This is a genomic window from Anabaena sp. UHCC 0204 (assembly GCF_009711975.1).
GTDB lineage: Bacteria > Cyanobacteriota > Cyanobacteriia > Cyanobacteriales > Nostocaceae > Dolichospermum.
The window spans coordinates 50,980-131,886 of sequence record NZ_VIKW01000013.1; the positions used below are offsets into that span (position 1 = coordinate 50,980).

General features: G+C 37.9%; 72 protein-coding genes, 1 other RNA gene and 3 pseudogenes. 47 read left to right on the forward strand and 29 right to left on the reverse strand.

Annotated features, from left to right (window positions below):
- Together FJR04_RS12810 and FJR04_RS12815 are read right to left on the reverse strand one after the other, a co-directional pair.
- A pseudogene (locus FJR04_RS12810) lies at nucleotides 1-788 on the reverse strand (hypothetical protein); the annotation flags it as partial.
- Between the two features lie 392 nt (nucleotides 789-1,180).
- A complete protein-coding gene (locus FJR04_RS12815) occupies nucleotides 1,181-2,425 on the reverse strand; it encodes an inorganic phosphate transporter (RefSeq protein ID WP_168495296.1) in 1,245 nt (414 codons plus the stop codon).
- A 133-nt stretch (nucleotides 2,426-2,558) separates the two neighbouring features.
- Here FJR04_RS12815 and FJR04_RS12820 point away from each other — a divergent pair, with 133 nt between their 5' ends.
- Nucleotides 2,559-3,620, forward strand: a complete 1,062-nt coding sequence (locus FJR04_RS12820; RefSeq protein ID WP_168495298.1) for a class I SAM-dependent methyltransferase — start codon at nucleotides 2,559-2,561, stop codon at nucleotides 3,618-3,620.
- Between the two features lie 498 nt (nucleotides 3,621-4,118).
- Here FJR04_RS12820 and patX read toward each other — a convergent pair whose 3' ends face one another.
- The 3 genes from patX to FJR04_RS12835 form a co-directional block, all read right to left on the reverse strand.
- Nucleotides 4,119-4,346, reverse strand: coding sequence for a heterocyst-inhibiting protein PatX (gene patX / locus FJR04_RS12825; RefSeq protein WP_168495300.1), 228 nt, complete (start codon nucleotides 4,344-4,346; stop codon nucleotides 4,119-4,121).
- Between the two features lie 101 nt (nucleotides 4,347-4,447).
- On the reverse strand, nucleotides 4,448-6,196 hold the full coding sequence (locus tag FJR04_RS12830; protein ID WP_168495302.1) for an FAD-dependent oxidoreductase: 1,749 nt from the start codon (nucleotides 6,194-6,196) through the stop codon (nucleotides 4,448-4,450).
- A gap of 121 nt (nucleotides 6,197-6,317) precedes the next feature.
- Nucleotides 6,318-7,733, reverse strand: a complete 1,416-nt coding sequence (locus FJR04_RS12835; RefSeq protein WP_168495304.1) for an isochorismate synthase MenF — start codon at nucleotides 7,731-7,733, stop codon at nucleotides 6,318-6,320.
- A gap of 301 nt (nucleotides 7,734-8,034) precedes the next feature.
- On the opposite strand from FJR04_RS12835, the gene menA reads away from it, so the two are divergent.
- The 3 genes from menA to FJR04_RS12850 are packed head-to-tail and all read left to right on the forward strand — an operon-like array spanning nucleotide 8,035 to nucleotide 11,221.
- Nucleotides 8,035-8,934, forward strand: coding sequence for a 2-carboxy-1,4-naphthoquinone phytyltransferase (gene menA, locus FJR04_RS12840; protein ID WP_168495306.1), 900 nt, complete (start codon nucleotides 8,035-8,037; stop codon nucleotides 8,932-8,934).
- Nucleotides 8,934-9,911 (forward strand): o-succinylbenzoate synthase, encoded by a 978-nt coding sequence (locus FJR04_RS12845; protein WP_168495308.1) that lies wholly within the window; start codon nucleotides 8,934-8,936, stop codon nucleotides 9,909-9,911. The genes menA and FJR04_RS12845 overlap by 1 nt, the downstream gene beginning before the upstream one ends.
- The gene (locus FJR04_RS12850) at nucleotides 9,896-11,221 is read left to right on the forward strand and encodes a 2-succinylbenzoate--CoA ligase (RefSeq protein ID WP_168495310.1); all 1,326 of its coding nucleotides are present in this window, start codon (nucleotides 9,896-9,898) and stop codon (nucleotides 11,219-11,221) included. Before FJR04_RS12845 ends, FJR04_RS12850 begins: the two co-directional genes overlap by 16 nt.
- 168 nt (nucleotides 11,222-11,389) lie before the next feature.
- On the opposite strand, the gene FJR04_RS12855 is transcribed toward FJR04_RS12850, so the two are convergent.
- From FJR04_RS12855 to FJR04_RS12880, 6 genes are all read right to left on the reverse strand, one after another.
- A complete protein-coding gene (locus FJR04_RS12855) occupies nucleotides 11,390-11,839 on the reverse strand; it encodes a thioesterase family protein (RefSeq protein WP_168495312.1) in 450 nt (149 codons plus the stop codon).
- Nucleotides 11,840-11,957: 118 nt separating this feature from the next.
- Nucleotides 11,958-13,220 carry a YcjF family protein gene (locus FJR04_RS12860; protein WP_168495314.1) on the reverse strand — a complete coding sequence of 421 codons (1,263 nt, stop codon included), beginning with the start codon at nucleotides 13,218-13,220 and terminating at the stop codon, nucleotides 11,958-11,960.
- Between the two features lie 136 nt (nucleotides 13,221-13,356).
- Nucleotides 13,357-13,824: an EVE domain-containing protein gene (locus tag FJR04_RS12865; protein ID WP_305765062.1), complete on the reverse strand. Its 468-nt coding sequence runs from the start codon at nucleotides 13,822-13,824 to the stop codon at nucleotides 13,357-13,359.
- A gap of 67 nt (nucleotides 13,825-13,891) precedes the next feature.
- Entirely contained in the window at nucleotides 13,892-14,500 is a 609-nt protein-coding gene (leuD, locus tag FJR04_RS12870; RefSeq protein ID WP_168495316.1) for a 3-isopropylmalate dehydratase small subunit, read from the reverse strand.
- A gap of 107 nt (nucleotides 14,501-14,607) precedes the next feature.
- Nucleotides 14,608-16,011 (reverse strand): 3-isopropylmalate dehydratase large subunit, encoded by a 1,404-nt coding sequence (leuC, locus tag FJR04_RS12875; RefSeq protein ID WP_168495318.1) that lies wholly within the window; start codon nucleotides 16,009-16,011, stop codon nucleotides 14,608-14,610.
- A gap of 311 nt (nucleotides 16,012-16,322) precedes the next feature.
- Nucleotides 16,323-16,991 (reverse strand): ribonuclease, encoded by a 669-nt coding sequence (locus tag FJR04_RS12880; RefSeq protein WP_168495320.1) that lies wholly within the window; start codon nucleotides 16,989-16,991, stop codon nucleotides 16,323-16,325.
- A 220-nt stretch (nucleotides 16,992-17,211) separates the two neighbouring features.
- Between FJR04_RS12880 and FJR04_RS12885 the strand changes: the two genes are divergently transcribed.
- Nucleotides 17,212-17,439, forward strand: coding sequence for a photosystem II protein, Psb35-related (locus FJR04_RS12885; RefSeq protein ID WP_168495322.1), 228 nt, complete (start codon nucleotides 17,212-17,214; stop codon nucleotides 17,437-17,439).
- Between the two features lie 85 nt (nucleotides 17,440-17,524).
- Here the strand turns inward: FJR04_RS12885 and FJR04_RS12890 are convergent, their stop codons facing one another.
- Nucleotides 17,525-19,117 carry a glycoside hydrolase family 57 protein gene (locus FJR04_RS12890; protein ID WP_168495324.1) on the reverse strand — a complete coding sequence of 531 codons (1,593 nt, stop codon included), beginning with the start codon at nucleotides 19,115-19,117 and terminating at the stop codon, nucleotides 17,525-17,527.
- A gap of 612 nt (nucleotides 19,118-19,729) precedes the next feature.
- Here FJR04_RS12890 and FJR04_RS12895 point away from each other — a divergent pair.
- The 3 genes from FJR04_RS12895 (at nucleotide 19,730) to FJR04_RS12905 (ending at nucleotide 23,376) form a co-directional block, all read left to right on the forward strand.
- The gene (locus FJR04_RS12895) at nucleotides 19,730-21,094 is read left to right on the forward strand and encodes a sedoheptulose 7-phosphate cyclase (protein WP_168495326.1); all 1,365 of its coding nucleotides are present in this window, start codon (nucleotides 19,730-19,732) and stop codon (nucleotides 21,092-21,094) included.
- A 5-nt stretch (nucleotides 21,095-21,099) separates the two neighbouring features.
- Entirely contained in the window at nucleotides 21,100-21,933 is an 834-nt protein-coding gene (locus tag FJR04_RS12900; protein WP_168495328.1) for an O-methyltransferase, read from the forward strand.
- Between the two features lie 114 nt (nucleotides 21,934-22,047).
- Entirely contained in the window at nucleotides 22,048-23,376 is a 1,329-nt protein-coding gene (locus tag FJR04_RS12905; protein ID WP_174763539.1) for an ATP-grasp enzyme, read from the forward strand.
- A gap of 175 nt (nucleotides 23,377-23,551) precedes the next feature.
- Here the strand turns inward: FJR04_RS12905 and FJR04_RS12910 are convergent, their stop codons facing one another.
- Nucleotides 23,552-23,947 carry a pentapeptide repeat-containing protein gene (locus tag FJR04_RS12910; RefSeq protein ID WP_168495330.1) on the reverse strand — a complete coding sequence of 132 codons (396 nt, stop codon included), beginning with the start codon at nucleotides 23,945-23,947 and terminating at the stop codon, nucleotides 23,552-23,554.
- A 391-nt stretch (nucleotides 23,948-24,338) separates the two neighbouring features.
- Here FJR04_RS12910 and pflA point away from each other — a divergent pair, with 391 nt between their 5' ends.
- The 5 genes from pflA to FJR04_RS12935 all read left to right on the forward strand — a co-directional run bounded on the left by pflA (nucleotide 24,339) and on the right by FJR04_RS12935 (nucleotide 33,390).
- Entirely contained in the window at nucleotides 24,339-25,127 is a 789-nt protein-coding gene (gene pflA / locus FJR04_RS12915) for a pyruvate formate-lyase-activating protein (RefSeq protein WP_168495332.1), read from the forward strand.
- Nucleotides 25,128-25,183: 56 nt separating this feature from the next.
- On the forward strand, nucleotides 25,184-27,775 hold the full coding sequence (gene adhE / locus FJR04_RS12920) for a bifunctional acetaldehyde-CoA/alcohol dehydrogenase (RefSeq protein WP_168495334.1): 2,592 nt from the start codon (nucleotides 25,184-25,186) through the stop codon (nucleotides 27,773-27,775).
- Between the two features lie 113 nt (nucleotides 27,776-27,888).
- A complete protein-coding gene (gene pflB, locus FJR04_RS12925) occupies nucleotides 27,889-30,117 on the forward strand; it encodes a formate C-acetyltransferase (protein ID WP_371717889.1) in 2,229 nt (742 codons plus the stop codon).
- 29 nt (nucleotides 30,118-30,146) lie between these two features.
- Complete coding sequence (locus tag FJR04_RS12930) at nucleotides 30,147-30,590, forward strand: hydrogenase maturation protease (RefSeq protein ID WP_168495338.1); 444 nt, start codon at nucleotides 30,147-30,149, stop codon at nucleotides 30,588-30,590.
- Nucleotides 30,591-30,618: 28 nt separating this feature from the next.
- Nucleotides 30,619-33,390, forward strand: coding sequence for a bifunctional acetate--CoA ligase family protein/GNAT family N-acetyltransferase (locus FJR04_RS12935; RefSeq protein ID WP_168495340.1), 2,772 nt, complete (start codon nucleotides 30,619-30,621; stop codon nucleotides 33,388-33,390).
- Nucleotides 33,391-33,714: 324 nt separating this feature from the next.
- On the opposite strand, the gene FJR04_RS12940 is transcribed toward FJR04_RS12935, so the two are convergent.
- Both FJR04_RS12940 and FJR04_RS12945 read right to left on the reverse strand, forming a co-directional pair.
- Complete coding sequence (locus tag FJR04_RS12940; RefSeq protein ID WP_168495342.1) at nucleotides 33,715-34,476, reverse strand: phosphatase PAP2 family protein; 762 nt, start codon at nucleotides 34,474-34,476, stop codon at nucleotides 33,715-33,717.
- 457 nt (nucleotides 34,477-34,933) lie between these two features.
- Nucleotides 34,934-35,677: a tetratricopeptide repeat protein gene (locus tag FJR04_RS12945; RefSeq protein WP_168495344.1), complete on the reverse strand. Its 744-nt coding sequence runs from the start codon at nucleotides 35,675-35,677 to the stop codon at nucleotides 34,934-34,936.
- A 603-nt stretch (nucleotides 35,678-36,280) separates the two neighbouring features.
- On the opposite strand from FJR04_RS12945, the gene FJR04_RS12950 reads away from it, so the two are divergent.
- From FJR04_RS12950 to psbV, 5 genes are all read left to right on the forward strand, one after another.
- Entirely contained in the window at nucleotides 36,281-37,606 is a 1,326-nt protein-coding gene (locus FJR04_RS12950; RefSeq protein WP_168495346.1) for a pentapeptide repeat-containing protein, read from the forward strand.
- A 123-nt stretch (nucleotides 37,607-37,729) separates the two neighbouring features.
- Nucleotides 37,730-37,942 carry a hypothetical protein gene (locus FJR04_RS12955; protein WP_168495348.1) on the forward strand — a complete coding sequence of 71 codons (213 nt, stop codon included), beginning with the start codon at nucleotides 37,730-37,732 and terminating at the stop codon, nucleotides 37,940-37,942.
- Nucleotides 37,943-39,922, forward strand: a complete 1,980-nt coding sequence (locus FJR04_RS12960) for an ATP-binding protein (RefSeq protein WP_168495350.1) — start codon at nucleotides 37,943-37,945, stop codon at nucleotides 39,920-39,922. It abuts the gene before it with no gap.
- Nucleotides 39,923-40,104: 182 nt separating this feature from the next.
- Nucleotides 40,105-40,533 (forward strand): hypothetical protein, encoded by a 429-nt coding sequence (locus FJR04_RS12965; protein WP_168495352.1) that lies wholly within the window; start codon nucleotides 40,105-40,107, stop codon nucleotides 40,531-40,533.
- A gap of 284 nt (nucleotides 40,534-40,817) precedes the next feature.
- On the forward strand, nucleotides 40,818-41,309 hold the full coding sequence (psbV, locus tag FJR04_RS12970; RefSeq protein WP_168495354.1) for a photosystem II cytochrome c-550: 492 nt from the start codon (nucleotides 40,818-40,820) through the stop codon (nucleotides 41,307-41,309).
- A gap of 176 nt (nucleotides 41,310-41,485) precedes the next feature.
- On the opposite strand, the gene FJR04_RS12975 is transcribed toward psbV, so the two are convergent.
- Both FJR04_RS12975 and FJR04_RS12980 read right to left on the reverse strand, forming a co-directional pair.
- Nucleotides 41,486-43,348 (reverse strand): ABC transporter ATP-binding protein, encoded by a 1,863-nt coding sequence (locus FJR04_RS12975; protein ID WP_168495356.1) that lies wholly within the window; start codon nucleotides 43,346-43,348, stop codon nucleotides 41,486-41,488.
- A gap of 239 nt (nucleotides 43,349-43,587) precedes the next feature.
- Nucleotides 43,588-44,931: a histidine phosphatase family protein gene (locus FJR04_RS12980; protein WP_168495358.1), complete on the reverse strand. Its 1,344-nt coding sequence runs from the start codon at nucleotides 44,929-44,931 to the stop codon at nucleotides 43,588-43,590.
- Nucleotides 44,932-45,058: 127 nt separating this feature from the next.
- Between FJR04_RS12980 and FJR04_RS12985 the strand changes: the two are divergent.
- Nucleotides 45,059-45,304, forward strand: a pseudogene (locus tag FJR04_RS12985) (SAM-dependent methyltransferase); the annotation flags it as partial.
- 142 nt (nucleotides 45,305-45,446) lie between these two features.
- On the opposite strand, the gene FJR04_RS12990 reads toward FJR04_RS12985, so the two are convergent.
- The 3 genes from FJR04_RS12990 to FJR04_RS13000 are packed head-to-tail and all read right to left on the reverse strand — an operon-like array spanning nucleotide 45,447 to nucleotide 48,661.
- Complete coding sequence (locus tag FJR04_RS12990) at nucleotides 45,447-45,998, reverse strand: hypothetical protein (protein WP_168495360.1); 552 nt, start codon at nucleotides 45,996-45,998, stop codon at nucleotides 45,447-45,449.
- The gene (locus tag FJR04_RS12995) at nucleotides 45,995-47,566 is read right to left on the reverse strand and encodes an LlaJI family restriction endonuclease (protein ID WP_168495362.1); all 1,572 of its coding nucleotides are present in this window, start codon (nucleotides 47,564-47,566) and stop codon (nucleotides 45,995-45,997) included. Before FJR04_RS12995 ends, FJR04_RS12990 begins: the two co-directional genes overlap by 4 nt.
- Nucleotides 47,567-47,617: 51 nt before the next feature.
- Nucleotides 47,618-48,661 (reverse strand): restriction endonuclease, encoded by a 1,044-nt coding sequence (locus FJR04_RS13000; protein ID WP_168495364.1) that lies wholly within the window; start codon nucleotides 48,659-48,661, stop codon nucleotides 47,618-47,620.
- A 154-nt stretch (nucleotides 48,662-48,815) separates the two neighbouring features.
- Between FJR04_RS13000 and FJR04_RS13005 the strand changes: the two genes are divergently transcribed.
- Nucleotides 48,816-49,994: a class I SAM-dependent methyltransferase gene (locus FJR04_RS13005; protein ID WP_168495366.1), complete on the forward strand. Its 1,179-nt coding sequence runs from the start codon at nucleotides 48,816-48,818 to the stop codon at nucleotides 49,992-49,994.
- On the opposite strand, the gene FJR04_RS13010 is transcribed toward FJR04_RS13005, so the two are convergent.
- From FJR04_RS13010 to FJR04_RS13020, 3 genes are all read right to left on the reverse strand, one after another.
- Complete coding sequence (locus FJR04_RS13010) at nucleotides 49,991-50,671, reverse strand: hypothetical protein (RefSeq protein WP_174763540.1); 681 nt, start codon at nucleotides 50,669-50,671, stop codon at nucleotides 49,991-49,993. The genes FJR04_RS13005 and FJR04_RS13010 overlap by 4 nt on opposite strands.
- A 373-nt stretch (nucleotides 50,672-51,044) precedes the next feature.
- Entirely contained in the window at nucleotides 51,045-51,218 is a 174-nt protein-coding gene (locus tag FJR04_RS13015) for a hypothetical protein (RefSeq protein WP_168495368.1), read from the reverse strand.
- Nucleotides 51,215-51,682 carry a type I restriction enzyme HsdR N-terminal domain-containing protein gene (locus tag FJR04_RS13020; RefSeq protein ID WP_168495370.1) on the reverse strand — a complete coding sequence of 156 codons (468 nt, stop codon included), beginning with the start codon at nucleotides 51,680-51,682 and terminating at the stop codon, nucleotides 51,215-51,217. The genes FJR04_RS13015 and FJR04_RS13020 overlap by 4 nt, the downstream gene beginning before the upstream one ends.
- Nucleotides 51,683-51,996: 314 nt before the next feature.
- On the opposite strand from FJR04_RS13020, the gene FJR04_RS13025 reads away from it, so the two are divergent.
- The 8 genes from FJR04_RS13025 (at nucleotide 51,997) to FJR04_RS13060 (ending at nucleotide 58,384) form a co-directional block, all read left to right on the forward strand.
- Nucleotides 51,997-52,458 carry an ATP synthase subunit I gene (locus tag FJR04_RS13025; RefSeq protein WP_168495372.1) on the forward strand — a complete coding sequence of 154 codons (462 nt, stop codon included), beginning with the start codon at nucleotides 51,997-51,999 and terminating at the stop codon, nucleotides 52,456-52,458.
- Between the two features lie 52 nt (nucleotides 52,459-52,510).
- Nucleotides 52,511-53,266 carry a F0F1 ATP synthase subunit A gene (atpB, locus tag FJR04_RS13030; protein WP_168495374.1) on the forward strand — a complete coding sequence of 252 codons (756 nt, stop codon included), beginning with the start codon at nucleotides 52,511-52,513 and terminating at the stop codon, nucleotides 53,264-53,266.
- A 176-nt stretch (nucleotides 53,267-53,442) separates the two neighbouring features.
- A complete protein-coding gene (gene atpE / locus FJR04_RS13035; RefSeq protein WP_168495376.1) occupies nucleotides 53,443-53,688 on the forward strand; it encodes an ATP synthase F0 subunit C in 246 nt (81 codons plus the stop codon).
- Between the two features lie 123 nt (nucleotides 53,689-53,811).
- Nucleotides 53,812-54,303, forward strand: coding sequence for a F0F1 ATP synthase subunit B' (locus FJR04_RS13040; RefSeq protein WP_168495378.1), 492 nt, complete (start codon nucleotides 53,812-53,814; stop codon nucleotides 54,301-54,303).
- Between the two features lie 201 nt (nucleotides 54,304-54,504).
- Nucleotides 54,505-55,068, forward strand: a complete 564-nt coding sequence (locus tag FJR04_RS13045) for a F0F1 ATP synthase subunit B (RefSeq protein ID WP_168495380.1) — start codon at nucleotides 54,505-54,507, stop codon at nucleotides 55,066-55,068.
- Nucleotides 55,065-55,619: an ATP synthase F1 subunit delta gene (gene atpH / locus FJR04_RS13050; protein ID WP_168495382.1), complete on the forward strand. Its 555-nt coding sequence runs from the start codon at nucleotides 55,065-55,067 to the stop codon at nucleotides 55,617-55,619. The genes FJR04_RS13045 and atpH overlap by 4 nt, the downstream gene beginning before the upstream one ends.
- 137 nt (nucleotides 55,620-55,756) lie before the next feature.
- Entirely contained in the window at nucleotides 55,757-57,277 is a 1,521-nt protein-coding gene (gene atpA, locus FJR04_RS13055) for a F0F1 ATP synthase subunit alpha (protein WP_168495384.1), read from the forward strand.
- Between the two features lie 159 nt (nucleotides 57,278-57,436).
- On the forward strand, nucleotides 57,437-58,384 hold the full coding sequence (locus tag FJR04_RS13060; RefSeq protein ID WP_168495386.1) for a F0F1 ATP synthase subunit gamma: 948 nt from the start codon (nucleotides 57,437-57,439) through the stop codon (nucleotides 58,382-58,384).
- Between the two features lie 316 nt (nucleotides 58,385-58,700).
- On the opposite strand, the gene FJR04_RS13065 is transcribed toward FJR04_RS13060, so the two are convergent.
- The 3 genes from FJR04_RS13065 to FJR04_RS26180 all read right to left on the reverse strand — a co-directional run bounded on the left by FJR04_RS13065 (nucleotide 58,701) and on the right by FJR04_RS26180 (nucleotide 59,813).
- Nucleotides 58,701-59,012, reverse strand: coding sequence for a DUF433 domain-containing protein (locus FJR04_RS13065; RefSeq protein WP_168495388.1), 312 nt, complete (start codon nucleotides 59,010-59,012; stop codon nucleotides 58,701-58,703).
- A 59-nt stretch (nucleotides 59,013-59,071) separates the two neighbouring features.
- Complete coding sequence (locus tag FJR04_RS13070; RefSeq protein WP_168495390.1) at nucleotides 59,072-59,446, reverse strand: hypothetical protein; 375 nt, start codon at nucleotides 59,444-59,446, stop codon at nucleotides 59,072-59,074.
- A gap of 190 nt (nucleotides 59,447-59,636) precedes the next feature.
- Nucleotides 59,637-59,813 (reverse strand): hypothetical protein, encoded by a 177-nt coding sequence (locus FJR04_RS26180; RefSeq protein ID WP_254445281.1) that lies wholly within the window; start codon nucleotides 59,811-59,813, stop codon nucleotides 59,637-59,639.
- A 406-nt stretch (nucleotides 59,814-60,219) separates the two neighbouring features.
- Here FJR04_RS26180 and FJR04_RS13080 point away from each other — a divergent pair, with 406 nt between their 5' ends.
- The 18 genes and pseudogenes from FJR04_RS13080 to FJR04_RS13165 all read left to right on the forward strand — a co-directional run bounded on the left by FJR04_RS13080 (nucleotide 60,220) and on the right by FJR04_RS13165 (nucleotide 74,997).
- Nucleotides 60,220-61,074 carry an ATP-binding cassette domain-containing protein gene (locus tag FJR04_RS13080; RefSeq protein ID WP_168495398.1) on the forward strand — a complete coding sequence of 285 codons (855 nt, stop codon included), beginning with the start codon at nucleotides 60,220-60,222 and terminating at the stop codon, nucleotides 61,072-61,074.
- Between the two features lie 11 nt (nucleotides 61,075-61,085).
- Nucleotides 61,086-61,997, forward strand: coding sequence for a hypothetical protein (locus tag FJR04_RS13085; RefSeq protein ID WP_168495400.1), 912 nt, complete (start codon nucleotides 61,086-61,088; stop codon nucleotides 61,995-61,997).
- Complete coding sequence (locus tag FJR04_RS13090) at nucleotides 61,994-62,362, forward strand: hypothetical protein (RefSeq protein WP_168495402.1); 369 nt, start codon at nucleotides 61,994-61,996, stop codon at nucleotides 62,360-62,362. Before FJR04_RS13085 ends, FJR04_RS13090 begins: the two co-directional genes overlap by 4 nt.
- Nucleotides 62,363-62,420: 58 nt before the next feature.
- On the forward strand, nucleotides 62,421-62,747 hold the full coding sequence (locus FJR04_RS13095) for a hypothetical protein (RefSeq protein ID WP_168495404.1): 327 nt from the start codon (nucleotides 62,421-62,423) through the stop codon (nucleotides 62,745-62,747).
- Complete coding sequence (locus tag FJR04_RS13100; protein WP_168495405.1) at nucleotides 62,740-62,958, forward strand: type II toxin-antitoxin system HicB family antitoxin; 219 nt, start codon at nucleotides 62,740-62,742, stop codon at nucleotides 62,956-62,958. Before FJR04_RS13095 ends, FJR04_RS13100 begins: the two co-directional genes overlap by 8 nt.
- A 370-nt stretch (nucleotides 62,959-63,328) precedes the next feature.
- Nucleotides 63,329-64,141, forward strand: a complete 813-nt coding sequence (locus FJR04_RS13105; RefSeq protein ID WP_174763541.1) for a hypothetical protein — start codon at nucleotides 63,329-63,331, stop codon at nucleotides 64,139-64,141.
- Nucleotides 64,142-64,239: 98 nt separating this feature from the next.
- The gene (locus FJR04_RS13110; RefSeq protein WP_168495407.1) at nucleotides 64,240-64,692 is read left to right on the forward strand and encodes a hypothetical protein; all 453 of its coding nucleotides are present in this window, start codon (nucleotides 64,240-64,242) and stop codon (nucleotides 64,690-64,692) included.
- Between the two features lie 35 nt (nucleotides 64,693-64,727).
- Complete coding sequence (gene cutA / locus FJR04_RS13115; RefSeq protein WP_168495409.1) at nucleotides 64,728-65,060, forward strand: divalent-cation tolerance protein CutA; 333 nt, start codon at nucleotides 64,728-64,730, stop codon at nucleotides 65,058-65,060.
- A 96-nt stretch (nucleotides 65,061-65,156) separates the two neighbouring features.
- A complete protein-coding gene (locus tag FJR04_RS13120; protein WP_168495411.1) occupies nucleotides 65,157-65,555 on the forward strand; it encodes a DUF2809 domain-containing protein in 399 nt (132 codons plus the stop codon).
- A gap of 113 nt (nucleotides 65,556-65,668) precedes the next feature.
- Nucleotides 65,669-66,061, forward strand: a transfer-messenger RNA (tmRNA) gene (gene ssrA, locus FJR04_RS13125).
- 213 nt (nucleotides 66,062-66,274) lie between these two features.
- Nucleotides 66,275-67,285, forward strand: a complete 1,011-nt coding sequence (hemB, locus tag FJR04_RS13130; RefSeq protein WP_168495413.1) for a porphobilinogen synthase — start codon at nucleotides 66,275-66,277, stop codon at nucleotides 67,283-67,285.
- Between the two features lie 71 nt (nucleotides 67,286-67,356).
- Nucleotides 67,357-68,598 (forward strand): FAD/NAD(P)-binding protein, encoded by a 1,242-nt coding sequence (locus FJR04_RS13135; RefSeq protein ID WP_168495415.1) that lies wholly within the window; start codon nucleotides 67,357-67,359, stop codon nucleotides 68,596-68,598.
- Between the two features lie 72 nt (nucleotides 68,599-68,670).
- Nucleotides 68,671-70,494: pseudogene (gene thrS, locus FJR04_RS13140) on the forward strand (threonine--tRNA ligase).
- Nucleotides 70,495-70,545: 51 nt separating this feature from the next.
- Nucleotides 70,546-71,589, forward strand: a complete 1,044-nt coding sequence (locus FJR04_RS13145) for a GTP-binding protein (RefSeq protein ID WP_168495417.1) — start codon at nucleotides 70,546-70,548, stop codon at nucleotides 71,587-71,589.
- Nucleotides 71,590-71,687: 98 nt separating this feature from the next.
- Nucleotides 71,688-72,338, forward strand: coding sequence for a GTP cyclohydrolase I FolE (folE, locus tag FJR04_RS13150; protein ID WP_168495419.1), 651 nt, complete (start codon nucleotides 71,688-71,690; stop codon nucleotides 72,336-72,338).
- Between the two features lie 116 nt (nucleotides 72,339-72,454).
- Nucleotides 72,455-73,228: a GTP-binding protein gene (locus FJR04_RS13155; protein WP_168495422.1), complete on the forward strand. Its 774-nt coding sequence runs from the start codon at nucleotides 72,455-72,457 to the stop codon at nucleotides 73,226-73,228.
- On the forward strand, nucleotides 73,225-74,034 hold the full coding sequence (locus FJR04_RS13160) for a metallophosphoesterase (RefSeq protein WP_168495423.1): 810 nt from the start codon (nucleotides 73,225-73,227) through the stop codon (nucleotides 74,032-74,034). Before FJR04_RS13155 ends, FJR04_RS13160 begins: the two co-directional genes overlap by 4 nt.
- A gap of 222 nt (nucleotides 74,035-74,256) precedes the next feature.
- Nucleotides 74,257-74,997 (forward strand): metallophosphatase, encoded by a 741-nt coding sequence (locus FJR04_RS13165; protein ID WP_168495425.1) that lies wholly within the window; start codon nucleotides 74,257-74,259, stop codon nucleotides 74,995-74,997.
- Between the two features lie 196 nt (nucleotides 74,998-75,193).
- On the opposite strand, the gene FJR04_RS13170 is transcribed toward FJR04_RS13165, so the two are convergent.
- The 3 genes from FJR04_RS13170 to FJR04_RS13180 form a co-directional block, all read right to left on the reverse strand.
- Nucleotides 75,194-75,649 (reverse strand): helix-turn-helix domain-containing protein, encoded by a 456-nt coding sequence (locus FJR04_RS13170; protein WP_168495427.1) that lies wholly within the window; start codon nucleotides 75,647-75,649, stop codon nucleotides 75,194-75,196.
- A 1,204-nt stretch (nucleotides 75,650-76,853) separates the two neighbouring features.
- Complete coding sequence (gene devC / locus FJR04_RS13175) at nucleotides 76,854-78,029, reverse strand: ABC transporter permease DevC (RefSeq protein WP_174763542.1); 1,176 nt, start codon at nucleotides 78,027-78,029, stop codon at nucleotides 76,854-76,856.
- Between the two features lie 260 nt (nucleotides 78,030-78,289).
- On the reverse strand, nucleotides 78,290-79,486 hold the full coding sequence (locus tag FJR04_RS13180) for an ABC exporter membrane fusion protein (RefSeq protein WP_168495429.1): 1,197 nt from the start codon (nucleotides 79,484-79,486) through the stop codon (nucleotides 78,290-78,292).
- Between the two features lie 774 nt (nucleotides 79,487-80,260).
- Here FJR04_RS13180 and FJR04_RS13185 point away from each other — a divergent pair.
- Nucleotides 80,261-80,878, forward strand: coding sequence for a TetR/AcrR family transcriptional regulator (locus FJR04_RS13185; protein WP_168495431.1), 618 nt, complete (start codon nucleotides 80,261-80,263; stop codon nucleotides 80,876-80,878).
- The last annotated feature ends 29 nt before the right edge of the window (nucleotides 80,879-80,907 follow it).

Here is an 80,907-nt window from a genome sequence, read left to right on the forward strand (position 1 = left end):
GGTGGAGAGAAGATAACTCCCATTGCTGCCGATGTAGAATCAGCCTGTGGTGATTCGTGAGGAACTAAAGACAGCGATTCCACAACGATTTTTTTGGGAGATTTGTCCGCAGTCCCATTTTGATGACTTTCAGCCAGTTGTAAAACTGTAGGTGCGCCACCTGTTACTACCTTCAGAGAGTTTGTGTCTCTATTTTTTTCTAATTCACCTCGCAGACGATTAACAAACTCTGCTAATATCGCTTCCCCTTGTTGTTGTTGGCTATACATCCGCGACAACTGCTGAGAAAGATCACCTTGATAGTTTTTGAGTTCTTGTAATAGTGAACTAAACGCAACCGTGACAGTATCATCCAGGGTGTCTATCATGTTATTGACATTCTGATTGATTTCACTAGCCGCATTATTACTTAATTGAGCATCTTTGAGCGCAACTCGATCAGCCGGTTCATGCTCTACTGCTTGGGTAGCTAAAGTTTTTAGTGAGGACTGTAATTGGGAAGATATATGCTTGGCTAAAACTTCTGCTAATTGACGGATTAACACTTGCTGTTCCGTGATTTGCCGTGATTGCTGTAACTGTTCCTTTTCCTCAATTAACTTTTGAATGTCGTTAGATAATCGGTTTTTTTCAGTTTCGAGCCGTTTGACATCTTCCTGCAACGACCTCAACAGATTTTGTTGAAGATTTTCTAAATCCTCAACAACGTCCCATAGGGCATTTTCAGCGGCTCTGGATAGCTCACCTCTAATACGTGGGTTTTCTGGTCGTTTCTCAAATCGCCCCATCAGTTTCTAGCCTCTAACACCTTGATGATCAAGTAGCTGCTCCGGATACCGGATTGTCTACGGTATGCTGCGCGAACAACACTTATACTAAGTTTCCTTGAGAAAAGACAGGAAACTGCACAATTTCACCGAACTTATAAATTTAATTAACCTATACAAAACTATTACCTATTTTTTCGTTAGGGAATAATCATTGTGACAGCTTTATAGATGACTACCTAACTACAAGCACCAAATCAGTGTGGAATGTATCTTACTTATATAGTTGCCATGATGATGAGAGACTATCAATTATGTCTCTTTCTATAGATCATTGTAATTAATGGGCAGAATTTATGCAAAAATCCTCTCTGGCTAGAGAAGATATAACAAAATTCAAGCATTTAATTCATTTATTGCCAAACAATTGCCATGATGCTAAAAATGGCAGCACTGAGAGCGGCACTGATGGGGACTGTAATTAACCAGGCGGCTGCGATATTTTGGATAGTGGAAAATTGGATTGATCGCATATTTTGTACCAGTCCAATACCCACAACTCCACCGACAAGGGCGTGAGAGGTGGAAACAGGTAAACCTAAACGGGAAGCTAGTAAAATTGTGCTGGCGGTGGCCAGTTCGGCACAAAATCCACTACTAGGTTCTAAGGAAATAATATTTTCGCCAATGGTAGCGATGACCTTTTTACCCCAAACTGCCAAACCTGCCACAATTCCCATCGCACCCAGAACTAGAATCCACAAGGGAATGGTGAGTTGATCACTGGGGACTTTACCTTGTTGATTGATGTAGGAAATGACTGCTAGGGGGGCGATCGCATTACCAACATCATTAGAACCATGGGCAAAGGCCACGAATCCTGCACTCAGAACTTGAAATTTAGCAAATAAACCTTGAATTTGATTTTCAATTTGACTATTTGCTAATTGTCGCCAACTAATCAAGGTGAGGCTGATGGCGGCTATACCCCCTATGAATAGGGTAATGTCATGGGAGGGAATCGGAAAATTCCTCTGTTCTAGTAAAAACTGGCTCAGAGGTTGAGTGAATTTTGGGAGAACGATAATTCCAAATACACTTAATAGTAATGTACTTAACCAAGGAATCCATTCCTGTAACTGTGATAGAGGATCAGGTTGGTTAAAAATCCAGCGTTGAATCAAACTATAAAAACCAGCAGCAATCGCCCCACTAATTAATGGTGTTAAAATCCAACCGATGGTAATTAAACCAATGGATGACCAATCTATTGCTTCTATTCCTAAAGCTACCCAACTAAAGCCCGCGATCGCTCCCACAATGGCATGAGACGATGATATGGGTAAACCTCTGGATGTGGCAATTTGTAGCCATATTCCACCCGTCAGCAATACCGTAATCATCCCCATCACTAAAGTTTGTGGTGCATTCGCAAATAAAGCTGGGTTAGCGATTTTTGTGCCAATGGTAGATGTCACCTCTTGCCCAAACAAAACAGCACCCAGAAACTCTAATACCCCAGCCATAATGATTGCCTGCTTGAGGGTAATCGCCTTAGAACCGACTGAAGTTCCCATGGCATTAGCAACATCATTTGCACCCAAATTCCAGGCTAGATAGAAGGCTAAGAAGGCTACTATCGCAGTTTGTATTTCCATCAAATAAACCATTTATACTTCTACCAGAGGTAAAAGTTGCTATGAATGCTTTCTATTTTCCATTTTTTTGGTTACAAAAATTAGTGCAAGCTAGAAAGCTCGACAAAGTGGTTAACAAAACTTAATTTTATTTATGTCTGACATTTTCACCAAGTTAAGCTATCAAACCTTTCAACAAGGTAAGAATTACTTTGGTTTTGCTCACAAAACCCTAAGTACACAAATTAGAAACCTGCTCTATCCATCACTCCAGCCAGATGTCGCGCCCCTTTCCAAGGAATTGATCACACAACTCCAAGACAGATTGAATCAGTTATGGGAAACAGACTGGCAAGATGCTCAAACAGGTGTATATCCCCAAAATTTATTATTTGATAATCCTTGGGAAGATTTCTTCCGCTACTATCCATTAGTATGGTTAGACCTACCCAATATTTGGGAACGAATTAAAAACCGTAGATATCAAGATTTTTCCCAGGAAATAGCCACAGATATCTATCCCAACTACTATTTACAGAATTTCCATTACCAAACAGATGGCTATTTGAGTGAACTGTCAGCCAATTTATATGACTTACAGGTAGAAATTCTCTTTGGTGGCTCAACTGATGCTATGCGAAGACGCATTCTCTCTCCTCTCAAATCTCAACTAGCAGCTTTTGACCATATCCCCCAAGGACAACTCCGAGTCATAGATGTTGCTTGTGGTACTGGACGAACGCTGAAGTTAATTAGAGCAGCTTTGCCTCAAGTATCTTTGTTTGGTATAGATTTATCCCCGGCTTATTTGCAAAAAGCAAATGAACTATTATTGCAAATTCCTGGAGAATTACCGCAACTCATCCAAGGTAATGCGGAAGAATTGCCCTATCGAGATGATTATTTTCATGCTATGACTTGTGTTTTCCTTTTTCATGAGTTACCAGCCCCAGTTCGTCAAACTGTCATGGAAGAATGTTTTCGGGTGACAAAACCAGGGGGAATTTTGATCATCTGTGATTCTATTCAGGTAAATGATGCGCCGGAAATGGAGTTAGCAGTCAACAACTTTTCCCAGACTTTTCATGAACCTTATTACCAGCATTACAGTACAGATGATTTGGTAGAACGGTTAGAAAAGGCTGGATTTGAGCGGATAGAAACCCAAGTCCACTTTCTGAGCAAATATTTGGTTGCTCACAAGCCCAGTTACTAGAAATTCACAATTCAAAATGAAGGTTAATAACTTCAAACAAAAGTTCTCTTTTCCCTTAATTCCGGTGATTATTCCTACTGATTCATGCCTAATGTATACGAGAAGCGATTACTAAAGGCGGTTTTTAGTAAGTGTATTAGTGATCTAGTCACCAATACACTTACAGTTTGAATAATTACCGGATGTTTTGATGAAATACTGAACAATTTTCGAGAGATGAAGTGCTGTAACTGTTTATGTTTGTGGCAGAGAAATTGAAATACTGATAGCTTGCGTGGTGACGCAATAGCCATAGGACTGAGCAGAGATATAGTGCTGTAACTATCTATATCTAGTGTCAGCGAAAGAAAACTTTTGAACGATGAATCAAACAAGTGTAGTGCTGTAACTGTCTATGTCGTCTCAATTCAAGAAGTGGTATCTAGGATCTGAAATATCCAATAATCCGGTAATATCATTTTTGGCTTGGTAGGAATGATCCTCCAAAGTTTAAATAACTTAAACCGCATTACCAAGATATCCATCCAAACCTCTACGACCACTACCTCGATGAGGATTGGGCTTTTCTGGTTGATTAGGGCTAGGTTTCGGGTTATCAGCGAGTAGTTGCTGGGAATCAGACTTAGCCATCAACAGCAGGGAAAAACGAGTCTGTACTGCTTCGCAGTTAAAAGCTAAGGAGCCAAATACCAGACTCGATACTAAAAGTGAAATGGCAGCACGCATAGTAGATGTCTATTTTAGAACTCTCTACTTCACTAATACTTAACTTTGATATGTCTGTCCGGAAAATTTGCGAAAAAGTATTGTATTTTACTGAATAAAAGTTAATTTGATACTTCTTCAAGATGCTCAACAAGTAACCAATTTCCAGACAGATTTGGCCGCCCCCAAATTTTGAGCATTGTTTCTGGGGGAAAAGCTTGTAGTGCTTCATCTATATGCGATCGCAACGTTACAAGCTGCCAATTTGTCTTAGTTAAATTGGTGTTTTCTATAATATTAAATTGGTAGTTTTGCTGATCCAGCCGTTGAAATTTGCCAATAAAGTAGTTAAGGTTTAATTTATTATCTTCCTCAACCAAAATACCAGGACAATAACCACTAGTTGGATAAGCTTCTGGGTGGTCTAAATAATAAGTTTGCCAGTGCAACCAATCGGGATGATTAGTTAATAAGTTAAACAGAGGAACAATTGCCGTGGGTGCATAGTCATCTGTTAGTAATGCAGCCTGCAAAGTCTTTACAGGCAAATCCCTGGGCTGACATTCTAACACAACACAAAGAGAAGCTGCCATACCTGCGGCTTGACCAATTCCCATGACTACAGGTTGAAGTCTGGTAGCCCCATTCGCAATGTGGGAAACGGAAATGTTTTTCTCACAGACTAGCAAACCATCTGTAGTGGCAGGAATCAACGAGCGATAAGGGATAGTGAAGGGCGTTCCTGTCCATCTTCCACCCCAACGGATAGATTTTGGTTGCAGTGAAAACTCAACACCAGGATAATGGTGATCATTGGCATAGTTTCCGACAGCTACTGCATCATGAAATGGTGATGCTGTGTTACTGTTTGCTGAAAGCAAGATATCCTGTTCAAAAACAGTTTTCAAACCTACTAGGCGGCGACTTTCCCGATAATAGGGATGGAGGGCAAAAGCGGTATTAGCATGAGGAAAAAGGTTTTCTGCTAATCCATAACGCCTACCAAACTGAGTTTGAATGTAATGGGCAAAGTTCTGACTGTGCCAACAACATTCTTGCACAAATTCGCGCTTTTTCACCCCTGATTCTACCAACCGATTGGCATTTTGGCAGTAATCGTTGCCCGCTATAGGCCAGTTAATCATAAATCTATCTGCTGGCAAGCGCCCATAGTTCAAAAATTTTTCTGTCCCATAGTTATCCCAAGCTCCTGTAAACTGGGATGGATTGTAGTTGGGGGCTGGGGGAATGGCTGCGGCGATATTTTCCCCATAATCTTGCATTACTACTACCCATGTTGGTGCTTGCACTGGATATGTTTGGGTAAGGGCATTAAACTGTGCTGGGGCGCTGGGTTCTCCCCATTCTGACTGTAATTCCCAGCCCCAACGATAAGGTACTTCCCCTAAAGCTAATAAGTCTCCTAATTCTGTGCCATCAAGAATTATTTTGGCGTTAACTGTGAAATCTGCAAAGCGTACACCTGTGATACAGTCTTGTGTTCGTAAAACCTCTAAAGGTACTTTTCCCGAAATCCATTGGAGATTAGGCAATTCTCTCACCCAATCAGCAAATATTTCTGCGCCTATACGCGGATCATAACTGAAAAAGCTCACCCAACTATGATCTAATCCTCCTGGTTGTCTACGTTGCAATTCCTGTAAAAAAGCACCCCATAACCCGGTTTGAAAAGCTTGTAATTCGTTTCCGTCTGGTACTGATACGCCGGCAGAGGTTAACATTCCTCCTAGCCAGGTAAATTCACTCACAAGGACGGTTTTTACCCCCCTTCGCGCTGCTTGGATAGCCGCAGCAGTTCCGCCAGTGCCTCCACCGACAACTAAGACATCGGTTGTGTAGATTTGATTCATCGTAATAGCAATCCTAAATGATTAATGAATACAATACTTTCTGTTCCCTATTCCCTATTCCCTATTCCCTATTCCCTATTCCCTTACAGATAAGTTCTCAACTCAAATAGGATCACTATATTTAAACTAATGCTTTTAATAATGCTTGCAATTTAAGTTGCACTTCTGCAAATTCTTTTTGAGGATCTGAACCAGCAACAATGCCTGCGCCCGCATAAAGTCTAGCATAATTACCATTAATTAAAGCTGAACGAATTCCGACAATGAATTCACAATTTCCTTCTCCGTCTACCCAACCTAACGGTGCGGCATATAAACCTCTTTCAAAATTTTCATAACGGCGAATTTCTGTACAAGCAATATCTCTGGCTGCACCTGCTACTGCTGGTGTAGGATGTAGTTTAGCCACAATTTGTAAAGGGTGAATGTTGTTAGGAACTACAGCACTGATTGGTGTCCATAAATGTTGGATGTTAGATAATTGTCGTAGTCTTGGGGCTAAAACTTGGGGTAATAAACCTAGTTGGGATAGATTGTAAGTAATAAAATCAAGGACAAATTTATGTTCATGTTTTTCTTTAGTATTGTTTATTAAATTGTTAGCATTTGTGGCATCTTCTTTAGGTGTTTTACCTCTGGGGGCTGAACCTGCTAAAGCATCAGTAATTAAATGTTGTTTGTGAATACTAATTAACCGTTCTGGACTAGCGCCAATAAAGTTTTGCCCTTTACCGTTACTTGTAGAAAATATATAGCAGTTAGGATGTAGTTGCCGCAGGTTATTTAAAGATTGTAGTAAATTAAAATCATGATTGCCACTGACATCTAAGGTATCCGCTAAAACAATTTTACTCAGATAATTAGATTGGATTATTTCTAATACTGAGGCAACGGAAGCTGGGAATTTATCAGCATTTTTAGTTATTTTTGTATATAAATTTAAAGGTAAATTATCAATATTTAGGGAACAATTATTCAAGAATTTAATAATTTCTAAATGGTGTTCTAAATCATCTAATATTTTGGTAATGTTAATAGTGGAATTGATAATTGTGTTCATTACTAATGTGCAACAATTATTTTTGAGAGTTACTTGCCAAGAAGGTAAAAAAACTGTGGCACAGGGAAATGGATAATTGACTTTTTTGTGTTGATCGAAAAAGCTGAAAGTACAAAAGAATCGCGGAGATGAAAAAATTTGATCTTGGTGAGAAATAGTAATAATGTTATTGAGACAATTTTTGATAAACTCTTCTGATTTTATAAATCTGTCTTGACCAAAAATTTCTAATTTATCTAATGTTCCCATTGCTGCTATTGCTTCACCATTACTTCTATTTTCAAAATAAAAGTTTAGGGAATTTTCCTGATTGAATTTATCTAAAATCAACAAAGGATCAATTAAGCCAATTTCCAAGGGGATACTGACAATTTGACTGCTATTGTTGCGGCGGCAATTTTCCTGAACCTCTAACAGTAATTGATTGAGGTATTTATAGTCTACAAAGGTGTGGCTGCGACATGGTGAAATTGTCATGGATGTATAAGTTAATTTTTCTTAAGTTATCTTCCTAAAATGTAATAAGTCATGGTGATATTTCTATAGGTAACATAATTTAGTCACCATTCACCAGCATAAACTTGTCTTAATTCTGGGTTTCTCCGGGGATAGAGAAGCTTTATCCTGTTTTGGCCATCCCTTGAGGTGTTATTATCAGGAGACAAACTGGAGAAGACGAAATGGGAATTTTTTTGTAATTTACCATCATTAAGTGTCACGGAAAATTATAAAATTTAACTGATAACTAAAGTTCTGCTAATTTAACTCATCAAAACTGATGACACAAACTCAGATTTCACCACCCACAACTAAATTATGGATAGCGGCTATTAAACCGCCAATGTACAGTGTTGCTATTATGCCTATATGGGTAGGTTCTGCGGTAGCATTTACAGAAACAAAGATTTTTAATACAACAATATTTTCAGTTTTTATTGCTGCGGCGATTTTAATTTTAGCTTGGGAAAATATTAGCAATGATGTGTTTGATGCTGCAACAGGAATTGATAAAAATAAACATCATTCATTGGTAAATTTAACTGGTAATAAAAAGTTAATGTTTTGGATAGGAAACCTGTGTTTAGGTTTAGGTTTGTTGGGAATAATGGCGATCGCCTTTTTGCAAAAAGATCCTACAGTGATCGGTATAATTTTACTATGCTGCGGTTTGGGCTATATGTACCAAGGTCCTCCCTTCCGTTTAGGATATCAGGGTTTAGGGGAAATTCTCTGCTTTTTTGCCTTTGGCCCCTTGGGTATGGGTGCAGCCTATTATAGCCAAACTCAAACTTGGTCTATCACTAATTTAGCAGCTTCGGTAATTTTGGGCATTGTTACCAGTTTAGTGCTATTCTGCTCCCATTTTCATCAAGTTGAAGATGACATAGCCGCCGGAAAGCGATCGCCTATTGTGCGTTTAGGAACAAGTACAGGGGCAAAAGTTTTAGTTGGGTTTACTATCAGTATTTATCCCCTAACTTTGCTATTTGTAGTTTTGAATATTTTCCCAATGTGGACATTACTCAGTTTCCTAAGTTTACCTTTTGCCTTTAAATTATGTCGTCATGTCTTAGAAAATCACAACCTACCAGACAAAGTAAGTAATTCTAAATTCATCGCTATCAATGTTCATTTTCTCAGTTGCTTATTTTTAGGCTTAGGATTTATCTTGGGTTAATGAGTTATCAATTTTCTTTTCGTTACTTTAGTCAAAAATTCACCAATCCCATTATTACTAATCATGGTATTTGGGAACTTAGAGAAAGCATAATTATCCGCTTGATTGATGACAAAAATAACGTTACTTGGGGGGAAATTCCCCCTATTTCTTGGTTTGGTTCAGAAACCATCCAACAAGCTTTAGATTTTTGTCATCAACTCCCAGAAACAATTACCAAAGAGATAATTTTCACAATTCCCGATAAATTACCAGCTTGTCAATTTGCTTTTGAATCAGCCTTAGAAAGTTCTTCAACCCACGAAGGTGGGTTTTGTTTGTGTAGCCATGACTTACAGTCGCCAGATACTTATAGCGGCTTATTATCATCCGGAAAATCAGCGTTAAATCAATGGAGTAATTTATGGGAACAAGGATATAAAACATTTAAATGGAAAATTGGTGTTCATTATATAAATCAAGAATTAGAAATATTTGATTTATTAATTTCCAGTTTACCAGGATCAGCAAAATTACGTTTAGATGCTAATGGTGGACTTACTTATCAAGAAGCAGAATTATGGTTAAAAAAGTGTGATCAATTTTTACCCAAAATTGAATTTATCGAACAACCATTACCTCCAGACAAATTTACACAAATTCAGAAACTAAGTAATTCCTATTCTACACCAATAGCCTTAGATGAAGCGATCGCCAATCTCCAACAATTAGAATCCTGTTTTCAGCAAGGTTGGCGCGGAATTTTTGTGATTAAACCGGGTATCATTGGTTCACCATCTCGGTTAAGGGAATTTTGTAAAAAACATCAAATTGACGTTGTATTTTCATCTGTATTTGAAACCGAAATTGGTAGAAAAGCCGCACTACAATTAGCAGCAGAACTATCTACAAATAATCGCGCGGTTGGTTTTGGAATTAATCACTTATTTAAACAGCAAGAATCAAACTGGCTAGAAAATCTATGGAAAACCTATTAAATAATTTACAAAACCATGATTGGCTAATTTGTGATTATAGCCAAGAATTACCACAAATAGCAACAGAATTATATTTAAACTTCACTCAATTATCAAACCCAAAAATCATCATTGCAGAAAAATCACCAGTGAGATTTTTAGCAAGTTTTATTGCTGCTTGTGCAGCTAAATGTCCAGTTTTTTTATGTAATCCAGATTGGAGTCAAGATGAATGGGAACAAGTTTTTAATTTAGTTCAACCAGATATAGTTTTAGGAATTAGTTATAACTTGCCAAAATCACCAATTAGCAATTCCCAAACTACAATTCCCAATTCTATCATGATTCCTACAGGTGGTTCATCGGGAAAGATTAAATTTGCTATTCATACTTGGCAAACATTAACCGCATCTGTGCAAGGTTTTACAGAATATTTTTCGATAAATTCAGTTAATTCTTTTTGTGTATTACCACTTTATCATGTAAGTGGATTAATGCAATTTATCCGTTCTTTGACAACAGGTGGAAAATTAGTAATTACCTCATATAAAACATTAGCATCTTCACAATTATCGCATATTAATCCAGCCGAATTTTTTATATCTTTAGTTCCTACCCAATTACAAATAATCCTCCAAAATCCCGAATTAACCCAATGGTTATCAAAGTTTTCTACTGTTCTTTTAGGAGGTGCGCCACCTTGGGATGAATTATTAGAAAAAGCCAGATTTCATCAAATTAGATTAGCGCCTACCTATGGAATGACAGAAACCGCTTCTCAAATTGCCACCCTCAAACCTGATGAATTTTTACAAGGTAAATTTAATAGTGGAAAAATTCTTCCCCACGCCCAAATTATGATTGATAATCAATCAGGAAATATAAATATTCAAAGTCAATCTTTAGCTTTAGGTTATTATCCCCAAATATGGGAAAATAGAGATAATTTTACAGTTGATGATATTGGTTTTTTAGACAATCAAGGCTATTTACATATAGTAGGACGGAATAGCGATAAAATTATTACAGGTGGTGAAAATGTTTATCCCACAGAAATTGAAACAGCAATTAGGAAAACTCAGATGGTAATTGATATCTGTGTAATTGGCATACCTGATAAACATTGGGGACAAGCATTAACCGCTATTTATATTCCTAATAATAAAAATATTTCTTCCTTAGAAATTAAAACTCAACTAAAAAATCAACTTAGTAAATTCAAAATTCCCAAATATTGGATTTCCCTACCAAACTTACCTCGTAACGCCCAAGGTAAAATTAACCGTCAACAACTCCAACAAATAGCTGAAGAATTTCTGATCAATAATTAATTAGGTTGGCATTAAAAATTGTCGTTACTAACAAGGGAACAAGAAAGAGATTTTGGGATATTTTACTTTTCATTACATATTATTATTCTTTCTTCCTGAACTGTACGGGCGAAGCATTCGACAATAGCCTTGGATAAAAATGGATAATTTGTCGCCCCTACGCCTAAATTACATAACCTCCTCCCTTGACTTTCTTCTCTCTGTGATCTCTGCGTCTCTGTGGTTCGTTTCCAACCAATTGTGCATATAATCTGGTAATTCCTGCTTAGTTCTACTACTCACATCAATACAAACGTGCCGAGTAATTGCCTTTGCAACTATCACCTCATCTATGGTAATTTTATAGGTAATTTCAAACTTCTCTAAACCTATTTTTTGAGGTGATAAACTAATTACTAAATTGTCACCACAATACATAGGACGTAAAAAATCAACACTTGCATGGACGATAGGAAAAGCCATAGATGGATTAGTAAAAAAAGCTTTGATATTAATGTTTGAATTTGCTAATGATTCTTCATAGACTTCATGGCATATTCCCAAAACATTGGCAAAGTAAACTACTCCAGCCGCATCAGTATCTTGAAATCTGACAGTTCGATGATAATGAAAACACATTTGCTAAAATTCCTCTCAAACTGGTTCAATTTTTCCACCCAGTTGGCCAAAGCTAACTTTAGCTTTTATTTGTTTATTTAAGGACTATTTTAGCATAAAAATCATATTGTAAAATAAGTTAATTTTTCATACCCTTAAACCGTTCTTTTGCCTCTGTAAAAGCTTCTTGCATCACTGTTTGAATTTTTTGAGGATCGGGCTTTTTTCCACCCATTAAATCACCAAAATAGACACAAGCAGCTTCACCTAAAGACCATGTGTAAGCACCTGCCCAAGAGGCTGCAATAACGCTACCAAAACCAGGGATAAATTTAATTAATTCCCGTGCTACGGCTTGGGCTAAAAAACCACCTGCGATCGCACTCACAACACCCCCAGCTTGAGATGGTGTTAAAGTTTGTCCATATAATTTACCCAATAATCCCACCATTGATACTTGCAATGTCGTTAAAACTGGCATAGTTGCAAAAGGTAAAGGTACTGCGGCTAAAGTCGCAGCCATAATCGAAAATGGCAAAATATAACGTCTGCCGGCATCTCGATAAATATTACCTAATTTTTCTCCAGCTTGTTGATCTAATAATTGATAAATTGCCTTTGATTCTGCTTCCGGGAGAAGTTCCGCTAAATTATCTCGTAATGCTTCTAAACCGTAAAATACGGGATTATAATCATCTTCTTCTAAAGTAAAATCAATCAAAATAGCACTATTATATAAACCTGCAAAATTTTCTTTAATAGCGATAAATGCGCGGTTTAATTCTGTAAAATCTGGAGGATAATCAGGATGATTTATAATTTCTGGTGGATAAACTTCATGTAAGCAAGTTACCACCAATAAACAGGGAATATTTGGATATTTTTGGCGTAATTTTTGGGCAATTTGTCGGAGAGTATCAGTTGCAAAATCATTAATTTTGACAGTGATAATCAGCACTCTAGCTTTATTCGTTTCCTGTTGTAAATCACCTATTAATTCTTGAATAATTGCTTCAGTATCTTGACTGACATCTCCTAACCCGACTGTATCTGTAAAAATCAGTAATGGTAAATCATTGGAGGGATATGCGTAACGTTGGGTATTTTGGGTATGGGGACGAAAACCCTGTCCGATAATTTCCGCAGATACTCCAGTTAAACCCCTAACAATGGAACTTTTACCTGCTTGGGGTTTTCCTAAAAGTAAAGCTTCTGTAGTTGGTAATTCAGCGCGAATAGTTGCGAGAATTTCCGCAACTTGAGTATCACTAACACTAAACCATTGTCCTACAGTTTGCGTTACTTGTTCTAGAGGTAAAATTTGGGTTAATTTACCAGTGGCTTGATTAAAAACTCCTGTAACCTTTTTTTTCCAGGAATTATCATCACTTTGTTCAGTCATAAACTTCACTCCCTACAATTTGATAGAGAATATTTTTAGGAATTGTACATATAATACTATTTTAATGACCAAAAAATAAGGCTAAAATTAAGATAAAAAGTTGGGTTTCACTTCGTTTAACCCAACCTACAATTTTTTAAATATTCCTTCCTATTTCTAAAATCCTCCTTCCGACTGATTCAATTACAGGAGTTATAGATAAACGATTACCTTTTTTGACTACTAATAATTCATCATCACTAAACTTTGCTTTGAGTGTTGATAGTGAAAGGGGATTATTAAAAACTTCCACAAATTCCACCTTTACTGTTTGCCAACGTGGGGATTCAGGGGTTGATTTAGCATCATAATATTTACTATTTATATCAAATTGTGTCGGGTCAGCAATGCCTGTTTCCACTATCCGCATTAAGCCAAAAATACCCGGTGGTTCAGCATTAGAATGATAGAAAAATGCTAAATCTCCTATTTGCATTTGTCTCAGAAAATTACGTGCTTGATAATTACGCACACCGTCCCAAATTGTCTTACCTTGTTGTTGTAAATCAGTAATACTATATACTGATGGTTCTGACTTCATTAACCAATAATTAATTGCATTCATCTCATCATTAATTTCATGACTATAAAGACGTTCCATGGAACGTCTCTACTTTTTCACGGGATATCCTCTAAATCGCGGCTAAATTCCCCCAACCAATGTAAGGTAATTTCGCTGCTGTTGCTTTTACCTGTTGGGCATTCGCTACTAACTGTCCGCAAGCGTCCCAAGTTCCGGCAATAAAGGCGCTTCTTGTACCTTCACTCATGACAACTGAAACTGTTAAATCACCAATTTGCACTTGCAATTTTTCCAAATTTATGGTAAAGGGTTCTTGGGGATTAGCGATCGCTCTTTCTTGCAGTTGTTTAACTATTTCCGCGTCAGCCGTTACGCATGGTATCCCCATGGCGACGCAGTTACCAAAGAATATTTCCGCAAAGCTTTCACCAATCAGGGCTTTTATTCCCCATTTGGCTAGGGCTTGGGGTGCGTGTTCTCTTGATGAACCACAGCCAAAATTGCGGTTAGCTATGAGGATTTTCGCGCCTTGATAATGGATTTGGTCAAATGGGTGTTGACCGTTTAAGGCTTTTCTGTCGTCAATAAATACCCCTTCTCCTAAGCCGTCAAAGGTGACTGCTTTTAAGTAGCGGGCGGGTATAATTCTGTCGGTGTCTATGTCGTTACCAATGAGGGGAACGGCGTTACCGGATATTTGTTTTACTTCACTTACCATTGGTTGTCAGTTGTTAGTTGTCAGTTGCAAAAGAATATTTTTCTCCCCTACTCCCCCTACTCCCCCTACTCCCTTCTTACTGTCACCTGTCACCTGTCACCTGTCACCTAAAGCAGTTCCCTCACGTCGGCGACTTCACCTTTAATGGCTGCTGTAGCTACCATTGCGGGACTCATGAGGAGGGTACGACCGGAGGATGATCCTTGTCTTCCTTTGAAGTTACGGTTGGAGGAGGAGGCGCTGATTTGTCTTCCTTGGAGTTTGTCGGGGTTCATGGCTAAACACATGGAACAGCCTGGTTCTCTCCACTCGAAGCCGGCTGCAACGAAGATTTTATCTAGTCCTTCGGCTTCGGCTTCTTTTTTGACTCTTTCTGAACCGGGAACGACGAAGGCTTTAACTCCGGCTGCAACTTGGCGACCTTGGGCGATTTTGGCGGCTTCTCTGAGGTCGCTTATGCGTCCGTTGGTGCAGCTACCGATAAAGCAAACGTCAATTTTTGTGCCTTGAATGGGTTGACCTGGATAGAGATCCATGTAGCTATATGCTTCTTCGGCTATGAAGCGGTCTTCTTCTAGGAGTTCTGCGGCTGTAGGGACTTTTTCATCTACGCCTATTCCTTGACCTGGTGTAATTCCCCATGTAACGGTGGGGGGAATATCTCCGGCATTAAATACTACTACATCATCATATTCGGCATCAGCATGACTACTGAGGGATTCCCACCAAGCCAGGGCTTTTTCCCAGTCTGCACCTTTGGGGGCGAAGTCTCTATTTTTTAGGTAGTCGTAGGTAATTTGATCAGGGTTGACGTATCCGCATCTTGCACCGCCTTCTATGGCCATGTTACAAACGGTCATCCGTTCTTCCATGTTCATTTGTGCAAAGGTTGTTCCTGCAAATTCATAAGCGTAGCCTACGCCACCTTTTACGCCCAGGGTACGGATAATATGCAAAATTACGTCTTTGGCGTAAACTCCGGGTTTTAAGTTACCGTTAACTTCGATTTTGCGGACTTTGAGTTTAGATAATGATAGGGTTTGAGAGGCGAGTACGTCTCTAACTTGGCTTGTACCGATACCAAAGGCGATCGCTCCAAATGCACCATGACTTGATGTATGGCTATCTCCACAAGCGATCGTCATCCCCGGTTGAGTTAGTCCCAATTCGGGGGCGATGACGTGAACTATACCTTGATTTCCTGAACCAATATTGTAAAATGTTATGTCATTTTCTTGACAACTTTTTTCTAATGCCTGGATCATTTCTTCAGCCATACTATCCACAAAGGGACGGGCTTGGTTTTCTGTGGGAACGATATGATCTACTGTGGCTATGGTTCTTTCTGGGAATAATACTTTTAAATCCCTTCCTTTAAGCATAGCAAAGGCTTGGGGACTCGTAACTTCATGAATAAGATGTAGTCCAATAAATAGTTGTGTTAATCCTGATGGCAGTGTACCAACGGTGTGTAAGTCCCAAACTTTGTCAAATAGTGTACCTTTGCTCATATATCAATCTATATTAAAGGAGTCGGATTTTTGATTTTATCAGAAAATGGCACTTGTGAATTAAAATTTCATCATTCAAACTTAAAAAAGTAGATCACATTATCAATTGTTGATTAATAAGACCTACGCAAAATATCTCTGAAACCCTCTTTATCTTCGTGTCCTTCGTTTCTTCGTGGTTCGTTTCTTCATGGTATGTCTTCGACACACTTTGCAAACGTTCTTTCGTGACTTGTGCGTAAGTCCTGATTAATATTCATTGTCATCTTAAAAATCCTTAAATCCTCGAAATCTTAATTCAGACAATAAAATTACCTGACATTTCTCACCAAGAAATCTGCTTGTCCACAACTTCTGCGAGAACGTTTCAAAATCTCTTCGCTACAAATACCAGCTTTTCCATCTTTAGAATAGCAAAAAAACACTTCTTGCAAAAATCTCCCCGAATCTGAACAATAAGGCGCTATACCATTAACCGTTAATTCACTATTAGCACTTATAAATGTACTTTTCAAACCTTGAATTGTTGTCCGAAAAGGTTTAGCCGGGCGATTATAAGCCGTGGGAATAGCTACAGAACTTTTTAACTTTTTACTTAATACTAAATATCCTTGAGGAGTTGTTCCCGCACAAGTTCCATGTTTTTGCCATTGATGATTATAAAGCTTATCATTGGGATATAAACCTGGAAATTGTTGCTTGATTGTTGGGCTTAATTTCTCTGTTGAACAATTAGCAGGATAGCCTTTTTGATATTGTGGCCATAAACCGTGCAGAACAAAACCCAGTTTTTTTCCGGAATTACACTGTTGTTGGTCACGCTGACCATTTTTTGCACAATAGTCAGGAGACCAAGAAAGGGCGAGGACGTAAAGATCAAATCTTCCTGGAGTCCCCCGATTTTGAGCGATTGCACTATTAGATATAGTTAAGCTAGTTATCAAAAATGAAGATATAGCTAAAATAGTCTTGATTCGCATATTCCCAATTATTTGCTTCTGGTTTAATACCGACAAAAATATACCTATAGGATCTTCTCACCATTCTTTGTGTTGGTGCGTTTTGTTACGAAAATATTACAGTGAGGAATACCTCACCTATTTTAGGGGCATACACACCAGAAAATTATTTGCAACTTCTGTTAACAATCTGTTATGTTTATTTACATAAGGTTACAAAAGTAAAAAACGAGGTTCTCGAATGGCTATTTTAATTTCTCTATTAGTTGTTGGTTGGGTAGCTGTTTCCGTTATCGGTTCTCTAGCTTATTTCATGGGTGAACAAAGCAAGCCCATTCACGAACGCAACTGGGCTTCTGATAAATTTGCAACTTTGGCTAAATCTATCACTGGCTTAGATATAGATTACACTCAACGCACACCCGCCTATGCTATTGATGCTTATAACAGCCGCAACTTACCCAGATAGGATCTAGCGACAATTTGACAAAATGTGTATAAAAATAACCCCCAGTCACAATCCTGGGGGTTTTGCTTTGTTCCCTATTCCCTAATTAAAATGCTGGACGATAAACGCGATAGTTAATATTGGGGAAAATATTATCCATTGACTCGACTTTTTCTAACCAACCACTATCAACTTTAGCGATTTTCACATCTTCATACAGTTTATTAAAACGCATTAAATGCGATCGCGTTCTTCTCACCGCATAGGGAACCATTGTTCCTGTCCGCATAATAAACGCCCAGTCAGAAGATTGTGCTAACAGCAATTCTCGCGCTGCTTGGTTAAGTGCTTTTTCCTGTAACTCATCTTCCGCTTCTATTTGGGAAATTTCAATCATCCGTTCCGCAGCTTTGTGCAAATGTGGATAAACCCAAGCATTAGTATCATTCAACCAATATTCATGGAAACCCTTAAAGCCCCAACTGGACTGAGAAGGACGACAAACTTGTTGAGTAGGATTAGCTCGTAAATAATCGGCTAAATGGGTCATTTCATAAGTTTTTTGGTCATACCATGACTTACGGAACAGGTAATCAATAAACCAAGGACCCTCATACCACCAATGACCAAATAACTCCGCGTCATAAGGAGAAACAATAATTGGTGGACGACCCATAATATCGTGTAAATGCCCAACTTGCTGCTCACGATTATACATGAAGTTAGCAGCGTGTTCGGCTGTCTTTTCCTTTGCCCAATAAGGATCATATAGGGCTTTATCAGAAAGACCTAAGCCCCTACCAGTGATTTTATGATACTTAATACCTGTATTTTTCCTCTGGCCATTTGGCATAATATAGGGCTTAATATATTCATATTCAGCTTCCCAACCCAAATCTTTATAAAATTCCCGATATTCGGCTGCACCAGGATAACCTACCTCAGAAGACCATACTTGTTGAGAAGATTCATGATCTCGACCAAAAGCTGCTACACCGGGTTCAGTGAAAATAGGGGCATAGCTACCGAAGCGAGGACGGGGACGAGCGTATAAAATGCCATGTCCATCAGTGAGGAAATAACGTAAACCAGCATCAGCCAGCATTCGCTCCACACCTTCATAATAGGCACATTCTGGCAACCAAATGCCTCTAGGAGGTTGTCCAAAAGTTTCCTCATAATGTTCACAAGCTACCTGAATTTGCGCCCAAACAGCTTGGGGATACATTTTCATTAATGGTAAGTAACCGTGAGTAGCACCACAGGTAATAATTTCTAAGTTATTACTATCTTGAAACTCTTTAAATGCTGTAACTAAATCACCGTTATAACGTTCCCATAATTCCCGCGCTTCATTAAACTCAGTTGCATAATGTTCCGCTAAATAACGAACATGACCATTATGGATATTGCGCTCGGCTTCTAATTCTATAAGCTCTTCTAGCTGTGACAAATGGGCATCATATCGTTCTTGCAAGAGAGGGTCACGGAGCATTGACACCAAGGGCGGAGTCATACTCATTGTGAGTTTAAAGTCGATGCCGTCTCGCTTTAAGCCTTCAAATACTTTTAATAAAGGAATGTAAGTTTCAGTAATTGCTTCATACAGCCATTCTTCTTCTAGCACATAGTCACTTCCTGGGTGACGAACGAAGGGCAGGTGTGCGTGAAGTACAAGCGCGACGTAGCCTATAGCCATAATAGTTCTTGGGTGATTTGTAAATTGAAAGTCGAGAATTAGGCAGAAATTAAGAATATTTTAAGATGATATCGGGATTATGAAAGAAGTTTTATTAGAACAGACAATCTAGCAGCAGATAGTTGTCATAACTGGGTGCAAAGTACCTGGCTTTACTTTTTTCGCTCGTTTTCACTACAATATCTTTTTTTCGCTATTCCCACTACCATAATATATTTTTTTTGACAAGTATTTAAATCACTAAATCTAATCAAATTATTTGCAGCGGAAAGGTTTTTGATTAATTTAATTAATACATAAACTTTAGATAAACGATCAGTGACGACAAAGTGTTACTCTTTGTAAAGATCATTAATAAAAACTAAGTATTTACTCACGCACGACCACTCAAGATTAGAAAACTTAATTTTTCTTTACTTTCTTGATGAAGGTTAAGAGTAAATCTGTAATCCAGCCGACTGGTTACTAAAGACCATGCGGTGAAGTTTCAAGTATTAGTTAATCTTGGTGATTTTGTCAAAAAGAAGCCCTGTTTAAATCAATTTATTTAAGGAGCATAACTTTTTTTATTCCATTTTCGCAAATATCAACAATCAGAAAAAGGCATTTAAAATGAGTCCACAAAGCATATTACCAACCCCAGGAATTACAGATAAATTACTAGTAGATTCGGAAAATATGACCAGTGCGACAGAAACCAATACAATTAGACTCACTCATGGGGAAAAGTATCTAACATCATCTTGGTACAAAGGTTCAGGAGAAATAGCACATAAAAAAGATGGTCGTTCTTTTGAGGTTTCTGCTACTTTTACTCTCAAGGCAGAAGTGAAAGTTGTAGAAGGAGTGTTTCAGCCAGCAAATGAGACTTTAGCTAATATTTATAACAGTCGTGGTCGTTGTGTAGCAGTTATTGACCAGACAGTTAATGAGTTATATGGTGAGCAAATTCGTAAGTATTTTGATGCTCATGAAATCCCCTTGAAAATGATGGCTTTTCGGGCTTGGGAAGCAGATAAAACCCCCGAAACAGTTCATCACATTTTAGAGTTTTTAGGAAAAGATGGTTGTGATGTTTCTCGCAGTGAACCTGTACTAATTATTGGTGGTGGTGTTCTCAGCGATGTGGCTGGTTTAGCTTGTGCTTTACAACACCGACGCACTCCTTATATTATGGTAGGGACAACTGTAGTCGCAGCTATTGATGCAGGTCCTTCACCTCGTACCTGTACCAACGGTAAGCAGTTCAAGAATAGTATTGGAGCTTATCATCCTCCTGTACTCACTTTAGTTGATCGAAGTTTCTTCCGGACTTTAGGTACTGGTCATATCCGGAATGGGATAGCAGAAATTATTAAAATGGCCATTACTGACGATGCTGTTTTGTTTGAATTGTTGGAAAAATACGGACCACGTTTAATAGAAACTCATTTTGCAACTTTGGGAGAAGATGAGGAGTTAGCAGAAATTGCGGACGACATTATTTATCGCGCATTGTTCTCTTATATGAAGCATGAGGGAACAAATATGTTTGAGACTTATCAAGATCGTCCCCATGCTTATGGACATACTTGGAGTCCGCGCTTTGAACCTGCGGTGAAAATGATGCACGGCCACGCTGTAACGACTGGGATGGCTTTTGGTGCAACCTTAGCAGTAAAAATGAATTGGTTAAAACCAGAAGAACGCGATCGCATTATTGCATTATGTCAGTCTCTTGGTTTAACTGTTTATCATCCTATTCTCGAAGATATGGATGTGATGATTGAAGGTCAAAAAAATATGCGTCGCAAGCGTGGAGAAGGTGGACTTTGGGCCCCTGTTCCTAGAGGTGGTATCGGTGCTTGTGACTATATTCAAGAAGTTCCTCCAGAATTACTCGAAGCTGCTGTAACAGAACATAAAGCTGTATGTGGTAATTTACCTAATCACGGTGCAGGTGTGGAAATGTATCTTAGTGATTTGGGTTTGAAATAATAAAAATGACTGAAATTTTAGTGAAATCAATTACTCCTAGACCGGTTACTCCCTTGGGTATTTTAGTTGAAGAACTAGAAACAATTTTGAAAATAGCCAAGCAGGAAAATGTCTCTTCTGAACTTGCAGCTTCTCTACAAAAAGTCTATGAATTAGCATCTGGTATTGATCCTTATTTGGATGAAAATACAACAAATGAATCTCCAGCTTTAGCAGCTTTAGCACAGAAAACAGCTTCTGAAGATTGGAGTCAGAGGTTTTCTGATGGAGAAACAGTTCGTCAGTTAGAACAAGAAATGCTTTCTGGACACATTGAAGGACAAACTTTAAAAATGTTTGTGTCCATGACTAAAGCTAAACGCATTCTAGAAATAGGAATGTTTACGGGATATTCTGCTTTAGCTATGGCGGAAGCTTTACCCGCAGATGGTGTTATTATTGCCTGTGAAGTGGATGATTATGTGGCCGATTTTGCTCAACAATGTTTTCAAACTTCTCCCCACGGTAGTAAAATCAGCGTTAAAGTTGCTCCTGCTTTAGAAACATTACAAGAATTAGCAAATGCAGGAAAAACCTTTGATTTAGTCTTCATAGATGCTGATAAAAAAGAGTATGTTGATTATTTCAATTTGCTCTTAGATCAGGGAGTTTTGGCTGAGAATGGGTTTATTTGTGTAGATAATACCCTCCTCCAAGGACAACCCTATTTAGCCCCAGCGAAGAGAACAGCTAACGGAGAAGCGATCGCCCAATTCAATCAAATTGTAGCCGCAGATTCAAGAGTTGAACAAGTCATTTTACCCTTACGAGATGGTTTAACAATCATCAAACGTAAATAACACAAAATTGTAGGTTGGGTTAAGCGAAAGCGCAACCCAACAATCTACCAATATTACATAATTTTGGGTAACATCCGTCAACCCAACCGACATAATTCTATTTACCACAAAATCATGAATTTGATTATTTCTCTATTTAAAACTCTGGGAACTCTGCTTTTACTTTCTTTGATTTTACCTATTAATCTAATTATTGTCCTCATTTCTTTAATTATTAATTTCATCACCCTTCCGTTTCAGAAAAAGGTTATTTGTGAAAATCCCAAAAACATCCTCTTAACTGGAGGAAAAATGACTAAATCTTTACAACTTGCGCGTTCTTTTCATCGTGCTGGACATAAAGTATTTATGGTAGAAACTCATAAATATTGGTTATCAGGACATCAATTTTCTAACGCAGTGACAAAATTTTTCACAGTACCCGCGCCAGAAAAAGATGCAAATGGCTATTTTCAAGGATTATTAGATATTGTTAAATCAGAAAATATAGATGTATTTATTCCTGTTTCTAGTCCAGTCGCGAGTTATTACGACTCCTTAGTAAAACCAATCTTATCTTCCCATTGTGAAGTATTTCATTTTGATGCAGAGACAACAAAAACATTAGATGATAAATTTAGTTTATGTGATCAAGCAAGGGATTTAGGTTTAACAGCACCAAAAGCATTTTTGATTACTTCCCCGTCACAAATCCTCAATTTTGACTTTAATCAAGATGATAGTCGCTATTTACTCAAAAGCATTAAATATGATTCTGTGACTCGATTAGATATGACAAAGTTACCCTTTGAAGGAATGGAAAGTTATCTAAAAAACTTACCAATTAGTGAAGAAAGACCTTGGGTAATGCAAGAATTTGTGACAGGACAAGAATATTGTACTCACAGCACCGTCAGAAATGGAGAAATTCGTTTACATTGCTGTTCTAAATCTTCTCCTTTTCAAATTAATTATGAACAAATTGATAACCCGGAAATATTTCAATGGGTTCAAACTTTTGTCAAATCATTAAACTTAACTGGACAAATTTCCTTTGATTTTATTCAAACAAAAGATGGTAAAGTTTACCCCATTGAGTGTAACCCCCGCACTCACACCGCAATTACTATGTTTTATAATCATCCAGAGTTAGCAGATGCTTATTTAAAACCTAGTGAAAATCAACCACATATAGAACCTTTACTAACAAGTAAACCAACTTATTGGTTATATCATGAACTTTGGAGATTTACAGGTATTCGTTCTTTTAGTCAATTCAAAGCATGGATAAATAAAATTACTCAAGGTACAGATGCTATTTTCCAAGGAGATGATCCTTTACCATTTTTGATGGTTCATCATTGGCAAATTACTTTATTATTACTCCAAAATCTTGTAAAATTAAAAGGTTGGGTAAAAATAGATTTCAATATTGGTAAGTTAGTGGAATTAGGTGGCGATTAAAAGACTAATTTAATTTCATCTTTTTGAGGAAGCTGTTTCTAAAAATACTAGTACACAACAGCGTAAATCAACCATTAAGAATTCTCAAGAAGCTGTGTAATCTGCTTTTTTAATTTTTAATTCCGCCCTGCGGTACTAGTATAAAAATAAGCGGCTAATCAAGCCGCATCAGTATCTATACTGGTTCATCACTCATGTTTAGACCTGCTTGAACCATGTCAAAATTTGTGGGAAAATGGGTATTGCGATCGCAATCAGCTTTTTCTAAATGTGTCCCCTGTAAATTAGCATTACGCAAATTCGCGGAGAACAACATAGAACCTCGCAAGTCTGCATTTTCTAAATTAGCCTCACTTAAATCAGCGAAACTCAAATCACAGCCACGCAGATTAGTACCGCTGAGGTTAGCTGTACTCAAATCCGCATAGCTAAAATCAGCGCCTTTCAAGTCCAAATTTTGTAAATTAGCCTCTGCTAATTCTGCTTTTTCAAAGTCTCGTTTTCCCACTGCATATTCTTCTACGATTCTACCAGCACTATTAATCGGCTGTTGAAAATTCACTTCAGGCATAGAACAGCCTCACAATTTATTTAAATTTTTCTAGAGTTTTATGGGACTACCCAACCTGATCATATAACCAATCAGCCGGAAAATAAATTTCTTGTTCACATAAGTTTGTTTTTAGGGTTTTTGTGTTTCCTCACAAGTTCCTCAAATTTTTAGCGTATTTTCAAAGTAAAGAATAAATCACAGAGAGTTATGCTATGTTTCCCAACCTCAATTCAGATAACTATTACACAACGGCGGACATTAACTAATCATTAAGAATTCCTTAAAGGTTTGTGTAATCGGCTTTTTGAATTTTATATCCCTAAAGAGAGCAACGCAATATTTTGAATTTTCCCGTGCGGTTATGTATACTCAGATGTGTTTGTCCTGAACCCAAATTTGAGGATTTGTTATGACTACTCCAATTTATGAAAGTCCAAACAGGTTCGTTCAAACCGTTTCCCAACCTTCTCAGATATCAGGTCATATTCACTCTGTAGAAACCTGTGGTACAGTTGATGGTCCGGGTATACGATTTGTCATTTTTACTCAAGGCTGTTTACTCAGATGTTTCTATTGTCACAATCCTGATACTCGTGATACCGCAGGTGGAATAAAAACAACCCCAGAAGAACTGATTACTGAAATAGAGAAATATCGGTCTTATATGCAATTTTCTGGTGGAGGCGTTACTATTAGCGGTGGTGAACCTTTGCTACAACCAGAATTTGTTAAAGAAATTTTTCGCCGCTGTCAAGAATTGCAAATTCATACCGCCCTTGATACCTCTGGATTTCCTGATTTAACAGCATCTAAACCTGTGCTGGAATTTGTAGATTTAGTATTATTAGATATAAAATCTTTTGATCCTACAACCTACCTACATTTAACCGGAGTTTCTGTAGAACCTACATTGAGATTTGCGGAATATTTACGAGAAATTAATAAACCAACATGGATTCGCTTCGTTTTAGTTCCCAACTTGACTGATGCTCCTGAAAATGTTACTAAATTAGCTGAGTTTGTCTCCAAATTACCGAACGTTGAAAAACTTGAAGTTTTGCCTTTTCACAAATTAGGTGAATACAAATGGCATCAACTTGGATATCATTATGAATTGGCAAATACTCAACCTCCTACTGCTGAAGAAATTCAAAAAGTGAAAGACATATTTATCAGCCATGGAATTCAGGTACAATAAACTCGATTGATTTGTAAAAATTAAAGCTGCAAATACCAAAATTTTACCATAAATATATGAAAATTACAGTCACAAATCTGGAAGAACTCAAAGTTTTAATTCAACAAGTTAAAGCTGCTCAAATTCAATATGCAGAATATACCCAAGAACAAGTAGATCACATCTTCAAACAAGCTGCTAGGGCTGCAAATTCGGCACGAATTCCTTTAGCGAAAATGGCTGTAGAAGAAACAGGTATGGGTGTGATAGAAGATAAAGTGATTAAAAACCACTTTGCTTCCGAATATATTTACAACAAATATAAAACCGAAAAAACCTGTGGCATCATTGAAGATGATAAACAATTCGGCATTCAGAGGATTGCTGAACCAGTAGGTATATTAGCCGGAATTGTTCCCGTCACCAACCCCACTTCCACCGCTATTTTTAAAGCCTTACTAGCTCTAAAAACCCGGAATGGAATTATTTTCTCACCCCACCCCCGCGCCAAAGAATGCACAATTAAAGCTGCCAAAATTATCCTAGCAGCGGCTATCGAAGCGGGAGCGCCTCCAGGGATTATTGGTTGGATTGATGAACCGACAGTTGAACTTTCTCAACAGTTAATGCAGCATCCAAATATTAACCTCATTCTCGCCACTGGTGGACCAGGAATGGTACGCGCTGCTTATTCTTCTGGTCATGCTTCCTTGGGCGTGGGTTCAGGAAATACCCCGGCTTTAATTGACTCAACTGCTGATATTAAAATGGCCGTTTCTTCAATTTTGATCAGCAAAACTTTTGATAATGGCATGATTTGTGCCAGTGAACAATCGGTGATTGTTTTAGATGATATTTACGAAAGTGTGAAGCAAGAATTTATGACTCGTGGTGCATATTTCTTGAATGAACAGGAAAAGCATCAAGTCAGAGATTTGATTTTAGTTAATGGGCGTTTGAATCCGGAAATTGTTGGTCAAACTGTTGCTAAACTAGCGGAAATGGCAGGAGTAGAAAAAGCCAAAGAATCTAAACTAATTATTGCAGAAGTTGCAGAAATTGGCATCACAGAAGCATTATCTTCTGAAAAACTTTCCCCAATTTTAGCCATGTATCGGGCAGAAACTTTTTCAGAAGCAGTTGATACAGCCGAAAAATTAATTGAATTTGGTGGACTTGGACATACTTCTGTACTTTACACTGCACCAGAAAATCGCCCTCACATTGTCGAATTTGAAAATAAACTACACACCAGTCGCGTGTTAGTTAATACGCCCTCTTCTCAAGGTGCAATTGGTGACTTATATAACTTCCGACTTGATCCATCTTTAACTTTAGGTTGTGGTAGTTGGGGGAATAATTCTGTTAGTGATAATGTTGGTCCGCGTCACCTGATTAACATTAAAACAGTCACAGAAAGACGGGAAAATATGCTTTGGTTTCGTGTCCCTCCCAAAGTTTATTTCAAATATGGATGCTTACCCGTTGCTCTGGGAGACTTAGCAGGAAAACACCGCGCCTTGATTATTACCGACCAACCATTATTTGAATTAGGACTTGCGGAAAAAGTTACTAATGTTTTAGAAGAAATGGGCATTAAAACCCAAGTTTTTTATGATGTTGAACCTGACCCAACATTAACAACAATTAATAAAGGACTTGCTCAAATCAATAGTTTTCATCCAGATGTAATTATTGCCATTGGTGGTGGTTCTCCAATGGACGCAGCGAAAGTCATCTGGTTAATGTATGAACATCCAGAAACAGAATTTGATGGTTTAGCCATGCGGTTTATGGACATCCGCAAGCGAGTATATGCGTTGCCAGAATTAGGAAATAAAGCCATTTTAGTGGCAATTCCGACCACATCAGGAACAGGTTCAGAAGTAACACCATTTGCAGTTGTAACAGACGATAGGACGGGCATAAAATACCCCTTGGCTGATTATGCACTCACTCCAAATATGGCAATTATTGACCCCGAATTGGTGTTAAATATGCCCAAGCCACTCACAGCTTATGGTGGTATTGATGCCCTAACTCATGCTCTGGAGGCTTATGTTTCTATCTGTGCTTCCGAATATACTAAAGGGTTAGCTTTAGAAGCAATTCGCTTATTATTTAAATACTTGCCTTCTGCTTATAAAAATGGAGCAAAAGATCCTAAAGCTAGGGAAAAAGTTCATTATGCAGCGACAATTGCCGGCATGGCATTTGCTAATGCTTTCCTGGGTATTTGTCACTCCCTAGCGCATAAATTAGGCTCTACCTTCCACATTCCCCACGGGTTAGCAAATGCCCTAATGATTTCTCATGTTATTCGCTACAATGCCACAGATGCACCCTTCAAACAAGCGATTTTTCCCCAATATGAATATCCCAATGCTAAATGGCGTTATGCCAAAATTGCCGATTATTTAGAATTAGGAGGAAACACAGAAGATGAGAAAGTAGAATTGCTAATTACTGCTGTGGAAAAACTCAAACAAGATGTAGAAATCCCCCTAACCATTAAGGATTTCATTAAAGATGATGAACAAACCTTCTATGACAAGTTAGAATCAATGGCAGAACAAGCCTTTGATGATCAATGTACAGGAGCAAATCCTCGTTATCCCTTAATTAGTGACTTGCAAGATTTGTACATCAAAGCATATCGGGGCAAATAGGGAATTGGGGATTGGGGATTGGTGATTGGTGATTGGGTAATAATTTTGAATTTTTGGAGGTAATTATGGTTGCTAACTTAGAACGTCAAAGCCCAGAAAAATCTAGCTCAAACTTGTGCGAACAATGGCAAGATTTTACTACTGGTAAATGGAATCAAGAAATAGATGTGCGTGATTTTATTCAAGCTAATTACACACCGTATGCTGGAAATGATAGCTTTTTAACTAATGCTACCGAACGCACTCAAACACTTTGGAGTTTAGTCGGTGATTTGATGAAATTGGAACGAGAAAAAGGGATTTTAGATACCGATACCCAAGTACCATCAACAATTGTTTCTCATGCTCCTGGTTATATTGATCCCACAATCGAGCAAATTGTCGGTTTACAAACTGATAAACCATTGAAACGAGCGATTATGCCTTTTGGTGGAATTCGAGTCGTAAAAAACTCTCTAGAATCTTATAATTACCAACTTGATCCGCAAACAGAAGAGATATTTACGAAATATCGTAAAACCCACAATGATGGTGTTTTTGATGGTTACACTCGCCAAATGAAATTAGCAAGGCATTCTGGGATTATTACCGGATTACCTGATGCTTATGGAAGAGGAAGAATTATTGGTGATTATCGTCGTGTCGCATTGTATGGAATTGATCGTTTAATTCTCGATAAAAAAGAGCAATTGGAATCTCTAGAATTAGACGATATGCTAGAGCCAACAATTCGACTACATGAGGAAATTGGTGAGCAAATTCGCGCATTACAAGAACTCAAAGTCATGGCTGCTAGTTACGGCTTTGATATTAGTTTGCCGGCTGTCAATGGCAAAGAAGCTGTACAGTGGACTTACTTCGCATATTTAGGTGCTGTTAAAGAACAAAATGGTGCAGCAATGTCTTTAGGAAGAGTTTCCACTTTCCTAGATATTTACTTTGAACGCGATTTTAAAAATGGCACATTGACAGAATCTCAAGTGCAAGAAATCATTGATCATTTTGTGATCAAATTGCGAATGGTGCGGTTTTTAAGAACACCCGAATATAATCAATTGTTCTCTGGTGATCCAACTTGGGTAACAGAATGTATTGGTGGTATAGGAGAAGATGGACGTTCTTTAGTTACTAAAACTAGCTTCCGTTTCCTGCACACTTTATATAATTTAGGTGCTGCACCAGAACCTAATTTAACTGTGCTTTGGTCAGAAAATTTGCCTGTTGGCTTTAAACACTTCTGTACTAAAGTCTCCATTGATAGCAGTTCAATTCAATACGAAAATGACGACTTAATGCGTCCCGAATATGGCGATGATTATGGGATTGCTTGTTGTGTTTCCGCCATGCGAATTGGTAAACAAATGCAGTTTTTCGGCGCTCGTGCTAACTTAGCCAAGGCGTTATTATATGCCATTAATGGTGGTAAAGATGAAAAAACAGGACATCTTGTGACTGCTGGTTTTGTTCCCATTACTTCTGAATATTTAGATTATGAAGAAGTGGTGGAAAAATTCGACAAAATCATGGATTGGTTAGCTAAGTTGTATGTGAATACTCTGAATGTCATTCACTATATGCACGATAAATACTGTTATGAACGACTAGAAATGGCGTTACATGATCGTGATGTTTATCGAACAGTAGCTTGCGGTATGGCGGGTTTATCGGTGGTAGCAGATGCTTTATCAGCAATTAAATACGCCAAAGTTAAAGCAATTCGTGATGAAAATGGTTTAGCAATAGATTATGAAATTGAGGGTGATTATCCTAAGTTTGGTAATAATGATGATCAAGTAGATGACATCGCCGCTAATCTTGTTCACACCTTCATGAACAAACTACGTCAGCAAAAAACCTATCGTGACGCTGTACCAACTCAATCAATTTTAACCATTACTTCCAATGTTGTTTATGGCAAAATGACAGGTAATACACCTGATGGTAGAAAAACGGGTGAACCCTTTGCTCCTGGTGCAAATCCTTTACATGGTAGAGATACAAAAGGGGCGATCGCATCCCTTGAATCTGTTGCTAAACTACCTTATAAAGATGCTCAAGATGGCATTTCTTATACCTTTTCTATTGTCCCCAATGCTTTAGGTAAAACTGCTCAGGACAAAATTAATAACCTCAGTGGAATGTTAGATGGTTATTTCCACAATCAAGGACACCATATTAATGTCAATGTCCTTGATAAAGAGACACTTCTTGATGCAATGGATCATCCTGAAAAATATCCCCAACTGACAATTCGAGTTTCTGGATATGCGGTTAACTTCATCAAATTAACCCATGAACAACAGCTAGATGTGATCAAACGGACTTTCCATAATCACATTTAAATTAGAATAGATGACAAGGGGTAAGCAAAATGAGTGGAACTGCAATGGTGATTGGTTATGGAAATGAATTACGTAGTGATGATGCTATTGGTCAAAGAATAGCAAATGTAATCAATCTCTGGGATTTATCTAATCTAAAATCCCTTGCAGTTCCCCAACTTACCCCAGAATTAGCGGCAAATTTAGCAAATGTCAATTTAGCAATTTTCGTGGATGCTCGGATTAATTCTGAATTAGCAGATGTGCAAGTAGAACCTATATTACCTACTACATCTAGTATGATTATAGGACATAGTGCAGATCCGCGATCGCTCTTAGCCTTGACCAAATCTCTCTATGGTTATTGTCCCCCAGCATGGTTAGTCACAGTACCGGGAGTTAACTTTGAATTAGGAGATTGTCTTTCACCAATAGCCGAAACAGGAATTGGTATCGCTTTAACCAAAATAATTAATATTATTAATCGAGTATAGAGTTAATTGTCAATGATTAGGAGTATGTATGACCGTATCCAGTAAAAATCTTAGTGATAAAGCCTATGATATCTTACAAACAGAGAGAATTAATCCCTTAGATGCTATATTTCAACCTAAAACCGTCGCGGTAATTGGTGCAACAGAAAAACCCGGAAGTGTGGGACGAACTTTACTTTGGAACTTAATTACTAATCCCTTCGGTGGCACAGTTTTTCCAATTAATCCTCAACGTCATAGCGTATTAGGAATTAAAGCTTATCCCACGATTTTTGATGTTCCTGAACCCATTGATTTAGCTGTTATTGCAACACCAGCACATACAGTTCCTAAAATCATTTCTGATTGTGTGGATATCGGTGTCAAAGGAGCAATAATTATTTCCGCAGGTTTTAAAGAAGCCGGAGAAAAAGGTATTGCTTTAGAACAGGAAATACTCCAACAAGCATACCGAGGAAAAATTAGAATTATCGGTCCGAATTGTTTAGGAGTAATGAGTCCCCGCACCGGATTAAATGCTACCTTTGCTAGTAAAATAGCCCGTCCGGGAAACGTCGGTTTCATCAGCCAAAGTGGGGCTTTATGTACATCAATTCTCGACTGGAGTTTACAGGAAAACGTTGGTTTTAGTTCCTTCGTTTCCATCGGTTCAATGTTAGATATAAATTGGGGTGATTTGATTTATTATCTTGGTGATGATCCCCATACCAAAAGTATTGTCATTTATATGGAATCCATTGGGGATGCCCGTTCCTTCCTCTCAGCAGCGCGAGAAGTGGCTTTAACAAAACCGATAATTGTGATTAAAGCCGGTCGTACCGAAGCCGCAGCCAAAGCCGCAGCCTCTCACACAGGTGCATTAGCAGGAAGCGATGCTGTATTAGATGCCGCTTTTCGACGTTGTGGGGTATTACGAGTAAATAGTATTTCTGACTTATTTGATATGTCGGAAGTATTAGCAAAACAACCCCGTCCTAAAGGACCACGTTTGACGATTTTAACTAATGCTGGAGGACCTGGAGTATTAGCCACAGATACATTAATTGAAAGTGGAGGAGAACTAGCAACTATTTCTCCAGAAATCATTACTTCTCTGAATGATATTTTACCCCCACAATGGAGTCACAATAATCCTATTGATATTTTAGGAGATGCTGATCCTCAACGTTATACAAAAGCCTTAGAAATTGCTGCCAAAGATCCCAATAGTGATGGTTTATTAGTGATTTTAACACCCCAATCAATGACAGATCCTACCCAAACAGCAGAACAATTAAAACCCTACGCGCAAATGTCGAATAAACCGATTTTAGCAAGTTGGATGGGTGGTGCAGATGTCGCTGCTGGGGAACAAATTCTGAACCATCAAGGGATTCCTACATACCGTTATCCCGATACAGCAGCGCGGATATTTAGCTATATGTGGCGGTATAGTTATAACTTGCAGGGTATTTACGAAACTCCTGTATTACCTACATTAGAATCTGATACTAATGGTGCTAAAGCTGAATTAGTCGCCAGCATTATTAATGATGCTAGAAAAGCCGGAAGAACTATTCTTACAGAATTTGAATCTAAGGAAATATTAGCAGCTTATGGGATTCCCGTAGTTGCTGGGAGCATTGCTAAAAGTGCAGAGGAAGCAGTGCATTGTGCAGAAACTATTGGTTATCCAGTGGTGTTAAAATTGTATTCTCACACCATTACTCATAAAACAGATGTGGGTGGTGTACAGTTAAATTTGCGGAATGCTGAAGCTGTAAAAAAAGCATATCATTTAATAGAATCTTCCGTGTTAGAAAAAGCCAAACTGGAAGATTTTTTAGGTGTAACCGTGCAAGAAATGGTAAAAACCAGCGGTTATGAACTAATAATTGGTAGTAGTTTAGATCCCCAGTTTGGACCAGTATTATTATTTGGGGCTGGGGGACAGTTGGTGGAAGTTTTTCAAGATAGTTCTATCGCCCTTCCGCCTTTAAATACTACCCTAGCTAGACGAATGATGGAACAAACCAAAATCTATAAAGCATTGAAAGGAGTCCGGGGTAGAGAAAGTATAAATATGGCGGCTTTGGAGGAATTGTTAGTAGTATTTAGTCAATTAGTTGTGGAACAACCAGGGATTAAAGAAATTGACATTAATCCTTTATTAGCTATTCCTCCTAGTCCGGATCATCCTGGTGGTTTAATAGCTTTAGATGGGAGAATAGTATTACATTCTCCTGAAGTGGAAACACATCAATTACCAAAATTAGCTATTCGTCCCTATCCTCATCAATATGTTAGCAATGGAACTCTCAAGAATGGGACACCAATTACTATCCGTCCTATCCGTCCTGAAGACGAACCAGTAATAGTTAAATTTCACAAAACACTCTCAGAAGAAAGTGTTTATTTACGGTACTTTCACCTAATTAAATTAAGTCAACGTATCGCCCATGAACGACTTACCAGAATTTGTTTTATTGACTATGACAGAGAAATGGCATTAGTCGTAGAACATGAAAATCCAGAAACCAAAGAAACGGAAATCATAGCAGTAGGAAGATTGAGTAAATTACATGGTAGTAGTGCGGCGGAATTTGCTATGCTAGTGAGCGATCGCCATCAATGTCAAGGCTTAGGTACACAAATACTCCGCAGATTATTAGAAGTCGGTAAAAAGGAGAAAATCTGTTGCATCTATGCTGACATTTTAGCTGATAACTCAGGTATGCAAAGAGTATGTCAAAAACTCGGCTTTCAGATTTTACATACTAATGATCCAACAGTATTAAAAGCTGAAATTCAACTAACATAGAACCAACCCAGCACCTCCTCAAAAATCATCTTCTTAACTGGCGGTAATTCATGAATTACCGCCATTTTAAATATTAAAATTTGTTAATTAATTCGGCGTTGCTGAATTAGGGTATGAAATTCAAAAATCAATGATTTCAAACTCTTACTCTCTGTAGACTCTGCGCCTCTGCGTGTTCGCGCAGCGTGCCGTAGGCATAACAAAATCATACTCTTAATCAGCAACACCATTAATTCCTTCTTCCCTCTTCCTTCGTTTCCTTCGCTTCTATGGCTAACGCCACGCTCCGCGAACGTGGTTAATTTTTCTTATCTTGACAACTAACTACTTCTCCAATAATTGCTTTTCTTCAGGTAGTAGATGAGTTTCCGGTTCTACCCTGCTATTGGCACTATTCATTCTATGCAAATTAGGTTTCATAATTAGACTGACACCAACAGCCCAAGCTAACGCAACCATCCAACCAGCAATAATATCACTGGGGAAATGAACTCCAAGATAAAGCCTTGTCCAACCAATAACTAAAACGTATAAACTACCGACAGTTATCACTAGCCACCGCCAAGGACGATGCCAAGTTAAAATCACAAAAATCACTACCAATGTCATGCTTGTCATCGCGTGACCACTGGGAAAAGCATAATCAAATTCAGGTGCTTTTGATACCCATAATTGGGGACGCACTCGGCGCATAAATTCTTTAGCTGTGCGATTAATGAGAAAGTTTCCTAAAACTGTAGTGAATACATAAGCAAGAGTTCTCCACCTTCTTCGCTTCCATAATATTACTGCGATCGCACTTAATACAGGTAACACAGTCCAGAATCCTCCCAACTGAGTCAACCATACGGCAATAGTATCAAGTTGTGGATTAGCTGTAGAGTAAATTGCCTGTAAAATAGGTATATCCCAGGAAAAACCACCTTCATTTTCCCAAATTTGCACCGCCAGGATTTCTACAACCTGCAACGGTAAATACACACCCATAAACATTAGTAACAAAGAACGCCAGTGTGAAAGCAGCAGGTTTTTTAAAAAATTAAGCGGTGACTTGCTTGTACGTCTACTTTGGTTTAGTTTTTTCATAATTAGATGTATAGCAGTATTCTCAGTATCTTTTTATCAGAATACTCAGAATAAATCAACTGCCATAAGTAACTAGACAAAAATAAATCAACTTAGATTAAGTAATGTAAAAAATATTGAGATGATTTGGTAGTAAGGGCTTCAGCCCTTAAATGAGGACTAAAGTCCTCACTACAAACCTGGAATTATTTAGTCCGTTCTACTTAGGATTTTGGATGAAATAACCTATAATTCTCGGTTATTGTTTTGGTGTACGACAAGAAACCTCAAACAAAGTTTGACACTTTATTAAATCCACGATCCTTAGTTCAGAAGTTGCTAGTTATTTAGTTGAGGTTGGTAATAGGTGATAAAACTCCAGTTTTTATCCTGTACATCCTTAAATCCTGGACATCCTGATAGCGTAGCGTGGCGTTAGCCATTTCTGACAATTTCTCTAACTAGCAAATTACATTACTTATTGTAGTAATTCCTGAAACCGATTTTTATCCCTAATTTTATCGAAATCTGCGTCTGTTTTTGCTAACTCTTGATATTTATTAGGTACAAGTTGAATAGCTTTCTTTAAATTTTCAATGGCTAGTTCGACATTATTTTGTAAGGCATAATTACAAGCTTTGTTATAATATGCTTGATGCAAATTAGGTTGAATTGTAATTGCTTGATTGTAAGAGGCTAAAGCTTCTTTGTAGCGTTGTAATTTGGTAAGAACAATGCCTCTGTTAATCCAGGCTTCATGTTTGTTGGCTTGAATAGCGATCGCTTCATCATAGGATTTTACGGCTTCTTCGTAACGCCGTAAAGCTGTTAAAGCATTACCACGATTATACCAAGCCTCATCTTTATTTGGACGAATGGCGATCGCCTTATCATAAGATTCTACCGCCTCTGGATATTGTTGCAAAGCTATTAAGGCATTTCCACGATTTACCCATGTTTCTGCACTGTCGGTTTTAATAGCTATCACTTGATCATAAGCTACTAATGCTTCTTTATAGCGATGGGTATCTAATAAACCGTTACCTTGTAATAGTAAGTTTTCTGCTTTTTGACTATCTTGTACTTCGGTGATCAGTTGAGTAACATTGCTCTGCTGAACCAATTGTTTGACATTTTCAGATGAAGAATTTGGCAATTCACTACAGCTTATTGTCAAAAAACTGATCAACCCAGGGGCAATTAAGCGTTGCCAAACTACCATATTATTGCACCTACAAAACTCATTATAATTATGATCCTAAAGCTGATGGTGATTTAAAAGTCGTATCAAAATCAACTAATTGTTATTAATTGTTTTTTGATTGTGCAAAGTAAAGATGAGGATTCTGACAAAGGTTTAACAAATTAGGGCTATCATACCATACTTATGTTAAATAAATCAATTGCCCCGTAAGTATAAACTTTACTCATCTATAGTACCGCTTATTATATAACCATTTTATTTGTTTGGTAAAAACTGGCAGTGCATAACCATACTTAATTTGTCAATAGAGAATTCAGAGACTAGTACCACAGGGTGGAATTGAAAATTAAACATTAAAAAAGCAGATGACACAAGCTTCTGGAGAATTTAGAGGCTGGATCTATTCCCTGTTCCCTAAAACTAAAAAACTTTGTACCTCACGAGCATGGGAACTGCTATATTTGCCATAAAGTATTGTTGTCATATTGGCAAAAAAAATATACAATCTTTAAGAGAAAACGTCAATTTTCTAAACTCAATATGATGTAAGTTATAATTTGTTCACATTATCTGGTTAAATAAGAAATATTAATAACTATATAATATAGGACTATCGAAAGTATGACTATTAATGAATCTGACTCATCTTCCCCATATTCTCCAGATATAAATGAGGAAGATGAATTGGAAAATGGTAAAAGTGAGAACTTATCAATAACAGAAGAAGTGGGTAAAAAACAAATATGTAGACAATCTGCCGTCAAGACGAGCATTATCCAAAAAACTGCTGCTTTTTGGCAAAATAACTCCAGTCTTAAAGATGCTGTCAGCTTGAGAATTTTATTATTCACTAATTTAGCGATCGCCTTGACATTAATTGGTATCGTCATTAATAACTCATTCTTAGGCATCTTAGGAACTCTAGCTGCCTTACTATTATCTCTCATCATACTTTTTCCTTGGTTAAAAAAAGCAATTCAAGATTGGTTTTCACCCCAAGAGAGAAATATATTTGTAGGTTTTGTAGGCATATTTGTAGCCATAATTGGCTTATTTAAATTTACAAATTTAGGAAAGAATTTCTTATTATGGGGTAAAAGAATAAATTGGGATGCTTCAGGAACTTTAGCAGAATGGTTTGGGGCTTTAGGGCAAATTTCTATTGCCATAATTGCCGTTTATGTAGCGTGGCGACAATATGTTATTTCTAAAGATCTAACAATTCAACAAAATTTGCTAACAGTACAACAAAATATTATTACTCAACAACAAACCATAGATTCTTACTTTCAAGGTGTTTCCGATTTAGTATTAGATGAAGAAGGATTATTAGAAGATTGGCCTCAAGAAAGAGCGATCGCTGAAGGCAGAACAGCCGCTATATTTAGTAGTGTAGACGCTAGTGGTAAAGCCAAAATTCTGCGGTTTCTCTCCCGTTCCAAACTACTCACTCCTTTACAACGCGATCGCCGTTTAGGTAGAGCTATTCTAGATGGTAGTGGTGGTTATGCCGAAGATCGTTTAGAAGGAGTGCGCGTCATTGATTTAGGAATCATGTTAGCATCCGCAGACTTATCAGCAACTGATTTGCGTTGGACAGATTTAAGTGAAGCCAATCTCGTCCGTGCCAATCTTACCAATTGTGACTTAGTAAAAGCCAATCTCTCCCGCACAATTTTATATGATGCTAATCTGAGCGGTGCTGACTTAAATGGAATCCGTTTATTTTATGGTTCAGGAGAACAAGCATCACCCCGCAGTCGTACTCAACCACCCAACTATGAAACCGGTGAACAAACCGGCGCAGTCGTAGAAAATGCTAATTTTAGTAACGTACAACGAATGTCTGAATCTGCTCGTTACTATTGCTGTGCTTGGTGTGGGGAAAAAAGCAGAAACACAATTCCCGGTGGTTGTGAAGGAATTCCTAACAAATTGGGTAAATAATTCATTTTGTTGTCTCCCCTTATACAGTCTCTTCTTGATTGAACTATTCAAGCTTAGTGATAAATTATGCTATAATCAACCCAAAAATACTGCTATTTTTCCTTGATCACTCGAAACAAAACCATGAATGAAGAATCTTGTGAACGACAACTAGAAATAGATAGCTTTAACAAACTTACAAAACTTGGTAATCAAGCTGTCAGCTTAGGATTAATTGCTGGACATGGATATTATCAAGGAAAATATGAAATTTTAGAACAAGGTAAAGCTTTATTGATGACAGATCAAGAAGCCCAAGAATATTTAGAAAAATTAATTCAAGAAATTGGTAGCTAAATGCCAGAATTAAACTCCAACCGTGACAAGTGGGTGCGAGAAAACTATTTTTATTTGCGCCAAGCGATCGCCCGCATCGAAAAGATCCTAAATAATCATCATCCAGATCGGGAAATATCTAATTTTCCACCTCTGCCACCATCAGGAATGTCTCCACCATCGGCATTAGAACAATTATGTCAAATCTTCCATTTATCAGATTTTGAACGGGATTTAGTTTTACTGTGTGTTGGTATAGAATTAAATAATAGTTGGGGAAGCTTATTCGTAAGAATTCAATCAAATGCGGAACTTAACTACCCTAGCTTTAGTCTAGCTATGGCAACTTTACCAGGATCTTATTGGGGTGCAATTACTCCTGATGCACCTTTACGACAATGGCGAATCATTGAATTATCACCAGGAAAATCATTAACTAATAGTCCAATCAGACTTGATGAAAGAATACTACACTATTTATGGGGAATACAAGAATTAGATGAACGATTAATCAGTATGGTTGAACCATTACCACCAGCAAATCAACTAGTACCATCCCATCAAGAAATAGCCGATCAAATAAAAGCAATTTGGGAACAAGCATTAAATTTATCATATCCAGCATTGTATTTGTGTGGCAGTGAAATAAATACTAAAAAATCCATAGCTGCTAATGCTTGTTGGCAATTAAACAGTCAATTACAAATCATTTCTGCGGACACATTGCCTCTAGATATTACCCAACTTAGTTTTATACAATCTTTATGGGAAAGAGAATGGACATTAAATAAAAGTATTTTATTCTTAGACTGCGACTCTATAATAACCACCGATACAGCTAGAGAAAATACAATTTCCCGATTCATAGAAACTATTGAATGTCCTTTAATTATTAGTAGTCAAGATCGCCGTCGTTCCCGACAACGCCCCCTAGTTGTCTTTGATATTCATCAACCTAGCACTGATGAACAACGTTTAATTTGGAAAAATACTCTAGGTACAGCCTCATCCCAACTAGATCAACATATAGATATTCTAGTCTCGCATTTTAATCTTAGTTCCTCCGCCATTCAAGCAGTAGGATTCAAAGCTAAAAATTTAGGACAAGAGATTTGGGAAAATATCAATAATTCTCAATCAGAAATCCAAGATCATCTCTGGGATATTTGCCGTACTCAAGCCCGTCTAAACCTCGATGATATGGCAGAACGGATTGACTCAACAGCAGACTGGGATGATTTAATTTTACCAGAAAAAGATCGTCAAACTCTTCAAGAAATTGCTATTCATGTCCGCCAAAGAACTAAAGTTTATGAATCCTGGGGATTTGCATCTAAAAGTAAAAGAGGACTCGGTATCAGTGCTTTATTTGCTGGACAAAGTGGCACAGGTAAAACCATGGCCGCAGAAGTATTAGGTAACAACTTAAAATTAGACGTTTATCGGATTGATTTAAGTTCTGTTGTTAGTAAATATATTGGTGAAACAGAGAAAAATCTGCGCCGAGTTTTTGATGCTGCTGAAGGTGGAGGGGCAATCCTCCTATTTGATGAGGCTGATGCCTTATTTGGCAAACGTTCGGAAGTAAAAGATAGCCATGATCGCTATGCAAACATGGAAGTTAGTTATTTATTGCAACGGATGGAAGCATACCAAGGTTTAGCAGTTTTAACAACTAATTTAAAAGGTTCTATAGATCAAGCTTTTTTACGACGACTAGGATTTGTAGTCCAATTTCCTTTTCCAGATGCAACACAAAGAGAAGAAATTTGGAAACGCATATTTCCGAAAAAAACACCAACAGAAGGACTAAATTTTAAAAAATTATCTAGTTTGAATGTCGCCGGTGGAAATATTCGCAATATCGCTAAAAATGCTACATTCTTAGCAGCAGAAGCAAATGAATCCGTAATGATGAAACATATTCTGCAAGCTGCTAAAAGCGAATATGTGAAGCTAGAAAGACCTATGACAGATAATGAAGTTAGGGGATGGATTTGATAATAATTGTCAATTAACAATTAATTACAAAAGAAGGGAACAGATAAGAAACACTCATTTGCACCAGTTTAAAGCTCAGTCACCCAGGAACACAATCTGATTGTCTGCGTCTAAAAATATATGCCATGCAAAATTGCTATATTTAATAAACAGCCTAATCAAGTTGGGGGGATGGAAATAAAATGAAGACTTTGAGGCTATTTACACTTATTCCCGCAGCATTAGTAATGAGTTTATTGCTTACTCAAACTAGTTTTGCCAAACCCTCAATTACTAAAATCAAAAATCCTCTCCAGATAGATCCCATGAACTTAACTGGCCAATCTGGGGGAGTGATCAAAACTGATTGCGGTCATATTCCTACTATACCTAGTCAAGTCATTGAAGTTACTGAATCGCTGCCTTATCTACAATTAACAGTAGAGAGTGAAGGACAGGCAACACTATTAATTGACGGACCAGGGGGACGCTTTTGTGTACTCAGTGATGATGCTGAAAACAGACCAAAACTTTCTGGTTACTGGACTAAAGGAAAATACTCAGTTTACGTAGGTGAATTATCGAGACGCAATTATAACTATACGCTATCCATTTCACAACAACAAAAATAGTATTTTTGAACTAATAAGAGTCTAACGTATTTTCGGCAACAAATTGGACTCTTAACATGATATTGGTATTACAGTGACTCAATCTCTATAATCAGTTCTGTTGGAGTTAGAGGATACAAAGGTAATTGTTTCCCAACTATTGGTGAAGCATACACAAAATGTTACTGACAACATTTTGCATGGCTATTAACCAAGGCAATCACTCATCAGTAATGAACATCAATATAGAGATTTAGTATCGCTATCAAAGCTTGTGTTAAGCATCAAAATCTTTAAGGGGAAATATGTTTAGAAGACTAATTGGTGTGGTTGTAGCTACTATTTTGCTGACATTTCAGATGCTTGTCGGTAGTGCAACAGCAGTGGAACTGGATGAAGCGATCCGAACAGTACCATTAAATGCCCAAGGTGATACCGTTGTACTCAGCTTAAAACAAGTCAAAGAAGGCAAACGATTATTTCAATTCGCTTGCGCTCAATGTCATGCGGGTGGTGTTACTAAGACTAACCAAAACGTGGGACTTGAGCCAGAAGCTTTGGCATTAGCTACACCCAACCGCAATAATATTGAAGGTTTGGTGGACTATATGAAAAATCCCACTACCTATGACGGTGAAGAAGAAATTTCTGAATTCCACCCCAGCACCAAGAGTGCAGATATTTTCACGGAAATGCGAAATCTGACAGATGAGGACTTAACTGCGATCGCTGGTCATATTCTCCTCCAACCTAAAGTAGTTGGTACTAAATGGGGTGGTGGTAAAATATACTACTAAACCTAGTCTAATACAGTTTAATATCCAATAATATCTAGTGAGGGCATAATTACATAGCCCTCATTTTTTGTACTTTAAGGTTAGTTGTCAGTTGTCAGTTGTCAGTTGTCAGTTGTCAGTTGTTAAGAAGTTTTTCCTGCTCCTCTGCTCCCCTGCTCCCCTGCTCCCCTGCTCCCCTACTCCCTGTCACCTGTCACCTTCTTTCGTTCAGGACTACCTGTAGGAATGGCCGCAATTAATTTTTGTGTATATTCTTCTTTTGGTTCAAGATAAATACTTTCAGATGTTCCTGATTCGACAATTTTGCCCTGATTCATGACTAAAATGCGATCGCTCAAAAATTTCACTACACTTAAATCATGGGAAATAAAGATATAAGTCAGTTGAAAATCCGCTTGTAATTCTTTTAATAAATTTAAAACCTGCGCTTGTACTGATACATCTAAAGCTGAAACTGACTCATCACAAATAATAAACTTAGGATTTAAAGCCAAAGCCCGCGCAATACAAACCCGTTGACGCTGACCACCTGAAAATTGATGAGGATAGCGTTTCATGTCATCGGCGCTTAAACCTACCCGTTCTAAAAGTTCCACTACCCTAGCTTGTTGGAGTTGTTTTGACTTACCAACACCATGAATCAATAGCGGTTCGAGAATTGCATCGCCAATTTTAATCCGGGGATTCAGGGAACTAAAAGGATTTTGGAAAATAATTTGCATTTCCCGTCTTAACTGTTGCAAAGTTTTCCCCGTCAGGTTAGTAATATTTTGGCCATCAAATACAATTTGACCACTCATTGGTTCGATTAATCGCAGCAACGTTCTACCCAAGGTAGTTTTGCCACAACCAGATTCTCCCACCAATCCCAGAGTTTCGCCCGGAAAAACATCAAAGGAAACCCCATTTACTGCCTTATGGTAGCGTTTTGTTTCTCCAAATACCCCCCTAACAGGAAAACCCACTTCCAGGTTACTAACGGTCAACAGAGGTTGCTGAGAACTGATCTTTGCTAATCTTTCCTGAATTTCCTCCCTAGTAATTTCCGCAGGTTGTGCAGGTTCTTTAGCCTCAATTATTACTTTTCCAAATTCATCTTTAGCTACACTCATGTAGTCAGAGACAGTCAGCAATTTGTGAGGACGATGAGTAAGCCGGGGACGACAAGCTACAAGCCCTTTTGTATAAGGATGTTGGGGATTGCTGAAAATTTGTACCGCTGCGCCATTTTCGACAATTTTACCTTTATACATTACTGCTACTTCGTCAGTAATTTCCGAAATTAACCCCAAATCATGGCTAATAAAAATCATTGCCATATTCCGACTTTGTTGTAATTCATACAACAATTCCAGAATTGTCGCTTGGACTGTGACATCTAAAGCAGTAGTTGGTTCATCAGCAATTAACACAGATGGATTACAAGAAATTGCCATTGCAATCATAACTCGTTGTAGCTGTCCCCCAGATAATTGATGAGGGTAGCGATCTAACATTGCTTCTTTGTGTTCCTTCACCAACTGTGCTAATTTAAATCCCCCTGATTCTGACAGATCATAGTTAAGATAATGTTCTTGAATTTGTTCATCACTAGGTAAAAGTTTAACTTCTTGTAAACCCGCGATCGCAATTCTTTTGGCTTCCATTGCATTGACATTCTGGTGTCGCATAATTGCTTCTTGCAACTGAAAACCGATACTATAAACTGGATTAAGAGAACTCATCGGTTCTTGGAAAATCATCGCAATATCACCACCCCGATATAGTTGCATTTCTTTAGGTGGTAAAGCTAATAAATCTAGTGGTTGCCCATTTGTCCGCGAAAACCAAATTTCTCCCCCACTCACTTTACCGGGATATTGCAACAAACCCATGATTGCTAAAGCTGTAACTGATTTTCCACTCCCCGATTCTCCTACTATACCTAGAGTCTCACCCCGATGTAACTGAAAACTAATACTATCTATTGCTTTGACTTGGCTACTGTCACTGATAAATTCAACTTGGAGATTGCGAACTTCTAAAACTATTTCTTTCATAGGATTGGGAACAAATAAATTATTAAATTTTAATTCTTAATTCTAAATAAAAAAAACAGTAAAGTCAGAGTTAGGGTAATTTACAGCAGATTGCAGATCAACACTGTAGGGGCGAAGCATTCGGTGTAAGGGCGAAGCATTCGGAAAATAAACTTGGGAAAAAACCGATAATTAATCACCCGAATGCTTCGCCCCTACGACTTCTCCTGCTGTATCAATTACCCTGACAATTAATCCAATTACAACGCCCCAGCCGCAGTTTTATCTAGAACACTATTACTTAAATGGCCAGTAATATTCATTGCTTGCAAAACTGGATAACCATCACTCCCATGAGGATAATCAATTACACTTACAGCACCATTACCTTGACGGAAGTTCCAGAAATTCTCTCCAGATAAACCGAGAATATGGCACAATAAAGTTTTATTAGTAGCATCATGAGCAACTACCAATCCTAATTGTAATTGCTGCGCTTCGGCATTTTTAACTATAGTATTCCAATCAGTAACACTGCGATCGCTTACCTGTGCTAAATTTTCCCCTTCTGGCATTTGCACTTTGTCCGGTATTGTCCGCCAACGTTCTAATTCTCCGGGAAATCCTTGTTCAATTTCTGATTCAAATTTGCCTTCCCAAAGTCCGTGACTAATTTCTCTTAAACCATCAAAAAGTTCTAAGTTTAAACTAGCATGATATTTTAAGATAATTTCCGCTGTTTCCTTGGGACGAGACATAGTGCTGCTAACAGCAAAATCAATATTTACGTCTTTGAGAAATTCTGCGGCCTTTGCAGCTTGGTTTCTGCCATTATCATTGAGGGGAATATCAATTTGTCCTTGAAATTTACCTTGACGATTCCATTCAGTTTCCCCATGACGCACCAATAATAATCTTACCCCTTTGTGACCAGGACGTAGAGAAGGGAAAGTTTCACCCAGATGTTGAGTTTGATTTAGGGATTCTAACTGCACCGGTTCACCCAAACCACCAACAAAATTCAAGACACTAATTCCACAATTAGATTGTTGTATGCAATGGTAACGACTGGGGGAAATTCCCAAAGCCGTGCTAATTAAGGCGCGATTAATGCCATTATGACCAACAATCAGGATAGTTTCTCCTTGATGTTGGGGGAGAATCTCTTGCCAAAACTGTTTAGCTTGGGCGTATAAAGCCAGAACTGGGAAATGTTCTCTAGTTCCTGACTCTTCCTGCAAAACCATCCGTAATTCGTGGGGACGTTCTTTCCAAATGCGGTAATCTTCAGTTAGTTTTTCTTGAACTTCACTTGTCGTCATTCCTACCCAGAGGGGTAAATCAACTTCCACCAACTGTTCATCAATTTGAATAATAGGAGATTTTTCAGTTAATTGACCGCGGATAATTTCCGCTGTTGATTTTGCTCGCTGAAGGGGACTACTATAAATAGCTTGAAAGGAAATACTACTGAGGGCTTTTCCTGCTTGACTGGCATCATTACGGCCTTTCTCAGTTAAAGATGAGGCATCAGTACGCCCTTGAATACGTTTTTCTATATTGTAGGTACTTTGGCCATGACGCACGATGATCACACGGGTCATTTTTTGCTTTCCTCTATATTAAAGGAATAATTTTACTGCAAAATGTCCCTGGAAGGTTTAATTTTAATATCCTTTGCCCAAATAACCGCCATCCGCTAAGATCAGAAATGCTGCATTATTCCTAATCATGTCTGACTCCCAAGTAAGTGCTGCTGTTGCCAAACTTTACGACACCTATCCATTTCCCCCTGAACCCATCCTGGATGAACCGCCACCTGGTTATAATTGGCGTTGGAATTGGTTAGCCGCTTACAACTTCTGCATGGGTAGAAAACCACAAAAACAAGATATCCGTATTTTAGATGCTGGTTGTGGTTCAGGTGTGGGAACAGAATATTTAGTACATCTCAACCCGCAAGCGCAGGTAGTGGGAAGATCCCCAGGAATTTGATGACAATTTTGATTACAATCTTGATACATTATTTGAATTAATCGAAGCTTCTGAATTAGACTTTGTAGGTTTTTCCAATCCCGGACAATTGCACCCCAGTTAACTTATGATGTGTTGAATATATTCAGTTCAAGTGAGGTATTTCTTTTACCACATCTAATATTTCCTGAATTGTGAAATAAATATAGTAAAATACTGGTTCTCCATTAATTTCTATAGTACCGTATTTTCGATGTGGACGGCCTTGCACGTCTTTATCGGAAAAATCGTTAGGCTTAGGATCATAACCACGATAATCTTTCCGAAGACTTACCAACTTAATTGGAGTGCATTTTTCATCAAAAGTGATACTCCATTTTATTCTTAATTTTAATTTACCATCAGAATCTCGTTCTAAGTCATGAAAGAAGTTTTTATAAAAATATTTTATTTTGATTGTTTTGCAATCTTTAAAATCTTTGTCTGTAATAAGTTTTGAATACGGTAATTGAGTTCTACTAATAACAGCAGGATGCCTTGTTTCTATTTTCTTAAAAAAATTAGCCGCTTGCGAAATTATGTAATCTTCTACAGCCTTCTTTTGCTCCTGGTTAGCAAAAGATATGAAAGGAATATAAAGACTGTCAAAGGCTGTATCTGTAGATCGGATTCCAATTATATCTGACTCAACATTCATAGATTATCTTCTAGATAAATATTTTGTATTAAAGAGAAATTTGCCCTAAAAATTACTATACCATTTAGGTTTAGTTCTAGTTCCAATTCACCTAATGGATTAGATGGTTCTACATTATAGTAATAAGGAATAAAAAACTCACTTCCAGAAACCTCATGTGTTTGCTGGAGAGCATATTCGTATGTAAGTTGCTTGATGATATCTAACCTATATTTGTTGTCTGAGTTGGGATCTAGTTCTTTATTTTTATAAAACTCTAATGGGACATCTTTATAATCAATTATTTTTATAAAATTACCCTCTATAACTTTATTGTCAATTTTTTTTATCTTTGATTCTAAAATTAAATCAGGACGTAGAAACCGACGTAGTGCTTGACTTCTATTTCGTTTTTCCAACTTATCATACTTGGGGTGCAAGTAAACTAATGTTCCATCATTTAAATCAAATTCAATACAAAGCATTTCATCCCATTTAAATTTTTCTGCTACTTTTCCTAAAGATTTAGAACTATTTGAATCTGTGGAATAAACCCATTGATTCCACCGTGTAAATCCACCATTAGCTTTACAGTTTCCAACTCGATTTTTCTCTTTCTCTTCTCTTTCTGGGTTATTATAATCTTTCAGAGGTATATCCGTGTCCGCATAGCAAATTTCGTTGCGGTATTTCTTAAAGAAATAGCTATGGCACATATCCTCCCAAATTACAGAGAACCCATGTATTCCCCAAACTTCACCATCACCTTTCTCAGGATTTAGATCACCGTAAAGGAATGTTTCAATAGCTTCATAAATTCCCCAATAATCAGTATCTTTGTAATAGGTGTTCTTATCTATATTATCTAGTGCTTCTTTAAGAACATTAATAGTCTCCTCAAAGGTATTCTCGTCAAAAATAGACTGGTTACTAGTTAAATAATCCTCCTTGAAGCCTTGAGCAAGAAAATGAATTTCTTGATTGCGGGCTTTAATATTATCTGGGACATCACCATTTAACTGCTCAACAATCTCATCGAGAATATAACAATACAGGTTGACAATATCAGTGCTTTGATAGCGTATCGTTAAACACGGCAGATCCATTGCTTCAACATAAATTACATCGTCATTCAGATAGATAGCACGATCTAGATATTTATGAATCTGAGAATAGTCGATGTCTTCACTACGTCTTACTTTTTTTTGAATGGAGTTGATTGCTAAGTCATCGTAAGCTTCTAGAACTCGCTCAATCATTTTAATCTTACTGTAGAGTACACAAACATCTCCTTCCTCTGTTTGTATCTTGACTCCACCAGATGAAATAGTCGTTTGATCCTGTTCTCGCTGAAAGTCAGGTTGATTTCTGTTAAATCGGTTGGAGTCTAAATTATCGCGTTCAAACTTGCGAAAGGTACGATACATCTTAAAAAATAAATCTCGTACTGCGTTGAAGTCACCCTCTGGAAAATTATCAAAGCCATGTGGCAGACAAAACTCGAAATTTTCTCCAACTTTAGACTTACGAATACCAATAAAAAAATCCTTAGAATCTTTGACCACATTAAAACTAGAAAAATCAAACATAGAAATTAAAAATTTAGGCTAGTATTTCCACGTTATAGCTGAGTGGCACAGTCAGTTATTGAAGTTCATTATATTTTCAACAAAAATATTATGTAGTTTAGTGAAATCTCCAAAAGTTACCAGATTATCTTTTGTTACTTTTAGAAGCTCTACTAGTGGTTTTTTATCACGATTGAAAACGCTATCCCACAAAAAGAACATTAGTTTATTTTGTATTTGTTCAGAAGTAATAGGCTCTTTGATAAAGTAATACCCAATTTGCTTGTCTTCAATTCCCCGAATCGAGGCATGATGACTTTTGATAAAGTTGTTAAGCTTTGTTTGAAGCTTTTTCCATTCATCTTTGTTTAAAACTCCCTCGTCTCCATATGTCGCTTTAGGAGGCTTGGTGTTATCCCAGTTTACAAACTCCCAATCCCAACGACGCTTAAAAGCGCTATCCATGAAAAAAATGGAATTATCTGAAGTATTCATTGTGCCTAAGATAGATAGATTTGGAGGAATCCAAATAGTTCTATTTTCTAAGTCAATTTTCAAAAACTTGATCTTTTCTTGAAAGTTTTTGAGAGTAACAGCATTAAAAGGGTGTAATTCATACTTTTCTATTTTTCCATCTTTTTCGTATAATTCAACTCCCATTAGTTCCAAAAGGCTTCTAAATTCAAGTTCAGTTATATTAATTCCATAGCTTGACCAACCATCTTTATCCCTATCCAATAGTTGAAAAACTGTTCCAAATATCGCAGATGAATTACCGCGATTAATTTCATCTATAACCAAAGCTACATTCTTGGGTTCATCAATTTTAAATCCATTCTTGTCATGGGACTCAACTATGTTTTTATAAGCCTTGGATAGTGCTTTTAAAAAGTGTCCTTCATAGTATTTATACTCTACCCTCTCTTTTCTGGTAATTGGCACTAATTTGCCCATGAAATCCCCATAGGTATATTCTGGATGAAATACTGTTTTAATAATGTTTTCTCTATTTTCTTCATATATCTGTAAATGTTTAGGTATAATCTCGTAAACAATTCTATAGCTTTTACCAGTTCCAGGGCTACCGAAGATAATTTTTTGAATAGGTTGATTCATGATTGCTGATACCTGATAAACAACTATTAAAACTCAATGCAAATATTATACATTAATACTGGGTGTGTCAACTAGCTGTATGTAAGCTGTAAAACTTTTTTACTCTCATCACCCCCTATCCGCTAAAATCAGAAATGCTGCGTTATTCCTAATCATGTCTGACTCCCAAGTAAGTGCTGCTGTTGCCAAACTTTACGACACCTATCCATTTCCCCCTGAACCGATTCTGGATGAACCGCCACCTGGTTATAATTGGCGTTGGAATTGGTTAGCCGCTTACAACTTCTGCATGGGTAGAAAACCACAAAAACAAGATATCCGTATTTTAGATGCTGGTTGCGGTTCAGGTGTGGGAACAGAATATTTAGTACATCTCAACCCACAAGCGCAGGTAGTGGGCATAGATTTAAGTGCGGGAACTTTAGAAGTAGCAAAAAAACGCTGTCAAAGCTCAGGTGCTGATCGTGTAGAATTCCATCATCTGAGTTTGTATGATGTGGAACAGTTGCCAGGGGAATTTGATTTAATTAATAGTGTAGGTGTATTACATCACTTACCAGATCCCATTCGCGGTATTCAAGCCTTAGCCAAAAAGTTAGCCCCCGGTGGCTTAATGCACATTTTTGTCTATGGGGAATTGGGACGCTGGGAAATTCAACTCATGCAAAAAGCGATCGCTCTCCTCCAAGGTAGCAAAAAAGGCGATTACCGCGATGGTGTCGAAGTTGGTAGAAAAATATTCGCCTCTTTACCAGAAAACAACCGCATTGTCAAGCGGGAAAAAGAACGTTGGGCAATGGAAAACCAGCGAGATGAATGTTTTGCTGATATGTATGTGCATCCTCAAGAATTTGACTACAATATTGATACACTATTTGAATTAATAGATGCTTCCGGTTTAGAGTTTCTAGGGTTCTCAAATCCTGGTTTTTGGCAACTAGAAACCCTGCTAGAAAAAGCACCTGAGTTAATTGACCGGGCTAAAGAATTAAGTCAAAAAGAACGTTATAGATTGATAGAATTACTGAATCCTGAAGTTACCCATTATGAATTTTTTCTTGGTCGTCCTCCCCTCAGTAAAACCGATTGGTCAGCAGATAGCACATTATTAGCAGCCATTCCTGAACTGAACCCCTGCATAGATGGTTTTCCTAGTCAATGTTTATTTAATTACGATTACCAAATTGTTAAATTATCAACAGCCGAATTTGAATTCATGCAAAGCTGTGATGGGAAATCTACCGTAGCAGAGATTTTAACCAAAGTGCAGTTTGGTTTAGATGGAGTTAGAAGTCTTTTGAAACAACAAATGATTTTACTGACACCTGGTTAATTAGAAGAGAACCAAACTTCGGGAAGTTCATCTACATCTTCCACCAAAAAATCTCGATACACCCAGATTCGAGAAGCATTGTAGAGATCACTAAGAATAGGCTTCAACACACCATTTTTATCCCAAGGTTGAAGATCAGAATCTAGTTCGCAGAAACCCACCCATGAATGTCCTTGTTGTTGCAAATCCTCAGCCCTGACAAGAATTGCAGCCAATACAGCCATATCATAAGGTTTTAGAGAAGTATCCATTGCCCCAATAGACACTTGCCGTTCTAGCATAGATTCTGAAAGTGGAAAAACATTCAAATGTGGATGCTGGGCTAATTCTCTCAATCTTTCTGGAACTTTTGTTAATTCATTTGTAACCAATCCATCAAACTTATCAAAGACTCGAAACGCTGCATTAGCATCTTCTGTAGTCAGTTTCCCCTGTCTTTTCGCCCATTGGACAAATTTACGTAGATCGTTAGAATCAGTACGTGGAGTGAATCGTCGGGGTATAGTTTCACGTGCTTCTGTTAGGCAGATAGCAGGTAGATTTGACACTCTCAGGGCTAAAGCCACTGAGATTCTTGGTTCAACGAGTCCACTTAACTTAGAACCCTTGCGGTATCTAAGCCAGAGGTGGTTCTCTCCCCAAGCGTTAACTTTCCCTCTGCCCGAAGGTAGTTGCATTACTGCAAATTTTGATTGAGTTTATAATTCTGTGTCGTCTAGCTCCCATGAAGATTTTACCTATTCGGAGGGCAGTCACTAGAACTATGGAATAGAACCCATATCTTCAGTTGTCAAGGACCAGAAAAGCCGTTAGGCAGTTAGGTTTTTATACAGGTTGATTACCATTCCTGTTGTGAACAGTATAACACCATTGAGAGCAAAGATAACAAAACTTCGCGCATCTCAACCAATCTTCATGAAAAGAAACACTCTATGCGGTTAAAACCGTGGTCAGTGAGCTTGCGATGCCCTGAGCCTGTCGAAGGGTCGAACTGCACGAGCGGTCACTGAACTTGTCGTTAGCGTAGCGTGGCGTTAGCCATAGTGTCGCTTATATCTCAGGTCTAAAGACACTGAGCTTTACTCTTACCGGATGCTCTTGTAACTCAAACTCTCCAGCTTCAGCAAGTTCAAGTAATTGAGCCGCTTGGGGAGTCTGTAAATGTTCAGGTTTAAGAATATCTACAACCCAGTTTGTTTCGACAAAAACCGCTTGAGGCTTCATTTTGCAACTTTACTCCACCTTTGTCCACCAGCCCTGACTTCACCAAGTCGCAGAAGATTGATTATCCGTCCGCCAAACAAAGCTCTCAAATCATCTGGTAAACTGTCCATACTGGTTTGCAGTTTCAATTTCTCTAACCATCGCTGAACTCGTGATTCAAACTCAAGGTAAGGGTTTCCCTTCCATTGCTCATCTGCTGGTGGTAACAAAGAATGTGGAAGTGTTGCTTTACCAACTACACGAATTGATGAACCATGAGAGTCATCAAAAGAATCCTGGAGGACAATAACACGCTCTCCTGCCACAAGTAAACCAATGGAACAACCAAATTCAATCATTGAGCGTTCAAGCTGATTCATACCATATTGACGTTGCTTCCTGACATCATTGGATTTTACTTCAACGATCATCAAATATTCTCCATCTGGACTGGTGACAATAATATCTGGATGTGATATTTCCATAGCAATGCCGAAATATAGAACTTGAGTTCATGAACAAATCTGATTGTTCTGCCATATTGACTAACATTTTAGCCCAAGTCGAGCTAAACTTAAACGGAGTAAGACACCTCCTCAAACAACAACTACTCTTACTAACCCCCCCTTCATGAAAAAACCAGTAACACCTCATTCTCTTGCCACTGACAACTGACAACTAACAACTGACCAAAAATAAGTTAATTGTTTTTTCCTAAAGTATTGTTACCGGATCGTGATATGATTCAGCTGACTGAATGTGCAGTCATCATATTTTAAATGTACTGGTTTCAAGTGCCGTGAGCCTGTCAGAAGAATCAATTGCGCCTACTCAGACAACACAACAAGATGCTCAGTCTGGTTCTGAAAACACAGAACCAGTAGACTCTTCCATGCAAGAGTTCTATCAACTCTATAAAGAGTTGTTAGTAACCACACTTGTTTTAACAGGGGTAGTCTTTATCTCTGTCTGGATTGCTTACTCACTAAACATTGCTCTAAATTATTTATTAGGGGCGTGTGCAGGTGTGCTTTACTTGAGGATGTTGGCAAAAGATGTTGAACGGTTGGGACGGGAAAAACAAGAACTGAGCAAAACTCGGTTAGCCTTGTTAGTAGTGCTGATTTTGCTGGGATCACGGTTAGATCAACTGCATATACTTCCCATATTCTTGGGATTTCTCACCTACAAAGCCACACTCATCATCTATGTAGTTAGGGTAGCGTTAATCTCTGACTCATCCAAGCTCCGGCAACCTTAAACCGCTCCTATTCTCCAGGTAATATTGGAGAAACGATTGAATTGGAAAGAAAATGCTGAATTTTCTGAACGTCTACTCCCTTCCACTTGCTGAATTGGAAGTTGGCAAACATCTGTACTGGCAAATAGGCAACTTAAAGCTACATGGTCAGGTGTTTCTCACTTCTTGGTTTGTTATTGGCGTGTTAGTCCTAGCTTCCGTCTTGGCAAGCAGTAACGTCAAACGGATTCCCAGTGGCGTACAAAACCTAATGGAGTACGCCCTAGAATTCATTCGAGATTTGGCCAAAAACCAGATCGGCGAGAAAGAATATCGCCCCTGGGTGCCATTTGTAGGCACTTTGTTTTTGTTCATTTTTGTGTCAAATTGGTCAGGGGCATTAGTTCCATTTAAGCTAATTCATCTGCCAGAAGGCGAACTAACAGCACCCACAAGCGACATCAACACAACTGTTGCCTTAGCATTGTTGACATCATTAGCGTATTTTTACGCTGGATTCAGCAAAAAGGGTTTAGGTTATTTCGGTAACTATGTGCAACCAGTTTCGTTCATGTTGCCATTCAAGATTATTGAAGATTTCACCAAACCTCTGTCCCTAAGCTTCCGTTTATTCGGTAACATCTTAGCTGATGAACTGGTCGTGGGAGTGCTGGTACTACTAGTACCCTTGTTCGTGCCTCTGCCAGTAATGGCTTTGGGACTATTTACCAGCGCCATTCAAGCACTAATTTTTGCCACCCTCGCAGCTGCCTACATTGGCGAAGCGATGGAAGACCATCATGGCGAAGAGCATGAGGGAAACCACTAAACCCCCTCAGATGAAAAGAGTCAGCTATTAGAGGAAACAGGAAATAGGTGACAGGTGACAGGTAACAGGTGACAGAAATTAGTCAACTGACAACCGATAACCGACAACTGACTACTGACCACTGACCACTGACAAATACAACACCCAACGTATCTCTAAATTAAGGAAAGAATATCATGGATCCATTAGTTGCTGCTGCTTCCGTTATCGCCGCTGCTCTAGCTGTTGGTTTAGCTGCAATCGGCCCCGGTATTGGTCAAGGTAATGCAGCAGGACAAGCTGTAGAAGGTATTGCTCGTCAACCAGAAGCTGAAGGCAAAATTCGCGGTACATTGCTGTTAAGTTTGGCGTTCATGGAAGCTCTAACCATCTACGGTCTAGTAGTTGCTCTAGTGCTACTATTTGCTAACCCCTTCGCATAATCACAACTGAGTTCTGAGTCTAGGCGTGAGTAATCACGTCTTTTGGAAAGTTATGAAATCTAACTCATAACTCATGACTCGGAACTCAGAACCAAAATTAATGTAGATAGGAATTAAGCAATCATGACACACTGGATCACCTTATTGGCCGTGGAAGAAGTTGCCAAAGAAGGGGGACTGTTTGATCTAGATGCTACTCTGCCCTTAATGGCAATCCAGTTTCTAGTATTAGCCCTGATATTGAATGCAACTCTTTATAAGCCACTGGGTAATGCTATTGATGGCCGGAATGAATATATCCGTACCAACAAATTAGAAGCCCAAGAACGCTTATCAAAAGCACAAGCATTAGCCCAGCAATATGAGCAAGAACTTGCAGGTGCAAGACGAGAAGCTCAAAAAATTATTGCTGATGCCCAAGCTGAAGCTCAAAAAATCGCTGCTCAAAAAGTTGCGATCGCGCAACAAGAAGCTCAAGCCCAAAAAGAAAAAGCGGCTGGTGAAATTGAACAGCAAAAACAACAAGCTCTAGCTTCATTGGAAACACAAGTAGATGCCCTGAGTCGCCAAATCCTAGAAAAGCTGTTAGGTGCTGATTTAGTCGGCCAACGCTAACTTGTGAACATGGTCATTGTTGGTGATAGGTGATAGGTGACAGGTGACAGGTAAGAGGTAGGAGGTAAGAGGTGACAGGTAACAGAAATGAGTCATCTAAAAACTGACAACTGACGACTGACAACTGACAACTGACGACTGACAACTAGCAAATGACAAAAAATTTGGAAATTTGGCATCGCAGTTAGTGGATAAAGAATCATGGGGACTTTTTTACTGTTGACGGCGGATATTGTCGCCGTCGGAGGTGAATTGGCTGAATCAGCTGGAGAAGGTGGGTTTAGTCTAAATACGAATATTTTAGATACCAACCTGATTAACCTGGCCATTATTATTACTGTGCTGATCGTATTTGGACGCAAGGTTTTGGGTAGTAACTTAAAATCTCGCCGAGACAATATTGAATCAGCAATTAAGAGTGCAGAGCAAAAAGTAGCAGAAACCGCCGCCAAACTGAAAGAGGCGCAGCAAAAGCTAGAACAAGCTCAAGCAGAAGCTCAATCAATCAAACAGACCGCCGAAGTTAATGCCCAAACTGCTAAAGATGCAATTTTGGCACAATCTGCTGTAGATATTCAGCGGATGCAAGAAGCGGGAACGGCTGATTTGAATTCAGAACTAGAAAGAGCGATCGCCCAACTCCGACAAAAAGTAGTGCTTCAAGCATTGCAAAAAGTTGAAGGAGAACTCAAAGATGGCATTAGCGATAATGCTCAACAAGTTTTAATTGATCGCAGCATTGCACAACTGGGAGGCGAGGTATGAAAAGTAATGCAGCAATTGCTGAAATATCCCAGCCTTATGCACAAGCACTGTTGTCTATAGCTCAATCTCAAAACTTGACAGAAGAAGTGGGAGTAGATGCACGAACTTTTCTAGGCTTATTGACAGGGAGTCAAGAACTAAATAACTTTTTGGGCAACCCTTTTGTGAAGCCAGAGAACAAGAAAAATCTCCTCAAACAATTACTGGGAGAAGGTGTAAACCCTTACCTACGTAACTTTTTACTGCTGTTAGTAGACAGACGACGGATTGCCTTCTTAGAACCAATTTTACAGCAGTATTTGGCGCTGTTACGCCAGCTAAATCAAACCGTATTAGCGGAAATAACTTCTGCGGTTTCCCTGACAGAAGCCCAACAGCAAGCAATTACAGAAAAAGTAATCGCCCTCACCAAAGCTGCCAAAGTGGAACTAGAAACCAAAATAGACAGCGAGTTAATTGGCGGCGTGATTATCAAAGTTGGTTCTCAAGTAATTGACGCTAGTTTGCGTGGTCAACTCCGTCGTCTCTCCTTGCGTTTAAGCAGTAACTAAATCGGTAATGGGTAATCGGTAATGGGTAATCGGTAATGGGTAATGGGTATAATTTGTCCCCAATCACCAATCACCAATCACCAATCACCAATCACCAATTATCATTAACTTCTTTGTGAAACTAATTAGCACAACAAATGAGCATTTCCATTAGACCTGACGAAATCAGCAGCATCATCCAACAACAAATCGAGCAATACGACCAAGAGGTTAAAGTTGCTAACGTTGGTACAGTGCTACAAGTAGGTGACGGTATTGCCCGGATTTATGGCTTAGAAAAAGCTATGGCTGGGGAACTCCTAGAATTTGAAGACGGCACAATTGGTATCGCCCAAAACTTAGAAGAAGATAACGTTGGTGCGGTACTGATGGGTCAAGGTCGGGAGATTCAAGAAGGTAGCTCCGTAACCGCTACTGGTAAAATCGCCCAAGTAGCCGTAGGTGAAGCCCTCATTGGCCGTGTTGTTGATGCTTTGGGTCGCCCCATTGATGGTAAAGGTGATCTCAAAACCACCGAAACCCGATTGATTGAATCCCCCGCCCCTGGGATTATTGCCCGTCGGTCAGTACATGAACCGATGCAAACAGGTATCACCGCTATTGATTCCATGATTCCCGTCGGCCGTGGTCAACGGGAATTAATCATTGGTGACCGTCAAACAGGTAAAACAGCGATCGCTATTGACACCATCATTAACCAAAAAGGTGAAGATGTCGTTTGCGTTTACGTAGCAATCGGTCAAAAAGCTTCCACCGTTGCTAACGTAGTTCAAACCTTGCAACAAAAAGGCGCAATGGACTACACCGTAGTTGTAGCTGCTAACGCCAGTGACCCAGCTACCCTACAATACTTAGCTCCCTACACAGGCGCTAGTATTGCTGAGTATTTCATGTACAAAGGCAAAGCAACCTTAATCATTTACGATGACCTTTCCAAGCAAGCTCAGGCTTATCGCCAAATGTCCTTGCTCCTCCGTCGTCCACCCGGTCGGGAAGCTTATCCTGGAGACGTATTCTACATCCACTCCCGCTTGTTGGAACGCGCTGCTAAATTGAGCGATGAATTGGGTAAAGGCAGCATGACCGCCCTCCCAATTATCGAAACCCAAGCTGGTGACGTATCTGCATACATTCCTACCAACGTAATTTCCATTACCGACGGTCAGATTTTCTTGTCTTCTGACTTGTTCAACTCTGGTATCCGTCCGGCTGTAAACCCCGGTATCTCTGTATCCCGCGTAGGTTCTGCCGCACAAACCAAGGCAATGAAGAAAGTTGCCGGTAAGATTAAGTTGGAATTGGCGCAGTTTGACGACTTACAAGCTTTCGCACAATTCGCTTCTGACTTAGATAAAGCTACCCAAGATCAGTTAGCACGCGGTGTCCGCTTACGGGAACTCCTCAAACAGCCCCAAAATGACCCCCTCTCTGTAGCTGAACAAGTAGCCGTTCTTTACGCTGGTATTAACGGTTATTTAGATGACGTTGCTGTAAATAAAGTCACCGTATTCGCTAAAGGTCTACGTGATTACTTGAAGAATGTTAACACTGCATATTTCCAAGCAGTACAAGGTAGCAAAGCCCTCGGAGAACCAGAAGAAGCCGCTTTGAAAGCTGCTCTTTCCGAGTTCAAAAAGACCTTCCAAGCAGCAGCGTAACAATTTTGGATTTTGGATTTTGGATTTTGGATTAAATAGACTTGTCCCGAAATTAGATATCAGTTCATAAAGGGATTTGATATTTATTTTTAGATGATTCTAATCTAAAATCCGAAATTCTGAATCTAAAATCTAAAATCTAAAATCTAAAATCGGATTATGGCTAATCTCAAATCAATACGCGATCGCATCCAGTCGGTCAAAAACACCAAAAAAATCACAGAAGCCATGCGGCTTGTAGCAGCGGCGAGAGTCCGTCGCGCTCAAGAACAAGTAATTGCTACCCGTCCCTTCGCAGACCGTTTGGCGCAAGTATTATTTAGCTTGCAAACCAGACTGCGGTTTGAAGACGTGGATTTACCCCTACTGAAAAAACGCGAAGTTAAAACAGTAGGATTATTAGTAATTTCTGGCGATCGAGGTCTGTGTGGTGGTTACAACAGTAACGTAATTCGCCGGGCAGAAAATCGCGCCAAGGAACTCCAAGCGGAAGGTCTAGACTATAATTATGTGTTGGTTGGCCGCAAAGCTACCCAATACTTCCAACGCCGGGATCAGCCTATTGATGCAACCTACAGCGGTTTAGAACAAATTCCTACCGCCGCAGAAGCTACAAATATTGCTGATGAACTACTTTCTCTTTTCCTTTCCGAAAAAGTAGACCGGATTGAGCTAGTCTATACAAAATTTGTATCCTTGGTTAGTTCTCGTCCCGTAGTCCAAACCCTTCTACCCCTGGATACCCAAGGTTTAGAAGCAGCAGATGACGAAATCTTCCGCTTAACTACCCGTGGTGGTCAATTCCAAGTTGAACGGGAGAAAGTTGTTAGTCAAGTCCGGGCTTTACCTCGCGATATGATTTTTGAACAAGATCCAGTGCAAATTCTGGATTCATTGTTACCTTTGTATCTGAGCAATCAGCTATTACGGGCATTACAGGAATCAGCAGCGAGTGAACTAGCCGCACGGATGACAGCAATGAGTAACGCCAGCGAAAACGCCGGTGAGTTGATTAAAAGTTTGTCTTTGTCTTATAACAAAGCCCGTCAAGCCGCAATTACCCAGGAACTTCTGGAAGTTGTCGGTGGTGCAGAAGCACTAACTTAATTTGGTAGTTGGTGATTGGAGGTAGTTATAAAATGAACTATGGCCAATCATCAATTATTAAATTTCTTAATAAGTCTTAAATTTCAATTTATACTCTATTTTTATTAAAAATAATGATTATGTGATCATCAATAATATTTTTATTCATATTTAAATTATTTGAAAGGAATATATTCAACTACATTCATCCATTCGTCAATTTCAGAAGCCTGAGCAATAAATTCTAAATCCTTAACAAATTGACCAATTGTGCCACCTAATTGATGTCCAAAAATTAATCCTGAAAATTGTTTTCCTTATATAAAGCAATAGGCATTTACAACAGTCCTTTCGCTTTCATTCTGCTATAGAATGGGGATTGTACTGATTCCTTAATACTTTCTTGTACTTGTTCCCATTCCTGTTTAATTTCTTGGTCAATTTCTTCTTGGTGGTCGAAGTAATAACCCATAGTAGCATGAGCTTCACTATATGTTAAATAAGGATGTTGACGGCACATTTCCTCTACTGACCAACCATAAGCAAGATAATCCATGACAATTTGCGCTACTCTAATTCTCGGTAAACGCTGTAATCTTGCTGACTGATGATCGTTTTTGATGATATGTGGGTAATTGAGGGTTAACATATTATTTTATCTAGCTAGGTTGCTATATGTTTATATTATGACAAAATTTCCAGTTATAGTCAAAACTTTTTAACGACGCTGTAAGCTCTAGCTTTAAGTAAAATCATTAATTGATCTAGCTGTTCATAAATATCTAATTCGCTATTTTCTGCTTCGGAAATTGTACCATTATGGTTTTTTTCTAATAAGTCTTCTAACCGTGTTTGTGCTTGGGTTGAAACTTTAAATTTAGCTATTTGTTCGGGTGTTGGTTGTTTAATTAAAAAGTCTAAAACCTCAGTATAAGTGTTAGTAGTATCACTAGAATTAGTTAAAGTTAATGTTTCTGGTGTATTTTTTTCTAGGAGTTGCGAAAGCAGTTCTGGAAGACGATGTAATATGGGTTGTAAGCGGTTTGCTAGTTCGTCCGGTACTTGAATTGTTAATTGTGCCATTTTGGTTAGGGATGGTATGTTTATTTATAGGTTAGCGTGAAAATTTCCGAAATAATATTAGTGTCTAAAATAAAACGAAAACTCACAGTTCTACCTCCCGTCCTGGACTACGATCTCTAAGATTTGCAAAATCTTCATCTGTAAATTCAATACCTTCTCTTTCCATTCGTTCCCGAAATCGCAAGGTCATTTAGCAGAAAGTTTCACCGTCAGGATTAAAAGTTTTTATCTGTTCCTTTTCCTTGTTTTGGGATAATTGAGACTTCAGTAAGTTAAGCAGACAAATTTTATCTTCTACAGATAAATCATCAAGAGATTTAATTATTTCTTGTAATAACGTCATTGTAAAGCGTCTTTTAAAAGTCATCTAAATATTTAACAATAATCAAAGCAGTGAGAAAGGCTATTGGTGTAATTATAGCAATTGGTAGAGCGAACTGATAAGTTACTTATAGTAAAAGTGATCACTCTCTAATTCAAATATTTGACCACAGTAAATTCAGTGTACAAGGCTAAATGCTAGTATAATTACTTGCTAATATTTTGCTCATTGCGGATAAGGACTGTGTACAATACTTAACAGTAATGTTCTTGTCACGAATAATATTACTGTTATACAATGCTCATAATAAATTTATCAAATTAAGTTGAGGTCTAATGAGCAATTGTACAAAAAGTTACTCTAGTGATAAAAATATGAATACGTATGCGTTTTTATAGATCAATATTTTTGCGCTTCTCAAAGCATCACAGCACATTCAAGACTAAATAATATGTTAGAAAAAAACAACCCATTACTTAAATTAGAAAATGTTACATTTACTTATCCAAATAGAAATAAAATACTCCTAAAGAATGTAAATCTTACAGTATCTTTAGGAGAAAGAATTGGAGTTGTCGGAGATAATGGGTCTGGTAAATCTACTATAGTTAAACTTTTACTTGGTTTATGTAAACCCACAAAAGGTAGAGTTGAATTATTTGGTGAAGAGGTTTCTTATAATAAACACTATCCTTGGCTGGGTTATATTGGCAACCCTTCTTATAAGTTAGGAGAGTCAGGTTTACCATCAGGTATTTCCGTTGGTGAGGTTAGGAGAACTTTTGAAAATTTATGGAAAATATGGAGTCAGGAGAATTTAGAATCTACATCTCCATTTTTTGAGAAGAAAGAAGAACTTAAAAACCTACTTACTTCTGATTTAGAAAAACTTGATCCTAGTGAATTATCTAATGGACAACGAATGAGACTAATGGCTTATTTAGCATTAGGAAAAAAATCAAAGTTACTGATTGCAGATGAACCAACAGAAGGTTTAGATGATCAAAGTAAAGAAATTATACTCAAAGCGGTAGAATATGCAGCACAAGATCAGCAATTAGCAATCTTATGGATTTCCCATAGAATTCATGAAGTAGCTAGACTGACTACTAATATTCAAAAATTATCTAATGCAGAGTTAAAACATAGAGAAGTCCCTACTTTTAATTGTGCTGTGAAAACAAATGGAGGGGAAGCAAAACAAGTCTATCCAACTCTCTGTAAAGATGGATTTGAAGAGATTATAGGAGAAATATTTACTGATACATCAATATCAGATTTTACAATTGTAGGTGATAAAATATAGCAGGGGATTTTATGAATATACAAAAAATATGGTTATTGTTAATACCTTATTTAATGAAAATGGTAAAACTTGAACCTTTTTCTCATGCAGTATTTGGTTTTTTGAAAAATGATTTAGGAATAAAGTTTAATATATCAGAAGTAGTTAAATACTCTGTTTTCTATTTCAGTATCTTGTCGTTATTAGTTGGATTTTCTACTCTGCCGTTATCATACAATGATAATAGCTTTAGTTATTTCGGATTGGAATTTCCTACTTCCTCACTAACAGCATCAAGAAATTTTGGAATAGAACTATTACAGGATTTTTATTTAATTGGTTGGTTAGGAATATCTCTTTTGTTCTTATTTGGTTTGTTATTACCTTTGGGAAATAGTTTTTTGGTTAATCAAACGTTGTGGTTACGTCTAACTCCTTGTTTACCTTATGAAATTGCAGCAGCTAGGGCTATTTGGGTGATAATATATGCTCTATTTATGGGTTTATTAAGTCTTATTTGGGCTGTACTTTGTACGTGGATAAATGATTTTCCCCTTAATTCATTGCTTGTAGATATTGAAGGTTTAATGAGTCACATTCTTATATCTGGAGGTATGGTTGTATTTATTGACTTCAACATTAAAAACTATCTCAGCAGAATGTTTATTTCTATCATTGCTGTTGTCATTCCTATAATTCTGATAATAGCTTATATACCTATAAGTTTAATTAATTCAGTAGGTATGATCACAAAATTCTTTCCCTATACAATGCCACTTGCACTGGTTAAACTTTTGCCTGATAATCAAACACATTTCTTAGTAACTGCTGGTTTAGGTTTATTATTACTGTTTCTATCTGTGGTAATTAAATTTATAACCATAAACGGTCTAACATTTCGTAAATATCTCACGTTTAAATTTAAAGGAGAATCATTGAAATGATTAAGTTAGATATTGATAGAAGAATTTTTAGCATATTACCTTTGATTCTTCTACTATTAACACCTTTGTTGGTTGCAGCTACTCCAATATATACTGGACAGATTTTCCCAAATCCTTGGATTTGGGAAATCCTAAAAAACGTTGGTATTTATTTATATAATTCAGCAATAGGACAAATTATCCTACAATTTGGAAATGTAGTTGGAGATGTAGTAATACATACAATAGATGGAGGAAGAGATGTGCTAATACATACAACAGATGGAACAAGGGATGTAGTAATACATACAATAGATGGAGGAAGAGATGTACTAATACATATAGTAGATGGAGTAGTAGAAATTGTGAAATCAAATCAAAAGTAAAAAATGCAGTAATACAAGATCATAAACTTGAGATTTATAATTTTTTGAGGAGCTAAACATGAAGAAAATAATCAAATTTCTTGTCAGATTAATGGCTATTATCATTATGATAATGAGTGTAATATTTTTTCTCTATGGTACTATGAAGTTAGCAATTGCAGACCAGCCTTATGATCAAATTCAAAACATTCCTGGTCTGATTATAGAAACTAATCCTCTACAAGAGACAAAAAATGCTAAGATTATTATTTCTGTCTCTGCATTGGCTTTTATTTTCAGCATTATAGGATTTGTTATATCATTCTTTATACGGGTAGAAGAGATAGTGATAGAGGAAGACAACGAAAAAATTCCTACCTTAGTAGGTAAAGAACAAGATGAGTAAACTCAAGTATCAAATGATTATCCAGTGGTCTGAAGAAGATAATTGCTTTTTAGTAGGATTCCCTGATTTCCCTGGACAAAAATGGCGCACTCATGGGGATACTTACGAGTTAGCAGCAGCAAATGGAATTGAAGCTTTAGACTCTCTGATTATTGCTTACGCATCTGCTGGTGATCCACTTCCAGAACCTACGGTTTGTCACGCAGCATAGAGTTGAATTTCTGGACTCAATCTAACCAACCTAAATAAACCAATTCTCAATCACCAGATCCTCAAAATCCTGAAAATCTGCCAAATTATTTGTTACTAAAATCAAGTCATTACAAAATGCAATACTCGCAATTTGTACCTCATAACATCGGAAAGTGCTGTATTTGGTAAACGGAAATTAGCAGGTCAATTGAGACAAATATAAATCCTTGATTTTATCATGTTCAATTTTCAGGCGATCGCCCCCATAATCACCATACCAAATTTTTAGAGGAAACTATGAATATCAATTATACTCTGTTTATCTGCGATCGCACTCTAACCATTTTTTAAATAACATCCTGTAGCAATAATTATCTTTTTCAAAGACCATGAAGCAACTGAAATCCATTTTACTATTAGGAACAATCCTAGCAGCCCAAGTTATCACTACCAAAACATTGGCACAAGAGGTCAAAAAAGATAGTATAGTTCCCTCCCAAAAGAATGCTATTACCCTGATGCAAAGTATTTGTGGTGCTGGGAATATTACACAAGAAAAAGGGAAAATTGTTTGCAAAAAATGCCCGTTATTTACCAGTTATAATGATGGAACTGCTACCTTAACATCTGTAGTTTATGGCAGTTTTACCAAAGCCGGTAGTCGTGAAGCATTGGTAGACTTGGGTGGCTGTGAACCCCATGCAGGTAATTGGGGAGGTTCTGTTTTATTGCGGCGTACTAATAATGGTTGGTCTAGAATCCGATATGAACAAGGATTGCGTTCCAATAGTTGTCTAAAAATCTCTAATAAAACAGGTCGTGATTCCCTAGTTTGTGAAGTTTCATATATGGGACAGGGTTATTTTTCCCAAAGACTTGATAAATTGGAAATCGGTTCTACTAAAACCAGCAGCACAAAAATATTAAGTGTAGGTTCAAATACAGCTAGTTGTCGTCCACCATTTTATGACGTAGAAATCAAAGATTTTGCACTACGAAACACCAACCAAGATAAACGCGCAGACCTGGTTGTAAAACTCACAGAAGCCAGGGAAGCAAAAGGTATTACCAGAAGCAGTGATGACCAGTGTGAACCACAATTACCTAAACCAAAATTACATCAACTGACATTTTTGTACAATGGTCAATCTTTCCGAGCTACCCCTGCTACTGCTAAATTAATTAAACAATTAGAACCATAGTTGCAATACAGGATTTAAAATAAAAAATCGCCAATTCAATGACAATTACAGTAGTCTATATTGATAAATTTGTCATTAACACAGGATTATAAGCAATCATGAAAACAAAAAGATTATTAGCCGTATTAACTCTCAGCTTAACTTTGGGCTTTTCAATTCCTATTTATGCCCAAGAAACATATATTGACAACAAATGTAAGCAAAATCAATCATTAAAGGAAGACGATAGATTTACTGTTTTTTATAAATCAGAGTTTAAATCAAAAAGGAAACCTTACTGGTTTTATTCTGCAAGATATATAGATGGTTCAGCGATTTTTTGTATTTCCCAACCAGGATTTAAAAAACCACGATCTTTAAATGAGTTAAAACCCATACAGTTTAATTTCATAGACAAAGTTACCAAAGATCCACTCAATCAAACAGCATTTATTGTAGTTACTCGTGAAGGCAATGGTTCGCCTGTACCTATGAACGAATATCGGCTAAATTTTGTCAATGTTAATAAACCTACACTAACTAAATTACGAACCTGGACATCTCAGGATTAGCTTGTTTTTAACTGAGTGATACTTGGAGTTAACACATGGAATTTATTTTTGTTTACGTCACTTGTAAAGACCGTGCTGAAGCCCTTAATGTAGGTAAAGTCTTAGTAGAAGCCCGTCTTGCAGCCTGTGCCAACATCATTGACGGGATGGAAAGCATTTATTGGTGGAACGGTGAATTACAAGTAGAAAAAGAAGCTATTTTAATAATGAAATCGCGTCGTGATTTATTTGAAGAACTAACAGAAAAGGTGAAATCAAAACATTCATATCAAGTACCTTGTGTGGTGGCTTTACCAATTGAACAAGGAAATCAGGATTACCTCAATTGGTTAATGACAGAAACAAAAACTACAGATAGCAACAAATAATCTTTAGCTGGATTGCAGTTAAATTGAGTGAATTTTGTTACCCAATTTCTGGGTGTAACAAAGATAAGAGCGATCGCACAAATTGGATATTAAATAATGCCACTACTTCAAAAGATTCATTGGCGAACTATTATTTCTCTAGCTATTATTCTTCCCATTGGACTTTCATACAGTCACTATCGCTATTCTATTTCATGGTTGAACCAAGAGGTAGGAGGGATTTTTTATGAAATATTTTGGTGTCTATTTGCATTTCTGTTTATCCCCACCCGTCGAGCAGTTTGGCAAATTCCTATATGGGTATTCATAATTACTTGCTTATTGGAATTTCTGCAATTGTGGCATCCACCGATTCTCAATTGGTTACGTTCATTTTGGTGGGGAAAGATGATACTCGGTAGTGTCTTCACTTGGGCAGATTTCCCCTATTATGTTGTTGGTAGTGGATTAGGATGGCTGTGGTTACATCTGATATGGGGTGCAAAATCGAAATAAATTGGTATTGGACTAATCAAGGCGATCGCAATCAGCGATAAAATATTTCTCTCTACTTTAAATTTATTGTCAAATGGCAGAATTCCGTACTATAATAAAAGTGTGAAGCACATGGGGCTTTAACGGTTTCGACAGGTTGGCGAAAGCTACTCTGTGATTCAGGTCGAGAGCGAGTTACCTCTCGGAAATCAATGACTCGAAAAAAAAGTAAATGCGAACAATATCGTAAAATTTGCTCGTCGGGAAGCTCTAGTAGCTGCCTAAGAAACCTCTTTCAGGTTCGAGCGTCTTTAATTTGACTCCGTTAAGGATTAAAGACCTAACCCCCAACGGATGCTCCACTCAAGCGTTCTCTGGTTGGCTTGATGGCTAAGATTAAATCAGAGCATCCTACGTTCGGGATAATGAACGATTCCCGCCTTGAGGGTCAGAAAGGCTAAACCTGTGAACGAGTGGAGGGTTAATACCCAATTTGGACATGGGTTCGACTCCCATAAGCTCCATTTTCAATAATTTATCAGTCCGCTAGACACTTGAATGCGTCAGCGGACTTTTTTGATCTTACCTACCAAAAGTCAAGCTATTACACCCCTCAAAATTTAACCCATCCCGAAATTAATCCCTTTCTTGGTGCGAAACTTTAAACTACATACCAAAAAATTCTTCTAGATGCAGCCAATGATTTATCATAATAATGATTATCATTTTTGGTAAGTTGTATGTCATCTGAAAACTCATCTACCGATAAACCCTTAAACCTTTCTCAACGTCCCCGTCGTCTCCGTCGCACTGAAACCCTAAGAAAAATGGTGCGGGAAACGATTTTAACTGTAGATGATCTCATCTATCCGATGTTTGTCATGGAAGGAGAAGGACAAAAAGTAGAAATTGCTTCTATGCCAGGATGTTATCGTTTTTCTCTCGATTTGTTAATTAAAGAAATAGCCGAAGTTTCCCACTTGGGGATTAATGCTGTTGCACTTTTCCCAGTGATTTCCGAAGACGACAAAGACGACACAGGTACAGAAAGTTACAACCCAGAAGGATTGGTACAGGAAACTGTCAAAGCTATCAAAAAAGCCGTTCCCGACATCATGATTATTACTGATGTTGCTTTAGACCCTTTCACCACACATGGTCATGATGGTTTAGTTGATGAAAATGGCAGAATTCTTAATGATCAAACTGTCGAAGTGTTGGTAAAAATGGCACTTTCCCAAGCAGAAGCCGGTGCTGATTTTGTTGCCCCTTCTGACATGATGGATGGTAGAATCGGCGCAATTCGCCAAGCTTTAGACGCGGAGGGTTATATCAATGTTGGTATTTTGGCATACTCCGCTAAATACGCATCAGCCTATTATGGACCGTTTCGAGATGCTTTAGATTCAACCCCGAAATTTGGCGACAAAAAAACCTATCAAATGGATGCTGCTAACGCTAAAGAAGCTTTAAAAGAAATTGAATTGGATATTGCTGAAGGTGCAGATATTGTCATGGTTAAACCTGCCCTAGCTTATCTCGATATTATCCATCAAGTCAAAATAAATACAAACTTACCAGTTGCAGCATACAACGTTAGCGGCGAGTACGCAATGATCAAAGCTGCTGCACAAAATGGCTGGATAGACGAGAAAAAGGTGATTTTAGAAACTTTAACCAGTATGAAACGCGCTGGTGCTGATTTAATTTTGACTTATTTTGCCAAAGAAGTAGCTTTGATGTTGATGTAACTGGGGACTGGGGACTGGGGACTGGGTAATCAATTTTATTTTTCCCAATTACCAATTACGAATTATGAATTATGACTACAGTTCCTACAAAAATTGACTTAGCAATTATCGGTGCTGGACCTCATGCACTAACTTTAGTTGCCCATCTCTTGCAAAAACGGCAGACAATGAAAGGGAAATTTGCCGTATTTGATCCGAGTGGTACATGGTTAAGTCGCTGGAAACAGCAATTTGCAGCTTTGGAAATTCCCCATTTGCGATCGCCCGCTGTTCATCATCCCCACTCTAACCCCTTCGCTTTAAGGAAATTTGCTGAATCTCGTTCTCAGGAACTTTTTCCCCCCTACGACTTACCCGGAACTAAGCTATTTGCGGATTTTTGTCAGGATGTCATAGCATCATATCAGTTACATGATCAAGTTATTTCTCTAGCTGTAACCAGCATTAAACCTCTTTTAGATCATTTGCGTCCTCAATTCCAATTAGGGCTGTCAGATGGACAAACGGTAACTGCACGGCGGGTAGTGTTGGCAACCGGTAGCGGTAAAATACACATTCCTGATTGGGTGAATCAGATTAAATCAGTGTATCCTCAAGATAGACTTTGCCATTCTCACACTGTAGATTTGCGGAAATATCACAGTTTAACAGGTCAAAGAGTTTTAATAGTCGGTGGTGGCTTAACCAGTGGACATTTAGCTGTAGGTGCAATTTCCCATGGTGCAAAAGTCCATTTAATGCTGCGAAGACAGTTATCAGAAAAGCTATTTGATGCTGAACCGGGTTGGTTAGGTCCCAAATATCTGAAAGGATTTTTTGAGCAAAATTGGCAACAACGCTGGAAGCTAATTCAAGAAGCGAGAAATGGTGGTTCTATGACTCCGGCGATCGCTACCCAACTTCGTAAAGAAAAGCATCGTGGTAATATTAAAATTGACGAAAACTGTCAAATAGTCAAAGCCAAATGGTTAAGTAATAACTGGCAGATAGAATGTAATAACGGTAATATTTACAACTTTGATTATATTTGGTTAGCCACAGGCACTAAATTCGATGTCACCACAGAACCCTTATTACAGGACATTTTAGCCGCCTATCCCATCCAAATAGTCAACGGTTTACCCGTATTAGATAGTTATCTGCGTTGGACTGGTTGTGAATTATTTATTATGGGTGGTTTAGCAGCCTTGCAAGTGGGTCCAACAGCCAGAAATTTATCAGGTGCAAGAATGGCCAGTGAGAAAATCGTCCCAGCCATTGTTAAACCCAGTGTAGCCTTTCCTCACAGTCTTACTGAAGTCCAAGCCAGCTAACAGCACTTTAAAATATTTTCCCATTCAGACATTTTTGCGTTACACTGATAACGATTCTCATTCTGGTTTGGTATGGTCAGTTCATTAACCCAGTCTCAAGACAGCTTGAACCTACACGATAGCGACAAACTCACCCTCATTCGTCACACCAGCGCCCATATTATGGCCATGGCGGTACAAAAGCTATTTCCAGGGACTAAGGTAGCAATTGGACCTGTCACAGACATTGGATTTTACTACGATTTTGATTGTCCAATTAGCATCACGACTGATGACTTGGCCAAAATAGAAACAGAAATGCGACGGATAATCAAAGCTAATTTACCTATTATCCGCGAAGAAGTAAAAAGATCAGAAATTCGCGCCGAAATTGCCGAATTAAATGAACCCTACAAATTAGAAATCTTAGAACGCATTCCCGAATCAGAAATTATCACCCGTTACTTTATTGGTACTCCTGAAACGGTGAAATCAGAACCATCATTATTTGTCACAGACATTCAACCAGCAAATAATTATTGGTGGGATTTGTGTGCAGGACCACACATTAACTTTACAGGTGAAATTGATCCTCATGCTTTTAAATTATTGAATGTTGCCGGTGCTTATTGGCAAGGAGATGCCACCAAACCACAACTACAACGAATTTACGGAACAGCGTGGCAAACAAAAGCCGAATTAGCAAATTACCTCCAACACATAGAAGAAGCTTTACGTCGAGATCATCGAAAAATAGGTCAAGAACTTAACTTATTTAGTATTCAAGAAGAAGCTGGAGGTGGCTTAGTATTTTGGCATCCCAAAGGGTCAATAATTCGCTACATCATTGAAGATTATTGGCGCAAAGCCCATCTAGAATCTGGTTATCAATTACTATATACGCCTCATGTAGCCAATCTTGATTTATGGAAAACATCAGGACATTTTGACTTCTATCAAGAGAGTATGTTTGACTCAATGGATGTGGAAAATCAGGCTTATTAAATTAAGCCCATGAATTGCCCTTTTCATGTCCTAACTTACAAACATCAACTCCATTCCTATCGAGAATTACCATTAAGATGGGCAGAACTAGGAACAGTATACCGTTATGAACGTTCTGGATCTTTACATGGTTTAATGCGAGTACGAGGATTTACTCAAGATGATGCTCATATCTTTTGTTTACCTGACCAAATAGCTGAGGAAATCTTAGGCGTTTTAAATCTCACCGAGCAGATTTTATCAGATTTTGGCTTTAAAGAATATGAAGTTAATCTTTCCACCCGTCCTGAAAAATCAGTAGGAACTGATCACGTTTGGGAATTAGCAACCACAGCACTAGAACAAGCTTTAAATACTAAAGGTTGGAATTATATTGTTGATGAAGGTGGGGGAGCTTTTTATGGTCCCAAGATAGACATTAAAATTAAAGATGCTATCGGTCGTTTGTGGCAATGTTCCACAATTCAGGTAGATTTTAACTTGCCAGAACGATTTAATATGGAGTATATTGCATCCGATGGCAGTCGTCAACAACCAATTATGATTCATCGGGCTATTTTTGGTTCTTTAGAACGCTTTTTTGGCATCTTAATCGAGAATTATGCAGGTGATTTCCCCCTGTGGTTAGCACCTGTACAACTGCGGATTTTACCTGTTAGTGATGATTGTCGAGAATATGCAAAATCGGTGGAAAAAGATTTAAAAAAAAGCGGCTTTAGGGTAGAAATAGATAGCAGTGGTGAGCGATTAGGTAAACAAATTCGCATGGCTGAATTAGAAAAAATCCCCGTTTTCGCTATTATTGGCAAGAAAGAAATAGAAAGCACGACTGTAAGCGTAAGAAGTAGAAAAACTGGAGATTTAGGAATTTTAAACTTAGCTGAACTTGTAAATTATTTGCAAACAGCTTAAAATCCTTATTTGCTTTATTGATTCAACAATTCAAATCCATTAAATTTTGATATGAATACCATCACTTTGAACAAAACAAATATAATTCCTGAAATTCCTAAACAAGGAATGCCTGTAACTATTATCACAGGATTTTTAGGGAGTGGAAAAACCACACTTTTAAATCAAATTCTTCAAAACAAACAAGATTTAAAAATCGCCGTTCTTGTCAATGAATTTGGTGATATCAACATTGATAGTCAATTGCTAGTTTCTGTAGATCAAGACATGCTAGAACTCAGCAATGGCTGTATATGTTGTACCATTAATGATGGTTTAGTTGATGCCGTATATCGAGTTTTAGAACGAGAAGACAGAATTGATTATCTAGTCATTGAAACCACTGGAGTTGCTGATCCTTTACCAATAATTTTAACTTTTCTGGGAACAGAACTAAGAGACCTGACTAATCTAGATTCGATTCTCACAGTAGTAGATGCTGAAACATTTAACGAAGAACACTTCGAGAGTGAAGCAGCTTTAAAACAAATTACCTATGGAGATATTATTCTCCTCAATAAAACAGACCTTGTTACCTCAGAAAAACTCCAAGAAGTAGAAAATTTTATCCATGATGTCAAACATGGAGCGAAAATTTTACATACTCAATATGGTGAAGTTGCTTTACCATTAATTTTAGATGTGGGTTTAACACCAAAAGATAAATATATCGCTATTGATGATGAAGATACTCATCATCACCATGAACATAAGCATGAACATAAGCATGAACATAAGCATGAACATCATCATCATCACTCTGATCATTTAGACAATGATGGGTTTATTTCGATTTCCTTCCAAAGTGACAAACCATTTGATGTCCATAAATTTGAGAATTTCTTGACTGAAGAAATGCCACAGAATGTATTTCGAGCTAAGGGCATCTTATGGTTTAATGATAGTAATTTACGCCATCTTTTCCAACTGAGTGGACCTCGTTACAGTTTGCACGCAGACGAATGGAATACTCTACCTAAAAATCAGGTAGTTTTTATTGGCAGAAAGTTGGATACTAATGAGATTCATACAAAACTTAACAAATGTTTGGTATAATAAGAAAGCGTTCATTAAATCTCTAATTTAGTTCATAGATATTCATATCTATTGAACTATTAACTAGTGTCATAACTCATCCCCATTAAACTCAGAAAATGACTTTATCTATTCGTCCCAATCTGAATTCCGCGGCTCAGGTGGTGTCATCTTTATCAACTCAGCAACAGCCAACTGTAACAGAAGCAGACATGAGACAGGCTGTACGGACTTTGTTGATTGGATTAGGAGAAAATCCAGACCGGGAAGGTTTAATAGATACTCCTAAAAGAGTTGTTAAAGCTTTAAAGTTTCTGACCAATGGCTACCATGAATCCTTAGATGAACTCCTCAATGGAGCAGTATTTACAGAAGAGGCAAATGAAATGGTATTAGTCCGGGATATTGATATTTTCAGTTCCTGTGAACACCACATATTACCAATCATTGGCCGCGCTCATGTTGCATATATTCCTAATGGTAAGGTGATAGGTTTATCAAAAATTGCCCGCATTTGTGAAATGTATGCACGACGTTTGCAAGTACAAGAACGGCTGACTTTACAAATTGCTGACGCACTGCAAGGTTTACTCAAACCTCAAGGAGTTGCAGTTGTAATCGAAGCAACTCATATGTGTATGGTGATGAGAGGAGTTCAAAAACCAGGCTCTTGGACTGTTACCAGTGCAATGCGGGGAGTATTTTCTGAAGACGCACGAACTCGTGAAGAATTCATGAATTTAATTCGACACAATCCTAATTTTAAATAACAGGCTTTGGCTGATACAAATTTAAATTTAGCTTGTACTATGTAGAGATAGGAAGTTTCCGATCTCTACATGATCAGCTTTGTAATTAGGGATATTTATTAAAAATAGTATAAAATATGAATATACCAATCATTAAGGTTATTGCTGGATTATCCGGTGCTGGAAAAACTACTTGGATTTGTCAACAAATTCGAGATATTGTATCTGCGGAAAAAGTAATTTATTTTTGTCCAGGAACTGGGAATGTTCCTATTGATCAAACTAGAATAGCTACTGAATTTCCGGAACTCAACATATTTGGTGATGGTCAAGAAATTGAATTTCTTCATCATATACCCACAGCTAATAGTGTATATGTTGAATTAGGTTCTTATCTAGAATTAAAAACTATCTCAAAAATATTAGATCATCTAACTTACCGCGCCATAGCAATTATTCCACCAGATTTGCAAAACTCTGAATATGATAGTTGGGCAAATGAAATTATACACGGCGCACCAGTTCCTACTATAACTGTAGAAAATTTATGGCGAGTAGAAACTACAGGTCAAGTCATTGATGAAAATAGTTTAGATGAATTTTGGTATGAAATAACTCATAATGCTTATGGTACTGTCACCCGTGCTAAAGCTATTTTTGATGTTAATGATGGGCGTTCTCTTTACTGTGATTTTGTCGCTGGTGTTCCCAAAATAGACTTTTTAGAATTAAACTTACCACGATATTTAGAAGGTAGACCTCAGCGATTTAGTGGCATAGAAATAGTAGGAAAAAACTTAGATGAAACAACTTTAAAAGCAACATTATCAGATTGTTGTTTATCTGAATCCCTAATTTCGCAATATCAACAACAAGTACAACAAATTTTACTAGAAGGTGAAGAAGTATGAAAATAGCAGTTATGTCATGTATTCATGGTAATTATGAAGCTTTAGAAGCTGTATTATTAGATATTGACCAGCAAAAAGCCGAAAAAATCTTTTGTGTTGGTGATCTGGTGGGATATGGACCACATCCTAATGCAGTGATTAACCAAATTCGCTCTTTAGATATTCCTACCTGCGTCGGTTGTTGGGATGAGGATATTGTGGAAGGATTGAATGCTTGCGATTGCAGTTATCCTTCAATATTGGCGGAAAAAAGAGGACTAAAAGCTCACCAATGGACAAATCAGGAAATTCACCCAGAAAACCGAGAATTTTTAGCCAATTTACCCTATAGTCTGCAATGGCAAAACTTAGCTTTTTTTCACGGTAGTCCTCATAGCAACCATGAATATTTATTACCTGAACTTGATGCTTTCATTGCTTTAGAACGGGTACTTTCCACAGGTGCAGATGTGCTATTTTGTGGACATACCCATGTTCCTTATACACGAAATCTTGATGCTGGTGAGTTACAAGTCCAGGTTAATAATCAAGCAGAATCACGCAAAATCAGCTTTTCATCTGCTCTCAAAAAGATTGTGAATGTTGGTTCTGTTGGAGAACCCAGACATGGACGACCAAATGCAACTTATGTAATCTATGAAACTGATACTCAAGCAGTGACATTGCGAGAAGTTACGTATGATTATCAAAAAACCTGTGCAGCAATTATAGAGAAGGGATTACCAGAAATTTTTGCGTGGCGTTTAGCGAATGGCTTAGAGTATGCTGAACGCGCAGATGATCCAAGTCATGTTTGTACCAGATAAAAAGATTAGGGCTTCAATATTGTTCGGTTAAGCAACAACGCAACCCAACGTCCGTAAATGTTGGGTTTCCTAACGTCAACCCAACCTACCTGATTTAATGTTTTTAGCTTAACCGACAAGTATTGACTGGGAATTGGGACTATCAATACTTAATCACCCTTTCTTCCTTTGCGCCTTTGCGCCTTTGCGTGAGACATAAAAATAACTGTAAAATCTAAAATTATGTGGGCAATTTTAAGTGGAATTGAAGGAAATTTGCCAGCTTATGAGGCTGTAATAGCTGATATTAAGCGACAAAACCGTTATATAGAAGCATTATATATTATCGGTGATTTAGTCGGTCCAAGGCGAGAATGTGAGGAGTTAGTAGCAAGGGTGAAATCACCACGACGGGGTGAATTAGCACCGATGATTTGTAAGGGATGGTGGGAAGAACAATGTTTAATTTTACATGGTTTGGGACCCACTGGAGACGCGCCAGAATTGCTAGAAAAATATGGTGGTGATACTGTGCAGATGTTGTGGGATTGTGTTTCCCGTCCAACTGTACAATGGTTGCGATCGCTCGACTTTGGTTTTTTTGAATTAGATTGTCTATTAATACATGGTTCGACAATGGGTGTAAATGACGAACTAACCCCCGATACGCCCCCAATTCAAATGCTAGATAGATTATCACGAATGCAAGCAAATAACCTGTTTTGCGGTCGTTCTGGGTTAACTTTTCAGTATCAGTTACAAGCTGGATCTATTAGCAGTGAAATCACTACCCTAGATCGTCAATTGTCTCCCCAAACAATCACCGTTACCCCCCGTCAAGTCATAGGAGTGGGAAATGTGGGACGAACACCAGGAGAAGCAACCTATACTCTCTACAATCCGGGGACAAATCAGGTGAAATTTCAACCTGTGTACTACGGAAATAGCAAAGGGTTTCAAAAGCAGCTACAGGCTACAAAATAGATATCAAGGAAAAAGACACAAACATTTTTTCCTATTCCCTGATAAACTAAATACCTGTTGATAACAGCACAGAGCTATAGCGGTTATCGCCCTTGATGCAATACAATTGAGGGCGCAGACCCTGCGCCCCTACAGAGTTTGCGATTGGCTGACTGTATCTTACAAAGAGTGCATACCGCTATATTATTCTTGTCTGTCAGACTTCATGATTGTTAGATGTTTTCCGTGTATTAATCACTTTTCCCCTTTCTTTCAGAACTCTTCGGAGTCGGTCAGCACTCAAGTAAACTTGTCGCTCAGAAGCTAGTTTTTTGGCTAGTTGTTTAGAGTTATAAGTCTGTTGTGGTTCTTGAAATAAACAGTTCTCCAAATACTCTAAATCATCCTCTGAATAGCGGGGTTTTCCTCCTCGACCTGGAGCATCCCATAATCCTGCTAAACCCATCTTTTCCCAACGGTGTAGAGTCTGACGGACTGTAGAAATCGCCCAGTTTAGACCTTGAGCAATTTGCTCGTTTTTTAATCCGCGAGCGTTCAACAGTAGAACCTGAGCGCGATCTTTCGTTCGCTGAGGAATACTTGTAGCTTTTCTCAACTCTTCTAATGTGAGCTTTTCCTCATCAGTTAAAAAAATTCTCAGTCGACATCCCATAGGCGTTTTGCTTTAATTAAAGTAGTTGGTACGCTGATGTATGATTTCGCCTATATACTTGTAAACACAGTATATAGTAACACACTATATTTTATATAAGCCACAAAGACTTTTTTGGCTGTAGTGTAGTTGTAAATATCCTCTGGAATTATTTTTAGTCTGCAAAGATATGAACATACCATCAGATAAAATGTCAAGTACGTTACATAATATTAGTAATAAATAATTTTAATACTAAGTATTGTCATGCTGTCTCATCAGTGCTTCCAATAAATTGATCTGGTTCAACAGATTAAAGCGAAAAAAAAGGTTTGGTGTGATAACCAAACCTCCATAATTGCTGTGCTTAACAACGTACTTAATTAATTTAATGCTACTCTGCTGACAGATCATCTTCCTGGAGGATGTGTCCAAATTTCCCTAAAGATGATAGAGAGTGATAAAGATACATATTAACCAATTACCTGAAAAATGAAAAAAGCTTGGGTGTTAAGCCAAGCCTTTGTATATACCAGGTGTTTACCATATACAGTTACTTTAAACCCTAAATTATTCCGATTCATCTTCCTTTAAGGTGTGTACAAATTTAAGAAAATCTGATATGGCGGATATTTAATAATGTTGATTATTTTTTTGTTCTCAAATAAATTCAATCTTTTCTGATGGTTTACCTGTTACCTGAAAATAAAAAAAAGACCCTGAAATTATTTTCAGGGTGCATACACGTTTTTCAGGCATTAATAAAGTTAAGATTACTCAATCTCAATAAATAGTTCTACTACCTAAAGTAGAATTAAATCAGATTTTTATGGGTTTAGTGGATAAAAAGTTACATTTAACATAAAAAAGGCTTGGCGATTTACCAAGCCTACATATATACCAAGTGTTTACCATAGTTGGTTAATTTACATTAATTGACGCTGATATTCATCTATCTGGAGGATGTGTATAAATATTCTAAAAGCTGTTAAGGAGTGATGAACAACGAGGCTGTTGTCCGCTTTTTGAAGATTTTTTAAGCTAACTTTATATGAGTGTTTTCAGACTCTAAATATGGCAAAAAAAAAGGTTTAGCTTGAATGCTAAACCCTCATAGAAAGCAGTTATTCGACACACCAGGATTAATGTAAATCTACTTTTATTTATCTGCATCTTCCTGTGGAGTGTATTTAGTTTTCTCCGACTATGATATGAACTCAACTATTTAAAACATATCCGCAGGATCGGCAGATTGTAGTTTACTCGTAGCGATCGCTCCCGAAATAGCACACATAATTATAGTTAACAATAAAACTTGTAAACCACGGATTATCGTCATATACATAGGTAAATTAGTGGCTGTTCGCGTGAGTTGATAAAGTCCTAATGAGACAGCAACTCCGGGGAAAAATCCCAAAGCTGCTAAAATTAAAGCTTCTTCCAAAACTATAGTCAGTAAATAGTAATGACGATATCCCATAGCTTTAAATGTTGCATATTCTCGCAAATGGGCATTAACATCTGTGGAAAGCACTTGATAAACAATAATTACCCCAACTACAAACCCCATTGATACACCGAGATTAAAAATAAATCCAATCGGGGAATTACTACTCCAAAAGTTATTTTCAAACTCAATAAATTCGCCACGGGTGAGAACCTTTACATCATCTTTCAGATAAGCCTTTAATTGGGCAACAACATCATTAATTTTATACCCTGGCTTGACTTTAACTAAACCGATACTCACACTGCTTGTAGGTTGTCTGGCAAATATTTGAGAGAAGTTATTAGCACTGGTGATCAAGCTACCATCAGCCGCAAAGGAAGCACCTATTTTAAATAAACCACCAATTGTAATGGTACTGCCATTAATTTCAGTGGTGACAGTTTTACCTTCTTGAATTTGCTGAATAGCCTCTTCATATTCTCCTCTAGCAGCCCGATCAAATAAGACTGTATTTGGTAATTTAATCTTATGTAATTGTTGATTAATTTCTGGTAAATCAAACGCTGGTTTATCTGGATTGATACCAATAATTAACACTCCTGTTTCTAAGCGTGTTTGGGGATTCTTCCAAATAATATGGTTACAATACATAGCCTCAGCCGATTCTACCCCTGGTACATCCATTGTTTGATAAAGTCGTCTTCTAGAAAAAGTAGACATACTTTGTAAACTCCGAGCTTGGGGACTGATTAGAATAATATCAGCTTGTAAACTCCGATGTAATCGAGTATTACTATCATATAAAGCAGTTTGAAAACCTAACTGCATAAACATGAGAACATCAGCAAAGGCAATTCCTGATACTGCTACCAGTAAGCGACTTTTTTCATGACTAAGTTGCAACCACCCCAATGGTGTGCGTCGTTGCAATTGTTGAAAAATGGAAATCATAGGAATTATAGGAGTCAGTGGTTAGTTGTCGTAGGGGCGTTCGCGAAGCTTGCTGGAAGCATCAGCATTCGGAAAATAAATTTGGGAAAAAAACAATAATTTGTCGCCCGAATGCTTCGCCCGTACAAGAATCAGGAGACAAAAAGAAGGAAGAAATAAAGAAGAATAAATAAATAAAAAAGAAGGATTTATAATCATTTTAATTAGTTGTTAATCAGCAATTGACAATTGACAACTGACGACTGACAACTAACAATTGACTAAATACTAATAATTACCTTAACTTGCATATTGGTAAAGTTGGCTGCTTGCTGACTAGAAGCTTTATTTAATCGGATATGGACTTTTATCACCCTATTATCAATATTGCTGGAAGGATCTGTATTTGTCAGGTTTTGTTTTCTTACCTGTAAACCTATCCGTTCTACTTTTCCCTGCAATTCTTGAGGAAAAACATCACCAACTATCCGCACCTGTTTTCCTGGCATAATTTTGGTAATATCACTTTCGTAAATTTCCGCAACTACATACATCTGACTCGTTTTACCAATGTCAGCAATGCCATTATTAGTAATTAATTCTCCTGGACGAGTGTGGATTTCAATTATTTGTCCATTTTGAGGAGATTTTACATAAGCTTGTTGAAGATTAATAGTGGCTTTTTTTACTATGGCTTCGGCACGATTTAGTTCGGCGATCGCAGCTTCAACATCTACTTTTCTCACTTCAGAGATTTGATCTAGTGTGGCTGAAGCTTCTTTGATTCTTTGTTTACTACTTAATTGCAGTTGCTTTAATTGTGATTTTCCAGCTTGTAGGCTTTTTTTGGCCGTTTCTAAGTGCAAATTTTTACTATCTTTTTGGGAAGCGGAAATTGCTCCTTCTTGATATAATTCTTGGTAACGTTTATTCTCGGCTTCAGCATTGATTAATTCAGCTTGTAATTTTTCTACAGTGGCTGTTTGAGTATCTATATCACCTTGGCTTTCTACTGCTAATCGCTCAATTATGGCTTTTTGCGCGGTAATTTCTCCCCGTTTAGCACCTGCTTGAATCCGGGCTATGTTAGATTGAATTACCTGTACTTCGGCTTTGGCTTCTGTTAATTCTGCTTGCAAGCGATCGCTATTATCTAAAATAGCAATTACCTGTCCAGCTTTGACCATCTCCCCCTCTCGTACCAATATCTTCTCTACTCGACTCCCTTCCCCAGATATCGCCGCTGATAGTTTGATCACTTCCCCCTCTGGTTCAATTCTTCCTAATGCTGTGACTGTTTTGATCTCAGGCATTGCTATCGCCGGATTTGCTGGTTTTTGATGATCTACATCCCGAAACTTGAGTACAGTAAAAATACTGATACTAGCTACAGATAAAGATGCCAACATAGTTATAGCGATCGCTAATCGGAGAATGGACTGAGAAGATAATGATCCTTGTAGCTTATGGTTCTGCACAACCGCATACCTTTTCAGTGCTTTCAAATTTAATTAATGAAAAATGCAAATCCTTAAATAAGTGCGGTAGAAGACACAAATTCTGGCTACCCTAAAAATGTCAGTGCTAAACTAAACGGTTTAGTTTAAAAAAATTACAAATCCTTAAATAAGGTGAAGTAGAAAACTCAAATCCCCAAAATCCTGAAAACGTGATAGCTAAACTAAACGGTTTAGTTTAAAAAAACTATAAACTTAACGGAGTAGTTTAGTCAAGTTATTGCGTTACAGATTACAAAACTAATTCCAGATTTTTGATGACAACGAACATTTATAGATGATATGCCGGAATAATAAGTAGGATCGTTAGCTGATGACAGTTTCCGTAAAAATAGTATATTCTAGACTAAACGGTTTAGTTTAAAATTCTCTCAACCTAGCCCAGCTACAGCAAATTGCAGATCAATGCGGTACAGAATCTAAATTGAAACCTATACACAAAGTCAGTTTTTGTCCAAGTAGGGGCGAAGCATTCGGACGATAATTTATCGGTTTTTCCCAGTAGGGGCGAAGCATTCGGGCGACAAATTCTCGGTTTTTCCCCAAGTTTATTTTCCGAATGCTTCGCCCTTACACCGAATGCTGATGCTTCCAGCACACTCTGCGAACGCCCTTATATTAAATGCTGATGCTTCCAGTCCCCATCAGGGATACACCCTTACGACTTCCGACTTCTGCTGTATGTCATTACAGCAAGTACAACTCTGATCAAAACTTTAACAGGAAGATTTAAAAATGGTTCGCCCAAAAACTGGGGATATTAATCGCTCAAATTCAACAGATAAAATAGAAAAGATTCTCCAGGGAGCAATGCAGGAGTTTTTGATACATGGCTATTCAGGAACAAGCATGGATCGAGTAGCCGAAGCTGCGGGAGTTTCTAAAGCAACAGTATATAGTTACTTTCATGATAAAGTCGGACTATTTAGCGCCCTGATTGAGCAATTAGCTAGAAAGCGATTTCAGTCAATTTTTGGCCAGTATTCCCTAGCAGGAGAACCCTATACTGTGCTACGGGGGTTAGCAAAAACAGCATTGGAGCAAATGACTACAGATCCTGAATATTTAGCATTTGAGCGCGTGTTAATCGGGGAATCGGTGCGCTTTCCAGAGTTAGCTAAAGTTTTTATTCGTTCTATAGCTAAACCAGCTATTGAGACAATTAGTAAATATTTAGCATCTCACCCAGAACTAAAAATACCTGATCCAGAAGCCACCGCCAGAGTGTTAATTGGTTCTTTAGCACATTTTGCCATAACGCAGCAAATCTTATATGGTGATGAAATTATCCCCATGGAGAGCGATCGCCTCATTGATGCTTTAACCCATTTAATCGTCAATTGTGCCGAATGACAACTGACAATTGACTCCTCTTAAACAAT

Coding starts and splice junctions, on each gene's coding strand:
- FJR04_RS12815 (WP_168495296.1), bottom strand. CDS start 2,425: ATGGAAATACAAACTGCGATAGTAGCCTTCTTAGCCTTCTATCTAGCC.
- FJR04_RS12820 (WP_168495298.1), top strand. CDS start 2,559: ATGTCTGACATTTTCACCAAGTTAAGCTATCAAACCTTTCAACAAGGT.
- patX (WP_168495300.1), bottom strand. CDS start 4,346: ATGCGTGCTGCCATTTCACTTTTAGTATCGAGTCTGGTATTTGGCTCC.
- FJR04_RS12830 (WP_168495302.1), bottom strand. CDS start 6,196: ATGAATCAAATCTACACAACCGATGTCTTAGTTGTCGGTGGAGGCACT.
- FJR04_RS12835 (WP_168495304.1), bottom strand. CDS start 7,733: ATGACAATTTCACCATGTCGCAGCCACACCTTTGTAGACTATAAATAC.
- menA (WP_168495306.1), top strand. CDS start 8,035: ATGACACAAACTCAGATTTCACCACCCACAACTAAATTATGGATAGCG.
- FJR04_RS12845 (WP_168495308.1), top strand. CDS start 8,934: ATGAGTTATCAATTTTCTTTTCGTTACTTTAGTCAAAAATTCACCAAT.
- FJR04_RS12850 (WP_168495310.1), top strand. CDS start 9,896: ATGGAAAACCTATTAAATAATTTACAAAACCATGATTGGCTAATTTGT.
- FJR04_RS12855 (WP_168495312.1), bottom strand. CDS start 11,839: ATGTGTTTTCATTATCATCGAACTGTCAGATTTCAAGATACTGATGCG.
- FJR04_RS12860 (WP_168495314.1), bottom strand. CDS start 13,220: ATGACTGAACAAAGTGATGATAATTCCTGGAAAAAAAAGGTTACAGGA.
- FJR04_RS12865 (WP_305765062.1), bottom strand. CDS start 13,824: ATGAATGCAATTAATTATTGGTTAATGAAGTCAGAACCATCAGTATAT.
- leuD (WP_168495316.1), bottom strand. CDS start 14,500: ATGGTAAGTGAAGTAAAACAAATATCCGGTAACGCCGTTCCCCTCATT.
- leuC (WP_168495318.1), bottom strand. CDS start 16,011: ATGAGCAAAGGTACACTATTTGACAAAGTTTGGGACTTACACACCGTT.
- FJR04_RS12880 (WP_168495320.1), bottom strand. CDS start 16,991: ATGCGAATCAAGACTATTTTAGCTATATCTTCATTTTTGATAACTAGC.
- FJR04_RS12885 (WP_168495322.1), top strand. CDS start 17,212: ATGGCTATTTTAATTTCTCTATTAGTTGTTGGTTGGGTAGCTGTTTCC.
- FJR04_RS12890 (WP_168495324.1), bottom strand. CDS start 19,117: ATGGCTATAGGCTACGTCGCGCTTGTACTTCACGCACACCTGCCCTTC.
- FJR04_RS12895 (WP_168495326.1), top strand. CDS start 19,730: ATGAGTCCACAAAGCATATTACCAACCCCAGGAATTACAGATAAATTA.
- FJR04_RS12900 (WP_168495328.1), top strand. CDS start 21,100: ATGACTGAAATTTTAGTGAAATCAATTACTCCTAGACCGGTTACTCCC.
- FJR04_RS12905 (WP_174763539.1), top strand. CDS start 22,048: ATGAATTTGATTATTTCTCTATTTAAAACTCTGGGAACTCTGCTTTTA.
- FJR04_RS12910 (WP_168495330.1), bottom strand. CDS start 23,947: ATGCCTGAAGTGAATTTTCAACAGCCGATTAATAGTGCTGGTAGAATC.
- pflA (WP_168495332.1), top strand. CDS start 24,339: ATGACTACTCCAATTTATGAAAGTCCAAACAGGTTCGTTCAAACCGTT.
- adhE (WP_168495334.1), top strand. CDS start 25,184: ATGAAAATTACAGTCACAAATCTGGAAGAACTCAAAGTTTTAATTCAA.
- FJR04_RS12930 (WP_168495338.1), top strand. CDS start 30,147: ATGAGTGGAACTGCAATGGTGATTGGTTATGGAAATGAATTACGTAGT.
- FJR04_RS12935 (WP_168495340.1), top strand. CDS start 30,619: ATGACCGTATCCAGTAAAAATCTTAGTGATAAAGCCTATGATATCTTA.
- FJR04_RS12940 (WP_168495342.1), bottom strand. CDS start 34,476: ATGAAAAAACTAAACCAAAGTAGACGTACAAGCAAGTCACCGCTTAAT.
- FJR04_RS12945 (WP_168495344.1), bottom strand. CDS start 35,677: ATGGTAGTTTGGCAACGCTTAATTGCCCCTGGGTTGATCAGTTTTTTG.
- FJR04_RS12950 (WP_168495346.1), top strand. CDS start 36,281: ATGACTATTAATGAATCTGACTCATCTTCCCCATATTCTCCAGATATA.
- FJR04_RS12955 (WP_168495348.1), top strand. CDS start 37,730: ATGAATGAAGAATCTTGTGAACGACAACTAGAAATAGATAGCTTTAAC.
- FJR04_RS12960 (WP_168495350.1), top strand. CDS start 37,943: ATGCCAGAATTAAACTCCAACCGTGACAAGTGGGTGCGAGAAAACTAT.
- FJR04_RS12965 (WP_168495352.1), top strand. CDS start 40,105: ATGAAGACTTTGAGGCTATTTACACTTATTCCCGCAGCATTAGTAATG.
- psbV (WP_168495354.1), top strand. CDS start 40,818: ATGTTTAGAAGACTAATTGGTGTGGTTGTAGCTACTATTTTGCTGACA.
- FJR04_RS12975 (WP_168495356.1), bottom strand. CDS start 43,348: ATGAAAGAAATAGTTTTAGAAGTTCGCAATCTCCAAGTTGAATTTATC.
- FJR04_RS12980 (WP_168495358.1), bottom strand. CDS start 44,931: ATGACCCGTGTGATCATCGTGCGTCATGGCCAAAGTACCTACAATATA.
- FJR04_RS12990 (WP_168495360.1), bottom strand. CDS start 45,998: ATGAATGTTGAGTCAGATATAATTGGAATCCGATCTACAGATACAGCC.
- FJR04_RS12995 (WP_168495362.1), bottom strand. CDS start 47,566: ATGTTTGATTTTTCTAGTTTTAATGTGGTCAAAGATTCTAAGGATTTT.
- FJR04_RS13000 (WP_168495364.1), bottom strand. CDS start 48,661: ATGAATCAACCTATTCAAAAAATTATCTTCGGTAGCCCTGGAACTGGT.
- FJR04_RS13005 (WP_168495366.1), top strand. CDS start 48,816: ATGTCTGACTCCCAAGTAAGTGCTGCTGTTGCCAAACTTTACGACACC.
- FJR04_RS13010 (WP_174763540.1), bottom strand. CDS start 50,671: ATGCAACTACCTTCGGGCAGAGGGAAAGTTAACGCTTGGGGAGAGAAC.
- FJR04_RS13015 (WP_168495368.1), bottom strand. CDS start 51,218: ATGAAGCCTCAAGCGGTTTTTGTCGAAACAAACTGGGTTGTAGATATT.
- FJR04_RS13020 (WP_168495370.1), bottom strand. CDS start 51,682: ATGGAAATATCACATCCAGATATTATTGTCACCAGTCCAGATGGAGAA.
- atpB (WP_168495374.1), top strand. CDS start 52,511: ATGCTGAATTTTCTGAACGTCTACTCCCTTCCACTTGCTGAATTGGAA.
- atpE (WP_168495376.1), top strand. CDS start 53,443: ATGGATCCATTAGTTGCTGCTGCTTCCGTTATCGCCGCTGCTCTAGCT.
- FJR04_RS13040 (WP_168495378.1), top strand. CDS start 53,812: ATGACACACTGGATCACCTTATTGGCCGTGGAAGAAGTTGCCAAAGAA.
- FJR04_RS13045 (WP_168495380.1), top strand. CDS start 54,505: ATGGGGACTTTTTTACTGTTGACGGCGGATATTGTCGCCGTCGGAGGT.
- atpH (WP_168495382.1), top strand. CDS start 55,065: ATGAAAAGTAATGCAGCAATTGCTGAAATATCCCAGCCTTATGCACAA.
- atpA (WP_168495384.1), top strand. CDS start 55,757: ATGAGCATTTCCATTAGACCTGACGAAATCAGCAGCATCATCCAACAA.
- FJR04_RS13060 (WP_168495386.1), top strand. CDS start 57,437: ATGGCTAATCTCAAATCAATACGCGATCGCATCCAGTCGGTCAAAAAC.
- FJR04_RS13065 (WP_168495388.1), bottom strand. CDS start 59,012: ATGTTAACCCTCAATTACCCACATATCATCAAAAACGATCATCAGTCA.
- FJR04_RS13070 (WP_168495390.1), bottom strand. CDS start 59,446: ATGGCACAATTAACAATTCAAGTACCGGACGAACTAGCAAACCGCTTA.
- FJR04_RS26180 (WP_254445281.1), bottom strand. CDS start 59,813: ATGACTTTTAAAAGACGCTTTACAATGACGTTATTACAAGAAATAATT.
- FJR04_RS13080 (WP_168495398.1), top strand. CDS start 60,220: ATGTTAGAAAAAAACAACCCATTACTTAAATTAGAAAATGTTACATTT.
- FJR04_RS13085 (WP_168495400.1), top strand. CDS start 61,086: ATGAATATACAAAAAATATGGTTATTGTTAATACCTTATTTAATGAAA.
- FJR04_RS13090 (WP_168495402.1), top strand. CDS start 61,994: ATGATTAAGTTAGATATTGATAGAAGAATTTTTAGCATATTACCTTTG.
- FJR04_RS13095 (WP_168495404.1), top strand. CDS start 62,421: ATGAAGAAAATAATCAAATTTCTTGTCAGATTAATGGCTATTATCATT.
- FJR04_RS13100 (WP_168495405.1), top strand. CDS start 62,740: ATGAGTAAACTCAAGTATCAAATGATTATCCAGTGGTCTGAAGAAGAT.
- FJR04_RS13105 (WP_174763541.1), top strand. CDS start 63,329: ATGAAGCAACTGAAATCCATTTTACTATTAGGAACAATCCTAGCAGCC.
- FJR04_RS13110 (WP_168495407.1), top strand. CDS start 64,240: ATGAAAACAAAAAGATTATTAGCCGTATTAACTCTCAGCTTAACTTTG.
- cutA (WP_168495409.1), top strand. CDS start 64,728: ATGGAATTTATTTTTGTTTACGTCACTTGTAAAGACCGTGCTGAAGCC.
- FJR04_RS13120 (WP_168495411.1), top strand. CDS start 65,157: ATGCCACTACTTCAAAAGATTCATTGGCGAACTATTATTTCTCTAGCT.
- hemB (WP_168495413.1), top strand. CDS start 66,275: ATGTCATCTGAAAACTCATCTACCGATAAACCCTTAAACCTTTCTCAA.
- FJR04_RS13135 (WP_168495415.1), top strand. CDS start 67,357: ATGACTACAGTTCCTACAAAAATTGACTTAGCAATTATCGGTGCTGGA.
- FJR04_RS13145 (WP_168495417.1), top strand. CDS start 70,546: ATGAATACCATCACTTTGAACAAAACAAATATAATTCCTGAAATTCCT.
- folE (WP_168495419.1), top strand. CDS start 71,688: ATGACTTTATCTATTCGTCCCAATCTGAATTCCGCGGCTCAGGTGGTG.
- FJR04_RS13155 (WP_168495422.1), top strand. CDS start 72,455: ATGAATATACCAATCATTAAGGTTATTGCTGGATTATCCGGTGCTGGA.
- FJR04_RS13160 (WP_168495423.1), top strand. CDS start 73,225: ATGAAAATAGCAGTTATGTCATGTATTCATGGTAATTATGAAGCTTTA.
- FJR04_RS13165 (WP_168495425.1), top strand. CDS start 74,257: ATGTGGGCAATTTTAAGTGGAATTGAAGGAAATTTGCCAGCTTATGAG.
- FJR04_RS13170 (WP_168495427.1), bottom strand. CDS start 75,649: ATGGGATGTCGACTGAGAATTTTTTTAACTGATGAGGAAAAGCTCACA.
- devC (WP_174763542.1), bottom strand. CDS start 78,029: ATGATTTCCATTTTTCAACAATTGCAACGACGCACACCATTGGGGTGG.
- FJR04_RS13185 (WP_168495431.1), top strand. CDS start 80,261: ATGGTTCGCCCAAAAACTGGGGATATTAATCGCTCAAATTCAACAGAT.